The 112,905-nt window shown below is 70.3% G+C and carries 101 protein-coding genes and 4 tRNA genes (2 of these 105 running past the window's edge); 67 read left to right on the top strand and 38 right to left on the bottom strand.

Translation table 11 applies throughout. The features are described from left to right. Window positions 1–422, bottom strand: the beginning of a protein-coding gene (locus AMA02S_RS15635; protein ID WP_067458366.1) for an ATP-binding cassette domain-containing protein. It extends 586 nt beyond the left edge of the window; the window shows 422 of its 1,008 coding nt (coding positions 1–422); its start codon is at window positions 420–422; its stop codon lies off the left edge, out of view. Between the two features lie 248 nt (window positions 423–670). Here AMA02S_RS15635 and AMA02S_RS15630 point away from each other — a divergent pair, with 248 nt between their 5' ends. From AMA02S_RS15630 to AMA02S_RS15620, 3 genes are all read left to right on the top strand, one after another. After that, window positions 671–1,231, top strand: coding sequence for a PH domain-containing protein (locus AMA02S_RS15630; protein WP_067458363.1), 561 nt, complete (start codon window positions 671–673; stop codon window positions 1,229–1,231). Window positions 1,232–1,241: 10 nt separating this feature from the next. After that, window positions 1,242–2,870 carry a PH domain-containing protein gene (locus AMA02S_RS15625; RefSeq protein ID WP_245667565.1) on the top strand — a complete coding sequence of 543 codons (1,629 nt, stop codon included), beginning with the start codon at window positions 1,242–1,244 and terminating at the stop codon, window positions 2,868–2,870. Between the two features lie 169 nt (window positions 2,871–3,039). Then, window positions 3,040–3,888 (top strand): S1 family peptidase, encoded by an 849-nt coding sequence (locus tag AMA02S_RS15620; protein ID WP_067458360.1) that lies wholly within the window; start codon window positions 3,040–3,042, stop codon window positions 3,886–3,888. A gap of 163 nt (window positions 3,889–4,051) precedes the next feature. Here the strand turns inward: AMA02S_RS15620 and sepH are convergent, their stop codons facing one another. Next, on the bottom strand, window positions 4,052–6,133 hold the full coding sequence (sepH, locus tag AMA02S_RS44155) for a septation protein SepH (protein WP_067458357.1): 2,082 nt from the start codon (window positions 6,131–6,133) through the stop codon (window positions 4,052–4,054). A gap of 443 nt (window positions 6,134–6,576) precedes the next feature. Here sepH and AMA02S_RS15610 point away from each other — a divergent pair, with 443 nt between their 5' ends. Then, the gene (locus AMA02S_RS15610) at window positions 6,577–7,467 is read left to right on the top strand and encodes a hypothetical protein (protein WP_067458354.1); all 891 of its coding nucleotides are present in this window, start codon (window positions 6,577–6,579) and stop codon (window positions 7,465–7,467) included. 28 nt (window positions 7,468–7,495) lie between these two features. Here AMA02S_RS15610 and AMA02S_RS15605 read toward each other — a convergent pair whose 3' ends face one another. Then, entirely contained in the window at window positions 7,496–8,806 is a 1,311-nt protein-coding gene (locus AMA02S_RS15605; RefSeq protein WP_067458351.1) for a D-arabinono-1,4-lactone oxidase, read from the bottom strand. A gap of 9 nt (window positions 8,807–8,815) precedes the next feature. Then, window positions 8,816–10,030 (bottom strand): MFS transporter, encoded by a 1,215-nt coding sequence (locus AMA02S_RS15600; RefSeq protein ID WP_067458348.1) that lies wholly within the window; start codon window positions 10,028–10,030, stop codon window positions 8,816–8,818. A gap of 137 nt (window positions 10,031–10,167) precedes the next feature. Here AMA02S_RS15600 and AMA02S_RS15595 point away from each other — a divergent pair, with 137 nt between their 5' ends. Genes AMA02S_RS15595 through AMA02S_RS15585 form a run of 3 tightly spaced genes read left to right on the top strand, consistent with a single transcriptional unit; the run spans window position 10,168 to window position 13,173 of the window. After that, entirely contained in the window at window positions 10,168–11,391 is a 1,224-nt protein-coding gene (locus AMA02S_RS15595; protein WP_157430601.1) for a lytic transglycosylase domain-containing protein, read from the top strand. Between the two features lie 49 nt (window positions 11,392–11,440). Further along, window positions 11,441–12,367: a ferrochelatase gene (locus AMA02S_RS15590; protein WP_067458345.1), complete on the top strand. Its 927-nt coding sequence runs from the start codon at window positions 11,441–11,443 to the stop codon at window positions 12,365–12,367. Further along, window positions 12,364–13,173, top strand: coding sequence for an inositol monophosphatase family protein (locus AMA02S_RS15585; protein WP_067458342.1), 810 nt, complete (start codon window positions 12,364–12,366; stop codon window positions 13,171–13,173). Before AMA02S_RS15590 ends, AMA02S_RS15585 begins: the two co-directional genes overlap by 4 nt. A 234-nt stretch (window positions 13,174–13,407) precedes the next feature. Here AMA02S_RS15585 and AMA02S_RS42895 read toward each other — a convergent pair whose 3' ends face one another. Beyond that, a complete protein-coding gene (locus AMA02S_RS42895) occupies window positions 13,408–13,578 on the bottom strand; it encodes a hypothetical protein (protein WP_169806831.1) in 171 nt (56 codons plus the stop codon). Between the two features lie 203 nt (window positions 13,579–13,781). Between AMA02S_RS42895 and AMA02S_RS15580 the strand changes: the two genes are divergently transcribed. Beyond that, a complete protein-coding gene (locus tag AMA02S_RS15580) occupies window positions 13,782–14,435 on the top strand; it encodes a response regulator transcription factor (protein ID WP_067458339.1) in 654 nt (217 codons plus the stop codon). Beyond that, a complete protein-coding gene (locus AMA02S_RS15575; RefSeq protein WP_245667563.1) occupies window positions 14,432–15,850 on the top strand; it encodes an ATP-binding protein in 1,419 nt (472 codons plus the stop codon). The genes AMA02S_RS15580 and AMA02S_RS15575 overlap by 4 nt, the downstream gene beginning before the upstream one ends. Window positions 15,851–15,879: 29 nt before the next feature. Here AMA02S_RS15575 and AMA02S_RS15570 read toward each other — a convergent pair whose 3' ends face one another. Then, window positions 15,880–18,633: an ABC transporter substrate-binding protein gene (locus AMA02S_RS15570; RefSeq protein WP_067458336.1), complete on the bottom strand. Its 2,754-nt coding sequence runs from the start codon at window positions 18,631–18,633 to the stop codon at window positions 15,880–15,882. 50 nt (window positions 18,634–18,683) lie between these two features. Continuing rightward, on the bottom strand, window positions 18,684–20,369 hold the full coding sequence (locus AMA02S_RS15565; protein WP_067458333.1) for a serine/threonine-protein kinase: 1,686 nt from the start codon (window positions 20,367–20,369) through the stop codon (window positions 18,684–18,686). Between the two features lie 506 nt (window positions 20,370–20,875). Between AMA02S_RS15565 and AMA02S_RS15560 the strand changes: the two genes are divergently transcribed. Beyond that, entirely contained in the window at window positions 20,876–21,172 is a 297-nt protein-coding gene (locus AMA02S_RS15560) for a DUF4193 domain-containing protein (RefSeq protein WP_067458329.1), read from the top strand. 14 nt (window positions 21,173–21,186) lie between these two features. After that, entirely contained in the window at window positions 21,187–22,023 is an 837-nt protein-coding gene (locus AMA02S_RS15555; protein WP_245667561.1) for a hypothetical protein, read from the top strand. 73 nt (window positions 22,024–22,096) lie between these two features. On the opposite strand, the gene AMA02S_RS15550 is transcribed toward AMA02S_RS15555, so the two are convergent. Further along, window positions 22,097–22,384, bottom strand: a complete 288-nt coding sequence (locus AMA02S_RS15550; protein ID WP_067458326.1) for a DUF4235 domain-containing protein — start codon at window positions 22,382–22,384, stop codon at window positions 22,097–22,099. 150 nt (window positions 22,385–22,534) lie between these two features. Here AMA02S_RS15550 and valS point away from each other — a divergent pair, with 150 nt between their 5' ends. Then, entirely contained in the window at window positions 22,535–25,078 is a 2,544-nt protein-coding gene (gene valS / locus AMA02S_RS15545; RefSeq protein ID WP_067458323.1) for a valine--tRNA ligase, read from the top strand. 46 nt (window positions 25,079–25,124) lie between these two features. Here valS and AMA02S_RS15540 read toward each other — a convergent pair whose 3' ends face one another. From AMA02S_RS15540 to AMA02S_RS15510, 8 genes are all read right to left on the bottom strand, one after another. Continuing rightward, on the bottom strand, window positions 25,125–25,823 hold the full coding sequence (locus tag AMA02S_RS15540; protein WP_067458320.1) for a YidC/Oxa1 family membrane protein insertase: 699 nt from the start codon (window positions 25,821–25,823) through the stop codon (window positions 25,125–25,127). A gap of 47 nt (window positions 25,824–25,870) precedes the next feature. Beyond that, window positions 25,871–26,170, bottom strand: coding sequence for a DUF6412 domain-containing protein (locus AMA02S_RS15535; protein ID WP_067458318.1), 300 nt, complete (start codon window positions 26,168–26,170; stop codon window positions 25,871–25,873). Window positions 26,171–26,238: 68 nt separating this feature from the next. After that, the gene (locus AMA02S_RS15530; RefSeq protein ID WP_067458315.1) at window positions 26,239–26,793 is read right to left on the bottom strand and encodes a hypothetical protein; all 555 of its coding nucleotides are present in this window, start codon (window positions 26,791–26,793) and stop codon (window positions 26,239–26,241) included. Between the two features lie 18 nt (window positions 26,794–26,811). Then, on the bottom strand, window positions 26,812–26,970 hold the full coding sequence (locus AMA02S_RS41755; protein WP_169806822.1) for a hypothetical protein: 159 nt from the start codon (window positions 26,968–26,970) through the stop codon (window positions 26,812–26,814). Continuing rightward, entirely contained in the window at window positions 26,958–27,506 is a 549-nt protein-coding gene (locus AMA02S_RS15525; RefSeq protein ID WP_067458312.1) for a hypothetical protein, read from the bottom strand. The genes AMA02S_RS41755 and AMA02S_RS15525 overlap by 13 nt, the downstream gene beginning before the upstream one ends. After that, the gene (locus AMA02S_RS15520) at window positions 27,503–27,976 is read right to left on the bottom strand and encodes a hypothetical protein (RefSeq protein WP_067458309.1); all 474 of its coding nucleotides are present in this window, start codon (window positions 27,974–27,976) and stop codon (window positions 27,503–27,505) included. Before AMA02S_RS15520 ends, AMA02S_RS15525 begins: the two co-directional genes overlap by 4 nt. Continuing rightward, window positions 27,973–28,503: a MauE/DoxX family redox-associated membrane protein gene (locus tag AMA02S_RS15515; RefSeq protein WP_067458306.1), complete on the bottom strand. Its 531-nt coding sequence runs from the start codon at window positions 28,501–28,503 to the stop codon at window positions 27,973–27,975. The genes AMA02S_RS15520 and AMA02S_RS15515 overlap by 4 nt, the downstream gene beginning before the upstream one ends. Then, entirely contained in the window at window positions 28,500–29,204 is a 705-nt protein-coding gene (locus AMA02S_RS15510; protein WP_067459075.1) for a hypothetical protein, read from the bottom strand. Before AMA02S_RS15510 ends, AMA02S_RS15515 begins: the two co-directional genes overlap by 4 nt. Before the next feature lie 266 nt (window positions 29,205–29,470). On the opposite strand from AMA02S_RS15510, the gene dut reads away from it, so the two are divergent. The 3 genes from dut to AMA02S_RS45340 all read left to right on the top strand — a co-directional run bounded on the left by dut (window position 29,471) and on the right by AMA02S_RS45340 (window position 31,121). Continuing rightward, window positions 29,471–29,944, top strand: coding sequence for a dUTP diphosphatase (gene dut, locus AMA02S_RS15505; RefSeq protein ID WP_067458304.1), 474 nt, complete (start codon window positions 29,471–29,473; stop codon window positions 29,942–29,944). A gap of 3 nt (window positions 29,945–29,947) precedes the next feature. Next, on the top strand, window positions 29,948–30,781 hold the full coding sequence (locus AMA02S_RS15500) for a DUF3710 domain-containing protein (RefSeq protein ID WP_067458301.1): 834 nt from the start codon (window positions 29,948–29,950) through the stop codon (window positions 30,779–30,781). Window positions 30,782–31,040: 259 nt separating this feature from the next. Further along, the gene (locus AMA02S_RS45340; protein ID WP_476692282.1) at window positions 31,041–31,121 is read left to right on the top strand and encodes a 50S ribosomal protein bL37; all 81 of its coding nucleotides are present in this window, start codon (window positions 31,041–31,043) and stop codon (window positions 31,119–31,121) included. A gap of 3 nt (window positions 31,122–31,124) precedes the next feature. Here AMA02S_RS45340 and AMA02S_RS15495 read toward each other — a convergent pair whose 3' ends face one another. Beyond that, entirely contained in the window at window positions 31,125–31,826 is a 702-nt protein-coding gene (locus AMA02S_RS15495) for a PIG-L deacetylase family protein (protein WP_067458298.1), read from the bottom strand. A 43-nt stretch (window positions 31,827–31,869) separates the two neighbouring features. Between AMA02S_RS15495 and AMA02S_RS15490 the strand changes: the two genes are divergently transcribed. From AMA02S_RS15490 to AMA02S_RS15480, 3 genes are all read left to right on the top strand, one after another. Continuing rightward, window positions 31,870–35,967, top strand: a complete 4,098-nt coding sequence (locus AMA02S_RS15490; RefSeq protein WP_157430599.1) for a HEAT repeat domain-containing protein — start codon at window positions 31,870–31,872, stop codon at window positions 35,965–35,967. A gap of 580 nt (window positions 35,968–36,547) precedes the next feature. Further along, a complete protein-coding gene (locus AMA02S_RS15485; protein ID WP_084265181.1) occupies window positions 36,548–37,843 on the top strand; it encodes a NucA/NucB deoxyribonuclease domain-containing protein in 1,296 nt (431 codons plus the stop codon). 71 nt (window positions 37,844–37,914) lie between these two features. After that, on the top strand, window positions 37,915–38,385 hold the full coding sequence (locus AMA02S_RS15480) for an uL16 family ribosomal protein (protein WP_157430598.1): 471 nt from the start codon (window positions 37,915–37,917) through the stop codon (window positions 38,383–38,385). Here AMA02S_RS15480 and AMA02S_RS40300 read toward each other — a convergent pair. Further along, window positions 38,355–38,732 (bottom strand): SDR family NAD(P)-dependent oxidoreductase, encoded by a 378-nt coding sequence (locus tag AMA02S_RS40300; RefSeq protein ID WP_084265180.1) that lies wholly within the window; start codon window positions 38,730–38,732, stop codon window positions 38,355–38,357. The two genes, AMA02S_RS15480 and AMA02S_RS40300, sit on opposite strands and share 31 nt — an antisense overlap. Before the next feature lie 84 nt (window positions 38,733–38,816). On the opposite strand from AMA02S_RS40300, the gene AMA02S_RS15470 reads away from it, so the two are divergent. The 4 genes from AMA02S_RS15470 to AMA02S_RS15455 all read left to right on the top strand — a co-directional run bounded on the left by AMA02S_RS15470 (window position 38,817) and on the right by AMA02S_RS15455 (window position 42,862). Continuing rightward, window positions 38,817–39,245, top strand: a complete 429-nt coding sequence (locus AMA02S_RS15470) for a MarR family winged helix-turn-helix transcriptional regulator (RefSeq protein ID WP_067458283.1) — start codon at window positions 38,817–38,819, stop codon at window positions 39,243–39,245. Between the two features lie 481 nt (window positions 39,246–39,726). Continuing rightward, a complete protein-coding gene (locus AMA02S_RS15465) occupies window positions 39,727–40,371 on the top strand; it encodes a dihydrofolate reductase family protein (RefSeq protein ID WP_067458280.1) in 645 nt (214 codons plus the stop codon). A 329-nt stretch (window positions 40,372–40,700) separates the two neighbouring features. Beyond that, window positions 40,701–41,510, top strand: a complete 810-nt coding sequence (locus tag AMA02S_RS15460; RefSeq protein ID WP_067458278.1) for an ABC transporter ATP-binding protein — start codon at window positions 40,701–40,703, stop codon at window positions 41,508–41,510. After that, a complete protein-coding gene (locus tag AMA02S_RS15455) occupies window positions 41,507–42,862 on the top strand; it encodes an FtsX-like permease family protein (RefSeq protein WP_067458275.1) in 1,356 nt (451 codons plus the stop codon). Before AMA02S_RS15460 ends, AMA02S_RS15455 begins: the two co-directional genes overlap by 4 nt. A 185-nt stretch (window positions 42,863–43,047) precedes the next feature. On the opposite strand, the gene AMA02S_RS15450 is transcribed toward AMA02S_RS15455, so the two are convergent. Continuing rightward, a complete protein-coding gene (locus AMA02S_RS15450) occupies window positions 43,048–43,398 on the bottom strand; it encodes a hypothetical protein (protein WP_067458272.1) in 351 nt (116 codons plus the stop codon). A gap of 308 nt (window positions 43,399–43,706) precedes the next feature. On the opposite strand from AMA02S_RS15450, the gene AMA02S_RS15445 reads away from it, so the two are divergent. From AMA02S_RS15445 to AMA02S_RS15435, 3 genes are all read left to right on the top strand, one after another. Then, complete coding sequence (locus AMA02S_RS15445; protein ID WP_157430597.1) at window positions 43,707–44,522, top strand: hypothetical protein; 816 nt, start codon at window positions 43,707–43,709, stop codon at window positions 44,520–44,522. A gap of 96 nt (window positions 44,523–44,618) precedes the next feature. Beyond that, window positions 44,619–46,367, top strand: coding sequence for a murein biosynthesis integral membrane protein MurJ (gene murJ / locus AMA02S_RS15440; RefSeq protein WP_067458269.1), 1,749 nt, complete (start codon window positions 44,619–44,621; stop codon window positions 46,365–46,367). Between the two features lie 38 nt (window positions 46,368–46,405). Further along, complete coding sequence (locus tag AMA02S_RS15435; protein WP_067458266.1) at window positions 46,406–47,278, top strand: PhzF family phenazine biosynthesis isomerase; 873 nt, start codon at window positions 46,406–46,408, stop codon at window positions 47,276–47,278. A 15-nt stretch (window positions 47,279–47,293) separates the two neighbouring features. Here the strand turns inward: AMA02S_RS15435 and AMA02S_RS15430 are convergent, their stop codons facing one another. Both AMA02S_RS15430 and AMA02S_RS15425 read right to left on the bottom strand, forming a co-directional pair. Further along, window positions 47,294–48,565 (bottom strand): L,D-transpeptidase, encoded by a 1,272-nt coding sequence (locus AMA02S_RS15430; RefSeq protein WP_067458263.1) that lies wholly within the window; start codon window positions 48,563–48,565, stop codon window positions 47,294–47,296. A 115-nt stretch (window positions 48,566–48,680) separates the two neighbouring features. Further along, complete coding sequence (locus AMA02S_RS15425; protein WP_218004977.1) at window positions 48,681–50,186, bottom strand: MFS transporter; 1,506 nt, start codon at window positions 50,184–50,186, stop codon at window positions 48,681–48,683. A 132-nt stretch (window positions 50,187–50,318) separates the two neighbouring features. Between AMA02S_RS15425 and AMA02S_RS15420 the strand changes: the two genes are divergently transcribed. After that, window positions 50,319–50,741, top strand: a complete 423-nt coding sequence (locus AMA02S_RS15420) for an OB-fold nucleic acid binding domain-containing protein (RefSeq protein ID WP_084265178.1) — start codon at window positions 50,319–50,321, stop codon at window positions 50,739–50,741. A 25-nt stretch (window positions 50,742–50,766) separates the two neighbouring features. Next, window positions 50,767–51,540, top strand: coding sequence for a DUF3159 domain-containing protein (locus tag AMA02S_RS15415; RefSeq protein ID WP_067458260.1), 774 nt, complete (start codon window positions 50,767–50,769; stop codon window positions 51,538–51,540). Between the two features lie 167 nt (window positions 51,541–51,707). Here AMA02S_RS15415 and AMA02S_RS15410 read toward each other — a convergent pair whose 3' ends face one another. Both AMA02S_RS15410 and AMA02S_RS15405 read right to left on the bottom strand, forming a co-directional pair. Beyond that, window positions 51,708–52,367, bottom strand: coding sequence for a potassium channel family protein (locus AMA02S_RS15410; protein WP_067458257.1), 660 nt, complete (start codon window positions 52,365–52,367; stop codon window positions 51,708–51,710). Then, complete coding sequence (locus AMA02S_RS15405; protein WP_067459063.1) at window positions 52,367–53,032, bottom strand: potassium channel family protein; 666 nt, start codon at window positions 53,030–53,032, stop codon at window positions 52,367–52,369. The genes AMA02S_RS15410 and AMA02S_RS15405 overlap by 1 nt, the downstream gene beginning before the upstream one ends. 293 nt (window positions 53,033–53,325) lie before the next feature. Between AMA02S_RS15405 and AMA02S_RS15400 the strand changes: the two genes are divergently transcribed. Next, window positions 53,326–55,365: an APC family permease gene (locus tag AMA02S_RS15400; RefSeq protein ID WP_067458254.1), complete on the top strand. Its 2,040-nt coding sequence runs from the start codon at window positions 53,326–53,328 to the stop codon at window positions 55,363–55,365. Further along, the gene (locus AMA02S_RS15395) at window positions 55,358–56,713 is read left to right on the top strand and encodes a class I SAM-dependent RNA methyltransferase (RefSeq protein ID WP_067458251.1); all 1,356 of its coding nucleotides are present in this window, start codon (window positions 55,358–55,360) and stop codon (window positions 56,711–56,713) included. The genes AMA02S_RS15400 and AMA02S_RS15395 overlap by 8 nt, the downstream gene beginning before the upstream one ends. Before the next feature lie 42 nt (window positions 56,714–56,755). Here AMA02S_RS15395 and AMA02S_RS15390 read toward each other — a convergent pair whose 3' ends face one another. Beyond that, window positions 56,756–57,634, bottom strand: coding sequence for an RNA polymerase sigma-70 factor (locus AMA02S_RS15390; RefSeq protein ID WP_245667559.1), 879 nt, complete (start codon window positions 57,632–57,634; stop codon window positions 56,756–56,758). 163 nt (window positions 57,635–57,797) lie between these two features. Between AMA02S_RS15390 and AMA02S_RS15385 the strand changes: the two genes are divergently transcribed. After that, window positions 57,798–58,283, top strand: coding sequence for a carboxymuconolactone decarboxylase family protein (locus tag AMA02S_RS15385; protein WP_067458245.1), 486 nt, complete (start codon window positions 57,798–57,800; stop codon window positions 58,281–58,283). 363 nt (window positions 58,284–58,646) lie between these two features. On the opposite strand, the gene AMA02S_RS15380 is transcribed toward AMA02S_RS15385, so the two are convergent. Then, window positions 58,647–60,593 (bottom strand): right-handed parallel beta-helix repeat-containing protein, encoded by a 1,947-nt coding sequence (locus tag AMA02S_RS15380; protein WP_218004976.1) that lies wholly within the window; start codon window positions 60,591–60,593, stop codon window positions 58,647–58,649. Window positions 60,594–60,834: 241 nt separating this feature from the next. Here AMA02S_RS15380 and AMA02S_RS15375 point away from each other — a divergent pair, with 241 nt between their 5' ends. The 5 genes from AMA02S_RS15375 (at window position 60,835) to AMA02S_RS15350 (ending at window position 65,122) form a co-directional block, all read left to right on the top strand. Further along, window positions 60,835–62,055 carry a helix-turn-helix domain-containing protein gene (locus AMA02S_RS15375; RefSeq protein WP_067458242.1) on the top strand — a complete coding sequence of 407 codons (1,221 nt, stop codon included), beginning with the start codon at window positions 60,835–60,837 and terminating at the stop codon, window positions 62,053–62,055. A gap of 78 nt (window positions 62,056–62,133) precedes the next feature. Next, on the top strand, window positions 62,134–62,367 hold the full coding sequence (locus AMA02S_RS15370) for a hypothetical protein (protein ID WP_157430596.1): 234 nt from the start codon (window positions 62,134–62,136) through the stop codon (window positions 62,365–62,367). Window positions 62,368–62,881: 514 nt separating this feature from the next. Next, entirely contained in the window at window positions 62,882–63,403 is a 522-nt protein-coding gene (locus AMA02S_RS15360; protein ID WP_067458233.1) for a GNAT family N-acetyltransferase, read from the top strand. After that, the gene (locus tag AMA02S_RS15355; RefSeq protein WP_067458231.1) at window positions 63,400–64,596 is read left to right on the top strand and encodes a GNAT family N-acetyltransferase; all 1,197 of its coding nucleotides are present in this window, start codon (window positions 63,400–63,402) and stop codon (window positions 64,594–64,596) included. Before AMA02S_RS15360 ends, AMA02S_RS15355 begins: the two co-directional genes overlap by 4 nt. A 25-nt stretch (window positions 64,597–64,621) precedes the next feature. Beyond that, window positions 64,622–65,122 carry a DUF6221 family protein gene (locus AMA02S_RS15350; protein ID WP_157430595.1) on the top strand — a complete coding sequence of 167 codons (501 nt, stop codon included), beginning with the start codon at window positions 64,622–64,624 and terminating at the stop codon, window positions 65,120–65,122. Between the two features lie 15 nt (window positions 65,123–65,137). Here AMA02S_RS15350 and AMA02S_RS15345 read toward each other — a convergent pair whose 3' ends face one another. Together AMA02S_RS15345 and AMA02S_RS15340 are read right to left on the bottom strand one after the other, a co-directional pair. Then, window positions 65,138–68,197, bottom strand: a complete 3,060-nt coding sequence (locus AMA02S_RS15345) for an NACHT domain-containing protein (protein WP_067458226.1) — start codon at window positions 68,195–68,197, stop codon at window positions 65,138–65,140. Window positions 68,198–68,309: 112 nt separating this feature from the next. Further along, window positions 68,310–68,597, bottom strand: a complete 288-nt coding sequence (locus AMA02S_RS15340) for a hypothetical protein (RefSeq protein WP_157430593.1) — start codon at window positions 68,595–68,597, stop codon at window positions 68,310–68,312. Window positions 68,598–68,794: 197 nt separating this feature from the next. Between AMA02S_RS15340 and AMA02S_RS15335 the strand changes: the two genes are divergently transcribed. After that, window positions 68,795–69,193: a helix-turn-helix domain-containing protein gene (locus AMA02S_RS15335; RefSeq protein ID WP_067458220.1), complete on the top strand. Its 399-nt coding sequence runs from the start codon at window positions 68,795–68,797 to the stop codon at window positions 69,191–69,193. 127 nt (window positions 69,194–69,320) lie between these two features. Further along, entirely contained in the window at window positions 69,321–69,617 is a 297-nt protein-coding gene (locus AMA02S_RS15330) for a hypothetical protein (RefSeq protein ID WP_067458217.1), read from the top strand. Window positions 69,618–69,698: 81 nt separating this feature from the next. Here AMA02S_RS15330 and AMA02S_RS15325 read toward each other — a convergent pair whose 3' ends face one another. Continuing rightward, window positions 69,699–70,724: a DUF1906 domain-containing protein gene (locus AMA02S_RS15325; protein WP_067458214.1), complete on the bottom strand. Its 1,026-nt coding sequence runs from the start codon at window positions 70,722–70,724 to the stop codon at window positions 69,699–69,701. A 201-nt stretch (window positions 70,725–70,925) separates the two neighbouring features. Here AMA02S_RS15325 and AMA02S_RS15320 point away from each other — a divergent pair, with 201 nt between their 5' ends. Further along, window positions 70,926–72,299, top strand: a complete 1,374-nt coding sequence (locus AMA02S_RS15320) for a COG1361 family protein (RefSeq protein ID WP_067458211.1) — start codon at window positions 70,926–70,928, stop codon at window positions 72,297–72,299. 51 nt (window positions 72,300–72,350) lie between these two features. Next, window positions 72,351–73,277: an LLM class F420-dependent oxidoreductase gene (locus tag AMA02S_RS15315; protein ID WP_067458208.1), complete on the top strand. Its 927-nt coding sequence runs from the start codon at window positions 72,351–72,353 to the stop codon at window positions 73,275–73,277. Between the two features lie 182 nt (window positions 73,278–73,459). Here AMA02S_RS15315 and AMA02S_RS15310 read toward each other — a convergent pair whose 3' ends face one another. After that, window positions 73,460–75,211, bottom strand: coding sequence for a DHA2 family efflux MFS transporter permease subunit (locus AMA02S_RS15310; RefSeq protein WP_067458205.1), 1,752 nt, complete (start codon window positions 75,209–75,211; stop codon window positions 73,460–73,462). A gap of 170 nt (window positions 75,212–75,381) precedes the next feature. On the opposite strand from AMA02S_RS15310, the gene AMA02S_RS15305 reads away from it, so the two are divergent. Further along, window positions 75,382–76,101 (top strand): TetR/AcrR family transcriptional regulator, encoded by a 720-nt coding sequence (locus AMA02S_RS15305; RefSeq protein WP_245667556.1) that lies wholly within the window; start codon window positions 75,382–75,384, stop codon window positions 76,099–76,101. A 12-nt stretch (window positions 76,102–76,113) separates the two neighbouring features. On the opposite strand, the gene AMA02S_RS15300 is transcribed toward AMA02S_RS15305, so the two are convergent. Then, window positions 76,114–76,980 carry a TIGR02452 family protein gene (locus AMA02S_RS15300; protein WP_067458202.1) on the bottom strand — a complete coding sequence of 289 codons (867 nt, stop codon included), beginning with the start codon at window positions 76,978–76,980 and terminating at the stop codon, window positions 76,114–76,116. Window positions 76,981–77,448: 468 nt separating this feature from the next. On the opposite strand from AMA02S_RS15300, the gene AMA02S_RS15295 reads away from it, so the two are divergent. The 3 genes from AMA02S_RS15295 (at window position 77,449) to AMA02S_RS15285 (ending at window position 82,295) form a co-directional block, all read left to right on the top strand. Beyond that, window positions 77,449–78,141 carry a DUF3152 domain-containing protein gene (locus tag AMA02S_RS15295; RefSeq protein WP_218004975.1) on the top strand — a complete coding sequence of 231 codons (693 nt, stop codon included), beginning with the start codon at window positions 77,449–77,451 and terminating at the stop codon, window positions 78,139–78,141. Between the two features lie 81 nt (window positions 78,142–78,222). Further along, window positions 78,223–79,722 (top strand): 3' terminal RNA ribose 2'-O-methyltransferase Hen1, encoded by a 1,500-nt coding sequence (locus AMA02S_RS15290; protein WP_067458199.1) that lies wholly within the window; start codon window positions 78,223–78,225, stop codon window positions 79,720–79,722. Next, window positions 79,719–82,295, top strand: a complete 2,577-nt coding sequence (locus tag AMA02S_RS15285) for a polynucleotide kinase-phosphatase (protein WP_067458197.1) — start codon at window positions 79,719–79,721, stop codon at window positions 82,293–82,295. The genes AMA02S_RS15290 and AMA02S_RS15285 overlap by 4 nt, the downstream gene beginning before the upstream one ends. A 104-nt stretch (window positions 82,296–82,399) precedes the next feature. Here the strand turns inward: AMA02S_RS15285 and AMA02S_RS15280 are convergent, their stop codons facing one another. The 4 genes from AMA02S_RS15280 to AMA02S_RS15265 all read right to left on the bottom strand — a co-directional run bounded on the left by AMA02S_RS15280 (window position 82,400) and on the right by AMA02S_RS15265 (window position 86,086). Next, entirely contained in the window at window positions 82,400–82,663 is a 264-nt protein-coding gene (locus AMA02S_RS15280; protein WP_084265175.1) for a TFIIB-type zinc ribbon-containing protein, read from the bottom strand. Window positions 82,664–82,730: 67 nt separating this feature from the next. Further along, the gene (locus AMA02S_RS15275; RefSeq protein ID WP_245667554.1) at window positions 82,731–83,696 is read right to left on the bottom strand and encodes a phosphotransferase family protein; all 966 of its coding nucleotides are present in this window, start codon (window positions 83,694–83,696) and stop codon (window positions 82,731–82,733) included. Window positions 83,697–83,732: 36 nt separating this feature from the next. Further along, entirely contained in the window at window positions 83,733–85,448 is a 1,716-nt protein-coding gene (locus AMA02S_RS15270) for an AMP-binding protein (RefSeq protein ID WP_067458190.1), read from the bottom strand. A gap of 110 nt (window positions 85,449–85,558) precedes the next feature. After that, window positions 85,559–86,086 (bottom strand): DinB family protein, encoded by a 528-nt coding sequence (locus tag AMA02S_RS15265; RefSeq protein ID WP_067458187.1) that lies wholly within the window; start codon window positions 86,084–86,086, stop codon window positions 85,559–85,561. Between the two features lie 61 nt (window positions 86,087–86,147). Between AMA02S_RS15265 and AMA02S_RS15260 the strand changes: the two genes are divergently transcribed. Continuing rightward, window positions 86,148–86,999: a helix-turn-helix domain-containing protein gene (locus tag AMA02S_RS15260; protein WP_067459023.1), complete on the top strand. Its 852-nt coding sequence runs from the start codon at window positions 86,148–86,150 to the stop codon at window positions 86,997–86,999. A 10-nt stretch (window positions 87,000–87,009) separates the two neighbouring features. On the opposite strand, the gene AMA02S_RS15255 is transcribed toward AMA02S_RS15260, so the two are convergent. Continuing rightward, the gene (locus AMA02S_RS15255) at window positions 87,010–87,297 is read right to left on the bottom strand and encodes a hypothetical protein (protein WP_067458184.1); all 288 of its coding nucleotides are present in this window, start codon (window positions 87,295–87,297) and stop codon (window positions 87,010–87,012) included. A 157-nt stretch (window positions 87,298–87,454) separates the two neighbouring features. Then, entirely contained in the window at window positions 87,455–87,988 is a 534-nt protein-coding gene (locus tag AMA02S_RS15250) for a GyrI-like domain-containing protein (RefSeq protein ID WP_218004974.1), read from the bottom strand. A gap of 113 nt (window positions 87,989–88,101) precedes the next feature. On the opposite strand from AMA02S_RS15250, the gene AMA02S_RS15245 reads away from it, so the two are divergent. The 4 genes from AMA02S_RS15245 (at window position 88,102) to AMA02S_RS15235 (ending at window position 88,818) form a co-directional block, all read left to right on the top strand. Next, complete coding sequence (locus AMA02S_RS15245) at window positions 88,102–88,347, top strand: sigma factor-like helix-turn-helix DNA-binding protein (protein ID WP_245667552.1); 246 nt, start codon at window positions 88,102–88,104, stop codon at window positions 88,345–88,347. A 222-nt stretch (window positions 88,348–88,569) separates the two neighbouring features. Further along, window positions 88,570–88,654: transfer RNA gene (locus tag AMA02S_RS15240), tRNA-Ser, on the top strand. A 4-nt stretch (window positions 88,655–88,658) separates the two neighbouring features. Then, window positions 88,659–88,731, top strand: a tRNA-Met gene (locus AMA02S_RS41750). A gap of 15 nt (window positions 88,732–88,746) precedes the next feature. After that, a tRNA-His gene (locus AMA02S_RS15235) sits at window positions 88,747–88,818 on the top strand. 16 nt (window positions 88,819–88,834) lie between these two features. Here the strand turns inward: AMA02S_RS15235 and AMA02S_RS15230 are convergent. Next, entirely contained in the window at window positions 88,835–89,740 is a 906-nt protein-coding gene (locus tag AMA02S_RS15230) for a flavin reductase family protein (protein ID WP_067458178.1), read from the bottom strand. Window positions 89,741–90,170: 430 nt separating this feature from the next. Here AMA02S_RS15230 and AMA02S_RS15225 point away from each other — a divergent pair, with 430 nt between their 5' ends. The 15 genes from AMA02S_RS15225 to AMA02S_RS15160 all read left to right on the top strand — a co-directional run bounded on the left by AMA02S_RS15225 (window position 90,171) and on the right by AMA02S_RS15160 (window position 105,026). Beyond that, window positions 90,171–91,385, top strand: coding sequence for a Rieske 2Fe-2S domain-containing protein (locus tag AMA02S_RS15225; protein ID WP_067458175.1), 1,215 nt, complete (start codon window positions 90,171–90,173; stop codon window positions 91,383–91,385). Window positions 91,386–91,388: 3 nt separating this feature from the next. Further along, on the top strand, window positions 91,389–92,576 hold the full coding sequence (locus tag AMA02S_RS15220) for an ABC transporter substrate-binding protein (RefSeq protein ID WP_067458172.1): 1,188 nt from the start codon (window positions 91,389–91,391) through the stop codon (window positions 92,574–92,576). Then, window positions 92,573–94,339 carry a branched-chain amino acid ABC transporter ATP-binding protein/permease gene (locus AMA02S_RS15215; protein WP_067458169.1) on the top strand — a complete coding sequence of 589 codons (1,767 nt, stop codon included), beginning with the start codon at window positions 92,573–92,575 and terminating at the stop codon, window positions 94,337–94,339. The genes AMA02S_RS15220 and AMA02S_RS15215 overlap by 4 nt, the downstream gene beginning before the upstream one ends. Next, entirely contained in the window at window positions 94,336–95,085 is a 750-nt protein-coding gene (locus AMA02S_RS15210; RefSeq protein ID WP_084265173.1) for an ABC transporter ATP-binding protein, read from the top strand. The genes AMA02S_RS15215 and AMA02S_RS15210 overlap by 4 nt, the downstream gene beginning before the upstream one ends. Then, window positions 95,078–95,983, top strand: a complete 906-nt coding sequence (locus tag AMA02S_RS15205) for a branched-chain amino acid ABC transporter permease (RefSeq protein WP_067458166.1) — start codon at window positions 95,078–95,080, stop codon at window positions 95,981–95,983. The genes AMA02S_RS15210 and AMA02S_RS15205 overlap by 8 nt, the downstream gene beginning before the upstream one ends. A 138-nt stretch (window positions 95,984–96,121) precedes the next feature. Then, the gene (locus AMA02S_RS15200) at window positions 96,122–96,748 is read left to right on the top strand and encodes a GntR family transcriptional regulator (RefSeq protein WP_067458163.1); all 627 of its coding nucleotides are present in this window, start codon (window positions 96,122–96,124) and stop codon (window positions 96,746–96,748) included. A 12-nt stretch (window positions 96,749–96,760) separates the two neighbouring features. Further along, window positions 96,761–97,729, top strand: coding sequence for a PDR/VanB family oxidoreductase (locus AMA02S_RS15195; RefSeq protein WP_067458159.1), 969 nt, complete (start codon window positions 96,761–96,763; stop codon window positions 97,727–97,729). 51 nt (window positions 97,730–97,780) lie between these two features. Further along, window positions 97,781–98,704 carry an alpha/beta fold hydrolase gene (locus tag AMA02S_RS15190; protein WP_218004973.1) on the top strand — a complete coding sequence of 308 codons (924 nt, stop codon included), beginning with the start codon at window positions 97,781–97,783 and terminating at the stop codon, window positions 98,702–98,704. Then, complete coding sequence (locus AMA02S_RS15185) at window positions 98,701–99,546, top strand: VOC family protein (RefSeq protein ID WP_067458156.1); 846 nt, start codon at window positions 98,701–98,703, stop codon at window positions 99,544–99,546. The genes AMA02S_RS15190 and AMA02S_RS15185 overlap by 4 nt, the downstream gene beginning before the upstream one ends. Window positions 99,547–99,653: 107 nt before the next feature. Beyond that, window positions 99,654–99,884, top strand: a complete 231-nt coding sequence (locus tag AMA02S_RS41745; RefSeq protein WP_157430590.1) for a hypothetical protein — start codon at window positions 99,654–99,656, stop codon at window positions 99,882–99,884. After that, window positions 99,871–100,356 (top strand): acyl-CoA thioesterase, encoded by a 486-nt coding sequence (locus tag AMA02S_RS15180; RefSeq protein WP_067458153.1) that lies wholly within the window; start codon window positions 99,871–99,873, stop codon window positions 100,354–100,356. Before AMA02S_RS41745 ends, AMA02S_RS15180 begins: the two co-directional genes overlap by 14 nt. Then, the gene (locus AMA02S_RS15175) at window positions 100,353–101,420 is read left to right on the top strand and encodes an LLM class flavin-dependent oxidoreductase (protein ID WP_067458149.1); all 1,068 of its coding nucleotides are present in this window, start codon (window positions 100,353–100,355) and stop codon (window positions 101,418–101,420) included. The genes AMA02S_RS15180 and AMA02S_RS15175 overlap by 4 nt, the downstream gene beginning before the upstream one ends. Beyond that, window positions 101,402–102,298, top strand: a complete 897-nt coding sequence (locus AMA02S_RS15170; RefSeq protein ID WP_067458146.1) for an IclR family transcriptional regulator — start codon at window positions 101,402–101,404, stop codon at window positions 102,296–102,298. The genes AMA02S_RS15175 and AMA02S_RS15170 overlap by 19 nt, the downstream gene beginning before the upstream one ends. Further along, complete coding sequence (locus tag AMA02S_RS15165; RefSeq protein ID WP_067458142.1) at window positions 102,298–103,665, top strand: amidase; 1,368 nt, start codon at window positions 102,298–102,300, stop codon at window positions 103,663–103,665. The genes AMA02S_RS15170 and AMA02S_RS15165 overlap by 1 nt, the downstream gene beginning before the upstream one ends. Window positions 103,666–103,742: 77 nt before the next feature. After that, a complete protein-coding gene (locus AMA02S_RS15160; protein WP_067458139.1) occupies window positions 103,743–105,026 on the top strand; it encodes a phenylacetate--CoA ligase family protein in 1,284 nt (427 codons plus the stop codon). Between the two features lie 54 nt (window positions 105,027–105,080). On the opposite strand, the gene AMA02S_RS15155 is transcribed toward AMA02S_RS15160, so the two are convergent. Beyond that, the gene (locus AMA02S_RS15155; RefSeq protein WP_067458137.1) at window positions 105,081–105,884 is read right to left on the bottom strand and encodes an alpha/beta fold hydrolase; all 804 of its coding nucleotides are present in this window, start codon (window positions 105,882–105,884) and stop codon (window positions 105,081–105,083) included. 199 nt (window positions 105,885–106,083) lie between these two features. Between AMA02S_RS15155 and AMA02S_RS41740 the strand changes: the two genes are divergently transcribed. From AMA02S_RS41740 to AMA02S_RS15140, 4 genes are all read left to right on the top strand, one after another. Next, a tRNA-His gene (locus AMA02S_RS41740) sits at window positions 106,084–106,155 on the top strand. 101 nt (window positions 106,156–106,256) lie between these two features. Further along, window positions 106,257–108,098: a glycoside hydrolase family 3 protein gene (locus AMA02S_RS15150; protein ID WP_067458134.1), complete on the top strand. Its 1,842-nt coding sequence runs from the start codon at window positions 106,257–106,259 to the stop codon at window positions 108,096–108,098. A gap of 90 nt (window positions 108,099–108,188) precedes the next feature. Then, entirely contained in the window at window positions 108,189–109,382 is a 1,194-nt protein-coding gene (locus AMA02S_RS15145) for an ROK family transcriptional regulator (RefSeq protein ID WP_218004972.1), read from the top strand. A gap of 253 nt (window positions 109,383–109,635) precedes the next feature. Then, window positions 109,636–112,905, top strand: partial view of a glycoside hydrolase family 2 TIM barrel-domain containing protein gene (locus AMA02S_RS15140; RefSeq protein WP_067458128.1) — the 5' portion only. It continues 486 nt past the right edge of the window; only the first 3,270 of its 3,756 coding nucleotides appear in the window; it begins with the start codon at window positions 109,636–109,638; its stop codon lies beyond the right edge, outside the window.

The following is a 112,905-nucleotide window of genomic DNA, read 5'->3' as shown; positions in this document are numbered from 1 at the left end:
CGCATCCCGCCCGAGTACGTCTTGGCGGCGCGTTCGGCGGCCTCGGTGAGCTGGAACCGTTCCAGCATCTCGGCGGCGCGGGCCCGCGACTCGCGCCGCGGAATGCCGAGCAGCCGGCCGATCAGGACGAGGTTCTCGGTGCCGGTGAGCATCTCGTCCACCCCGGCGTACTGACCGGTCAGGCCGATGAGCTGCCGTACCTTGTGGGCGTCCTTCACCACGTCGAAGCCGCCGACCCGGGCGCTGCCCGCGGTCGGTTCGATCAGTGTGGCGAGGATGCGGGTCGCGGTCGTCTTGCCGGCGCCGTTCGGCCCCAGCACGCCGAGGACCGTTCCGGGTTCGGCGGTGAGCGAGACGCCGGCCAGCGCCTGGGTCTCACCGAATCGCTTCTCCAGACCGTCGGCCTGGATGGCGTACGTCATGTGATCTCCTAGGGACTTATATGCCGGACATCTCACGGTCCTGTGGACTGGACCTGCCAAGTTATGCGTTGTCCGGTGCGATGCGCATCCAGTTTTCTCACCGCCGCTGTCAGATCCCTGGCAGCGCAGTGCGGCGTCCAACAACATCGCACGTGCCACTGACAAAACGCTGACACCACCGTGATCCCTTCCCCGCCGGCCCGGGTCGAACGGTCTGGCGCCCCTCCGAGGGGTTCTAAACTCACGATGTGACGTCGGTGCGGCGCAGTCACGACCACGACGGCGGGGGGCCGCACCCGCCGCGCTTGCGGCCGCCCGCACACCGTGTCTCGCCGCGTGCCATCGCGCACTGGGCCATCGAGTACCTGCTGCTGTGGGGGCTGGGGTTCGGCCTCGCTCTGGGCGTCGCCGCCTGGATCGGCGACTCCGGCTGGAGCGCCCTGCCCGGCTGGGTGTCCGGCCGGATCGGCTGGCTTCCCTACATCGTCGGCGGCGCGGGCCTGCTGATGGTGACGGTGGCGCCCATCTGGCGGTACCGCGTCCACCGCTGGGAGGTCAGCGCGGACGTCGTCTACACCCGGACGGGATGGTTCAGCCGCGAATGGCTGCTGGTGCCCGTCAGCCGCATCCAGACCGTCGACACCGAGCAGGGCTGGATCGAGCGGATGCTGGGCCTGGCCACGATCGAGGTCAACACCGCCTCCCACACCGGCTCGTCCGAGGTCTCCGGCCTCCCCGTGGACGTCGCGACCCGCCTGGCCGACGACCTGGCGCACCGCGCGCACGACCTCCGCGACGACGCAACATGAACGACGCGACATGAACGACGAGCTCCCGACGGCACGTGACGATTACCTGACGGCACGTGACGAACATCCGACGGTGCGGGATGAGCCCATGCCGCTGCCGGACGAACCGCCGGTGCAGGACGAACCGCCAGGATCCGACGAACCTCCTGGACCTGTTGAGTCCGCGTCGGCGCGCAACGGCGCGCACACGCAGCGCCTCCACCCGCTGACCTTCGTCGTCGGCGCGGTCCGGGAGCTGATCGCCCTGCTGGCGGCGGGCGCGACCGGCCTGGCGGTGGGCGGCGTGTCCACGGCGTTCTACTTCACGCTCGTGGGGCTGGCGTTCGGGCTGTTCTTCCACATCGCCGGGTGGGCGACGTTCACCTACGTGCTGCGGGACGACCGCATCGAACTCCGGCGCTCCCTGATCGGACGATCGGTCAAGAGCATCCCGCGCGACCGGATCCGGGGCGTGGACATCACCGCGTCCCTGCCCCACCGCCTCCTCCGCCTCGCCGTCGTCCACATCGACGCGGGCTCCGACGGCGGCGAGGGGGAGCTGAACGCCGTCTCCCGGCAGGAGGCCGAACGGCTTCGCCGCATCCTGCTGACCCGCGCGTCCCCGGCCGCAGCCGAGGACGCCCCGCCGCGCCGCGTCCTCGCCCGCATGCTCCGCCGCTGGTACATCTACGCGCCGCTCAGCGGCGCCTACCTGCTCACCCCCTTCGCCCTGGCCGGCAGCCTCCTCGGGACCCTCTACAACCTCGGCGACGATCTCGGCCTCATCACCCAGGAGCGCGTGGAGAACCTCGGCCACGACGTCGTCGGCCTCCCCACCGTGCTGGTCGTCGCGCCGGCGATCCTCGTCCTCATCGCCATGCCGGTCATGTCGGTGATCGTCTTCACCCTCTTCAACTGGGACTTCACCGTCCACGAGCGGGACGGCTCGATCGTCGCCGAGCGCGGCCTGATCACCCGCCGCAGCGTCTCCCTCGAACGGCGCCGCCTGCGTGGCGTCGAGCTGGCCGACAACCCCTTCGAGCGCGTGGCGGGCGTGACCCGCCTCGGCGCCCTCATCACCGGTCTCGGCGACGCCGCGCACCGCGGCCGCCTCCTGCCCGCAGCCCCCCGCACGGTCGCCGGATCCCTGGCCGCCCGCGTCCTCGGCAGGGTTCCGGCCCCCTTGATCGCCCACCCGCCGGCCGCCCGGGGCCGCCGCGTCGCCCGGGCCGTGGCACCCCTTGTCGGCATCGGCGTCCTCGCGGTCCTTGCCGGGCAGCCTTGGGCCGCCTACACCAGCGCCGCCTTCGCCGTCCTCGCGGTTCCCCTCGGCCTGGACCGATACCGCCAGCTCGGCCACGCCACCGACGGTGAGCGCCTCACCGTCCGCTCGGGTTCTCTCCGCCGCCGCCAAGTGGTGGTCGAACACGGCGCCATCGTCGGCTGGCGCATCCGCCGGACCCTCTTCCAGCGCCGCCTCCGCCTGGCGACCCTCTTCGTCGCCGTGGGCGCCGGGGAGGGCGGCTACTCGGCGGTCGACATGTCCGAGGACGACGCCATAGCCCTGGCCACCGCGATAACCCCCGACTGGCTGACGCCCTTTCTGGAGCCCCCTCCGGCTCCCGCGCTCCAGGACGACCTGGAAGCCCGCCTGCCCTAGCCGCCGCCGGTGGCCGAGCGGTACAGGCTCCTGTACTGGGAGACGGCCGCTGGCTGGGTCGTCCACCACGTCAGGGCGACTTTAGCGTCGGGACGCACGATCATCAGGTCCGGTGGGCCCCTCCCGTAGTGCCTCCGGACGCACCGACCACACCGGAAGGACATGCACTGTGCGCAACTTCCGCCTGACGCTGGCCGTGTCGGCCGCGGCGCTGCTCTGGCTCGGTCTGACCGCGCCGTCCGCGCTGGCCGCCCCGGCCGATCCCGACCCGCCGCGGCCGGACGGCCCGGCCTCCACCATGATCATCGGCGGTGAGGACGCGACGGAGCCGTACCCCTTCATGGCCTCCCTGCAGACACCGCGGAACGACCACTTCTGCGGCGGCAGCCTGATCAACGCCGAGTGGGTGGTCACCGCATGGCATTGCGTGGAGGGCAAGGAGCCTGACGGGGTCCGGCTCCGCATCGGGAGCCACCGCCATGCTGAGGGCGGGAACTTCCGCGGCGCCCGGCGGATCGTCCGGCATCCCGAGGGCGACTGGAACCACTTCGACATCGCGCTGATCCAGCTCGACCAGCCGGTCCCGGAGGCGCCCATCGCCCTGGACACGCGGCAGCCCGCCGGCACCCCGGCCCGGCTGATGGGGTGGGGATGCACCGCCCCCGGCCCGAACACGGGCTGCGACACGCCCGATGTGCTGAAGCAGCTCGACTCGGCGATCCGCCAGCCCGGTACCTGTAGGCACGTGACCGGTGGCCCGGTGGAGCCCGACTCCGAGGTGTGCACCGGCAACCCGGACACCGGCGCCGGACCGTGCTTCGCCGACTCGGGCGGGCCGCTGATGCGCCGGACCCCGGAGGGCTGGCGGCTCATCGGCGCGTTCAGCCGGGTCGAGTCACTGCCCCCGGATCCCGACAAGCCTCAGCCGCAGCTCCCCGACTGCCGTACCGGACTGGGCATCTACACCGACGTGACCGTGCACAAGGAGTGGATCGACAGTGTGATCTCCGCGGTCTGAGGAACCGGCACCACGCTCCGGTGCGGCGACAGCCGCTCCGGAGCGTTCTGCTGTGCCGAGCGCCGGACCGAAGCCCGGCGTTCAGCCGGCCGGCTCGGATTCGCGTCGCCCACGCGGACCGGACGCGGTGCCTGCCTGGCACGGCGAACCGGGCCGGACCGGGTTATTCGGGACGGCGCGCACCGAACATGATCTCGTCCCAGGACGGCACGGAGGCGCGCTTGCCCTTGGCCTTGCGCCGTCCACGCGCCGCCGGACGCTGCGCGGCCGCCGGAGTCTCGGCCGCGGCCGCCGGCTTGTCCTGTGCCGCGGGCGTGGCGGGCCGCCCGGTGGGCTTTTTCTTCGCCGGTGGTCGGTGCCCCGACCGCTGGGCCGCGGACCCCTTCCGGGCCGCCGGCGCCTTCTCCTCGGCGGGCGCCTCGTCTTCGTCCGCCTCGTCCGCCTCGTCCGCGGACGCCGCGGGCTCCTCGTCCCTGCCGTCGCCGTCCTCCGGGGCCGCGACGCGTTCGGCCGCGCCCGTACGCGCACGGGCCGGCGCCTCCTCCTCGTCGGCCTCCTGGACCGCGGTGCTCTCGGCCGCCGCCTCTGCCTCGTCGCGCTCGTCGGCGTCCTGATGCGCCGCGGCCTCCCGGGGTGCCTCCGTCCGCTCGCGGGGCGCGCTCGCGCGGATGTCCCGCGGGGCCTCTCGTGGTGCAGCGGCCGCACTGTCGTCGGTGCCTTCGGTCGGCTGGGCGGGCTGGTCCGTTTCGATGTCCTCGCCGGGTGCGGTGGCCCCGGATGCATCGGCGTCGCGCGGCTGGGCGTCGTCGCGGGGGCCGGCCGCCCGTCCGCCGGTCGCTTCGCCGGGGTGTGCCTCGTGCTCGTCGCCGGACGCGGCGGCCTCGCGTGCTTCGGTTTCCTCACCGGGCTCTTCGCCGGGCCGGGGCGCCTGGCGCAGCCGCACCTGGTCGCGTGGGGCGGCGCCCTCGCGTCCGCCGGCGGCGTCGCCCGGCTCGGCGGCCCGAGGTGTGTCGAACTCCTCGCGTGCTTCGGCGGCCTCGCGGTCTCGGACGGCGTCGCGGGGTGCCGTGGTCCGGCTCGCGGGGGCGACCTCCGCCATCGCTTGCGCGAACTCGTCGGCGGCCGTGGACTCGCGCTGCCGCGCGGCCTCGCGGGACCGGGACGTCTGCGCCGGATCGCGGGGCGCGGCGGCGGCATGCCCGTCGGTGGCTTCGCGTTCGTCGGTGCCTTCGGCCGGCTGGACGGCCTGGTCCGTTTCGAAGTCCTCACGGAATGCGCTGGCCTCATGCGCTTCGGTGTCGCGGGGCCGGGTGTGGTCGCGGTGCGGGGTGGGGCTCGTCCGGGTGCCCCTCGGTGCCGTGCGTGCCTGCGCGGCCTCGTGGGCGGCCATGGCCTCGCTCGGCGGGGCGGCCTGGCGCAGTGCGGGCGGCTCGCGGCCGGCGTCGCGCAGCTGGGCCGCCTCGCGCAGCGGCGTCGGGTCGGTGGCCGGGAAGGTCGGGTGCGGGTCGAGGACGCGGCCGCGGTCGAGAGCGTAGTCGCGCGGCTCGGCGGCGCGGAGCGGGCCCGGCTGCTCGGACTCGGCGGGGATGCCGCGGTCGTTGGAGACGACCTTCATGGCGGGACGGCGCGGGACGAGCGGGGTGACGGTGTCGGACAGGGACTCCTCGTCCCATTCGACGGCGGTGAGGCGGGCGGCGACCTCATCGAGGGGGGAGACGTGGCGGCGGCGGGGGTCGAAGACCCATTCGGCGGCGTGCGGGCGGCCGTTGTCGAAGAAGGACAGGCGGACGCGCCAGGTGTTGTCCTCGCACTTCCAGGAGTCCCACTCGACCTCGTCGAGGTCGACGCCGCCGCGGCTGAGGCGCTCCTCGACGGTCTCTCCGAGGGCCGGGCCGGGCGTGGACTCACCGGGCCGGCGGACGGTGACGCGCTGCGCCTGCTGGGCCATGTACTCGCGTTCCTGTAGGACCGGCCCTTCGAACCAGCGGACGCGTTCGACGGGGATGCCCGCCGACTCGGCGATCTCCTCCGCGGTCTCGCCGGACCGGATACGGGCCTGGATCTCCTTGGGACGCAAGGGACTCTCCACTTCGATCTCGAACTGGCCGAGGCGGGAGAAGTGCCCTCGGACCGCGGCGCGGAGCCGGTCGTCGACGGGCAGGGTGAACCGGGTGCCTCGGCCCGCGGTCGCCAGGACGAGGTACGTTCCGTCCTCGCTGACCGCGACGAGGCGCAGCTCCTGCATGCGTGTCCTTCCTGCCCTGTCCAGACGGCACGGAGGGCGCCGGACCACGCCACCGATGATGAGCCCGCCTCCATCGTGCTCTCATCGGCCGGTCGTCCGTTGCCCGCCGAGGGCGCATGCGTGCCCTTCCCCCCGGGTTCCCGAGTCTCTCTTTCGGACACACCTGCTGCCAGCACCGTACCCGGCATGTCCGAACATCGCCGCTCTCGAAGCCCCCTTCACGAGGCTGAAGAGGGCACCTGACCAAGCTTGCCGGGGACGGGGTCCGCCCGTGGTCGCCCTGCCTGATTCTTGTGCATCCTTTTCCACACTGTGCCTGACCGGGCCCCTGGACTCCACCCGTTTGGCGTAGCGAGCATCACGTCCGTGCACGGAACACCGGTAAGTGGCCGTTAGTTTCGGTTCGGGGGATTTGTTACCGATGGACGGGGGGAAACGGGGCAATGCAGCGCAAGCTGCCCGATCTGAGCACGACGCAGCTGATCGCGAGCGGACTGGCGACGCTGGCCGCGGCGGTGGGGGCGTCATACCTCGGCGTGTACGGGACGATCCTGGGCGCGGCGTTCATGAGCGTGGCCTCGACGGCCGGCTCCGCCGTGTGCAAGCACTACCTCGACCAGGGCAGGGAACAGATCAAGGATCTGAACCATCTGCAGGCGGTGGTGCAGCAGCGGGACGCGGCGCGCGGCGCCGCGGCGGAGGCGGTGAGCGCCGACCCGACCCGCACGGTGGTGTGGTCCGACCCGAACGCGACGCGGATGGACCTCGACCCGAACGTGACGCGCGTGGACCCGGCCCTGGATCCGTCCCGGACCGTCGCGGACGTTCTGGCCGGGATGGCGGGGGAGGAGGCGGTGCGGGAGGTCGTCCGGCGGTCGGCGTTGCAGAGCACGGTGGAGTGGGCCAGGCATCACTGGTGGAAGCTGGTGGTGACGTCGGCGGTGGTGTTCGCGGTCGTGCTCGGCGGCATCACGCTGTACGAGGCGGCGGCCGGCGGCCCGATCGGCAATAGGGGCAACGGGCTGACCGTCACGAAGGTGCTCGGTGGCGGTGGCGGTGGTGGCACGCGGGAGACGCCGTCGGACGCGCCGTCGACCGGTGAGCCCTCCGAGGAGACGCCCAGCGGGACCCCGTCGAGCGAGACGCCGTCGGGCCGTCCGAGCGGCGACCCCACGGACGAGACGACCGCGCCGCCGACCGCGCGGCCGACGGAGCGCCCCACGACCACACGGCCGTCCACGCCGACGGCTCCGAGCACGCCGGCGCCGACACAGAGCCAGGGTGGTGATGAGCAGGGCGGCGCGGATCCTCAGCGCACCGGCTCCGGCGGTTGAGCGCGGCCACCGGTGTCCGAAGATCTGATCAGTTCCCGAACACCTGCGTCGTGTAGGGGTTGGCGAAGCGGCGGTCCGGGTCCATTTCGTCGCGCAGTTTCTGGAAGTCGCCGAACCTCGGATACACCTTCTCCAGGTAGTCGGCGTCGCGGGTGTGCAGCTTTCCCCAGTGCGGGCGTCCGCCGAGTGCCGTCAGCAGGTCTTCGACGCCGCGGAAGTACGCCTCGTGCGCGTCACGGTTGTAGACGTGAACGGCGATGAACGCGGTCGGGCGCCCGTACGCCATGGACAGCCACGCGTCCTCCGGGGGGAGGAGCCGGACCTCGATGGGGAAGCTGACCCGCCAGTCCTTGCGGGCGAACAAAGAGCGGAGTTCGCGCAACGCGGGGACGAGTTCCTCCCGCGGGATGGCGTACTCCTGTTCCTTGAAACGCACTGTCCGGGGACTGGTGAAGACCTTGTAGGACGTGTCGCTGTACGTGCGCGCACCGAGCGCTTTGGCGGAGATGCCATTGACGAAGGGTGTCGAGACGGGGGCAAGGTGCGTGACCCTGTTGATGGCTCCGAACACCGTGTTGGACAGGAACCGATCGTCCAGCCAGTGCTTGGCCTTGGACAAGGGTCGCGCGGGCCCCTCGACGCGGTTGTTGCGCTTGGTCAGGCAGCCTTCGGTGTGGGGGAACCAGTAGAACTCGAAGTGCTCGTTGGCGAAGTCGAACTCGTCCATGCGCGCGAGCACCTCGTCCCACTTCATCGGTTCCTCCTGCGCGCACAGGAGGAACGACGGGACGGTCTTCCACGTGATGGCCGTGACGATGCCGAGCGCGCCGAGCCCGGCACGGGCCGCGTCGAACAGGTCAGGACGCTCGTCCGGCGAGCAGGCGACGGTGGTGCCGTCGGCGAGGACCAATTCCAGGGCGGCGACCTGGGAGGCGAGCCCTGCGGCGTCGCGGCCGGTGCCGTGCGTGGCGGTCTGTAGGGCGCCGGCGACGGTCTGCTCCTGGATGTCCCCCATGTTGGCCAGCGCGAGACCGTGCTCGTCCAGGACCCGGTTGAACGCGTGGAGCGGGAGGCCGGCCTCGACGGTCACGAGTCCGGTGGCGGTGTCGACGGAGCGGATTGCGGTGAGCTCGGTCGGGCGCAGCAGGACGCCCTCGGCGACGGCCGCGCCGGTGAAGGAGTGCCCCGTGCCCGTCATCCGGACCGTGAGGCCGTCGTCGGCGGCCGAGCGCACCGCGTCGGTGACCTCGCCGGCGGTACGCGGCGTGACGGACCGATGCGGCGTGGCTTGCTGATTTCCCGCCCAGTTTCGCCACTTCTGGCGGGTCTTGGGTGACATGCGGCGACTCTACTCGGCAGACGATTGCGAGGAAAGTTCACGTTTGCGCAGGGACCGGGCCCCCGCCAACCCGATGACCGCCGCGATCACCGCGCATCCCAGCGGGACGAAGAACGCGGTGTGCGAGCCCTCCGCGTCCACGACCCGGCCCGCCAGCGAGGAGCCCAGGGCAACCCCGATCCCGACCGCCGTGGAGACCAGTGCGAGCCCCTCGGTGAGCTGTGCCGCCGGGACGAGCCGCTCCACCAGCCCGAAGCCCGGGATGATCGTCGGGGAGATCGCCAACCCGGAGAAGAACACCACGAACATCATCAGGTAGAGGTTCCCGATGAGGACGGGAGGGACGAGTCCCACCACCAGCAGGCCCAGCCCGATCAGGAACCGCTTGGAGAGCGGGCTGCGCCAGTGCCGCGCGCCGTACCAGAGCGCCGCCGCGCCGCTGCCCAGCGCGTAGCAGCCGATCAGCACTCCGGCGAGTGCCTTGTGGCCCTCCTCTTCGGCGAAGGCCACGCCGCTGACGTCGATCGAGCCGAACACCATGCCGAGCATCAGGAACACCGGCGACATCACCAGCACGCCAGGGTTGCGAAGGACGCTGCCACCGTGCGACCCCGGCTCCCGCGGGCGGGGGGCGGGCTCGGTGTCGCGCAGATACGCCAGTGCCAGGCAGCCCACCAGCGTGCAGGCCGCCGCGGCGGCGATGCCCGCCGCCGGATGGACACCGGTGGACAGCGCCGTGACGAGCATCGGCCCGGTGATGAAGATCGTCTCGTCCACGACCGACTCGAACGAGTACGCGACGCCGATGCGCGCGGGGGTGTCGCGCAGGACATAGGACCACCGTGCCCGCACCCAGGCGCCCAGCGACACCTGCGTGAGCCCGGCCGAGGCGGCCGCCACGAACATCGTCCAGATCGGCAGCCGCGCCTGCGCGAAGATGATCAGAAGGGTGTAGCTCGCCGTGTTCGCCAGTACCACCGGGACCAGCACGCGGTGCTGGCCGTACCGGTCGGCGAAGCGCGCGGTGAGCGGGGCCCCGGCCGCGAAGCCGAGGGCCAGGGTCGCGCTCACAGCTCCGGCGATACCGTACGATCCGGTGACCGCGGACACCAGAAGGACGATGCCGATGCCCTCCATCGACATCGACATGCGGCCGACGAGGCCCGCGGCGACAAAGAGCCGGGCGCCCGGGATCGCCAGCAGCTCTCGGTACGGACTGGCCAATCGTTCTCCCCCCGCACCGGGGGGAGGAGCAGGCCCCCGAGCATGTTCTTCGACTTCAGCGCGGTGATCACGTTACCTGGGGGAAAGAAGTGAAAAGACAGGTAACTGGCCCGTAGCGAGACTCGTTGGGAAATGTTGTGGCTCCACCATCAGCACCGCCGCCCCACGGGACCCCTGCCCCGCGCTCACGTTCGCGGACGACGCCCAAGCAGGAGAAGCGGCGGCAGAGGACGCCGAACCGCGGGCTGCCGCTCGCCATCGCCGCCATCGCGGTGCTCGCGGCCGGGACCGCCGCAGGCGGGGCCTACACGGCGCTGACGGCCGAGGAGGACGACCTGCCCGCCTCCACCGCACCGGAGGTGGGAGTGCAGCCGGGCACCGCCCCTGGCGGTCCGGTGAACGTGGTGGAGGACGGCCAGGTCGCACCGCTGCGCCGCGTGGTCCCACCGGACGTGCTGGCGGTCGCGAAGGGCCCGATCTCCGCGGCCCGGCTCGCCCGGATCTCCAAGCTGTCCAAGGTCAGGGACGTGGTGACGGCCGCCGGCGGCGCCGTCCAGCTCCAAGGACGGCAGGTGAACGCGCTCGCGGTCGACCCGTCCTCGTTCCGCTCCTGGACGCCGCCGGGTACCGCGCAGAAGACCGACCTGTGGGCGGCGCTGGCGGGCGGGCAGTTCGTGGTGTCCCCGGCCGCCGCCGGTCAGCTCCGGCTCAGCAGGGGTCTCCACTACACGGTGGTGGCCCGGACGACGCCGAACCTGACCATGGGCGGCTCCGGTCAGCTCGGCCTGCCCGGCATCGACATGCTGGTCGGGAAGGCGTCCGGCGCGCAGATGGGCCTCGTCCCGGACATCGCGGTCCTGGTCAACGCGCCCGGCGTCAGCCCCACCAAGGTCGTCGCGGCGGTGACCAGGATCCTCGGGCCGGGCTCGAACGTGGTAAATCTGCACGAGGGCAGGTACCGGCCGACCGGGGACGGCGGCCGCCCCGGCAGCTACCTGGACCTGTACCGGCAGGCGGCCACGAGCTGCCAGGGCCTGTCCTGGACGGTCCTCGCCGCGATCGGGCAGGTCGAGAGCGACCACGGCCGCAACGCCGGCCCCTCCAGCGCGGGCGCGCTTGGCCCCATGCAGTTCATGCCCACGACGTGGCGCTCGTACGGCGTCGACGGGGACGGCGACGGCAAGGCCGACATCATGAACCCCTTCGACGCCGTCCCGGGCGCCGCCAAGTACCTGTGCGCGAACGGCGCGGGCAAGGGCGGGCAACAGCTCTACCGGGCGGTCTGGCAGTACAACCACGCCGACTGGTACGTCCAGAAGGTGCTCCACCTGGCCAAGGCCTACGCCGCGCGCTACCGGTGATCGGGCCCTGCCAGTGATCGAAGTGCCGGACGGCTGGTTGGATGGAGGCATGACGTCGTATGACGCGTTGCTTCTGCTGTCCTTCGGGGGGCCGGAGGGGCCCGATGACGTGATCCCCTTCCTGGAGAACGTCACCCGCGGCCGAAACATCCCTCGCGAGCGCCTGGAGAAGGTGGGGGAGCACTACCACCTGTTCGGCGGGGTGAGCCCGATCAACCAGCTCTGCCGCGAGCTCAAGGCCGCGATCGAAGCCGACTTCGCCGCCCATGACATAGATCTGCCGGTCTACTGGGGGAACCGCAACTGGACGCCCTATCTCGCCGACACCGTCCGGCAGATGGAGGCCGACGGGATCCGGCGGGCGGCCGCCTTCGTCACCTCCGCCTACAGCGGCTACTCCACCAACGACCAGTACCTAGAGGACATTGCGCGCGCGCGGGACGAGGTCCCGGGCGCTCCTGAGATCGACAAGCTCCCCGTCTATAGCGGTAGGCCCGGCTTCGTGGACCCCTTCGCGGACGCCACCAGAGACGCTCTCAGCCGCCTGCCGGCAGGAGCGCGCCTGGTCTTCACCGCGCACAGTGTGCCGCTCTCACAGCCCAACCGAGAGCTGTACGTGGCGGAGCTGGAAGAGGCCGCACGGACCGTGGCGCACGCGGCGGCACCGGGGGCGCCGTGGGACCTGGTCTACCAGAGCCGGAGCGGCCCGCCGGGCCAGCCGTGGCTGGAGCCGCAGATCGACGACCACCTGCAGAAGCTGCACGGTGACGGCGTCCGCGCGGTCGCCGCCGTGCCGATCGGGTTCGTGTCGGACCACATGGAGGTCAAGTACGACCTCGACGTCGAGGCGGCTGGACGGGCGGAGGAACTCGGGATCGCGTTCGCCCGTGCGGCCACGCCCGGCGCAGACCCGCGCTTCGCGGCCCTGCCACGCGAGTTGCTGGCCGACGCAGTGGGACACGGGGGGACGGGATGAGCCTGGCGGAGGAACTGCTCGAACTGGCCGCCGCGACCGCGCGGGAGGCGGCCCGGATGCTGATCGACAAGCGCCCGGTGGACGGCCCCGACGTCGTCCAGACCAAGTCCAGCCCCACCGACGTCGTCACCCAGATGGACCGCGCCGCCGAGGCACTGATCATCGAACGGATCACGGCCGCCCGCCCGGACGACGCCTTCCTCGGTGAAGAGGGCGGCACCCGGCCCGGCGGCAGCGGCGTCCGCTGGGTGATCGACCCGATCGACGGCACCGTCAACTACCTGTACGACCTGCCGGACTGGGCGGTCAGCATCGCCGCCGAGGTGGACGGCACCGCGGTCGCCGGGGCGGTCGAGATCCCCCGGCGCGGCGAGTCGTACACGGCCATGCTCGGCGGCGGTGCCCTGCTGCACGACGCGTCCGGCGCGCGTGAACTCCGCGTGAACTCTCAGGTGCCGCTGGACCGGGCCCTGCTGTCCACAGGATTCGGCTACTCGGCGGCCAGACGGGCCGGCCAGGCGCGGGTGCTCACCGGCGTGCTGCCCGCCGTCCGTGACATCCGCCGCGGCGGTTCCTGCTGCGTGGACCTCTGCTCGCTGGCGGCCGGACGGATCGACGCCTACTACGAGCGCGGCGTCCAGGCGTGGGACGTGGCGGCGGGCGCCCTGATCGTCCGCGAGGCCGGCGGCCGCGTGGAGGGCCTGAACGGCACTCCGGCAGGCCCCGAGCTCACCATCGCCGGCGGCCCAGGAACCTTCGAAGCCCTCCACGACCTGCTGGCCCCTCTAGACCCCTTGCAGGACTGACCGCGACTGCATAGCCCCTGGACGCCGGCCACGACGACACCCTCCCGAGCAAGGCGGCGACCACACCCCCGACCCGCCGCGATCGCGTGCGAGGCCAGGTTCGAGCGAAGCAAGAACATGATCGCGAAGCGAGCCCTCTAGGGCGAGTCGGGAGCGATGCAGCGATCGCCGCGTTGCCGTTGAAGGAGGGCGTTCAGCGCCCGACGCCAAGGGCAATGCAACAAGTAAGCACGGTTACTCGCGGGGTTCAACGCCGATGTCGTGATTCGCTGCGATCCGGCGTAGCTCGTTGATCTCCTCCTGGCGGATGTCCGCCAGGTAAGTGTCTCCATCTGCGTGGGCGCTGCGCAGCGACGCGTATGCGTCGTCTAGCCGCTGCTGAATCATGCGTGACAACTCGCCCATGGGCCTCCTCCCGGATCGTGCCCATGCCTACCCAGCCCTAGGCTGAAGGTAAACCTGTTCGCCGATGCAATTTTCGCGGAACCTTGCGGTGAGCATAGACAGGCCGGCGGGCGGCAAGTTGAACGGGTGCTTACGGGCGTCTTACGGGATCCGTGGCATACCTGGATCGCGGGGCGGCGGCGCCCCGACCGGAGGGGGACGCGGTGCGTGTTCTAGTCGTCGAGGACGAGCGGGTGCTCGCCGACGCGATAGCCACCGGCCTGCGCAGGGACGCGCTGGCCGTGGACGTGGCCTACGACGGCGCGGGGGCGCTGGAGCGGGCGGGCGTCAACGAGTACGACGTGATCGTCCTCGATCGGGACCTGCCGAGGGTCCACGGTGACGATGTGTGCAAGCAGCTCGTAGCGCAGCGCTACCCGGCGCGGATCATCATGCTGACGGCGGCGGGGGAACTGGACGACCGGGTCGAGGGCCTGTCCATCGGCGCCGACGACTACCTGGCCAAGCCGTTCGCGTTCGCCGAGCTGATCGCCCGGGTGCGCGCCCTCGGCCGGCGCGCCGCCGCGCCGCTGCCGCCGGTGTTGGAGCGCGCCGGGATCACGCTCGACCCGGCCCGCCGCGAGGTGCTGCGGGACGGCCGTCCGGTCGAGCTGACCCGCAAGGAGTTCGCGGTCCTGGAGGTGCTGCTCAGCGCGGACGGCGCGGTCGTCAGCTCCGAGCAGCTCCTGGAGAAGGCGTGGGACGAGCACATCGACCCCTTCACCAACGTCGTGCGGGTCACCATGATGACGCTGCGCAAGAAGCTCGGCGACCCGCCGGTGATCGAGACCGTGCCCGGAGTGGGGTACCGGCTGTGACCTCCGAATCCGCGCCGCACAACGACCCGGACGGGCCGGGCGGGCCGGGCGCCACCGATCGCCCGGACGGCCGTCCCACCGCCGCGTCGCCGAGCGCCCAGCCCACAAACCCTCAGCCCACAAACCCTCAGTCCACCCATCAGCCCGCCGGCCAGTCCACCCAGCCCGTCACCGCCCCGAACGCCCAGCCGAACGGCAAGACGGGCGGCGGCCCGTGGCGCCGTCCGGGCCCGCAGCAGTTCCCGCCGCCAAGCCAGGGCGCCAAGGGCCTGTGGCGGACCGAGGGCGGGTCGTTCGCGACGGACCTGAAGTCGCTGCCCGGCCGGATGAGCGTCCGGCTGCGCCTCACCCTGCTCTACGGGCTGCTGTTCTTCATGGCCGGGGCGCTGCTGCTGTTCGTCATGTCGATCCTGATGGCCAACATTCTCGGTGGCGTCAAGGTCATCGGATTCGGGATCAACGACCCCGAGACGGCCGCCGAGGTGCAGCACCAGTTCGTCGAGCAGACGATGCGCCAGCTCGTCGGCCGGTCGCTGGTCGCGCTCGGCGGGGTCGGGATCATCACGCTGGTGCTCGGCTACTTCGTCGCCGACCGGGCGCTCAGCCCGCTGCAGCGGGTCACCGCGACGGCGCGCCGCCTGTCGGAGAGCACCCTGCACGAGCGGATCGCGCTGGAGGGCCCCGACGACGAGATCAAGGAGCTGGCCGACACCTTCGACGCGATGCTGGAACGGCTCGGGCAGGCGTTCGACTCCCAGCGCCGGTTCGTCGCCAACGCCTCGCACGAGCTGAGAACGCCGCTGGCGATCAACCGGACGCTGCTGGAGGTGGCGCTCGGCGACCCCGAGGTGTCGGACGACCTGCGCGCCGTCGGCCGCACCCTGCTGGCCACCAACGCCCGGCACGAGCGGCTGATCGAGGGGCTGCTGCTGCTGGCCCGCAGCGAGCGCGAGCTGACCGCCCGCACCCCGGTGGACCTGGCCGAGGTGGCGGCGACCGTGCTGGAGCACTCCGCCCGCCGCGACCATGACAACGACGTCTCCGTCCACCCCGAGTTGACGTCCGGGACGGCGCTCGGCGACCCGGTGCTGCTGGAGCACCTGGTGTCCAACCTCGTCGAGAACGCGATCAAGCACAACGAGGACGGCGGCGAGCTGTGGCTGCGCACCGGGCTGCTCGAAGGCTGGGCCACCGTCCAGGTCGAGAACACCGGCCCCGCCGTGCCCGCGTACGAGGTGGAGAGGCTGTTCGAGCCGTTCCGGCGGCTGAACGCCGACCGTGTCGAGTCCGCCAAGGGCGCGGGGCTCGGGCTGTCGATCGTCCGCTCGGTGGTGCTGGCCCACCGCGGCGCGGTGTACGCGGCGCCGCGTCCGGGCGGCGGGCTGATCGTCACCGTCCGCCTCCCACCCGGCTGACGGCCGCCCGCCCGGCCATGAGAACGGTGCTACTTGAGGGCGGCGGTCGCCAGGGTGGGGTCCCCGTCGTAGTCGAAGTCCAGCCCGACGTACTTGGCGCTTCTCAGGGCGCGCCTCCCGAGGTTCAGCAGCGGGATCAGCGCCATGTCGTCCAGCGCGATCTTCTCGGCCTGCTTGTACAGCTCGGTGCGCTCCTGCGACGAGATCGTCCGGACCGCCTTGTACATCACCCCGTCAAAGCGCGTGCTCTTGTACTTGGCCAGGTTGTAGTAGGTGTTCGACTCCGTCGCGATGCTGGTGCTGCCCAGCAGGTTCCAGAGCATCGTGTAGGGCGTGGGGTAGTCGGGGGCCCACGCGAAGAGGGCCAGCCCGGACGCGTCGTCCGCGATGAGGGACTTGCGGTACTCCTGGAACTCCGCGAGCGGCGTCTTCTTCCGTTCGATCTTCCAGCCCAGCGCCGACTCCAGCTGTTGCGCTATCACGTCGGCCAGCTGCTGGTAGACGGGCAGGTCCTGGGTGTGGAGCACGACGGTCGTCCCCGACCCGAGCCCGGCCTGCGTGGCGAGCGTCTTGGCCCTGGTGATGTCCGGCGCGTCGCAGGACGGGCAGGTGCCCGGTCCGCCGAACCCGGGGAGCGCCGCCGGGACCAGCCCGCGTGCGGGCTGGTTCGCGAGCCCCGCCGCCTGGCTGATCTTCTTGCGGTCGAGGGCGTAGGAGACCGCGAGCCTGCCCTCCTTGGACGCCATCGGCCCGCGCCCGGTGAGCGGGACGAGCATCCGCTCGGACGCCAGGAGGCGGGTGGTCACGTTCGGGTCGCCGGACGTCGCGCGGTCGTCGGAGGGGAGCCCGGCCCAGCCGACCTCGCCGGAGGTGAAGGCCGCCCGCGCCTGGGCGTCGACGACGCCCAGCCGGATCTCGACCCGGTCCAGCCTGGTCTTGCCGAAGGCCCACCGATCGTTGCGGACGAGCGTGACGGACTTGTCCTTGACGTACGACTGCACCTTGAAGGGGCCGTTGCCGACGGGGTTCATGTTGTAGGTGTCGTTGTCGGCCTTTCCTGCGGCCTCGGGTACGGGCGCGAACACCGGGTCGGCCAGCCGGGCACCGAAATCGCAATTGGGGGAGGTGAGCGTGACGGTGAGCACGCCGCCGCCGGAGGTGGTGACGCCCGACAGCTGCGTGGCCTTGCCGCCCGCGACATCGCTGTAGCCCTTGATGTCGGCCATCAGCGTCGGCGCGTCGCCGCTCGTGACCGCGGCGGCGCGGGCCCAGCCGCGGGCGAACGCCTGCGCGTCGACCGGTGTGCCGTCGCTGAAGGTCGTTCCCGGCTTGACGGAGATCGTCCAGGTCGTGCAGGTCGCGTCGGGCTGGAGCGAGGAGGCGAGGCGGCCGCGGACGACTCCGTCCGTGCCGGTCTCGGTCAGTCCGGTGAACAGTTGCTTGACCACGAAGCGGCCGGTGCCCGACAGGCTGTGCGAGGGGTCGAGCTGCCCGCTCGTGTTGAGGTCGCTCTGGGCGGCGATCGCCAGTGTGCCGCCGACGCGCCCGGCGGGCGTGGGCGACGGCTTCCCGTCGTCGCTGAGCCGGACGGCGATCACGGCGCCCGCGAGCACCAGCGCGACCAGGGCGGCGCCACCGGCGCCGGCGAGCACGCCGATCCCGCGCCGGCGCCCGCCGGTGCCCGTCCCGTGTGGTTTGCTCAGGTCGACGACGGGCGCGGTGGAGCCGCCCACCGGCCAGGTGGCCGCGCTGGGCGGCGGGGACGGAGGAGGGCCGTGCATCGGCAGACCGGGCGAGTACAGAGGGGCCCGCTGCGGCGGCGGAGCCATCTGCGGCGGCGCCATGTGCTCAGGCGGCGGCGAGGCGTGCAGCCCCGCCGACTCGGCGGCGGCTTCGGCGCCCTGGTTGAGCATCGTGGTGTCGTGCTCGGCGCCCACCCCGGCGAGCTGAGGGGCGCCGGCCTGGGGAAGGCTTCCGGCGAGCCGCAGCAGGTGCGCCAGGACGTGCTGCGACTGCGGGCGGAGCAACGGGTCCTTGGCGAGGCACGCGGCGACGAGTTCCCGCAGCGGCTCGGTGAGCGCCCCGAGGTCGGGCGGCATGTTGAGGATGCGGTGCATGACCGCGGGGATCGAGTCCTGACCGAACGCCGGACGCGCGGTCGAGGCGTACACCATCGTGGCCGCCCACGCCCACACGTCGGCCGCCGGGCCGACCGGCGCGCCGGAGATCTGCTCGGGCGCCATGTAGGCGGGGGTGCCGATGGCGGTGCTCGACATCGTGCCCGTGGCGTCCAGCGCGCGGGCGATCCCGAAGTCGATCACCCGGGGGCCGTCCGGTGCGAGCAGCACGTTGCCGGGCTTGAAGTCGCGGTGCACGACCCCCGCCTGGTGGATCGCGGCGAGCGCCGTCATCGTGCCGATCGCGATGCGGTCGAGGTCGGCGCCGACCCGCGGGCCCTCGGCCGCCAGCACGTCCGACAGCGCCGGGCCGTCGATGTACTCGCTGACGATGTAGGGCCGGTCGCCCTCGACGTCGGAGTCCAGGACGCGGGCGGTGCAGAACGGCGAGACCCGCTTGGCCACCGCCACCTCGGCCGCGAACCGGGACCGGGCCTTGGCGTCACCGCTGAACCGCGCGTGCAGCAGCTTCACCGCGACCCGGTGCCCCGGTTCGTCTTCGGCGAGGTACACCGCCCCCTGACCGCCCTCCCCGAGCAGTCCGATCAGCTGGTAGGGCCCGAGATGGGCCGGATCACCCGTGCGGAGAGGGGCGACCTCTGCCATCTGCGTCCTTCCGGGAGGGGCGGCGATACAGGGTTATTACCGGCGGGCCACTATTTGCTCACGTACCCATAGGCGTCCGCGGTCGTGGTGGACCGGTTCGGCCGCCACTCCCACCGCATCGAGGTGCTGGACGACGGGATAAACGTGAGGTAGCCCGAGGCGCACTGCGTGGTGGACATCCCCGACATCGGGGTCTCCTGATACTCGATCCTGGAGCTGCTCTCGTCGCCCGACAGCAGCGACAGGCGCGTGATGCAGGTGGGCGTGCTGGTGTAGGTGTAGCGCGCGGTGCCGAACGAGCGGAGCAGCGCGAACCGCACCTGGAAGGTCGACCGGCCCGCCCCCGCGCTGGGCTGGAAGCCCGTGCCGGAGTACGAGCCGAGCAGGCCGCCGGTGGTGGCCGGGGTGGGTGTGCTGCCCGTGCTCGGCGTGTAGGTGGTCGTCGGCAGGATCGGGTCGTCCGGGTCGTCGCTGTTGGCGGCGGCGATGGCGATCACGACGATCACGACGATCACGATCAGGGCCAGCACACCGCAGCCGATCGCGATGATCGGCCCGGCGGAGCTGGACTGGCGTGCCGGCGGCCCGTACGTGGGCCCCATCGGCGGGACCGGTCCCGCCTGCTGCATCGGCATCTGCGGTGGCATGGACCCGTGCGCCGGTGGCGTCGACACGTTGTGCACCCCGGCGCCCTGGTACATCGGCATCGGCGGCGGCGTGATGGGCTGCGGCGGGGGCGTGGTCGGCCCCTGCATCGCCCCCTGGTTCATCGGCATCGGCGGCGGGGTGATCGGCTGCGGTGGGGGCGTGTGCCGCGCCGGCGGCACCGGCGGCGGCGCCGGCAGCTGCGCCGCGATGCGGGTGCCCTGGTTGAGCAGGTCCTCCGAGTCGGCCCCGGGGTTCGCGGGCGCGGCACCGACGTGACCGAGCAGGTTCAGCAGGAGCTGGGCGGCCGGCGGGCGTAGCCCCGCGTCCTTGGAGAGGCAGCGGCCGATCAGATCGCGCAGCGGGCCCGCGGGCAGCGCCGACAGGTCCGGGTCCTCGTTCAGGATCCGGTTGATGATCACCGGCAGCGTGTCCGCCTCGAACGGCGACTGCCCGGTCGCGGCGAACACCATGGTCGCGGCCCAGGCGAAGATGTCCACGGCCGGGGTGAGCGGCGCGCCGGTGAGCTGCTCGGGCGCCAGGTAGCCGGGCGTGCCGACGACCATGCCGGTGGCGGTGACCGCGCTCTCCTGCGAGTTCACCGTCCGGGCGATGCCGAAGTCGACGACGCGCGGGCCGTCGGAGGCCAGCATGACGTTGTTCGGCTTGAAGTCGCGGTGCACGATCCCGGCCTCGTGGATGGCCGCGAGCGCGGTCACCGTGCCGATCGCGAGGCGCTCCAGCTCCGCCGCGCCGCGCGGCCCGTTGTGCGCGACCACGTCGTGCAGCGAGGGCCCGTCGATGAACTCGCTGACGACATAGGGCTGGTCGCCCTGCACATCGGCCTCGAGCACACGGGCCGTGCAGAAGGGCTCGACCTTCTGCGCCGCGGCCACCTCGCGGGTGAACCGGGCGCGTGCCGCCGGATCGTTCGCCATCTGGGCGTGCAGCAGCTTGACGGCGACGTAACCCCCGTTCGGCGCCTTCCCCAGGAAGACCGCTCCCTGCCCCCCGGCGCCCAGCCGCCCGACGACCTCGTACTGTCCCAGTGCCCTAGGATCGCCTGGCTCCAGCGGAGCGGCATCCGGCATCTGACCCTCCAGTGACCCGCAGTGATGTCCCGCGATAGTGTGCGCCGGGCCCTCGCAGACAGGCCACAGCCGGCAATCGCCGGACGGCCCCGCGGGGGGCCCGCCCCCTAACCTCAGGCGGGCACGATATCGCGTTAGTTCAGACGTTTCACCGAAGCGTCTGGTTCAGTCGCCGACCAGCCGGTTCAAAGAGTCCCGGACCAGGCTGCCGGGTCGGCGCGCGCAACGCCCCCGGGACCGATATGATCCCCGCCGCCGCGGGATACCCGACGGACGTCCCGGCACGGTATCTATGCCGTGACATCTGCCGGGTATGTGATGGAAGACACACTACGAGGAAGAGATCCGGGTGATGGGTGTCACTCGTGGGAACGGTCGCGCCTTGTGTGTCGTACGTCACCAACCGTGACAGAATTTCCGGCCCGGATCGGGCACAAGAACGGTCCCCCGAGCGTTAGATCCGCGCGACGGGGCGCATAAAGCACTGAGGGGGATGGAGATAGAAGATGGCGACCGACTACGACAGCCCACGCAAGACAGACGACGACATCAACGAGGACAGCCTTCAGGAGTTGCAGGCGCGGCGAGCCGACAAGGCCGCGAGCATCATCGACGAGGACCTGGACGCCGGTGAGGTCGCCGAGCTTCCCGGCGCCGATCTGTCGAACGAGGAGCTCACCTTCCGGGTGGTTCCTCGGCAGGCCGATGAGTTCACCTGCACCCGTTGCTTCCTGGTGCACCACCGCAGCCAGTTGGCCACCGAGAAGAACGGCCGGCCGATCTGCCGCGAGTGCGCCGCCTGACCGGGAGCGGCCAGGTGACGGGAGACCTTGAAAGGCGCCACGACGGGGTGGAGCCGCCGCACGGCGACGGCTCCACCGAGCTCGGCGAGCTCATCGGCAGACTCGCCGGCGACGAGAAGATGGACCGCGAGACCCGCGGTCGCCTCCTCGGGCGACTGGCCAGGCTGCTCGGCCAGAGTGCCCGCAAGGTGGGCGCCGCGGGTTACGCGCGCGGCCGCTGGCTGAGCGACATGCTGGTCGAGATCGCACCGCACATACCGATCCGCGACCTGGAGACGCTGCAGGCGCACCACCGCGGGCTGATGGGCGAGGAACTCGCCGACCGGCTCGTGAAGGTCGCCGGCAACGCCACGACCACCGTGGGCGCGGCGGGCGGAGCGCTGGCGGCGGTCGAGTTCGCCGCCCCGCCGCTGCTGCTGACCGCCCCCGCCCAGCTCGCCGCCGAGGCCCTCGTGGTCGCGGCGATCGAGGTGAAGATGATCGCTGAGCTGCACGAGGTGTACGGAGTCCAGGTGCAGGGCTCGGGCACGGCGCGCGGCGCGGCGTTCCTCACGTCCTGGGCCAGGCAGCGCGGCATCAACCCCCTGGAGAGCGGTTCGATCACAAGCGCGCTGGGGACGGCTGCCAAGTCGGCCCTGCGTAAACGGATGCTGCGCACCTTCGGCCGCAGCATGAGCACGATGGGCCCGTTTCTCACCGGGGCCGCCGCCGGCGCGGCGCTCAACCGGGGGGCGACCAAGGCCCTCGCCGCGAAGGTCAGAAACGACCTGCGCGGCTCTGCCGGCGGCCCGCCGCCGCTTCCGGGTGACGATGGCCACGGGGGGCCACGGCACCTGAGGTCCACCGGCTAGGACGCCCGCACGCGCGGGCGCCCCCCTCGCCCGCGCGTCGGCGTCACCGGCCTTCGCGTCTCAGACCGTCGGGTCAGACGTCCACTTTCAGGTGGGACGGCAGCTCGCCGGTGCCCTTCGCCCACTGCCGGGCGGCCGCCCGGGTCGCCAGGAGCCGCGCGAGCTCCATGCCCACGCCCATCACCACGGCCCACCCGATCGCCTCGGCGAGCGCCACGTCCGGGGACTCGGGATTGGTCGGCGGCTCCTTGCCCGTGCTCTTCTTCCAGGCCAGCGTGATCGCCTTCTTCGCGACGAAGCCCCCCGCGAAGGCGGCGGCGCCGGCCACCACTCGATAGCCGATGTCGCCCTTGTCCGCCATGTTCGTCCTCCAGTCGTCCAGTCGGCTCCGACGCTACCGGAACGGATGGTCACGGACCGTCCGGACGGCGGAGTGATCGCCGCGTCCCCGGCCCGGCCGGCGGGCGGTTAATTGGCATGCGAGCCGTGGCGTTGTCAATACCATTGGCCCATGACAGAGCGGCCACGTACCCCGAACGTCCCTGCCAAGCCATCCCTCGACGGCCTGGAGGACAAGTGGGTACGCGTCTGGGAGGACGGCGGCGTCTACCGCTTCGACCGCACCCGCCCGCGCGGCGAGGTCTACTCGATCGACACCCCGCCGCCCACGGTGAGCGGCTCCCTCCACGTCGGCCACGTCTTCTCCTTCACCCACACCGACACCATCGCCCGGTTCCAGCGCATGCGCGGTCGGGCGGTCTTCTACCCGATGGGCTGGGACGATAACGGCCTGCCCACCGAGCGGCGGGTCCAGAACCACTTCGGTGTCCGGTGCGACCCGGGCCTCGCGTACGACCCGGACTTCGAGCCGCCCGCCAATCCCGACCCCAGGCGGCAGGTGCCGGTCTCACGCCGCAACTTCATCGAGCTGTGCGTGCGGCTCACCGAGGTCGATGAGAAGGCGTTCGAGGAGATGTGGCGCCGCGTCGGCCTGTCCGTCGACTGGAGCCTGCTCTACACCACCATCGGGGACGTCTCCCGGACGGCGTCGCAGCGGGCGTTCCTGCGCAACCTGGGGCGCGGTGAGGCGTATGTGGCCGAGGCGCCCACCCTGTGGGACGTGACCTTCCGCACGGCCGTCGCGCAGGCCGAGCTTGAGGACCGTGAGCAGCCGGGCGCCTTCCACCGGATCCGGTTCCACGCGAACGACCGTCCGGTCTATGTGGAGACCACCCGCCCGGAGTTGCTGCCCGCATGCGTCGCGCTGGTCGCCCACCCCGACGACGAGCGGTACCGGGAGCTGGTCGGGACGACCGTCCGGACGCCGCTGTTCGGCGTGGACGTCCCGGTGGTCGCGCACCGGCTCGCCGACCCGGACAAGGGCTCGGGCATAGCGATGATCTGCACGTTCGGCGACGTCACGGACGTCACGTGGTGGCGCGAGCTGGACCTGCCCACCCGCGCGGTCGTCGGCTGGGACGGGCGGCTCGCCGCCGAGCCCCCGGCGGGCGTCCCGGCGGACCCGTACGGCGAGCTGGCCGGCAAGACGGTCCACTCGGCGAGGGAGCGCGTCGTCGAGTTGCTGCGCGAGTCCGGCGACCTGGACGGTGAGCCGCGCCGGATCAGCCGTCCGGTGAAGTTCTACGAGAAGGGCAGCAAGCCCCTGGAGATCGTCACGACACGCCAGTGGTACATCCGCAACGGCGGGCGCGACGGAGCGGTTCGCGCCGAGCTGCTCGCACGCGGGCGCGAGCTGGCATGGCACCCGGGCTACATGCGGGGCCGTTACGAGAACTGGGTCGAGGGGCTGAACGGCGACTGGCTGATCTCCCGGCAGCGGTTCTTCGGCGTGCCGATCCCGGTCTGGTACCGGCTGGACGGGTCCGGCTCCCCGCTCTACGAGGAGCCCATCACCCCGCCGGAGGACGCGCTGCCCGTCGACCCGTCCTCGGACGTCCCTCCGGGCTTCACCGAGGACCAGCGCGGCGAGCCGGGCGGCTTCATCGGCGACCCGGACGTGATGGACACCTGGGCGACATCGTCGCTGACCCCCCAGATCGCGGGGGGCTGGGAACGCGACCCCGACCTGTTCGGGCGGGTCTTCCCCTACGACCTGCGCCCGCAGGCCCACGACATCATCCGCACCTGGCTGTTCTCCACCGTCGTCCGCGCGCATCTGGAGCACGGCACGCTGCCGTGGGCCGCCGCGGCGCTGTCGGGATGGATCCTTGACCCGGACCGCAAGAAGATGTCCAAGTCCAAGGGCAACGTGGTCACGCCGATCGACCTGCTGCGCGAGTACGGCTCCGACGCCGTCCGGTACTGGTCCGCCAGCGGCCGGCCAGGCGCCGACACCGCGTTCGACACCGGTCAGATCAAGGTCGGGCGGCGCCTCGCCATCAAGATCCTCAATGCGTCCAGGTTCGTGCTCGGTCTCGGCGAGGTCGTCGGCGGGGGAGCGGTGGCGGCGGTCACCGAGCCCCTCGACCGGGCGATGCTGGCCGCGCTGTCCGGTGTCGTCCGGGACGCGACGGAGGCGTTCGAGGGCTACGACTACACGCGCGCCCTGGAGCGCACCGAGCGCTTCTTCTGGGAGTTTTGCGACGACTACCTGGAGCTCGTGAAGGCCCGTGCGTACGGGGACGGCCCCGAGGCGCTGTCGGCGCGGGCGGCCCTCCAGACGGCGCTGTCGGTGCTGCTGCGCCTGTTCGCGCCCGTCCTGCCGTTCGTGACCGAGGAGGTCTGGTCGTGGTGGCGGACGGGGTCGGTGCACGCCGCGTCGTGGCCGGTCGCCGCCGAGCTGCCCCCGGACGGCGACCCCGTCGTCCTCGCCGCGACCGGCGAGGCGCTCCGGCAGGTCCGCAAGGCCAAGTCCGAGGCGAAGGCGTCGATGCGCGCGGACGTGGCGCGCGCCGTCGTCCGCGGCGCCAGGGTGACCCACATCGCCCGGCCCGACCTGGCCGCCGCGGGCCGCATCGCCGACCTGGCGCTGGAGGACGCGCCCGCGGACCTGACCGTCGAGGTCGTCCTGGCCCCGGTCGCTCCCCAGGGCTGAGAGCACCGCGGGCCAGTGCGCACGCCCGTGGAACGCTCTCAGGCCCTCACAGCGCGGGCGCCACGATCCGGCGATGCAGCATCGCCCGCTCCACGGCCGTCCACAGGTTCGACGTCAGCAGGTAGACCCCGGCCGCCAGCGGGACGAACGCCGCGAACACCACCGTCCCGAACGGCATGATCCGCGCCACCGCGCCCATCGGCCCCTCCGCGGTCACCCGTCGCGACGTCCACAGCGCCACCAAGGCGAGCAGCGCGAACAACCCGAGGAACACCAGAGACGGCCCCGCGAGCAGCCCGCCGCCCAGGAGCCCCACCCAGTTCTGCCCCAGCGGCGCGCCCAGAAGCGTGTGCGCGAGCAGCAGGTTCTGGTGGCCGCCCACCGACGCTGACACGAACAACCGGTACATGACCATGAAGAACGGCACCTGCACGAACATTGGCAGGCATCCGGTGAGCGGCGTGCTCCCCTCCGCGTCGTACAGCGCCGCGGTCTCCCGCTGGAGCCGCTGCGGGTTGTTCGCGTGCTTCTTCTGGAGCGCCTGAACCTGGGGCAGCAGCCGGGTCCTTGTCCGCTCGCCCTTGGCCGCGGAGACGGCGAGCGGGACCATCAGCAACCGCACCGCGGCGGTGAACACGACGATCGCGGTGGCGGTCGCCAGGCCGCCCGCGGCGGGGCGCAGGACATCGGCCAGGCCGGTGACGAGATCGTAGGCGAGCGAAACGGGGGTATCGAGCAGGAACATCGGAGCCCTTCCGGAGGGTGTGGCGGATCGACGGCTTCTGGCCGCGCTCAGGCGGCCGCCATCTCCGCTCCGGGTGCTCTCGGACGGGGCCGCCCCGCCGCGTCCGGATCACGTTGGGGGAGGAAGGCGGTACGGGACGTCCGCTCCCGCAGGGCTGTCCGCACCCGTGCGAGCGCCGCCCGATGTCCGCGCCGTGACGCGGCGCCCCGCACCGTCGCCAGCACCAGCAGCCCCGCCACGGTGACCGTCGCCAGCGCCAGCAGCGTGCTCTGGCCGGGCACCGACCCGGCCCAGTCGGCCACGGCCAGGATCCGCAGCAGAGCGGAGATCACCAGCGACCAGTACACGGGCGAGCCTTCCTCGACGGCGGGTCCGCCATGTCCGACGCCCGCGACCGGCGAGAGGTTCCCGAGCGTCAGAGGACGAGAAGAGCCAGGGCGGCGAGGGAGGCGAGCGCCGTCAGGGTCTTGACGGCTGGCATGCGGACGGCTATCGCGGCGTCGCGGTGATCGTCTCGGGCCAGGTAGGACAGCAGGGCGCTGAGGGCCCTGCCGGCGCCGAAGGCGGTGCCGGCGATGAGGGCCGCGCCCATGGCCGCGTGGCCGAGCAGGAGGGCCAGGGCCAGGACGTAGGGCGCGCTGGACGGGACGTACGTGCGGACCCCGGTCCCCAGCTCGAAGCCGAACTGGAGCGAGCCTCGGCGCAGGTGAGTCTGGAGGACCTCCTGGGGGATCTGCCGGGCGTTCTGCGGGAGGGGCAAGGAGAGCAGGCCCGACTCGCGGGCGGCGCCCAGAGCGGCCACCACCAGGATCGCGGCCGCGCGGACGTGCGGCGGCAGCGGCGCGGAGAGGCCGGACAGCGACCACAGCACCGTCGCGCTCAACGTGCCCCCGAGCAGGAGCCCGAGGGTGAAGACGGCGAGGATCTCGCCCTGCCGTATCGGGGCTCGCCAACCTGGCGAGAACAGCACGGATTCGCTGTTACGCGTTCAGACGCTGCCCGACAGCGAGAATCCGGCGAGGGCACCGACCGAGGCCCAGCACAGGACCGTGGCGTCCAGCGCCGCCGCCGCGACCGCGAGCAGTGCCAGCGCGGCGGCGGGGAGAAAGGGATCGGTCAGGCCACGGCGGACGGTCAGTTCTTGCACGCCGTCGCCTTGCGGCAGATGGTCTTGTACCAGTTGCCCTTCTTGGTCTTGTTCCAGCCGTCGTGGCAGCGCCACGTGACGCCCTTGCTGCAACTGCCGCACTTCTTGGCGTAGGCCCACAGCCAGCCGTCGTAGCCGCCGCTGTAGCACTGGTTGGGACGCAGCTTGTACCAGCCGGGATCAGACGACCCGGACTTGTGGAAGCCCTTGTACGTGCCGCTCGTCCGGCAGCACCAGGCGCAGACGTAGCTCGGCCCGCAGCCGGGGGAGCAGTTGTGGTCCCGCGCATAGGACGGGCAACGGGGATAGATGTCGTAGTAGCCGACCAGGCTGAATCCGGACGAGATGGCCTGGCGCGCGGGCGGGAAGACGCCGAGCGCGTTCAGCCCGGCGGTGGCGCCGGCGGCGGCGAGGCCGGTCAGCAGGCTGCGCCGCGCGGGCCTGAGGTCCCGGTCGCGCTCGGCGCGGCGGCGGACGCGCTCGGCGCCGGCGGGGCGGGGGCCGCGCAGCGGCGGGATGTCCTCAAGCTCGATCATCGCGCCGCCTCCAGGGCCAGCTCGCGGAGCGCCTCGGGAGAGCCCACGGGTTCGGACGCCCGGACCCGTCCGTCCTCGCCGACGAGCACGGCGAAGGGTGTGGCGGGGACGCCGTAGTCGGCGAACAGGCCGTCCCGCTCCCCGTCGAGGACCGTGCCGGGGAACGGCGTTCCGGGCGCCGCGCCGGAGAAGATCGCGTGCAGTGGTCCGCCCAGCTCTCCCGCGGTGGCGAGGACGTCGGTGCAGACCCCGCATTCGCTGTCGACGAAGAGCAGCAGTCCCGGTCCGAGGCGGTCGAAGGCGGGCGCGCGCGTGCCCGCCGCCGGACCGAGCGCGGTCGTGCCGTGCGCCCCGCGTGCGGGCGCGGCCTGGCTGAGCGCGTGCACCTGCCGGACGAGACCGGCGACCACCAGGGCGAGCAGCAGGATCGCCGCCCAGGAGAGCAGCAGCGCGCTGGTCTGGAAGCTCATCCAGCGGTACTCCTTTCGATCATGGCGTGCGGGAGCGTCCAGAGGATCACCGTGAACCCCAGTCCCGCCGTAACGATGACGGACATCTCTGATCCGGATGTTCCGCCCGGAAGACCGTGCACGGCGCCGGCGAGGGCCAGCGCCGCCAGCGCCGCCGCCCGTCCGGCGACCCATCCGGTCATGGGGGAGGCGGCGTCGCCCGCGCACCCGCAGGGAGCGCCTTTCCGCCACCGCACGATGGACGTTCCGTACAGCGCGTAGGCGGCCAGGAGCAGGGCGGACGCGGCGGACGCGGCGCGGAACGCCCCGTCCAGCCACAGGAGCAGGGCGATCGCGGCGGAGGCACCCGCCATGCCTTCCGCCGCGACCACGATCACTGCCGCGGGCACCGCCAGCGACGCCGGCAGGACGCCCTGGGCCCGCAGCGCGGCCGGGAGCGTCCTCGGCCGTCTGAGCTGCCCGAACGCCGACCCCAGCAGGACGAGCGGCACCGCGACGGCGGCGATCCCGGCCAGCAGGGCGGTCACCGGACCGCCTCGACCGCCAGCCGCGCCAGCCGTCCGGGGACCTCGCGCACGCGGTCCTCCTCGGGCAGGACGGTCACCAGCAGCGACCGCAGCGCCAGCAGGAAGTAGGGGCCCTGGCCCTCGATGGTGTCCTGGAACAGTTCGCCGCCCGCCACCGAGGCGCCGCGCCACGACGGGAGCCGCTTGCGCGTCTGCCCCGTCAGCGGGGTGATCTCCAGGAGCCCGAGGCCGGGGACCTCCTTGACCATCTCGGCGGGTTCGGGCCGCCGCGCGCGCCCGCGCGTGTCGGCGGTGATCCCGTCGTCGTGCTCGGTCAGCCGCAGCGTCCCGAAGAAGGCCACGACGTCGGCCGGACGCGCGTGGTAGAGGTGCGTGAAGACCGCGTGCCGGCGTCCCTCCCAGACCGCCGCGAGCATCGGGTCGCTGACCCCGGTGTCGATGTCGCGCGTCCGCGCCCGCCCCACCCGCAGGCGCCCGCCCTGGAGCCGGAACTCCTGCTCGAAGCGGGTGACGCCGACCTGGCCGGCCCAGGCCAGCGCGTCCGCGCGGGTGCCGCTGGAGATCTCGTGGAGCCGGCCGCCGTCGGCGACGCGCGCCACCGACGTGCAGGGCCGCCCGAGATCGTGCGGGCCGGCGATCCGGACCCGTACCCCGTCCAGGGAGCGGTGGGTGACCTCACGATCAAGTGAGTGCCCACTCATGCCGTTCACCTGCCCCTTCGTGCGGGACGTACGTTGAGTGACAGGTGTGACGCTACGCGCGATAGGGCGCTTTGGGGGCAAACCTTCCGGAAGTGGTCACTCTCCGGGAGCGGGTAGTCTCGCGCCGGGACACGCCGCGCCGCTTCCCCGCCCGCCCGGCGGCGTTTCCCGTCCGGCCGCCCCCGCCGCCCCCGGTAGGGTCGGGTGGCCTCTCAGCAGGCCCGGCGGCACGACCGCCGTGATGCTCCCCGAGCGTGAGGTGGACCGTGAGCAAGGTCGATGTGCTGATCAAGCGGCTGGACCCGGACCTGCCCCTGCCGCACTACGCCCATGCGGGCGATGCGGGGGCCGATCTCGTCGCCGCCGTGGACGTCGAGCTGCCACCGGGGGAACGTGCCGTCGTCCCCACGGGAATGGCCATCGCGCTACCGGACGGCTACGCAGCTTTCATTCACCCTCGGTCCGGTTTGGGCGCTAGGTTGGGGGTGACCATAGTGAACGCACCCGGTACGGTCGATGCCGGCTACCGCGGTGAGATCAAGGTGACCCTGCTGAACACCGACCTCCGCGCCACCGTCACTCTCCGGCGCGGGGACCGCATCGCGCAGATGGTCGTGCAGCGGGTGGAGCAGGCGGTGTTCCACGAGGTCGCCGAGCTTCCCGGATCGGCGCGCGGGACCGGTGGATTCGGCTCCACGGGCGGATTCGCGGATAATGAGCACAGTCGAGAAGGAGCGTGAGTCGTGGCTTTTGGACGTCGCCGGCAGGCCGATGAGCCCGAGAAGGGGCCCGAGCCGACCGAAGAGCCGGTGGATGCCGTTGACGAGGCCGGCGAGGAGGCCGCCGCCGAGGCCACCGAGGCCAAGCCGGACGAGGGCGGTCCCTGGGACTCCGCGGACTCCTTCCCCGAGCTGCAGCGGCTCGATTTCGGATCCCTCCAGGTGCCCGTCGCGCCCGGCCTCGGTTTCCAGGTGAACTTCGAGGCCACCCAGGTGGACGACGAGGGCAACCCCCTCGACGGCCGGCCCGTCGCGGTCCTCGTGCAGTACGAGGAGAGCGCCATGCAGCTCCAGGTGTTCGCCGCGCCCAAGCGCAGCGGCATCTGGGAGGACGTGCGGCGCGAGACCGCCAAGGACATCCAGGAGGAGGCCAACGGCCAGACCCAGGAGGGCGAGGGCCCGTTCGGCCCCGAGCTGCTGGCGATGGTCCCCGCGGCCCTGACCGAGGAGGTCCTCGCGGAGATGCCGCAGGAGGTCCGCGAGCAGATCCCCGCCGAGTTCGTCGAACAGGGCTGGGCCCCGCAGATCATCCGCTTCCTCGGTGTCGACGGCCCCCGCTGGTTCCTCCAGGCCGTGGTCCAGGGCGCCGCGATCGAGGACGAGGAGCAGTGGCAGGTCCTGGAGGACGTGCTCCGCGGTGTCGTCGTCGTCCGCGGCGACGCCCCGATGCCCCCGCGCGACCTCCTGGAGCTCCAGATCCCGCAGGAGTTCAGCGAGGCCGGCGAGGACAACGGAGAAGAGGGCGTCCAGACCTTCGACCCCTTCGAGCGCGGCCCCGAGATCACAGAGGTCCGATAGAAGTTTTTGCGGCGATCGTCGCATCGCTTTCGACTCGCCCCAGAGGGCTCGCTTCGCGATCAGGTTCTCGCTTCGCTCACACCTGGCTTCGCATGCGATCGCAACGCTTGGGTCGTTGGTGGCTGGTGTTGGAGACGGTGTAGGTGTGCGCGCTTGTTCGGGGCACGTCCCTTTTCGGACGTGCCCCGGTTGTGTTCTCGATTGCCGCCGGCCGTCCGTTCCTTGCTTGGAAGGGGCGAACGGGTGGTGAATCGGGGGCATGTCGAAGAAGACGCGCAAACGTCGGGCCCGTAAGCGCTCCAAGCACAACAAGGGGAAGCGGCCCAACGCCCGCCACTGACCCTCAGGTCGCGATCAGCTCGAACGGCATCGCGTGCCGGACGCCCACCGCTCGTCCGGCCGGCTCCACCATGCCGGTGAGGAACGCGGCGGCGTCGAAGTCCGCGCCGAGGTTGGAGAAGTACACCTGGTGCGCCAGTAGCGAGTCGATGCCGTCCTGCAGGTGGCCGGTCACGTCCACGTAGTGGGTGGCCTGCGGCGATCCGCCGAACAGCGCGAACCGGACGCCCTGCCATGGCTCCAGGTCGAGGTCGCGGAACACCCAGCGGTTGGCCGCGTCCCGGACGGCGTCCGCGACCGCGAGGCCGAGGACGCGGTGGTCGGCCATGTTGAACCCGCCGCCGGGGAAGGTCTCCCGGAAGTTCACCGAGACCACGACCTCGGGACGGTGCCGGCGGATCGCCGCGGCCAGGACGCGCCGCAGCGGCAGGCCGTACTCCAGCATGCCGTCCTGGAGGTCGAGGAACTCCACCGTCTCGACCCCGACGCGGCGGGCCGCCTCGATCTGCTCCTCGGTGCGGACGCGGCGGACCTCGTCCGGGTCCATACCGTCGATGCCGGCCTCGCCGCGCGTGGCGAGCACCTCCACGACGGTCTTGCCCTGCCCCGTCCACTTCGCGACCGCGGTGGAGCCCCCGTACTCCAGATCGTCGGGGTGCGCCACGATCGCCAGCGCCCGTTCCCAGTCCTCAGGTACCACGTCCATGGTTCCATCCTTGCCTATCCCGCACCTCCCTAAGATCGGCGCCATGACATCGGTGGACGAAAGCGTCATTTCCGACCTGTGCCGTCTCGCCGATCGCCTCGACGCGGGGCTCGGCGGGGACCTGGCCGGATACGCGGCGGCGCTGCCCACCTCACTGCCCCCCTCGTTGGACGAGTCGCCGGACACCGCGCTCGTGCTGGCCCGCGTCTACCTGCATCTGCACGCGCACGTCCGCGAATGGCCCGCGTGGCGGACGGCCGGCCTGCCGGTCCGCGTCCAGATCGCGTGGCTGCGCGCCGAGATCGCCCACCGTCCGGAGAGCGTCCGGGACGAGCCCGCCGGCGACCTGCTCTACCAGGCCGTCCGGGGGCTGAGCGCGCACGAGGGGACGCTCACCGCCGAACTGGCGCGGCGGGCCGATCCCGTCCTGCGTGCCGAGGCGTTCCGGATCACCCGGGAGTCGCTGGAGCAGTCCCTGATCTCTCCGGGGCGGGCGCGGGCGCTCGTCGAGGAACTGGCCGACGATGTACCGGATGCCCTGCGCGAACTCGCCTTGCCGTGGGCCGCCCTCGATCCGCTGCCGGAGGGTCGGATCGACCGCTACCTGACCACCGGCCCGGCCGATGCCGCGATCGAGGTCGCCGCCCGTCACGGGCATCACCGCCTGCTCCGCGACGTCGCCGCGGACACGGCCCGTCCACCGGCCCTCCGGCGGCGGGCGCTCGACCTGCTCGGCGACCTCGCCACCCGCAGGGACGTGGGCGAGATCATCGCCATCGCCGTCCAGGATCCCCTGCTGCTCGCCGGGCCCGCCGTCGCGTGCCTGGGCGGGATGCACCGGCGCGGCCACTTTCCCTCCGGACGCGACGTTCCCGGGATCATCGGACTCGCCCTCGCCGACCACCGCGTCGCCGCCGAAGAGGTCGCGACCGTCCTGTACTCGTGCAGGCACGAGGCTCTGCGCGAACTGTCGGCGAAGCCCGGCCCCCGCCATCTGGAACTGCTGATCGCGCTCGACGCCCAGGGCATGCCGGACATGGACGTGGGTGGCGCCCTCGTCCCCTCTGCGGATGATCCGGCGGGGTATCTGCGGGCGATCCGCGAGCTCGGGTACCTGCCCGCTGAGGAGACCGTCCTGGCCCTGCTGCCCCGGGTGCCCCGGGAGGCGCTGGCCGCCCTGGAGGCCGTGGGCGGGCCGCGGACGGCCGAGATCCTCCGCGAAGGGCTCGGGCTGGACGGCGGCGGCATCGTCCGGCACCTTCGCCCGCACCGGCACCGTGCCCTGGAGATCCTCTGGCACCTCACCGGCGACCCCGCGCAACGGCGGTCGATCATGGAACGGCTCGATCCCCGCGACCTGCCCCGCCGCGTCGCCGACGATCTGGGCGGTCCCGACGCGGGTGAGCTGGCCATTCTGCGCGCCGGGCTGGATCCCGCGGACCCGGCCGGCGCCTTGTCCCGGCTGGCTCGCAACGGCGACGCGTCCACGCTCCCGGCCATCGCGGACCTGCTGCTCCGTCTCGCCTCGGCGGACGACGAGCCGCCCGCCGAAGCCCTTGAGGCCGTCCGCGACCTCGGGGCCCGCCTGTTCCGGCGCGGTGCCATCCGCCCGCGCTGCCTCCTCGACGCCGCCTCCGCGTCCGAGGCCGGGCACGCCCTCCTCGCGTCCCTCCTGCTCGACCTCCTCGACCGCCGCGACCTCGCGCCGCCCGAGCAGGCGGCCCTGCTCGACCTCCTCCGCCGCACCCCGCACGCCGGCGTGAAGGCCCGCGTCCACCGGCTGCTGCGGCACCGCGATCCGCACGTCCGCAGCGGTGCCATCGCCGTCATCGCGCGGAACGCGGGCGACGCTCGCGCCATGGCGGCGAGCATGATCCCGCTGACCAGGGCGGATGACGTCCAGACCGTCCGGCAGGCGCTTCTCGCCCTGGCCGAGGCGGGTGTGAGCGGGGCGGGCCCGGCGATGGCGGCCTGCCTGGACCACCCGAACATGAACGTCAAGAAGACCGCCGCGTCGGCGCTGGCCTCCGTGGATGCGCCGTCCGCCGTCCCGAAGCTGCTGTACTGGCTCGGCCACCACGACAATCCGGGCTTCCGCGACGCGCTGGTCGGCGCGCTGCGCGCGACCCTGGGCCGCACCTTCACCGCGACCGTCATCGCCGCGGCCGACCGCGCCGACGACCGCGCCCGCTCGCTCCTGCTCCAGCCCCTGGACGGCCTGCTCACCTCCCGCTGCGTGACGGCGCTGGCCAGCCAGGGCTCACCCGCTGGCAAGGCGCTGCTCACCCACCTCACCGCCCGGCCTCCCGCGGATGCGGACACCCTCGCCCGGGACGGCTGGAATGCCGGACTCGCCCGTCGCATCGTGGACGCGCACTCGCGCAACCCCGACGCCCGGCCCGACCCGCGGCTGCGGCCCCACCTGGCAGACTGGCTCCGCCTCGCGGCATCGGACGATCCCGGCCCCGTCTTGCGCTTCGTCCTGCGGTTGTGCCCTCCACCCTGGACGGACGAAGAGCTGGCACTCTTCGCACCCGCGGCTCCCCTCCTGGTGGACGTCCTGAACGTCCTAGAAGGGCATCACTCCCGCGGTCTGGATCTGCTGGAAGGCACGATCGCCCGCTCGGCCCCCGCAGAACGGCTCGTCCTCGCCGACCACGTACGTGGGCGATCGCTCGGACGGTCTGGTCTCGTCCTTCTCAGTCGTTGCGGAGCCGTCCTCACAAGGGACGATCTTGACCACGCGCTGGCGACGTCCGATGACCAGGAGGCCGTCCTCCGCGAGGCGCTCGCCCAACCGGTGATCGACGACCCGTCCGCCCCTGCCTGGCGCGAGGACCTGCGCAGAGCGACGCAGGACCCGGAATCGCTGGCGCGCCTGCGCACCCGGGAAGGGGGTTCCTCACGCGACCGCCTGGACGCGCTGATCGCCGCCTTCCCCACGGCCCCCGCAGACGTCCGCGAACCGCTCCTGAACTGGATGCTCGACCTGCAACCCCTGGACGTCCCGCCCTGGATCCTCGCGGAGGACGCCCGCCGCCCCGCACCAGACGTCCGGACCCCGCGCCCCGACGATCTGGACCAGCCCCGTTCCGCCGCCCAGCAGGCCCGGTTGCTGGCGATGCTGGACGATCCGTCCCCGGCCCGTCGCGAGACCGCGGCCCGGCTCCTGCGCGGCTGGCCCGAGCCCACCGCTCGTGACGCGTTGCTGCGCGCCTACCTGACCGGTGGGATCGACCTCCCCGTCCCGCTCGGCACGGACGTCCCCGAGGGCAACGAGCGCCTCGCGCACCTGGCCGACCGTCTGCATGGCGCCGACCTGGACCGTCTCGTTCCGTACCTCATCCCTATCTGGGAACACGGCACGACTCCGTCCGTCCGTGCCGCCGCCGGAAGCGCCGTCCGCCGCACGGCCCCCGACATCGTGGCCGAATCCCTCTCCGCTCGCCTCGCCGACGGCGCCTGGGGAATGCTCGACCTCATCGTCAACCGGCCGCTGCTGCGCACCCCGGCCCTGACCCGCACCGTCCAGCTTCTCCGGGACGAGGGCCGCGACGCCCTGGCCGACCAGATCATCCTGGTGGACGGCCCCCTCCGCGCCCCCGATTCGGCCGCCGAGCACGAGGCCGCCCTCGCGGCGCTGCGGGAGTACCGGCCCGAGCCCGTCCAGGAATGGTCGAGGGACGAGCTGTTCAAGCGGGCTCGCGAAGGCGGGCCGAAGGAATTCCGCAGGGCCCTGACACGGCTCGCCGAATTTCCCGTCGACGACGAGTTCAGGGAATTGCTGGCGGAGTTGATCGGCCATCCGGAAACGAGCGTCCGGCTGCACGCGCACCGCATCTCCCGCCGCGTCCTGAGCCGACCCGAGTACCTGGAACAGACGATCCGGCTCCTGGACGACCCGGAACCCAACGTCGTCCGGTCGGCCGTCAAGACCTTGAGCCACGCATCCCACGAACCCGCTATCCCTGGCCTGGTCGCACTTCTCTCACATGCGCACCGCCTCGTCCGCCAAGCCGCCGAAGAGGGCCTGCTCCTGCTCGGCGAATCCGCCGTCCCCGCCCTCAAACACGCCGCCGCCCGAGCCCGCCCCGACCGCCGCCCCCGCTACACGACCCTCCTCTCCCGCCTCACCGACTGAGCCACGCCCGACGCACCCCCGGCCCTCCGAGACCATTCCCTCGCCCGCGCCGCGGCTTCGCGACAAGGTCCCGCACGGCCGGCAGCGTCCCGTCGCCGGGTCGGTGATCCACTGCCGCGAGCTTTGTCCTGTTCGGACGGATGTCGCGACCAGTCATGGTGTGTGTAAAGAATTATGACTGGCCGACGTCGGCCAATTCTTCTCATTCGTTCGATGAGGCCGGAGCCGATGCGTTCGCGCAGGCCACCCACGTGGTGGTGTTCTCTTTTGTTCGGCCTTGCATTGACCACGGTTGGATCGTGCCCGTGCAAGATCGGCTCTGACCTTGTGTTTCGTTCCATCTGTCGTGCCGGATGATATCCGCATTTCGGCAGACTTGATCAAATCCGGTGCCCTGGGTTAGCTTTGAATTGATCATCACTGCTCCCCGATGTGACGGCTATCGCCTGCCGCAGGGCCCACGCCGAGGTAGCCGGTTCCCACGCAACGCAGTGACGCACCTGTATGCCGTGCGAGCAGGGCGCGGCAATTCGTACGGACAAGGGTTCCTTCGGGAGCGATCCAAGAAGGGCATGGCACCATGCGTAAAATTCTCGCCGCGATGGCGATCGGCCTGGGACTCGCCATCAGCGGGCTCAGCGGTATCGCCGCTGCCGGCGTGCCGGAAGCGAACGATGGCAGTTGGGTCCTCACGAGCCCGGCCAACGTGAAGACAGCGACCTCGAAACTTCGGCACCGCACTTATCAAGACGTACTCGAAAGCGCCGCCAGGCAGTTATATGTCGCAGACTCAAGCAACTATCGTAACGGAGTTCCTGACCAGCGCAAGGCGGATCCCGGGCAGCTCGCGGAGTGCGCCGGAACGATCATCGGAAATCCTGTCCGCGGCTACCTCAAGGACCGCTTCCACTTCTGTAGCAACTGGTCGGCCCGGCTTGACCACAGGAACAGTGAAGGTGTGGTCGACGGTGGTTTCACCTTCGACGTGATCTTCATTGGCACCAGCTACCAGGGCGCCCGCAAGGTCGATTTCGAAGTCCTCGTCGAAAGGATCCTTCTGTGGGGGAATATCTCCTCGAATCCCAATCCCCTCGTGACGTTCAAGATCGACTGCTATAAGATCACGTCCGATCGCGGCTGTGACGCTCAGAGCAATACCGGCGTCAGTAAGCGTATATCCCAGTGGGTCGTCTCGCCGCACAGCAAGATGTGGTTGCAATCGGGTTTCAACGACGGCATCGGGCCGGACAAGGTCAACTTCGTGGGATGGCAGGTGTTCCTCAGCAGTCCCGACCTGCCCGGAGCCGGAACCCCGCAACTCCAGGTCGATCAATCGGCCCGCTTCGACTCGGCACCGTACATCACGAACTATCCGCAGGGATCTGTCTTCCCCGAGGTGACGCCTCACCTTCTCTACAAGACCAGCGATCCGGAGGTCAATGAGACCGCAGAACATATCAAGGCCGCCTGCGACGATCCGCAGAGCACCATTCCGACCGTCCCGAACAAGGTGATTCCAGGCTGTCGGGACGGAAAGTCGATCTATCGACTCTACTACGACCAGAATCGCCGTAATCAAAATCGCGCAATGGCGGTGCGCACCTGCGAGGCGAAGTGGCCGAACTATCCAGACGAGGGAAAGGACTGCGACGAATTCCCCTTCTCGGCCACCTACGAGGGTGCGGCGATCGGTGAATTCGAACCGACCGCCACCCCTGGAATGTATTCGGTTCGCGCACTCGACTCCGCCGATAACCAGAAGGCCGGAAGTCGCCTCGGTACCTGGTACACCGCGGACAGGATACTGGACGGGCGTCTCCCGGTCGGCGGCTCGGTGCAGTACTATGAACCATTCAAGGTGTGGATCCAATCCTAGCCTCCGTTATGCGGAATGAATTGCCGCTCCTCTGCGCCCGAAGGCGCAGGGGAGCGTTGCCCTTGGAGGGGATGGCCGTGAATCTCTGTCTTGAAGAGCACGAAGAAGAGATTTTGATCGAGTATCGTCAATTCACCCTGGTGAAGATCGTGGACGTCGATCCACAGATTCAGGCCGAGGGGGGCCGCTCTTCCTGGATCGAGTGCAAGGACGAACGGCTGTATTTCAAGAGCGCGGCCCCGGATCACTACGCCGCGGTAAGGCTCCAGCACTGGAACGGAGAGCCGCCGGTCAACCGTGACTTCAGGTGGGAGGAGTTCGACGAGTTCCGCATCATGAGCGCGAACGACACGTTGTCCATCTGGACCGTCACCATGGGACCTGGCGGCTTGCAGATCGCCCTTGAGCCAGGCTGGTACCACATGCGCGCACTGAGCACGGGAAGGAAGGCCATCAGCCGGAAAATGCGCGACCACGACCTGACACAGGGTTTCCCCCGGTCGGTCGAACGCTACCTCTTGCAAATCTGGGCTGCCGAGTAGACCCGATCGCGGAAGGCCGGCGTCGGCGTCAGGACAGGCCGCCATCGACGGTGATGCTCTGGCCGGTGATCCACCTGGCCGCATCGGAGGTGAGGAAGGTGGCTTGTGCCGGCCGCGTCGAACAGCATACGGAGCTCGGCGGGGTCGGCGGCGTCCGCGCGCATCATCATGGCGCGACCACCGTCGGCCTCGATGTCGCCGACCACCCGCTTCGCCGCGTCGGCGTCGGTGCGGTAGTTGACGACGAGGGCCGCCCCACCCGCGGCCAGCCGCAACGCGGTCGCTCGGCCGATTCCGCGTGAACTCCCGGTGACAACCGCTACCCGACCGGTCGCGTTCGACGACATCCGCGCTCCCTTAGTAGGTGATATAGACTGTTGATGTCACATACTAAATAGTGGACGTCATGGACTGTCAACTACACTCGGACCATGAGACGCGCGGCCTCCGATCCGGAGCTGGCAGAGGCGTTGCTCGAACTATGCTGTGTGATCGAAGGGATCAGGGGCACGACCAGCCGGGAGTTCGGGCTCACCCCTCAGCAGGCCCAGTTGCTCACCACGGTGGCCCCCCAGGAGCTGACCCACGGCGAGCTGGCGAGCCGGTTGCACTGTGACAAGACCAACATCACCGGCCTGGTAGATCGGCTGGTGCGGCGCGGACTGGTACGGCGCCAGCCCGATCCCGTGGACCGTCGAGCGGTCAAGGTGTCCCTCACCGACCAGGGCACGGAGCTGGTCACGCGCTTTCGCGAGTCGGTCAGCACGGCACTCACGGGGCATCTAGCGTCCTGGCCGGCCGCCCGCCACCAGCAACTCGTGACCCTCGCACGTACCGCAACCGAAGCCCTCAGCATGTAGCCACCCCAGTGACGGACCACCAATCCGCCACCTCGCGGCGCCTTCAGGGGCCGCGGTCTACCTACCTGCTGCCGGACCCGCCAGGCGAGCGGGCGAGCTTGAACGGGGGGTTTCGGACAAAGGGGCATGGATGAGATGTCTTCGCGTCAGCAGACATCACTCCGCCGTGCTTGGGTACCCAGTATCACAGCCGTAGATCATGCTTGTGACCTGCGGTGACGCTGGACGCAGAGCACTGTGCGGCGCCCTTGAAGACCGGTCGGCATGCGCAGTTCGGGAAATCGGACGCGCGGGTCCGTATCAGGGCGCACGGCATACCTGCTCGGCGTTACAAGGACGCTGACCGCAGGGCGGGATGGTGACCGATGCACCGGCGCGGCGGTCGGCGATTGCGAAGCCGGGTGCCGTCGCAGCGATGAGTCTGCCGGCGCACCCAGAGGTCTATCTCCCGACCGAGACAACCAACCCATCGGGAGTAGCCATGGGTCTCATCCATATCGAGCTGTTCACAACCCTCGATCTCGTCGGGCAAGCGCCCGGCGGCCCCGACGAGGACCCGGTGGGGTTCCCGTTCGGTGGCTGGCAGGCGCCCCTGCTGGACGAGGTCGCCGGGGCGCAGGTCGGTGCCGCGTACGAGGGTACGGACGCCCTCCTGCTCGGCCGGCGGACGTATGACATCTTCGCCGCTTACTGGCCGCGCCAGGAGGGCGGGCCGGACAACGAGATCGCCACACTCTTCAACAGCATCCCCAAGTACGTGGCCTCCCGCGGCAAGCCCGACCTGTCGTGGGCCGGGTCCACGCAACTCGGCCCGGATTTGGGTGGCGCGGTGCACGAGATCCGTGACCGGCACGAGAACGTGAAGGTCGTCGGGAGCCTGAACCTGGTGCAGACCCTCCTGCGCGAGAAGCTCTTCGACCGTCTCGACCTCTGGGTGCACCCGATCGTTCTCGGCGTCGGGAAGAAGATGTTCGACGGCGGCGCAGTGCCCACGAACCTCACACTCCTCGAACCGCCGGCAGCCAGCACGAAGGGCACCGTGTACCTGCGCTATGGTCTCGCCGATGGCACGCCCGAGACGGGGGACATGTCCGCGCCCGATCACGGTGCCGGGCGTGTCGACTGAAGCCGCCCCGTGCTAAGGAGACGCTAGCTTCGGTGGTGTATCGGCATCACACCCGAACACGCCGCCTGCTTGGTGGGGTTCGAGCGCCGCGCGGTTTGGAGACCCGCCGCGTCGGCTTCAGTGCCTCCGGGGCCGACGCTAATCGAGGGCCTGCCCGCCGTCACGAGGAGAGTGGTACGCCGGGGAGGGCCCCTTCAGCAGCTGAGGCAAATGGTGGGGTTTTGCCTACCCCTTTCGGTGTGCTGGGCCCATCCTCACGGGCTCGGGCCGTCCGTAATTTCTTCCTCAGCGGCGCTCACCTGGAGCCGCCGGGCGGAGAGGGGAAGACGATGTTCGGACGCAAGGCGGTGGACCAGGCCGGGGCGGTCACGGCCCCGGGCGAGGCGCTCCGGCTGGAGGGAGTGCGCAAGGTCTACGGCGCCGAGGGAAATCAGGTCGTGGCGCTGGACGGGGTGTCGCTGTCGCTGCCGTCCGGGTCGTTCACCGCGGTGATGGGCCCCTCCGGTTCCGGTAAGAGCACGCTGCTGCAGTGTGCCGCGGGGCTCGACCGTCCGACCGAGGGGCGGGTGTTCGTGGACGGCGCGCTGCTGGCCGGGGACGGTGAGGCGGCGCTGACGCGGTTCCGGCGGCAGCGCATCGGGTTCGTGTTCCAGCAGTTCAACCTGCTGCCGACGCTGAACGTCCTGCAGAACGTGACGTTGCCGCTGAAGCTCGCCGGACGCAGGGTCGACCGGCAGCGCGCGGAGACGATCCTCCAGCGGGTCGGGCTCGGGGACCGGCTCGGGCACCTTCCGGCGGAGCTGTCCGGCGGGCAGCAGCAGCGGGTCGCGATCGCGCGGGCGCTGGTCACCGAGCCGCGGGTGGTGTTCGGAGACGAGCCGACCGGCGCGCTCGACACCCGCAGCGCCCGGGACGTCCTGTCGCTGCTCCAAGAGGCCGTCCGGATGTTCGGGCAGACGGTGGTCATGGTGACGCATGACCCGGTCGCCGCGGCCTACGCCGACTCCGTGCTGTTCCTGGCGGACGGGCGGATCGTCGGCCACCAGCCCGCACCGACCGCCGAGGCGGTCGCCGAACGTATGACGCACCTCGCCGAAGAGGTCGAGCGGCAGCGCGCCATGACGGAGGCGGGACGATGATCGGGCTGGCGTTTCGTTCCCTGCGGGGGCGCGGGGGCGCGTTCGTGGCGAGTTTCCTGTCGATGTTCCTCGGCGCGACGATCCTGATGGGGTTCGCGTCCATGCTGGACACGGCCGGCGGCGACAACGTCAACGGCACCGCGAAGAGCACGCTGGTCACGATGGCGAGCGTCGTGGGCGGCTGGGGCCTGCTGCTGGTGGTGTTCGCGGTCACCTCGACGCTGACGCTGTCGGTCCGGCAGCGGGCCTCGGAGATGGCGCTGCTCAAGAGCGTCGGCGCGACCCCGGCACAGCTCGGCCGGATGATCGTCGGTGAGGCGGCCGGGCTGGCCGTGGCGGCGGCGGTGCTGGCGATCCCGCCGGCCGTCCTGGTGGGGCGGGGGCTGCTGGGCCTGCTGCACGACACCGACCAGGTTCCGGGGAACGTCTCCTACGCGTTCGGCCCCATCGCCGTCTCGATGGGCCTCGGCATCACCTTCGTGTCAGCCACGGCCGCCGCGCTGATCACCGCGCGCCGCGCCACCCGCGTCCGGGTGACCGAGTCGCTGATGGCCGCGTCCGTCGACACCGGGAGGATGAGCAAGAAGCGCGTGGTCTTCGCCGGGTTGTTCCTGCTGGTCGCGCTCGACCTCGCGGTCGTCACGTGCACGGTGATGCGCGACAAGGGCAGCGACGCGATGGCGACGGCCGGGCAGGCCGACATCCTCGCGGCGATCGGACTGGCGCTGCTGTCCCCGGTGATCATACGGCGGGTCACGTCGCTACTGGCCGGGCCGCTGCGGCTGCTCGGCGCGACCGGCGACCTCGCGGTCACCAACATGCGCCGCCGGACGGGCGCCATGGCCGCCGCGGTCACCCCGATCATCCTGTTCACCGGCACGGCGGTCGGCACGCTGTTCCTCCAGGCCACCGAGAACGCCGCGACGGACGCCGCGGGGCTGTCCAAGACCGCCGAGCAGAAGAGCATCGAGACGCTCAACCTGGTCGTCATCGGCATGGTCGTGCTGTTCACCGCGATCATGTTGGTGAACACCCTGGTCGCCGCGACCGCGCACCGCCGCCGCGAGTTCGGCCAGACCCGCCTCGCGGGGGCGACGCCCGGCCAGGTGCTCGGCACCGTCGCGCTGGAGTCGGTGGTGCTGACGGTCACCGGCGTCGTCTGCGGCACGGTCGCCTCGGTCTTCACGATCGTCCCGTTCGGCATCGCCCGGATGGACTCGCCCACCCCGGACGGGAGTGTCTGGACCTACCTCTCGGTCGTCGCCCTGGCCGCCGTCCTCACCGGCGCCACGGCCTACGGCTCGACCCGGCGCGCCCTCCGCGCCCCCGCGGTCGAGGCCGTCACCGCCTGACCCTGAATGGCGAGCCGCCCTGACGAGAACCCTCGTCAGGGCGGCTCGCCGTGCGCCGTCCGAGGCTCAGACGGCAGGCTGCTCGCTGCCGCCGCACTGCTCGCGAGAACCCGCGGCCTGGTGAAGTGGCGTGGCCGAGCCCTTGCCGGCAGACGGCCTGGCGCCACATGTCGGACAGTTCGCCATTACAGGGACTCCCGCTGCTTGAAGTCGGACTCTCGCGTGGACTGTTGCCCTGCACTGAGAGTCTGACGGAACAGCCCGGAGATGATGGCGCCCGAGTGGCAGAGGACCCTCACCCCGTAGGGCTGCCGCTCGCTGCCCAGCTTCGGATCTTGCGTGTAGCCGGTAACGGAGATCAGTTCGGGATTCGCCCCGTTGTTCAGCAGCGCGGTCAGGTGCCGCTCCACATCCGTCGTGGGGATCTTGCCGGTCGCGGGGAGATCCGGGACGTCGACCTGGGCGGGTGCCTCGCCGGTGACGATCTTCTCGTCCTGACCGCTTCCGTCACCGCTGGGGGCGCCGTCCGTACCCATTGGACGTGCAGCTGGGCGCCGTTGGTCATCGTGATGCGCGATCCGTGGGAAACCTGGTCAACCCCGGGCTCGATGCCTTGGACGACGTGCCTTTCGCCTCGGTGAGGGTCTGCTCTGCCCACGGTTGGAAGCGGTCCAGCCTCATCTTTGTCTCTGCCCCTCACTCGCCATGTACCGAGGACCCGACTCTAGGGGCTCGCCAGCCCTTCCAGATGGAACGCCGTGCTGTTCGCCCGCATCGGGCGCCCCTTTCGTATTCGCGGTCACCGTCCTCTAGAGTGGGTGAGTACTCACTCATTGGAGCGGACATGAGCGGTTGGGTAGGCGGCGTGCGGGGCGGGGGCGCCCTGGTGGCGGCGGCGGGGGGCATCTGGGCGGACGCGCGGCGTGTTGAGCGGGTCGCGTATGTGGTCGGGGCGCTGCTGATGGCGTCCGGGGTGTTCCATCTGGGCGTCTTCGCGGTCGACGGAGGGCCGTGGGAGGGGCCGGTGTCGTGGCGCAAGGCCGTCACGTTCGGGCTGTCGTTCGGGCTGACGCTCGTCACCATCGCGTGGGTCGGTTCGTTCGTGCCGCTCAAGGAGCGGACGCGGGCCGTGATCCTCGGGGTGTTCACGGCCGACTGCGTGGCGGAGGTCGCGCTGATCACCGTGCAGGCGTGGCGGCGCGTCCCGTCCCACTTCAACATGGAGACGGTGCTCGACACGGCCATCTCGCGGATGCTCGCGGTGGGCGGCGGGATCCTGATCGTCACGCTGGTGACGCTGGCGGTCGCGTCGTTCCGGGAGAACCCGGCGGTCGCGCCGAGCATGCGGCTGGCGATGCGGGTCGGGTTCGTCGCGCTGATGCTGGCGCTGCTGTCCGGCGCCGCGATGATCGCGCGGGGCGTGGCGGAGGTGCAGTCGGGGGACCAGCGGCTCGCCTATCACGTGGCCGGCGCGCTGAAACCGGCGCACGCCGTGACCATGCACGCGATCCTCGTCCTGCCGGCGCTGGCGTGGCTGCTGGCGTTCACCGGGCTGGCGGAGGCGCGGCGGGTCAGGGTCGTCGCGACGGTCTCGTGGGCGTACGGGGTGGCGGCGGCGGTCGTGATCCTCTGGTCGGCGGCCGAGTTCGCCACGACCTGAGAACTCGGCCGTCCGGACGGGCGGGACCGGCCGTTCGGACGAGGGACGCGCGGCGGCGACAGGGCATACTTCGGCACCAGGACCACGGGGGTGCCGATGGGTGAGCGCGAGCAGCGCCGGATGATGCCAGAGGTCATCGAGGCCGCGGAGCGGGACGAGCCGCCCGGCGAGCCCGAGCACGGGCTGGTGCCCGTCCGCGACCCGGAGGACGTGGGGGACCCGCCGAGCGTCGTGCACTCCAGCGCCGTCATGGCGGTGGGGACCGTGTTCTCCCGCTTCACCGGGTTCCTGCGGACGGTCGTGATCGGCGCCGCGCTCGGGACGGCGTTGCTCGGCGACGCCTACCAGGCCGCCGAGATGATCCCCTACACGGTCTACGAGCTGCTGCTCGGCGGGCTGCTGACCAGCGTGTTCGTCCCGTTCCTGGTGAAGCGCCGGATCCGGGACGCCGACGGGGGCGCGGCGACCGAGCGGCGGCTGGTGGGCGTCGCGCTGCTCGCGCTCGCGGTGCTGACGGTCGTGGCGGTGCTCGCCGCCGACCGGCTGATCTCCCTCTACGCGGGCGGCTACGAGGGACGGCAGCGTGAGGTGACGGTGCTGCTCACCCGGTTGCTGCTGGTGCAGATCTTCTTCATCGGCGTCAGTGGCCTGTCGAGCACGATGCTGAACGTCCGGCAGCGGTTCGGCCCGCCGATGTGGGCGCCGATCGCCAACAACCTCATCACGATGGGCGCCGGGCTGCTGTTCCTGTGGGTCGCCGGGCGGGGCCGGACGCCGGAGACCGTCACCGACGCGCAGCTCACTCTGCTGGGCCTCGGCTCGGCGTTCGGGACGATGGTGCAGAGCGTCCTGCTGGCGTGGACGCTGCGGTCCGCCGGGTTCCGCTGGCGATTCCGGCTCGATCTGCGCGGCTCGGGGTTCGGAGAGGCGCTGCGGACCGCGATCTGGATGTTGGTGTACGTCGTCGTCGCGCAGGCCGGGGTGCTGGTCACCGCGAACGTCGCGACCCGCGCGGGGGGCCGCGCCGCCGCGGAGGCGGGCCATGCCGTGGCGGGCAGCGGTCTGGCCGCCTACCAGTTCGCGCTGGTGGTGTTCCAGCTCCCGTACGCGATCATCGCGGTGTCGGTGATCACGGCGTTGCTGCCCCGGATGAGCGCGCATGTCGCCGGCGGGCGCCGGGACCTGGTGCGCGACGACTTCTCCCGCGGGCTGCGGCTGGCGTGCGCGCTGCTCGTCCCGCTGTCGCTCGGGATGCTGGTGTTCGCGGTCCCCGGCTCGGTCGCGCTGTTCGCCTACGGCAGCATGACACCGGACGGGGCGCGCCGCATCGGCGCCGTCCTGACGGTGCTCGCGGTGATGGTCGTCCCGTTCACCCTGCACCAGTTGCTGATGCGCGTCTTCTACGCGCTCGGCGATACCCGGACGCCCGGCCTGATCGCCGTCCCGGCCGGGGTCGCGCAGGCCGCGACGGCGTTCGCGCTGCTCCGGTTCGTTCCGGCGCAGCAGGTCGTGCTCGTGCTGCCGGTCGCCTACGGGCTGTTCTACGTGATCGGCGCGGTCTGCTCGTCGCTCGTCCTGCGCCGGCGGCTCGGCGGGATGGACGGTCGCCGGATCGTCCGTACGCTCGTCCGGCTGCATCTGGCGGCCCTCCCCGCGCTGGCGTTCGCGGCGATGGTCGTCTGGGGATTCGGGCACATGCACGGCGACCGGCTTCCGAGTGTGCTGGCCGTTCTGGTGGGCGGCCTCGGTGGGGGCGCGCTGTACCTCGGCACCGCCCGCCTGATGAACGTCGCGGAACTCGGCTACTTCACGTCCCTGGCGCGGGCCCGTCTCCGCCGCGTCTGACGGGAGTAAGCGCGGCCGTTCCGGCGTTGCCTCCGGACATGACGGATTCTCGCGGCACGGTCCTGCGCTATTCGGCGTTCACCACCGATCCGGACGGGGGCAACCCCGCGGGGATCGTGCTCGACGCGTCCGCGCTGGATGAGGCGGGGATGCTCGCCGTCGCCGCCGACGTCGGCTATTCCGAGACCGCGTTCCTCACCGACCCGCCCGAGGGGCTCGGGGAGCCGGGGCGGGCGTTCACCGTCCGCTACTTCAGCCCCAAGGCCGAGGTCCCGTTCTGCGGGCACGCGACGGTCGCGGCGGCCGTCGCCCTCGCGGAGCGGATCGGGCCGGGTGCGCTGACGTTCGCCACCCGCGCGGGCACCGTTCCCGTGGACGTCGACCAGGCCGCGGACGGGACGTTCCGCGCCACCCTCACCAGCGTCGAACCCCACGTCGAGGACATCGGCGAGGACGAGGTGGCCGAGGCGCTCGTCGCGCTGCGGTGGCGCGCGGACGACCTCGATCCGGCGCTGCCGCCGCGCGTGGCCTTCGCCGGGGCGCGCCATCTCGTCCTCGCCGCCGCGACCCGCAGGCGTCTCGCCGACCTCGACTACGACTTCGACCGGCTGGCCGCGTTCATGACCGTCCGCGACCTCACGACCGTCCAGCTGGTGTGGCGCGAATCGTCCGGCGTGTTCCACGTCCGCGACCCCTTCCCGGTGGGCGGGGTGGTGGAGGATCCGGCGACCGGTGCGGCGGCGGCCGCCTTCGGCGCCTACCTGCGCGAGCGAGGTGAGGTCGTCGCCGACGCGACGCTCACCCTGCGGCAGGGCGACGACATGGGCCGTCCGGGTGTGCTGACGGTGGGGCTGCGCGCGGACGACCCGAGGGTCAGGGTCTCGGGGGCCGCCGTCGCGATCAGGGATTGATCTCCGCCGGGGCGCTCAGGAACGGGTGGTCGTCACCGCGCGGTCGAGCGCACTGCCCGCGACCCACTGCGACCAGGGGAGTTGCCAGAAACCCCAGCCGTTGTTCCACTCCAGGGCGCGGTTGGTGCCGGTGACGTTGACGACGTCGCCGCGCAGGGAGCCCGCGTAGAACCAGCCGGCGAACTGTGGCGGGGCGTTGACGCAGCCGTGGCTGACGTTCTCGTGCCCCTGCGACTTCACCGACCATGGCGCGGAGTGGACGTACTCGCCGCTGCTGGAGATCTGCACGGCGTGCCGGACCTTCATCTTGTAGTAGCGCGGGTCCTTCTTGTCCGTCACGCCCATCCACGCCGACGACATCACGACCGGGTCGCCCTTGCCCATCGTCAGGTGCACGCCGCTCGTGGTGGTGTACGCGCGGCGCCCGCCCTTGCCCGCGCTGATCCCGACCGTCCGCACCAGTCGGCCGCCCTCCCGGACGGTCATGCGGTGCCGCAGCGTGTCGACCGTGCTGACGCGGGAGCGGCCGACGCGGAACGCGGTGACGTTCCCGGACGCCCCGTAGATGCCGGGCGCCGCCCGCACGCCGGCGGTGTGGGCGAGGAGCCTGACACGCTCGCCGGCACGCCAGTACCGGCGCGGGCGGAACACGATCTGCTGGGGGCCCGTCCAACGCCAGGCGCCTGTGACGCGCCGGGTCGTCCGTAGTTCCAGCGACCGTTCGACGGCGGCGCGGCGGGTGATCGGCCGGTCGAACGTGACGATCACCGGCATGCCGACGCCGACGACCTCGCCGGTCCGCGGGGTGACGTCGCTGATCCGGAACGTGGCGGACGGGCGGAGGGTGCTGAACCGGGAGGTGACCGAGGTGCGCCCGCCCCGTCCGTCCGACCCGGTGGAGGCCGCGGTGTAGGCGGTGCCGGGCTGGAGGGGCCAGCGTGTCCGCCATGACCGGTGGTCGGCGGACAGGCGGCCCGCCACCGGTCTGGACGCGCCGTCGGCACGGACGTCGACGCGGCCGAGGGTGCCGCGCACGGCGGTGACCACGACGCCCTGGTCAGGGCGCACGTCGCGGGAGCCCTCGGCGGGCTCGATCGTGATCGGCGGTGCCTGCCGCCGGGGCTCGACGTTCCCGGACGCGCCGGGGCCCTCGGTCGTCTCGCCGCTCGCTCCGGACGCGCAGCCCGCCGCCGCCATCAGGACGGCCGCGCCCAGCACGACCGGCGTTCTCCTCGTGGTGGGCGGTGGGCGCCGCCCGGCCTCGTGTTCCCCGAACTCGCGCAACATCTCGTGCCACCAGTCTGCTCGCCTGCACGTCTTCTCACCTGTACGCCAAAACCCTCCGTAGTGAAGTACCTACGGAGGGCGAGTTTGGCAAGCCAGACGCTCGATGAGGTCTGGATCAGGAGGTGCGGGACCGGCGGGGGAGGAGGAAGGCGACCAGGAACGCGACCGCGGTGAGGCCGAGCGTCAGCAGGGCGACGAGGGACGCGGCGTCCAGGGCGTGCTGCCGGTGCAGACCCGCGCCCGCCTGCGGTGCGCCCATGACCTCGAAGAACACCGTGCCGAGGACCGCGATGCCGAGGGAGGCGCCGAGCTGCTGGATCGACTCCAGCATTGCCGAGGCCGAGCCGACCTCGTGGTCGGCGATGCCCGCCACGATGATGTCGAACAGCGGGACGAAGATCATGCCCATGCCGGCGCCGAACAGCAGCAGCGGCGCGGCCAGGTGCCAGCCGCCCTGGACGGGGTCGGCGCCCGTGCCCGCGGCCTCGAACACCCAGTACAGGGCGGCCAGGCCGGCGGCCATCAGCGACAGCCCGATGTGCAGGACGCGCCGTCCGAGGCTGTTCATCGTCATGCTGCCGAACGCCGAGCCCACGAACGCGCCGACCGCCCAGGACGCCATGGCCAGGCTGGCGTGCAGCGGGGTGTAGCCGAGGCCGAGCTGCAGGAACATCCCGGTGGCGAGGGAGAACCCGGCGATCAGTCCGAAGAAGACGACGACGAACAGCACCCCGGAGCTGTAGGAGCGGTCGGCGAACACGCTCAGCCGGACCAGCGGCGTCCGTCCGGCGCGGCGGCGGCGCAGTTGGTGGACGGCGAACAGCGCGAGGACGGGCAGCGACCCGGCGAGCAGCGCCAGCGACCAGGTGGGCCAGCCCAGCTCGCGGCCCTGGACGAGCGGGTAGACGAGCATGCTCATACCGGTCCCGCCGAGCAGCATTCCGGTCACGTCCAGCCCTCCGGAGCGGTGGGTGCTCGCCGGGGCGGGCAGCACCCGGGCGCCCACGACCAGCGCGTATGCGCCGACCGGCACGTTCAGCAGGAAGATCGCGCGCCAGCCGGTGCCGAGCGGGTCGGCGTCGATGAGCAGCCCGGCGACCACCGGGCCGAGGATCGTGGCGAGCCCGATCACGGGGCCGAACAGGGCGAACGCCTTGCCCATGTCCTTCGCGCCGAACAGGTCGCGGATCAGCCCGAAGCCCTGCGGGATCATCACCGCGGCGGCCAGGCCCTGCGCCACCCGGAAACCGATCAGGCTCTCCGGAGACCAGGCGAACGCGCACGCGACCGAGGTGAGGAGGAACCCGGCCGCCCCGGCGAGCAGGACGGGCTTGCGGCCGAACATGTCGCCGAGCCGCCCGCCGGTGAGCAGCGCGACGGCGAGGGCGAGGGTGTAGCCGGCGGCCATCCACTGGAGCGCGGCGAGTGACCCGCCGAGGTCCGCCCGGATCGCGGGGGCGGCGACGTTGACCACGGTGGAGTCGAGCAGGTTCAGCAGGGTCGCGGCCAAAATCGCCGACAGGCCGAGCCAGCGGCGCGGGTGCGGCGCGGCCCCCGTGCGGCCCTGGTTCGGGCGGGCGGTCCCGGGTGGTGCGATCGGCGTCTCGATCGTGGTGGTCACGGCTCTTCCTTCCGTTCGGAGCGGAATGCTCTGTTCCAAATATAGCAGAACGGAATGATTCATTCCACTCTTGCCTCGGGGCTTCGGGTGGGCTGTGGTGATTCGTCCCCCGAGATGCCATACGCTTCGAACATGGACGAGCTACCGGCCGGGGCGCCGCGCGAGACCGACCCCGCCGTGCCGGACCGAGGCAAGGGCGGCCTGCGGCGATTCCTGCGGCGCATGGCGTCCACCAAGGCCGAGCTCGAAGCCGAGGAGCTCCAGAAGACCACCGACGACGAGGGCGCGACGCCGATCACCGACTGCGCCGCGCGCAAGCGGCACTGCGTGGCGGGTACCCTGCGTACGGTGACGCTCCGTCCGCGGGGCGGCGCCCCCGCTCTGGAGGCCGAGCTCTACGATGGCACCGATGTGATCAACCTCGTGTGGCTGGGCCGCCGCAAGATCGCTGGTATCGATCCGGGCCGCCGGCTCCGCGCCGAGGGACTGGTCAGCCTGCAGGACGGGCGCAAGGTCATGTTCAATCCGCGATACGAGCTGCGCGGCGGTTCGTGAGGCCGCGCTGGGCCGGGAGAGCGACGTGAGTGAAGCAGAAGCGACCGGCCGGCGCGCCACCGACACCGCCGACACTCCCGATACCGGGGGCGCCGGTGCCCCGCCGTCCACCGCCCCGGCGGACCCCGCCACCCCGCCCGCCGCGGGCGGGAACGCGCACGACACCGTCGAATCGGCGGTCCGCGCCCAGCTCGGCAAGGCGCTCGGCGGCGTCCGGGGCATGGTCGAGGCGGCCGTGCCGACCATCGCCTTCACCGGCACCTATGTCGCCGCCAAGGACATCAAGCTCGCCGTCGGCGCGGGCGTGGGCGCGGCCGTGGTGCTGCTCCTGGTGAGGGTCGCCCAGCGGTCCAGCCCCCAGTTCGTCCTCAACAGCCTCGTCGGCATCGCGATAGCGGCGTTCTTCGCACTGCGGTCCGGCAAGGCCGAGGACGCGTTCCTGCCCGGCATCATGCTTAACGCCGGCTACACCGCCGCGATGATCTTCTCGATCGTGGTGCGGTGGCCCGTCGTCGGCTTCATCATCGGCTCGGTCACCGGCGACCCCACCGCCTGGCGGTCCGACCCGGGCATCCTCAAGCTGTGCTCGCGGCTGACGTGGCTGCTGGTCCTGCCCTGCGCGCTCCGCGTCGCCGTCCAGTACCCGATCTACCTCGCCGACGGCGACCAGAGCGGGCTGCTCGGCCCCGCGAAGATCGTGATGGGCTGGCCGCTCCAGGTGGCGGCCCTCGCGGCGATGGTCTGGCTCCTCGCCCGCGGCCGCACCCCCCTCGACCGCGACGACCGTCCCGCCGCCTGACCCGCCTGACGGCTGGGAAGCCGTGATCGCGTGCGAAGCCAGGTTCAAGCGAAGCGAGAACCTGATCGCGCAGCGAGTCGCCAGGCGAGTCGAAGCGATGCAGCGATCACCGCGGTGGCCGTGGAAGGAGGGCGTTCAGCGCCCGACGCCGAGGGCACCGCAGTACTTCAGCGCGCTCCGAGCAACTCGGCCAGCTCGTCCTCGACATCCTGGCTGGCGACGAACATCAGCTCGTCGCCCGGTTCCAGGGTGTCGTCCGGCATCGGGACGAGCACCCGGCCCTCCCGCAGGATCGCCACCAGCGCCGTGTCGCGCGGCCACGCCACCGAGCCGACCCGCTCGCCGCCGAGCGGCGCATCCTCGGGCAGCGTCAGCTCCACCAGGTTCGCCTCGCCCTGCCGGAACGTCATCAGCCGGACGAGGTCACCGACGCTCACGGCCTCCTCCACCAGCGCCGACAGCAGCCGCGGCGTGGACACGGCCACGTCCACGCCCCACGACTCGTTGAACAGCCACTCGTTCTTCGGGTGGTTGATCCGCGCGACGACCCTCGGCACCCCGTACTCGGTCTTGGCCAGCAGCGACACCACCAGGTTGACCTTGTCGTCACCGGACGAGGCGACCACGACCTGGCAACGCTCCAGCGCCGCGTCGTCCAGCGCGGAGATCTCGCACGCGTCCGCCAGCAGCCATTCCGCCCGCGGCACCGTCTCCACCTTGATGGCCTTCGGGCTCTTGTCGATCAGCAGCACCTCGTGCCCGTTCTCCAGCAGCTCCTGCGCGATGGAGCGGCCCACCGCGCCAGCCCCCGCGATAGCGACCCGCATCAGGCGTCCTCCCCGCTCCGCGACGCGACGGCGGCGTTGACGCGCTCCACGTCGTCCGCGCGCGCCATGATGTGCACGATGTCGCCGTCCTGGATCACCGTGTCCCGCTCGGGGACGAGGGCCTCGCCCATCCGGGACAGGAACGCCACCCGCGTCCGTGCGTGCTCCTCCAGCGCGGAGACCTTCTCACCCACCCACAGGTGCCCGGTGTCCAGCTCGGCGAGCACCACGGCGCCGGTCGGATCGCGCCACAGCGGCTCGGCCCCCTCCGGCAGCAGCCGGCGCAGGATCTGGTCGGCGGTCCACCGAACGGTCGCGACCGTCGGGATGCCGAGGCGCTGGTACACCTCGGCGCGCCGGGGGTCGTAGATCCGGGCCACCACGTTGTCCACGCCGAACGTCTCGCGCGCCACCCGCGCGGAGATGATGTTGGAGTTGTCGCCGCTGCTGACGGCCACGAACGCCGACGCCTGCTCGATGCCCGCCTCGGCGATCACATCGCGGTCGAACCCGAACCCGGTGATCCGGCGCCCCCGGAACCCGCTGCGGAGCCGGCGGAACGCCTCCGGGCTCTGGTCGATGATGGCCACCGAATGGCCCTTGTCCTCCAGGATGTGGGCGAGCGTCGACCCGACCCGCCCGCACCCCATGATCACGATATGCACGGCCGTTCCCTCGATCCCGTCCAGGAGGACGTTCCCCCTGGCGCCCCCGCGCCGTCCACGGCATTCGTCGTCCAGGCCGACCACTGCCCGCCGACGCCGTGCGCACCCGAGGATCGCTTCCCGATGAATGATCCTGCCGGGCTGCAAACCTACACATCCGCCCTACACATCCGCCATGGGGATCGCTTCCCGGCCCGGCTCCCGCACCTGCGGTGGAGCATTCCCCACCGGTGTGCTCGCCAGGCCCCGGGCGACCCGGAGACCGTCATCTCGACGGGCTAGAGTCTCGTCCCGTGTCAAAGGTTCCCGACCTTGCGAAGCGGCTGCTCCTTGGCCGCGCCCTCAGCAGCTCCCAGCAGCACGAGCAGCTCCTGCCCAAGCGTATCGCGCTACCCGTGTTCGCCAGCGACGCCCTGTCGTCGGTGGCCTACGCTCCGCAGGAGATCCTGCTCGCGCTCGGCGCGGGCGGGCTGGTGATGTACCACTACACGCCCTGGGTGGCCGCGGCCGTGGTGGTGATCTTGCTGACCGTGGTCGCCTCCTACCGGCAGAACGTCCGGGCCTATCAGAGCGGCGGCGGCGACTTCGAGGTCGCCACCACCAACCTCGGCGACAACTGGGGCGTGCTCGTCGCGAGCGCGCTGCTGGTCGACTACGTCATGACGGTCGCGGTGTCGGTGTCGTCCGGTGTGGAGAACCTCGGGGCACTGCTGAAGTTCATGCAGCCGCACGAGGTCGCCGTGGCCATCGCGATGGTCGTGCTGCTCACCCTCGCGAACCTGCGCGGGCTGAAAGAGGCGGGATTCGCCTTCGCCGTCCCCACCTACCTCTTCATGTTCGCGATCGGCAGCATGCTGCTGTGGGGCGGGCTGCGGCTGGTGGCCGGCGCCGACCTCCAGGCCGAGACCGCGCACTACGAGATCCGCGGCGACGAGGCGGACGTCGCCGGCTTCGCCCTGGTGTTCCTGCTCCTGCGGGCGTTCTCGTCCGGCTGTGCCGCGCTGACCGGCGTCGAGGCGATCAGCAACGGCGTGCCCGCCTTCAAGAAGCCCAAGGGCGACAACGCGGCCAAGACCCTGCTGATGCTCGGTGTCGTGGCGATGACGATGTTCGGCGGCGTCACCGCCTTCGCGTTCATCACCGACGCCAAGTTCGCCGAGCCCGACCAGGGCAGCCAGCTGATCGACCCGTCCACCGGCAAGGCCGTGCAGGACGCCGACCCGGTGATCGCCCAGGTCGCGCACACCGTGTTCTCCAACTTCACGCCGGGCTTCGCGCTCGTCACCGCGATGACCGCGCTGATCCTGTTCCTCGCCGCCAACACCGCGTTCAACGGTTTTCCCGTGCTTGGCTCGGTGCTCGCCCAGAACCGCTACCTGCCGCGCCAGCTGCACACCCGCGGCGACCGGCTCGCGTTCAGCAACGGCATCATCATCCTCGCGACCATGGCCGGGCTGCTGATCTACGCCTACGACGCGTCGGTCAGCCGCCTGATCCCGCTCTACACCGTCGGGGTGTTCGTGTCCTTCACCGTCAGCCAGGTCGGCATGGTCCGGCACTGGAACCGGCTGCTGGCCACCGAGGGCGACGCGGCGCAGCGCCGCCGGATGAAGACCTCCCGGGGCATCAACGCGTTCGGGGCCACCCTCACCGGCGTCGTCCTGATCGTCGTGCTGATCACCAAGTTCGCGCTCGGCGCCTACATCGTCTGCATCGCCATGCCGGTGCTGTTCCTGCTGATGCGCGGGATCAGACGGCACTACGACCGTGTCGCCGAGGAGCTCGTCCCCTCCGGCGAGGATGTGGCGCTGCCCGCCCGCAACCACGGCATCGTCCTCGTCTCCAAGATCCACAAGCCGACGCTGCGGGCGCTGGCCTACGCCCGCGCGACCCGTCCGTCCTCGCTGGAGGCGGTGACCGTCGCGGTCGACGCGCAGGAGTCGCAACGCCTCCAGGACGAATGGGACGCACTCGACATCCCCGTCCCGCTGAAGATCCTCGACTCCCCGTACCGGGAGATCACCCGACCCGTCCTCGCCTACGTCAAGGGCGTCCGCCGCAAGAGCCCCCGCGACGTCGTCACCGTGTTCATCCCCGAGTACATCGTCGGCCACTGGTGGGAGCAGCTCCTGCACAACCAGAGCGCCCTGCGTCTCAAGGGCAGGCTGCTGTTCCAGCCCGGCGTCATGGTCACCAGCGTCGCCTGGCAGCTACAGTCCTCCGACCGGCTCAAGGGCAGGCAGGAGCCGCCCGGTCCCGGCGCCTCCCGCAGGCCACCACGCGCGGCGGCCGATGCACGCCCGGGTGGCGGTAGTGTTTCGGACCGTGACTGATTCGGAACCGGCCCCCGATCTCCTCGAACTCGAGGTCGGCAACGTCGCCAACGGCGGCTTCTGCGTCGCCCGCCACGAGGGCCGTGTCGTCTTCGTCCGGCACGCCCTGCCCGGCGAACGGGTCCGCGCCCGCGTCACCGACACCACCAAGAACTTCCTCCGCGCCGACGCCGTGGAGATCATCGAGGCGTCCCCCGACCGCGTCCCGCCGCCCTGCCCGTTCGCCGGGCCAGGCCGCTGCGGCGGCTGCGACTGGCAGCACGCCTCCCTGCCCGCCCAGCGCGCCCTCAAGGCCACCGTCGTCGAGGAGCAGCTCCAACGCCTCGCCGGGATCACCCGCACGGTCGTCGTGGAGGAGGTGCCCTACCCGGTCGACAGCGAGGTGGCGCCGCCGCCCGGCCTCGGCTGGCGCACCCGCGTCCAGTTCTCCGTCGCGAACGGCGCCGTCGGCCTGCGCCGCCACCGCTCCCACGACATCGAACCCATCGACGAGTGCCTGATCGCCCACCCGGGCGTCGAGCTGATGGGCATCGAACGCAAACGCTGGCCCGGCGCGTCCGGCGTGGAGGGCATCGTCTCCGCCACCACCGGCGACCGCCTCGTCGTCCTGCGCGGCCGCGACCGTCGCAAGGTCCGGGTGCCGCGCCTGGACGTCCCGGTCCGCCTCGTCCGGGGCAAGCCCGAACCCGGGGCGAACCTCCCCTACGTCCGCGAGTCGGTGTCCGGCCGCCTCTACCAGGTCAGCGGCAGCGGCTTCTGGCAGGTCCACCCCGGCGCCGCCCAGCTCCTCGCCGACGCCCTCCTGGACGCGCTGGAGCCCAAGCCCGGCGACATCGCCGTCGACCTGTACTGCGGCGTCGGCCTGTTCGCCGGCGTCCTCGCCGACCGCATCGGCCCGAACGGCCTCGTCGTCGGCGTCGAATCCGACGGCCAGGCCGTCCGCGACGCCCGCTTCAACCTGCGCGACCTCCCGAACGTCTCCATCGAGCGCGGCCCCGTCGAGGAGGTCGTCGCCGACCTGGAGTTCGGCCGCGCCGCCTCCTCGTCCCGCGCCCAGAACAAGCGCGGCACCGGCCACGGCGTCGGGCACAGGGGCGGCTCCCGCGTCCGCCGCGCCGACCTCGTCGTCCTCGACCCGCCCCGCACCGGCGCCGGCCGCGACGTCGTCGACCACATCACCCGCCTCGCCGGCCGCAAGATCGCCTACGTCTCCTGCGACCCCGCCACCCTGGCCCGCGACCTGTCCTACTTCAGCGACAAGGGCTGGACCCTGGACACCCTCCGCGCCTTCGACGCCTTCCCCATGACCCACCACGTGGAGCTCTTGGCGACCCTGGTCAAGGGCTAGGCGGCTGATCCAGGCCCGGCGACGATCCTTGCCGATGCGGGCTCAGCGGTGCAGGGTGGTCTCCCGCTCGACATGCGCCAGCTTCTCGGGATTGCGCACGATGTAGAGCCCGGTGATCAGGCCGTCGTCGATCCGCAGCGCCACGACATCGTCGATCTTCCCGTCGAGCCGGACGATCAGGGCCGGACAGCCGTTGACCTGCACCGGCTCGACCGACACCGCGCCCCCGGTCAGGGGCATGCCGATCGCGAGCAGGCGGGACACCCGGTCGGCCCCCACGACGGGCTTCGGCAACGCCTGCACGACTCCGCCGCCGTCACCCAGGAGGACGACATCCGGTGCGAGGACGTCCAGCAGCCCTTGCAGATCGCCCGTCTCGACCGCCCGCTTGAACGCCGTCAGCGCGCCGCGGGTCTCGGCCGGGGAGACGCCCCCGCGTGGCCGGCGCGCAGCGACGTGCACCCGGGCCCGATGGGCGATCTGGCGGACCGCGGCCGGGGTCTTGCCGACGGCTTCCGCGATCTCGTCGTACTCCACGTCGAACACCTCGCGCAGCACGAACACCGCCCGCTCGGTCGGCGTGAGCGTTTCCAGCACCAGCAGCATCGCCATCGAGACGCTCTCGGCCAGCTCGACGTCCTCGGCCACGTCGGGCGAGGTGAGCAGCGGCTCGGGCAACCAGGGGCCGAAGTAGGACTCCTTGCGCCGGCCGAGAGTGCGCAGCCGGGTCAGCGCCTGGCGCGTGGTGATCCGGACCAGGTAGGCGCGCTGATCCCGCACGGTGTCGAGATCGACGCCCGTCCAACGCAGCCAGGTCTCCTGCAGGACGTCCTCCGCGTCGGCTGCCGAGCCGAGCATCTCGTAGGCGACGGTGAACAGCAGGTTGCGGTGGGCGACGAACGTCTCGGTGGCGGAGTCCATACGCACAAGACGCCGATCCCCGCCGCTTTGTGACATCCGCGCCCGGTGGCGCACGTCACGGTGGTGGGGATGTCACAGGGATCGGGCCGACGGCATCTCCATGGCATCAGGACGTCGCGCGAACGACGAGCGCGGCACCCGAGTCCACGAGGGAGAACAGACCATGGCACCCCGTTTCGACCTGCTCGCCAACGAGATCGGCACCAAAATCGCCAAGCGTCTCTACACCATCAACCAGGTGATCGAGCAGTCACCGCTGCCGAAGGCCACCCAGGATCTGGTGATGCTGCGCGCCAGCCAGATCAACGGCTGCGGTCCCTGCGTCGACATCCACACCAAGGAGGCCGCCGCGGCCGGTGAGACCGCGCTCCGGCTCAACCTGGTCGCCGTCTGGCACGAGGCCACCGTGTTCACCGAGGCCGAGCGGGCGGCGCTGGCGCTCACCGAGGAGGGCACCCGCATCGCCGACGCCCACCGCGGCGTGTCCGACGAGACCTGGGCCCGGGTGCGCGAACACTTCGACGACGATCAGATCGCCGCGCTGGTGTCCCTCGTCGCCCTGATCAACGCGGCCAACCGGCTCAACGTGATCGTACGCAACCAGGGAGGAGCCTACGAGCCCGGTATGTTCAGCAGTTTCACGAGCTGATCGGCGCCCGATCTCCGGGCCGACCGTGAGCGGTCCGAGCCGCACACGGTGATCCGGGTGGCGCGGCAGCCCCTCGCGAAGGGCGCCGCGTCAGCCGGTGGCATCTCGGGCTCCATCACGAGCCCCGTCACCAGGTGGTCCGTCGACCTTTCCAGGCTGCGTTCGGCGAACATCGAAGCGATTCCAGACATGGTTCCTCCCGGTTCAGCCGTTGGCGACGCCCCTCCGCCCAGAAGGCTTCATGACACCGTCGGCGGTCCCTGGAGGTGGATCTTCGCTCGGTGGCTTACTACTGGTCGTGGATGCAAACCATCGAGCCCCGCGGATCCACGTCCCGCGGGACGTGGATCCACGAGACAGGCCCTATCGGAGCTGGAGCGTCCGACGGTAGGCCGGGAGCGGCCCTGCGTTGGCCAGGATCGCGGCACAGGCGGGATTGTCCGCGCAGGCGCGGCCGGGGTTCTCCGGGTTCAGCAGGGTGTTGCCGGTGAAGTGGAGTCCACTGGGTTCTCCGCATTCCTGCTCGGCGGTCGGCCAGGCCCCGGGAAAGCTCTTTCGCTCGACCCAGGTGGGAACGGCGTCGTCCCAGAAATTCCCGCGATAGTGGACGTTCTGGACGGGACGGTCACCCCACACCTCACTGCATCCGCCGATAGAGGCTGCGTAGTCGTAGACGGCATTGCGGTTCACGGTCACCCAGTTGGTGCTGTCGTCTGTGTAGATCCCGACGTTCCACACGGGATTCTTGCTGTCGTTGACCGCGTTGCCGCTGATGACGGCCCCGTCCTCGAACGAGGTTCCCTGCTCGCCCCGCAGGTAGATCCCGCCACCGTCCGGCAGTACCAGGTTGGTCTTGAACACCCGGTTGTTCAGAATGCGGTTCTTGTGAATGATGCCGCGCAGGTCGTCACTCGGACCCGTGAGGATGCCGCTGTAGGGGACGTTGTCGACCTGGTTGTGCGCGATGGTGGTCTCCGAGGTCGCGGTATCCCAGATGCCGGAGGACGCGTGGTAGTCCTGTCCGGTGTAGTTGATCCAGTTGTTGGTGATCCGGTTACCGCGATTGACCCCCTTCACGTCGGGAGGGACGACGCCCATGAGGATGCCGCCGTCCGAGACATCGGTGAAGACGTTGCCGTCCACGACGTTGTGCGAGCTGTTGTCGGAGATCTCCAGGGCCTGCGCGCCCAGATGCACGAAGCGGTTGCCCTCGAAAGTGAGCCGTTCGGCTCTGTGGAAGGCGACATTTCCCGGTACCGTCAGCAGCCCTTCCGGCCGCATGTACATGCTCCACGCGGAGGCGAATCCGGCGGCCTCACTGGGCGCGAGCCAGGTGGCGTACGCGAAGGTCAGGCCCTTGAAGCTGACGTCGTGCAGCGGACGGCCCTCCCGTCCGCTCCCGCTGACCAGCGACTCCAGGACAGGGGCGACCGCCTGGACACTGCGCATGTCCTCTCCCGGGCGCGGCAGGTACAGCAACTCGTGATGCCCAGGGCGTGACCGGTCGAGGTACCAGCTGCCCGGCTTGCGCAGGAAGCTGGGGGAGTTCTCGACATCCGACACCTCTTGCAGCGCCTCGGCGCCGTAGAGCTCCCGGGCCAGCCGCCAGCACGGCTCGTCCATGGTGATCACGCTGTGCTTGGCGTCCCCGGAGATCCCGGACACGCCGCAGCGCCCCTCGGCGTAGGCGAAGCCGTAGATGAACTCCAGGTCACGCGGCGTGCGCCACGACTGCGGGGCGGTGCTGTCGGTCTCGTATCCGGTCTTGGTGACGGTGACCTTGCCGGGGAGGGGCACCCCGATCGAGGGACGCGTGGCACGCCTGCCGTTGACGTAGAGCTGACGGGTGTCGAGCCCGCCCACCTCGGCGCGCCAGGCGCCCTTGAGCTGCTTGTCCGGCTGCCAGCCCGTCACCTGCCGCCCGCCGCTGATGGTCACCGGTTCCGGCCGCGCTGTCCCGTACCCGTGGGCCTGATAGATCACCCGATGCCCGTTGCGGCCGGAGTCGCCCGCCTCCTCCGACAGCCGCAGGGGAGCGTCCAGGGTGTACGTCCCGCCGCGCAGGTTCACCACCAGGTTCGACTTCATTCCCGCAGTCTGGGCACGCACCGCCTGCTGCGCCCGTTTCAGGGTGGCGAAGGGGCGCTCGGCTGAGCCAGGCCAGGTGTCCTTGCCCCAAGGCGCGACGTACAACTGCTCCGCGTCCGGCTGGGCGCGTGCTTGTGCGGCCGCCGGCGCCGCCGTCACGAGCACGCCGACCGCGAGCGCCGCGGCCGTGCCCCGTCTCGCGGGCGTCCACAGAATCGCCAAGCTTCCTCCTCAGTCGATGATCCTGATCCCACCCTCCAATCGGCCCAACAGGACCCGCGTCGGCCGAAGGTCGATCACACGATCGTCCTTAGACGGAGTCGAAACACGACCATCGTCAGGCCCTTCACCCGCCCACCAGCCAGGTGGCACGAACAAGCACAGACGAGCACGCATTCGAACTGACGGGAAGGGCCGCGCACCGTAGCCTGAGTGTGCCGGACTCGAGAAGGGGTGTGGCCCTATGCCGGAGAGCATCAGCGCACCCGACGCGGCTGCTCCGTTTGCAACGCGTCTCTCGTACTACCGGCGCCGGGCTGGCAAGAGCAGAGCCGTGGTCGGCGGACTGGTGGGCCGATCACCCGAGTGGGTCAAAGGGCTTGAGACAGGACGGCTGGGAATGCCGCGCCTCCCCATGCTGATCCGACTTGCCGAAGTCCTGGACGTTGACGACCTCGCCGAGCTGACCGGTGAGGCGAGGCTGTCCAGGGTCACCTACTCCAAGCGCGCCCCCGGAGATCTGGACTCGATTCGCAATGCCATGGCGTCCCCGGTCGACCGGGCCGGGGCTCCGGCGTCGCCGACGCATTTCGCCCATCGCGTCGCGACGGCGTGGCGTGTCTGGCACTCCAGCGAGACTGAGCGCGACGCGGTGGCGCCGATGCTGCCAGAACTGATCTCCGACGGCAGGGCGATGATGCGCGCGCTGGACGGGACAGAGCGCCGTGACGTCGCCCGGGATCTCGCGAGGACCTATCACCTGGCCCAGCTGTATGCCTCCCACACGCCCGCCGCCGAACTGGTGTACATGACCGGTGATCGCGCGATGCTCGCCGCTGAGTACGCTGACGATCCGATCGCCGTGGCCGGTGCCGCCTGGTACATGAACCACGTGTGGCGTGACGCGGGAGAAGCCGCCGAGGCCAGGGTGGACGTGGCGACGGACGCCGCCTCGATGCTGCGCCCGGCCGACTCGACGGAGGAGCGGGCCCTCTACAGCCTCATGCATCTTGCGGTCGCCCTCTCGCACGCGAAACTCGGCAAGGACGGCGAGGCGTGGTTCCACTACGACAGGGCGACACGCGCGGCTGCCTCCCTGGACGGCTACGTCCACCCGTGGCTGATGATCGGTAGAGGGATGGTCGAGCACTATGCGGTGACGATCCATCTCGACCTACAGAAGCCGGGCCTCGCGGTGAAAGCCGCCAACGCCATACGCCCCAGCGGGGTGCCTAGCCGGACGCGACAATCCAGGTATTTGGTAGAGGTGGCGCGCGCCCATCATCGGCAGGGTGACGCGGTGGCCGCCGTCCACCTGATGAGCAAGGCCCGGAGCGTCTCCGTCGACACGTTCTCGTTTTCCCTGTTCGCAAGGTCGATGGTGGCGGAGATGCTGCCAGGGGCGCCGGCCTCGGTCGAGGGTGAGGTGCGCGATCTCGCGCGCACGCTCCACTTGATCACGTAGCGGGTACATTCTGTACCTCTCCGTATACAGGCACAGGCTGGGCCGTCGCGATGGCTCCCGTAGGGCTGAATGTTGCACATGAGCACACAGACCCGTGATGCCGAAGCGGCCAAGGCGGAACTCTGCGCTGAGTTTCCCGGCTGGTCGATGATCTTGACTCGTGACACCGGGCGGTGGTGGGCGATTCGTCGGCCGCCGCCGGAGGGGTGGCGGGGGGTGCGTGCGGTCACCGAGGTGGATGCGGATACGTCCGATCTTCTGCGGGAGCTGCTTCGGGAGGTTGTGGAGGCGGAGCGGGGTGCGGGGTTGTGAGCGGGCATCAGCGGGGTGTGGGGTTCATGTTGTTGTCGCATGAGTTGTGGCAGTGGATTTTGGCGGCGTTGGATTCGGATGTGGAGCGGGTGCGTGAGCAGGCGTATCTGTTCTTGCTTGCGGAGGCGCCGCGGGTGTGGGAGCCACAGGCTGATCCCGTTGGTCAACGAACGGGGGATTGAGTGTCGTGTGGCTGGACGCCCGGCGCCGGTGAGGGCGCTCGTGAGCGAGGCCGCGCGATGGGCACGGACGTTCCGGTGGTGCGGGCGTTTCGTGTCCTACCGGATCGAGGAGTCACCTCGTCCCCTGCGCGGCGCGACCTGCCTGTGGGGGTGGAGTGGGGGAGCGGCAGGTCGGGGGAGCGGCCGGGTCGGCTGGTGTCCTCCAGGTCCTGGACGATGGTTTTCGGGCCGGTTGCCCGCACATACGGCCGGCCTCATCCTGGCGGTAGGAATGACCGGAGTCCGTGACCCCCCGTGCACGGGTGGGGACGGCTCTGTGATAACCGTTGGGAATGAAAGACCTGGAAACCGAGCGGCTCGTCCTGCATCCGCTGAGCGTCACCGAAGCGGAAGGGCTGCTCGAGGGTGAGCCGTCCGGTGCCGGGTGGGCGCCGGGATATCCCACCGACAGCGATCTCGCGGGGGCGAGGCGGTACCTGGCGACGTGCGTGCACGCGGGTGATCCCCGGCCCTTCGGCGCGTACGAGATCCGGCGGCGGGAGGACGGCCTGGCCATCGGTGGGCTCGGCTTTCACGGTGGGGCCGACGAGAACGGCACCGTGACGATCGGGTACGGGCTGATCCCCTCGGCGCAGGGCAACGGGTACGCGACCGAAGCGCTGCGGGGGCTGCTGGAATTCGCCTGGGATCAGGGCGTCAACGCGGTGGAGGGCGACACCGACCACGGCAACGTCGCCTCCCAGCGCGTCATGACTGCGGCCGGCATGAAGTTCGTCGGCGCGGACGACCGGCTGAAGTACTACCGGATCACCTGGGAAAATCGGTTGCGCCGCAGGCATACCGTAAAAGCATGACCGATTTGGAGATCAGGGAGATCCCCGAGGGTGACGTGGACCGCATGCTGGACATTGCGGACCTGGTCTTTCACCACCGCACCGAAGAGGAGAACCGCGAACGGTACCTGTGGGTGGCCCGGCGCGCGGAGCGCATCGGCGCCTACACGGGGGAGGCCCTCGTCGGCCAGCTCGCGGCCCTCCCGATGCGTCTTTCGGCCCCGGGCGTCCTGCTGGACTGTTCGGCGATCACCTTCGCCGGGGTTCTGCCCACGCACCGGCGCCGTGGCGTCCTGACGGCCATGATGGAGCGTGCGCTGGCGGACGCCGGCACGGCGAACCGTCCGGTGACCGCGCTCTGGGCGTCCCAAAGCGCCATCTACGGACGGTACGGCTACGGACTCGCCAACCGGATGATCGGGATGGAGATCGACACGTCCCGCCCGCTCACCCTGCGGACCGAGGCCGACCCGCGGCCCCTGCGGCTGATCGACCGTCACGCCGCCGCCGAGATCCTGGGACCGATTCACGCCCGCGCGATCGAGCGGCGCCCCGGCGGCCTCGTCCGCGACACCGAATGGTGGGAGCACGGCATCCTCCCGCTCGTGGACGAGGAGGCGGAGTCGTTCACCGAGCCCCGGATCGTCGTCATGGACGGGGAGCCCGGCGGCTACGCGATCTACCGGACGCACTACACCGACCGGGGCGTCGTCCGCCTCGAAGACCTCGTCGCCGACACCCCGCAGGTGGAGGCCGCGCTGTGGCGGTATCTCGCGTCGATCGACCTCACCAACCGGATCAAGGCGGATCAGCGTCCCGAGGACGACCTCGTCCCGCACATGGTCGCCGACCCCGACCAGGTCGTGGTGAACAGCCTCTCCGGCGCGCTCTGGCTCCGCCTGGTCGACGCGCCGGCCGCCCTCCGTGCCCGGAACTGGGCGTCCGACGAGTCCCTGGTGATCGACCTGCGGGACGCGCACCTCCCCGCGAACCAGGGCCGCTGGCGGCTCACCGCGGGCGCGTGCGATCCGACGGCCGACGCCCCCGACCTCACCCTCGACGCCGCCGCGCTGGCCGCCGCCTACCTCGGCGGCGGCAGCCTGCGCACCCTGGCTCGGCTCGGTCTGATCACAGAGCACACGCTGGACGCCGCCGGCCGGCTGGACCGGGCCTTCTCCGTTCCGCTGGCGCCGTACACGAACGACAACTTCTAGCCCGTTCGTCCGGGAGTATGGGCGGATGAGTGATCTTGTGGACTTTCTGCGCGCCCGCCTCTTCGAGGACGAGGACACGGCGCGCTGGGCGGCCGACTACCGCAGCCGTCCCCGGGGTGGCCCCGACACCTCTGCGGTGGAGCGGTGGCAGTGGGTGGAGGCGGAGACCGGCGAGCGGCTCCGCCTCGGGCGGCGGCCCATGGACCACATTCAGCGGCCGGTGGAGATGCGAAGCGTCAACACCTATCCCTGGCAGAGCAGACCGGGAGTCGGGCCGCACCATGTGCTGGACGTCCGCTGGGTGAAGGAAGGCGTGGCGCTGCATGTGGCACGCCATTCCCCCGCCAGGGTGGTGGCCGAGGTCCAGGTCAAGCGGCACCTGCTCGAACATCATTCCGGGATGAACGGGACGGGGGTGTGCCAGACGTGCGGCGAGGCCGTGCGGGATGGCGGCTGCTCGACACTGCGTCTGCTGGCCATGCCGTACGCCGACCATCCGGCGTACCGGACGGCGTGGCGTGCCTGAGGACGGTCCGGGCGGTCAGGTGTCGCCAGAATCGAGGAAGCCGAGGTCCAGGTCATGGAACGCCTGCCGTGCCCAGGGATGCGCCGCGGGCCTGGCCTTGATGGATTCGCGGAGTTCGTCGAGGACGTCCGCCCGCCATTCCCGGGGCAGCCGGAAGGCATCCGCCGCCAGTGGCCGAAGTATCGCCTCGACGGCATCGAGAAGATACTCGAAATCAAGGCATTCCTCATAGGCCGCGGCAAGTTCGACGCTGGTCGCATCACCTTTCCCGGACACGCTCCATAGTCGGACCAGAGCATGCGTGAACGAGATGACCCGGTCCGGACCGGTTCTCGTGAGTTCGGTGGTGAAATTATCCGCCTCCGGGATATCCGATGATCGCAGCGGCTCCAATGCGTGGCTCATGATGTCCTCGATTTCATCGCAGCTGAAGGTCGTGGAGAGTTTGATCTCCGCCATATCTGCGACCGACCACGCGGTCTGGTCCGATGGTAGATGGAAAGTCCAGGGCAAGGAGATCGGTTTCGGATCCCAGGGCGAGCGCGGGACGGTGAGCCGAATGTCTCGACTGTTTCCCTCTGTCGTGATGCGTTCGAGGCGGATGGTGTTGATCATTCCTGACCAGCCGGACCGCTGGAGTTGAGACTGCATCAGCCGTGCGCACCGCCACCACGGGCCGACCGGATAGGGTTCGCCGGGGAAGAGTTCGCCGCCGGTCACCGAGCCTCTGACGATCGTCGTGAGCACGAGGATGTTCGCCAGGTAGACCGCGTGATGCGCGGGGACGGTCTGCTGAACGGGTGCGTAGGCGCTCTGGTCACGGCGAGGCTCAAGAGCGGTGTGGAAGCTGCTCAGAAGAAAATCGCCCATGACCGCACGCTCCCCGGCGGGGAGAGCGGACAGGAATTGCTGAAGAAAATCGACGATCGGCTCACGGTCGGTCAGGGGCGCGTAGGAGATCAGCGCGCGAAGGAACGTGTCGTCCACCATCTGGTGGCGGGAGCGGGCGGCGGCGACACGGGCGAGTGCCGTCAATTCTTGTGCCGTCAGCCTGGCCACGAGGAATTCGCCGAATGTGGCGTGCAGGAACTCGTAGGTGCTCAGCCGTGTTTCGTGCGTCAGTGCCTGTGACTGGTGGATGAAGAAGAAACGTCCAATGACTGTCTGCCCCGGCGTGAGGGGAGTACGGAAACCGATGCCGACCTGGCCGGGACGCTCCGGAAAGAGGGCCGCGAGGTCACCGGTCAGTTCCTGTTCCGTCGTCCACTGGCGGCCCCGGTTGAACATGGCGAACGCGGCGATGGAGAGGCGGAGCAGTTCCGCCTCGACGGACTCGGTGAACGCGTGCGGGTCCAGCCCCGGTTGGGTCTTCCCGATCTCGCGTTCGGCGAAGCGGGTGAGGAGCCGTTCGTAGAGTCCGGCCAGGTCGAGTGATTCACCGTCGTTCCCGAGCGCGTTCGCGTCCGCATCGTAGAGCGCGAGCATCAGCAGCAGAAGCGGCTGCCGTGCGAGGTCGCCATGCGACAGGGCGGCGGCCACCGAAAGAGGATGGATGCCGCGGTCGGTGAAGTGCTGGGAATTGGTGGTGTTCCAGATGTCGAGCCAGTGGCCGATCTGCTCGTCCGAGAACGGTTCGAGCCGGATCGCGGTGACGCCGCCGATCGGGATGCGAGCGCGGTCGGCGACGGCGGTGCGGCTCGTGACGATGACCGCCACGGGCCGCCCCTGGTCGGACTCGCGCTCCTGGAACCGCACGACCTGCTGGAGATAGTCCGACTGGCTGACGCCCGTCGCCTGGAGCAGTTCGTCGAAGCCGTCGAGGATCACGACGGGAAACGCGTCACCGGAGCTGCGGGCCAGCTCCGTCCAGACCATGGCCTCGCCCGTGGCGTCGCGCACGGCGTGCTCGATCTGGCCCTGGAGGTCGGCGTCGGCGGGGGTCTCGCGCAGGACGACCCGGACGACCATGAAGTCGGCGGCGGGCAGCCGCGCCGCGAGGACCTGGGTGAGCACGGACTTGCCCGAACCCGGCTGGCCGAGCAGCAGAAGGGGCTCCCACGCCGCTTCCGGAGCCGTGAGATGGCCGATCAACAGCTCCTGAAGATCGTCCCGGACGGGTGCCGCCTGCCACCAGTCCTCGCGGCTGAGCGCGTCGGACGGGCCGGCGAGCCTTATGCGGCAGTGCGGATTGACATAGGCGTCTTCGAGCGTGGGGATGGCCAACCCGCCGGGGATGTCGCCGGACTCCGAGACCGGCCGTCCCAGCCGGGCCTGGTAGCGGCGTGCCAGCGCGGCGCGGCGATCGTCCGGCACCCGGCCTGCGGCGATCTGGTCCAGGATCTGCCGGAGCCCGGCGAGGCTCGTCCGGAGGTGATGGATCTCCTGCCGGGCGGCCTGGTGGTCCGCGCGGTCCGTCCAGAACGCGACCTCGGGGAAGTCCGTGGCGAGCCGTCGGAAATGCTCCTCGAAACGGCGGGTGGCGGCCGAGGGGACCTCATACCTCAGGAGGTCGAACAGCCGGGTCCGGTCGGCCGCGTCGAGCCGGTCCCAGACGACCAGGCCCATGATGAAGCGCAGCAGATCCTCGCTCAGGCTCGCGTGGAAGACCAGGAGATCGCTCAGCACCTGCTGGTACGGCGTCGCCGGGGTGACCAGCGGGATCTCCGCGTTGGTCAGGCCGTCGACGAGCAGCGGGAAGACCGACGGGTCGCCACCGGCGAGGGCCATCTGGTCGGCCTTGCCGAGGCGCAGTTCCGCCGTGTCGAACGGCAGGCCGACTTCCGAGACCACCTCGAAGAAGGCCGTCACGGCGAGAACACGCTGGGCCGCGGCGAGGCGTTCGGTCCGGTCGGCGCGGCCGAGACCGTTCTTCTTTTCGACGAGCCTGCCGACCAGGGCGTGGCCGTGCCGGAACAGCTCGCCCTTGGCGTCGAAGAGGCTGAGGGCGAGGGCACTGCCGCCGCTGGAAGCGGCCAGCAGGATGCCCCCGGTGAGCCGATCGAGCGCGGTGACGATCGCGCTGTCGGTGCCGCCGAGCAGCTTGACGGCGTCGGCGTAGCTGAGTCCACGTGCCACGGGCGCTCCAGGGGGACGAGGAACGGTCTCATGTCCCATCGTTCCAAGGTGGACGCCGTGCGTTCACCTGATCCCCTGGTGCGCCTTGACCGGTTTCGGTAGATCGGAGCCGTCAGCGGCTCAGCATGGTCGTGAGGAGGGCCACGGCGACGGACGCGATGGCGGCGATGAGTGACAGCAGCGCCAGCGTATGGCGAAAGCGGTTGTCGAGGTGGGCCCGGGTGACCTGCTCGCGTTCGGCGGCGCTCAGCCGGTCTTCGAGCTCGTTGAGCTGGCGAGCTTGATCGCGCGCCTGTAGTTCGTTCAGTTCGTTGCGCTGGAAGAGCAGCGCGAGCTGGCCTTCCAGATTGGCCAGCTGTACATCGGTGTCACGGCGGAGTTCTGACAGCGCCAACTCCATGGTGATCGGACCCTCCTCAGTCACAGCGTGAACGCCCCTTTCCTTTCGGGGACCGTGCTGGACGACCGCCCAGAGCTTTGACCCCTTCTATCAGGTACTTACCGGTAATATTTCTAGATCAAACCAGTAAGTCATGGAAAGTTTACTAGAAAAAATGTCCGTTTTCAGGTCGCTGGATGTTTCTTACTGTTTCCGTCATGCTGGGCAGCATGGCTGGAGAGCTGGACCGGGAGCGGGTCGCCAAGTACGTGGTCGCCCGGCGTGGATCTCTCGGTCTGACCCAGGAGCAGCTGGCGGAACGCGCCGGGGTCACGGTCAAGACGATCTACAACCTGGAGGCGGGGGACCGCTGGCCGCAGGCGCGGACCCGTAGCTCGATAGAGAACGCCCTCCAATGGCGACCGGGTGATCTTTTGCGTGTCGGAGAGGGGATGGAGCCGCTCGGCCTCGAGCTCAAGGGCGGGCCGGACGAGGCGCTGCGCGAACTGTCGGAGCTCAACGCCTACTTCGCCGACCTGAGGGCCAATCCGGGAGAAAAGCGGCGTATGGCGCTAGCGTTCCTGCGTGCGCTCTACGGGGAGCCGGGTGGCCGGTGAGTTTTTCTGCGATCTGAAGACTTTCCGGTACTGACCGGTTGTTGCGGGAGCTGACAGCCGGGCAGACTTGTTGTGCCGGGATGAGGTCAAACACGCCCCGGCTCCTGTGCGAAGGAGAGTCGGCGATATGCGCGGAAGCGCCACCTGCGTCCGGGGGGCGGTGTGTGCTCTCGCGGCCTGCGCCGTGTCGGCCGGAGCGGGGTTCGCCGTGATGGCGGTCCACGACGGCCGGGCGGAGTTGCTCGTCCTCGTCAACGGCGGTCTGATCATCGTGGTCGTCGCCCTCTCGGTGGTGGGTTTCCGGCTGTTCCGCGACCTCCGCGAGCAGCAGCGGCGGATCTTGCGTCATATCGAGGTCCAGACCAACGTCCTGCACAACGCCGCCCGCGCCGCCGCCGCGGAGCATGGCGACGACCTGTACTGACGCACGCGATACCCAGCACCACAAGCAGCCACCGAAGCGAACACCCGGCCGTGAGGTGGGGCGTTCCGTGAGGATCTCGGATCACCGCCAGAAGAAGACCTTGGCGCTGCCGCCGGTGAGGGTGGCGGCGGCTGGGCCGTGCTGGACGAGCTGGAAGCGGACGCGATGGTCCTTGCGGACGGTGTCGGCGGCCAGCCCGTACAGGACGTTCATCTCATCGCCGACCGCGACGAAGTCCTGGATCGGGCCGGGCTCGTACTTGTCGGTGTCCGCGATCTCCACCTCCACGACCCGCGCCTGGATGAGCGTGCCCGCGGGGACACCGCCGACCTTCACCGCCGCGCTCAGCGAGTAGCGGGCCGAACCGGTCAGCACGCTGGGGCCGCCCGTGTCGCTGTGCTGGTGCTCGGTGTCGGAGTAGTCGATATGCCAGCTGACACTCGTCCACGTGCCGGGGGGAAGCTGCTGGGCGGTTTCGGTGCCGACGGACACGTAGTCGGGCATGTCGTCTCCCTCGGGCGAGACGCCGACACGCCACTGCCCGTAGTCGCTCTTCAGGGCGCGGTCGTAGTCGGTGCTCACACCATTGATGTCATGGTCGTTGGAATACTGCTGGAGCTGGGCACGGGAGTCCCAGTCGCCGCCGGACCAGGCGTACGTCTGCCAGCCGTAGGTGATCTTGCCGGCGTCGAACGCGCGCTTGATCGGTCCGTGGCCGGCGTACAGGCCGACCCGTTCCCGTCCGATGACGGACGCGGCGCCGTCCAGGTAGGCGTTGATGGCGCGCTGCTGCTCGGACGTGGCGTCGAAGTCGACCGCGAAGTAGATGGGACGGTCGTCCGGCATGCCCAGCGACTCGGCCTGGCCGGCGGCGGCGCGGGCGTCGTCCTCTCCGGCTTCCCGTCCGTCCAGGGCGCGGGACGCGGTGGACTCCCAGACGACCACGAGCCACAGGCCGGCCGCGGAGAGTTCGTTCGCTTCGTCCCGGGTCAGGTTCTTGCCGGTGGTGTCGTGCGAGAGGTAACGGCACACGAACTTCGCGCCGGCGCGTTTCAGCGCGGCCACGCCCGGACGCCCCCACGCGTAGTCGACGCCGAAGACTGCCATCTCAACTCCATGCTCTGAATTCAGGTCATCGCCGATTCAAGCGGCTGTTGCCTTACGGTTGCATGAAATCTCGAATATTGACGTGCCCACGGGCGCTGTTATCACTGTCGGTGACGACACGCCGACGTTACGCTAGCGCGAGAGCCGGCCGGTCGCTACAACGGACCTGATCAATGAATCCGCAGGTCACGGGGGTCCACAATGTTCCGGAACGCGAGGGAGCGCATCAGCGCACGAGGTCTCGTGCTGCTGGCGGCGGCTCCGCTGCTGGGCGTCGTCCCGATGCAGGACGCGAATGGCGGGACCCCAGCAGAGGGGCCGGCCCCCGTCGCGCACAAGCGTCCGCACAAGGGCGGCGAGGTGACGCCCGGGAAGCCCAAGCCTCCAGGTGGACCGGCGCCACAGGTCAAGCCGAAGACGCAGACCAAGCCGAAGTCCCAGACCAAGCCCAAAGCACAGGCCAAGCCCAAAGCACAAGCCAAGCCCAAAGCGCACGTCAAGCCGGGCGCACACGCCAAGCCCGCGAATCCCAAGGCGCACCCGAAGGGCAAGGGCGACACCGTTCTGCTCAGCATGAGCGGGCCGGGTACGCAGGTCATCCCCGGCGGAACCTACAACTGGCCGTTCGCCGTGACCACCAAGGGGAAGGCAAGGGGAGAGGCCAAGGCCCACCGCGCGGTGTTCCGCGTGACGCTTCCGCGGACGCTGAAGTTCGTGTCGGGACAGCCGAACTGTTCGGCGGTCGAGCGCAAGGTGGTCTGCCGGCTGGGCGTCGTCAAGCCGGGCCAGACCGTTCCAGGGGTGCTCACCGCGAAGGTCTCCAAGGGCGTCGACGCCGGACGGACGATCCGTAGTCGTGGGAAGGCGAAGTGGGGCAAGGCGCGCACCAAGCGGATGTTCCCGCCGGTACGCGTCGCCAAGACCGCCGACCTCGCGATGTCCAAGAAGGCCCCGGTCACCGCACGGGCGGGTGCGGCCATCCCGTACGAGACGAAAGTCCGGAACCTCGGGCCGTCCACGGCCGAGAACGTCGTCGTCCAGTCGGAGGGCGCGGCCAACCTCGTCGGGCGCGACAGGGCGTGCGTCTCGAACGGCACCGGCTACACGTGCGCGATCGGTTCCCTGCGGCCAGGCCAGGAGCGGACGCTCCGCACCACGGTCATGCCGGACGCGAACGCCAGGGCCGGCACCGTCGTGGAGTCCCCATCCCAGGCCACGACGTCGACGATCGACGTCAACGCCGCCAACAACAGGGCCGTGGCCCGCACGACGATCACCGGTGCGGACTCCACCGCCGCCACCAAGCCGGAGCAGGAGCAACTGCCCCGCGCCGCGGAGACGATGGTGCCGGCCAAGAGGAAGCACATCGCCGCCCGTCCTGTCGCCTATGTCGACGGCGCTCCCCTCGGCGCCCCGGCGGACGAGGCGGCGCGTCCGTCGAAGGCAATGGCGGGGTTCTCGCTGACCGGGACCCGTACCGGGGTCGTCCTGGAGATCGCCGTGGTCATGGTCGGGACGGGCTTCGTCCTGACCCGGCTCGGCCGCCGGCGCCGCAACCAGCGCGCCGGGGACTGACGGCGACGGCCCGGTTCACGTCCCGCGCCAGGTTCGTACGAGGATGGGCCCATGCGACTTCGGATCTTCACAGAACCCCAGATGGGCGCGACCTACGAGACGCAACTGGCGGTCGCCAAGGCCACTGAGGACCTGGGTTTCGATGCCTTCATCCGTTCCGACCACTACCTCACGATGGCGGGCGGCGCCGGCGATCCGGGGCCGACCGACTCCTGGGTCACCCTGGGCGCGCTGGCGCGTGAGACGAGCCGGATCCGGCTTGGGACGCTGGTGACGGCCGCGACGTTCCGGCTCGCCGGGCCGCTGGCCATCTCGGTGGCGCAGGTCGACCAGATGAGCGGCGGGCGCGTCGACTTCGGGCTCGGGACGGGCTGGTTCGAGCAGGAGCACACCGCGTACGGGATCCCGTTCGGGAGCTTGGGCGAGCGGTTCGACCGGCTTGAGGAGCAACTGCGGATCGTCACGGGTCTGTGGCGTACGCCGGAGGGCGAGACGTTCTCGTTCGCGGGCGAGCACTACACCCTGGCCGACTCGCCCGCGTTGCCCAAGCCCGCCCGGGCGGGCGGCCCACCCGTGATCATCGGTGGGGTCGGAGCGAAGCGGACACCGAAGCTCGCGGCCCTGTACGCCGACGAGTACAACGTGCCGTTCCGGTCGTTGGACGAGACCGCCGGCGCGTACGACAGGGTCCGCGCCGCCTGCCTGGAGCGGGGGCGGACGAAGCCGCTCGTCCGCTCGGTCGCCCAGACGGTGTGCTGCGGCCGGGACGAGGCCGAGGTGCGGCGGCGCGCCGACGCCATCGGACAGGACGTCGCGGACCTGCGCGCCGGCGGCCTCGCCGGGACGCCCGCCGAGATCGTCGAGAAGATCGGCAGGTTCGGCGAGCTGGGCGCCGAGTGCGTCTACCTCCAGGTTCTCGACATGCACGACCTGGAGCACATCGAGCTTCTGGCGTCGGAGGTCCTCGCCAAACTCTGACCCGCCCGAGCTCTGTTCCGGCACGAGCTCCGGCTGTACGGCAATGGGCCCGCGGTGGGGACGCGCGTTCCGTCATCCCGGAACGCTCGCCCTCGCCGCGGGCCGTTTCCCTTCCCGAGGTTGCCGGGCCAGGGACCTCCGGAGGCGCTCCGGTGATCGCTGAGCCGGGAGCCGTCGGGGGCCTATGCGGTGGCGGGCATCTTCTTGACCGTGCCCTCTTCCTCAGGGGCACCGCCCGCTTCGGGACGGGCGTGCCTCGGCAGCAGGAACGTCGCCATGAAGGTGAGGCCGAGAAGACCGATCTCGACCCACAGGGTGAACTTCATGGCGTCGCTGAAACCGGTCTTGGCGGACCGCTCACCGGCCTTTCCGACCGCCTGCCCGATCACCGCCGCGGACGGGGGCACCGCGGTGGTGGCCGCCTTGACCTCACCCTCCAGCCGCGCGCAGGAGCCGGGCACGGCGGCGGCGTCCTCGGCGGTGGCGCGGTCATGTCCGCAGGCGCGCAGGCCGGCGACGATGCGGTCCTGCCGGTCGGCCGGGACGGACGCGGCGGCGAGGTCGCGGCGCAGCTCGCCCGCGCCGTCGTCGGCGGCGCTCGTCACATGCCCGCCGAGCAGCCCGAAGAAGATCGTTCCGAGGACGGCGGCGCCGAGTGCGCTGCCGAGCTGCTGGACCGCGGTGAGCGTGCCGCCCGCCGAACCGGTCTCCTCGGGCTCGACGCCCGCCAGCACGATGTCGAAGAACGGCGCCATCAGCAGGCCCATGCCGGCACCGGTCACGATCAGGGCGGGGATGAGCTGCCACGGCGTGACGTCGATGCCCGCGCCCTGGAGGGTGGCGTAGAACGCGGCGATGCCCGCGGCCATGATGGCGGTGCCCGCGTGGATGACCTTGCGGCCGAAACGTTGCTGCACGCCCTGCGCGGCGACGAACCCGAGGATGATGCCGACCGACCACGGGATCTGCGCCAGCCCGGCCTTGAGCGCGGAGTACCCGAGGCCCATCTGGAAGAACAGGGCCAGCACCAGGGCGATGCCCGCCATGCCCGAGAAGAACACCAGGCCGACGACCAGGCCGCCGGTGAAGCCGCGCTTGCGGAACAGGCTCGGGACGATCAGCGGGTCGCCGCCCGCGCGCTGCTTGCGCATCTCGTACCAGGTGAACAGGGCCCAGACGGCGAGCGACGCGACCATCATGCCGAACGTCCAGAGAGGCCAGCCGAGCTCGCGGCCCTGCACGAGCGGGTAGATCAGCAGCCCGGCGCCGAGGGAGGCCAGCACGGCGCCGACGAGGTCGAGCCGGGAGGCGTGCTCGGAGCGTCCCGAGGGCAGGAACCTCAGCCCGGCGAGCACGGCGGCGACGCCGAGCGGCAGGTTGATCAGGAAGATCATCCGCCAGCCGGTGCCGAAGAGGTCGGCGTCGATCAGCCAGCCGGCCAGCACCGGGCCGCCGACCGACGACAGGCCCATGACCGGTCCGAACAGGCCGAACGCGGCACCCATCTCCTTCGGCGTGAACATCTGCTTGATCATCCCGATGCTCTGCGGAAGCATCAGCGCGCCGAACAGGCCCTGGAGGAGGCGGGCGCCGACCAGCATGCCGGGAGAGACGGCGACGCCGCACAGCAGCGAGCCGAGCGTGAAGCCCGCCGCACCGACCAGGAACATCTGCTTGCGACCGTAGAGGTCGCCGAGGCGCCCGCCGGTGATGAGCCCGACCGCCATGGCCAGGGTGTAGCCGGCGGCCAGCCACTGGAGGGTGCTCGTCGAGCCGCCCAGTTCGCCGCGGATCGTGGGCGCCGCGACGTTGGTGATCAGCCCGTCGAGCATGTCCATGACCTCGCCGGCGAGAATCACGAACAAGGCGGCCCAGCGCCAGCGGTAGCCCGCCCCGACCTCCGCTCTCGGCTTGGACTCCGCCATCTCGGTCATCGATGCCTCCGGGGGAACACTGTTCGTAATCGACGAACATCGTTCTACGTGGAGAACGCCGTTCGTGTCAAGTACGATGTTCGCGATCGCCTGCTCTTCTCTCGCCACCAGAGACGATATATCGCGTTTCGTGATAGTCAAGATGTAACGCGACTTCTTGGAGGATCATCGTGGGCACCGACATGCCGACGCCCCCCGGGCGTAAGCCGCGCAAGACCGCGCCCGCGCGACAGCCGCTCACTCAGGACCTGATCGTCGCGACGGCGCTCCGCGTCTTGGACGCCGAGGGGCTGGAGGCCGTGAGCATGCGCCGGGTCGCCCAGGAGCTCGGCACCGGTCCCGCCTCCCTGTACGCCCACGTCTCGGGCAAGGAGGAGCTCCGCGAGCTGATGCTGGACCAGGTCGCCGCCGAGGTCCGGCTGCCCGCGGTCGACCCGTCCCGCTGGCAGGAGCAGCTGAAGGAGCTGGCGCGCGAGATCCGCCGCGTCTACACCTCGCACCGCGACATCGCCAAGGTGTCCATGGGGCTGATTCCCACCGGACCCAGCCTGCTGGCCATCGCCGAGGCGCAGCTCGCTCTCATGCTGGAGGGCGGCGTCCCTCCGAAGATCGCAGGCCTCGCCGTCGACACCCTCGGTATGTACATCGACGCCGACGCGATCGAGGACACGATCTACATGACGAAGACACCCGATGGGGAAGACCCGTGGGAGGCCTTCCAAGTCCACTTCCAGCAGATCCGCGACTATTTCAAGGCACTGCCGGTGGACCGCTACCCCCACATCACCAGCATGGTCGACGAGCTGACCAGCGGGACGGGGGACGACCGCTTCGAGTTCGGCCTCGACATCCTGATCCGCGGCATCGCGTCCTACGTTCCCGGCGCCTGAGTGCGCGTGCCGTCAGGCGAAGGTGCGCTGGAAGGCCGTCAGGCGGGGCGCACCCTCGGCGGTGTCCCAGACCGCGAAGACGACGTGCTCGAAGTGGTTCGCGAACTCGCCGTCCGGGCCCAGCGGCGCGGCGAACGCCTCGGCGACCTCGTGCGGGTCGTTGCGGAAGACGCCGCAGCCCCAGGCGCCGAGGACCAACCGCCGGTGACCGTTCGCGCGCGCCACTGCCAGAACCTTACGCACGCGCAGGGCCAGCACCTCTGGAATCCGCTCGGCCTTGGCCGGTTCCCGGATCGCGCCGCGATTGGGTGCGGCGGAGGTCAGGAACGCGGTCTCGTACGGCTCCTCCAGCAGCCGCCCGCTGTCGTCCCGGAACACCGGTACATCCGGTGAGTAGATCATGTGGTCGCTGTAGAGCAGATCACGCTGGGCACGGTGGAAGTCGTAGAACTCACCGACCTTGCACAGCGACGAGAACAGGCCGGAGGAGCGGGCCAGGCCCTCTTCCTGGGCATGTGCGCCGTTGAGGAATCCGCCACCCGGGTTCTTTGCCGACGCGAAGTTGAGTGCGAGTGGTACCTCGCCGGGCGTGCACAGGCGGTGCGCTGCGGCGAGGGTGGTTTCGTCGGTGACCTCGATAAGCGTTTCCCTGGGCGTCTCTGTAGGCGCCTCTGCGCCTGTCACGGCGTCGGGCGTTGCTGGGGGCAAGCGTGTGAGGAGTGCGTCCAACTCGTCCGGACGGTACAGGACGGTGCCGTCCACGGCGCGCGCGAGGCGGTCGGCAACGGAGACGGTGCGTCCGGAGGGGGACGGGTAGGCGCCGCGCCCGAGGATGTCCACGGTCTCCCGCGCGATCATCCGGCGAGGTTGTGTGCTCATGTCCCTCCGGATTGTGCAGGTGACGGCGCCGGGCCCGCAATCGGTTTTCGCGGTCGGGCCGCCACCCTGCGTGCTCGCTCTGCGTGCCGTCCAAGTTATGGGGATTTGCCTGAAACCTGGGCAAAGTCGGGAAATGATCACTTTGGCCAGTCTTTCTGGCATGCTGTGCTCGCGATGCAGCCTCCAAGATCACGTACAGGTCGCCGCCGGGCCACGTCCCATCGCAAGGGCTCCCGGCCATCGCCCCCATCGCCGCTCGCGCCCCCGCCTTCACCGGGTTCGCCCTCACCGGCTCCGCCGCCTTCGCCGCCACCTCCCTCCGGGCGGCGGCCGGGGACGATCGCAGGGATCAGCGACGATCTGGACCGCGAGTTCGAAGGAGCACGGCGGACGCGGCTGCGCGGCATCGTCCTGGGGATCGCATCACTCACCCTGGTCATAGCCCTGGGCATCGGCTGCGCACTGGCATTGCAGTTCGCGTCCGGTTCCAAGCGCGCCCCGTCCGCGCCCAAGGGCGACTCGGACGCCAACCACAACAGGACCGAGTCCGAGCCGTCCGACCCGCCCCTCGTCACGCCGAAGAACCCGCCTTACATTCCCGCCCAGGGGACCGGGAAGTTCATCCGGCCGGCGTCGGTCGGACGCGTGTACGGGCACGGCAAGCTGATGCGCTACATGGTCGAAGTAGAGGGCGGCCTCCGGCAGAATCCCACGACCTTCGCCCGCAGCGTCGACAGGATATTCGCGGACCCGCGCGGTTGGACGGCGGGCGGGAGATGGTCGTTCCGGCGCGTCGACTCCGGCCCGTTCGACTTCGTGGTCCGGCTCGCCTCGCCGGGCACGGTCGACAAGATCTGCGCCGCGTACGGGATGGAGACCGAGGGCAAGGTCAACTGCAGCGCGGGCAAGCAGGTGGTGGTGAACCTGAAGCGCTGGCTCCTGCTCACGACGTACTACCGCGGCCAGCCCGATCACTACCACGCGCTGACGATCAACCACGAGGTCGGCCACCGCCTCGGCTTCGGGCACATGACGTGCCCCGGGCGCGGTCGTCCCGCGCCGGTCATGCAGCAGCAGATCTTCGGGCTGAAGGGCTGTGTCATCAATGGCTGGCCCTACGATCGCCGTCGCCGGTTCCTGACCGGTCCGTCCGTCCCCTGACCGCCTCGTCCACGCCGCGGCCGGCCCCTTGCGCACCGAAAATGAATAGGGGTGAATGGCCCGGTCCGCCAGACTTGTCGCGTGCTTCTGACGATCACGACGACCCTGAACCAGGCGACGGACCTGGGCTTCCTCCTGCACAAGCATCCCGACCGGGTGCATCTGTTCGAGCAGTCCTTCGGCACGGCGCACGTCTTCTACCCCGACGCGGACGAGCATCGCTGCACGGCGGCCCTGCTCCTGGACGTCGACCCGGTCAAGCTCGTGCGGACCCGTGGCAGGGGCACGCCCGACTTCTCCCTGGGCCAGTACGTGAACGACCGCCCGTACGCGGCGTCCTCCCTGCTGGCGTCCGCCATGGCGAACGTCTTCCGGACGGCCATGCGCGGCCGGTGCAACGCCCGCCCCGAATTGGCGGAGACACCGCTCCCGCTCCAGATCGCACTGCCCGCACTGCCGTGCAGGGGCGGACCAGGCCAGGCCGAGCGCTTCTTCGGCCCGCTCGGCTGGCACGTCGACGCCGTCCCCGTCCCGCTGGACGCGGAGTTCGCCGAGTGGGGCGACTCCCGGTACGTGACGCTCACGCTCACCGGGGAACTGCGGCTATCCGATGCTCTCAACCAGCTGTACGTGCTGCTGCCCGTCTTGGACGACGCCAAGCACTACTGGCTCGCCCCAGACGAGGTGGACAAGCTCATCAGGGCGGGGGAGGGCTGGCTGGCCGCGCACCCTGACAGGGGCGCCATCACCCGCCGCTACCTGGCGAACCGGCGCAGCCTCGTCCGCACCGCGCTTGGACGCCTGGCGGACTCCGACGGCGCACCCGAGGACGCCCTCGATCCGACCGAGATCGAGGAAGAGCCCTCCGCATCCGAGCCGGATGAACAGGGAGAGCCGGATGAACAGGGAGAGCCGGGGCAGCGGGGAGAGCCGGGGGCGCCCCAAGACTCCGGCAAGGCCGAAGCCAAGACGACGGTCGTGTCGCTGGCCGAGCGGCGTATCCAGTCGGTCATGCATGCGCTTCACGACGAGGACGCCCGTCGCGTCATCGACCTTGGCTGCGGCTCAGGGAAGCTGCTCGCACGGCTCGTCCGGGACGACTTCTTCAGCGAGATCTCGGGAACGGACGTCTCGTACCGCGCACTGGGTCACGCGTGGCGTCGCCTTCGGTGGGACCAGCGTCCGCGCCGCGAGAACGACCGCGTCCAGGATGTCTTCCAGGGCGCGCTGACCTACGCGGACGAACGGTTCCGCGGATACGAGGCAGCCGTCCTGATGGAGGTGGTCGAGCACATCGACCCGCCCAGGCTCGGCGCCATGGAACGCGTCGTGTTCGGCCACGCGGCGCCACGGGTGGTGGTGGTGACGACGCCGAACGCCGAGCACAACGTCCGCTACGAGGGCCTCGCCCCCGGGGCGATGCGCCACCCCGACCACCGTTTCGAATGGACCCGCGCCGAGTTCCATGACTGGGCCGGCCGTGTCGCCGCCGAGCACGGCTACCGCGTCCGCTACGTGCCCGTCGGGGACGACGACCCCGAGGTCGGCGCCCCGACGCAGATGGGGGTGTTCACCCGATGACCGACCTGGAAGGCCGCGACGGCCGTGAGATCAAGGTCCCGGAGATGGGGCTCGTCGTGCTGGTCGGCGTGTCCGGCGCGGGCAAGTCGTACTTCGCGCGCAAGCACTTCGCGCCCACCCAGGTGATCTCGTCCGACTTCTGCCGCGGGATCGTGTCGGACGACGAGAACGACCAGTCCGCCACCGGGGACGCGTTCGACCTGCTGCACTACATCGTGGGCAAGCGGCTGCGGCGCGGACTGCTCACCGTCGTCGACGCGACCAACGTGCAGAGCAAGGCGCGCCAGTCACTGCTGGGGCTCGCCAAGGAGCACGACGTCCTCTCAGTGGCGATCGTCCTGGACGTCCCCGAGCACGTCGCGGTCGAGCGGAACGCGGGCCGCCCGGACCGGGATCTGCCCGCCCACGTCATCCCGCGCCAGCGCCGCGAGCTGCGGCGTGGCCTGCGGACGCTCAACCGGGAGTTCCGCCGGTCCTACGTCCTTGCGGGCGACGAGATCGACGCGGTCACGGTCGTCCGCGAGAAGGCGTGGAACGACAGGCGCGAGCTGACCGGGCCGTTCGACATCATCGGCGACGTCCACGGCTGCCGCGCGGAGCTGGAGGAACTCCTCACCCGCCTCGGCTACGAGATCGAGCGGGACGGCTCCGGACGCGCCGTGAACGCGAACCACCCCGGCGGACGGACGGTCGTGTTCGTCGGCGACCTGGTCGACCGCGGACCGGACTCGCCCGGTGTGCTCCGGCTCGCGATGGGCATGGTCGGCGCCGGCAACGCGCTGTGCGTCTCGGGCAACCACGAGGCGAAGCTCGTCCGCGCGCTGCGGGGGCGCAAGGTGCGCCTCGCGCACGGCATCGCCGAGTCGCTGGAGCAACTCGCCGCCGAGCCGGAGGACTTCCGCGATGACGCACTGCGCTTCATGGACGGGCTCATCGGCCACTACGTCCTGGATGAGGGCCGTCTTGTCGTGGCCCACGCCGGGCTGAAGGAGGACTACCACGGCCGTGCGTCCGGCCGTGTCCGGTCCTTCGCGCTCTATGGCGACACCACGGGAGAGACCGACGAGTACGGGCTGCCCGTCCGCTACCCCTGGGCACGCGACTACAGGGGCAAGGCCATGGTCGTGTACGGGCACACGCCCGTCCCCGAACCGGAATGGATCAACAACACCATTTGCCTGGACACCGGCGCCGTCTTCGGCGGCAAGCTCACCGCCCTGCGCTATCCCGAACGTGAGCTGACCTCCGTCGCAGCCCAGCAGGTCTGGTACGAGCCAGTGCGTCCCCTGGACGCCCCGGACACGTCCGTCGCGGGTGGGCGCAGGGAGAGCGACGTCCTCAAAATCGAGGACGTCCTCGGCAACCAGGGGGTCGAGACCCGCCTCATGGGACGCGTCACCGTGCGGGAGGAGAACGCCCTGGCGGCACTGGAGGTGATGAGCCGGTTCGCCATGGATCCGCGTTGGCTCGTCTACCTGCCGCCCACCATGGCCCCGGCCGAGACCTCGTCCCTGCCGGGATACCTCGAACATCCGGCCGAGGCACTCGCCGCCTACAGCAACCGGGGTGTCGTCCAGGCGGTGTGCGAGGAGAAGCACATGGGCTCGCGCGCCGTGGTGGTCGTCTGCCGGGACGACTCGGTCGCCAGCGCGCGCTTCGGCGTCGACGACGGGACGTCCGGCGCGGTCTTCACCCGTACGGGGCGCGCCTTCTTCCGCGACCCGTTCCGGACCAGTGCGGTGCTCGACCGTGTCCGCGCCGCGATCGGCGCCGCCGGGCTCTGGGACGAGCTGGACACCGGCTGGCTCGTCCTCGACTGCGAACTGCTGCCGTGGTCGGCGAAGGCCATGGACCTCATCCGCACGCAGTACGCGGCGACCGGCGCAGCAGCCCGCACGGCCTTGCCGATGGCGTCCGACGTCCTCGCGCGCGCGGACGCCCGCGGGCTCGACGTCAGCGGCCTGCGCGGGCACGTGGATCGGCGCGCGTCCAACGCGGCGCGCTTCCGCGACGCCTACGCGCGCTACTGCTGGCCGACGGACGGGCTGACCGGTCTGCGGCTCGCGCCGTTCCAGATCCTCGCCGGCCACAACCGCACCTGGGCCACCGTCCGCGACCATGACTGGCACATGGACATGGCCGCTCGTCTCGCCGCGGCCGACACCACCGGCCTCATCCAGCGGACGGATTCGGTGACCGTCGACCTGGGGTCACCCGAGTCGGAGGCGGCCGTGACCGAATGGTGGGAGAAGCACACCGGGGCGGGCGGCGAGGGCATGGTCGTCAAGCCGCTCGGCCCGCCTCCCGAGGACACGAAGGTCCAGCCGGGCGTCAAGTGCCGCGGCCGGGAGTATCTACGGATCATCTACGGCCCGGACTACACCGAGCCGGAGAACCTCGACCGCCTGCGCGGCCGGTCGCTCGGCCGCAAGCGTTCCCTGGCGATGCGCGAGCACGCCCTCGGGCTGGAGGCCCTCGACCGGCTCGCCACGGGCGAGCCGCTGTGGCGCGTCCACCAGGCCGTCTTCGCGGTGCTGGCGCTGGAGTCCGAGCCCGTGGACCCACGCCTCTGACGCGCCGTCAACCGCTCCCCGGGGCCGCCGCTTTCACACGGCCCCGGGGAGCGGTCATGCGGCCCGCCGCGCCGGGGCGGGCCGCCACGTGACATCGTGACCGGTCAGGTCGAGAACAGCATGTTGAAGACGCTGCCGTGGCGAGGGCGGTGGTGCCCGCCGTGGTGATGGTGGTGCACCGCCCCCGGCTGCGCCCCCCACCCGGGTGCGGCGGCCGGAGGAGCGGCCCGGTACTGGGCCTCCATCTGGCTCAGGGCCTCAAGCTCGCCGTAGTCGAGGAAGATCCCCCGGCAGCTGTCACATTGCTCGATGTGGACGCCGCTGCGGGTGTAGGTCCGCATTACGCCACGACACTTAGGGCAGTGCATCGCTTTGTCGTCCTTCCGATCTGGATCCCCAGGTAGAGGCTAAATGTAGGGCAGGTTAGCCGCCACGTCATGCGGGGTCCCCTGCTGTGGAGATTCTCGCGCACGCGTCTACCATCGCCTGCTCCGAACCGTCGAGTGATCGATTCTCGTTCCCCGCGGATATGACGCACGTGGCGGCGATCTGGATCGCCAGACTTCGCGCGGGCAGGTCCAGAGCCGCCCACGGGTCCCCGGTGGCGGGCACCGCCGGCCCCCGCGCCGCCCTGTAGGCGTCCAGGAACCGCCCCCATTCCTCGGGAGGCAGGACCCCGGCGGAGTAGAGCGCCGCCGGTCTGGCGAGGTCCCACGCGGGGACGCCCCGGCCGAGATCCTCGATGTCGATCAGACGCCACTGCCGGTCCGTGCCGCGCACCATCTGACCGAGATGCCAGTCCCCGTGGATCAGGCACTCAGCCCGCCCGGACGGCTCACCGGCCGCCCCCTGGACCCAAGCCGGGAGCGTGGCGAACGCACGGCGCACCACGTCCTCGGCGGGGCCGTTCCCCAGGCGTGACACCAGGCGACCCACTCGCGTAGGACGGCCCCAGGACGGTGCGTCCGGCGGCACAGGCACAGAGTGGAGAGCCGCCAGAAGCCGCGCCCCGTCCTCCCAGGGGAGTTCCTCTTCCGGGTTCACGGGTTCGCCGTAGGGCGAGATCGTGACGGTCCGTCCGTCCACGTCGATCGGCGGGGCCAGCGGACCCACCACGATGTGCTGCAACGTCTCGGCCAAACGGGTCCGTTCGAGAAAGGGAACGCCGTACTCGCGGTCAGGCTGATGTGCCTTCACGGCCACGTCCCCGACCCGTACCACCAGCACGCCGTGCCGGTCATACAACGTCTCCGGCTCCGTGGCCTGCGACGGGGACGTGATCATGTGCGGGGCCGCATCCGGCGACCGACGCGCGGCGTGCCGGCCGGTGATGCGGGCCGGGTCGCGGCCGATCTCGACGAGCCGGGCGAAAAGGCCTGACTGGGCGGTCTCGGTATGCACCCGCCCAGTCAACCACCTGGACGGGGTTATGGACGGTCACCCACGCCTTGCGGCCGGTCCCCCGTCCTCGTCCCGGAGCCGCTGGCGGACGACCTTCCCCATCGTGTTCCTCGGCAGATCCGTCTGCGGGCGGAACTCACTGGGGACCTTGTAGTGCGACAGGTAGCGCTCGCAATGGCGGCGCAACTCGTCCGCCGAAAAGGGGTAGGCGGGATGCTCCACCACATGGGCCACGACGCGCTCACCACGCCGTTCGTCGGGGACGCCGACCACCGCGCATTCGTGGACGGCCGGATGCCGGCGCAGCACCTTCTCGACCTCCGAAGGGGACACGCTGAACCCGCTCACCTTGATCATGTCCCGGTGGCGGTCCACGATCGTGACGAAGCCCTGCTCGTCCATCACCGCGATATCGCCCGTGCGGAGCCAGCCCTTGGACAAGGTCTGCGCCGTGGCCAGTGGTGCGTTCCAGTACCCGACGAACACCTGAGGGCCGCGCACGACCAGTTCACCCGTCTCGCCCGGCGCCAGCACGCGCGTGGGCTCCCCGATGTCCACGATGACCGCGTCCGTCATCGGGAGGGGCACTCCGACGGTCAGGTTGCGGGCACCGCCGCCCAGCGGGTTGCCGGTCACCCCCGGCGACGCCTCGGTGAGCCCGTAGCACTGGATCAGCTCGCGCGCGCCCGCCCGCTCCATCCGGTCGATGGTCGCCTGCCCGAGCGCCATGGCGCCGGAGATGAAGATCCGCAGCGAGCGCAGGTCCGACCGGCGGAAGCGCGGGCTGTCGATCACCTGGTCGTACAGCGTCGGCACGCCCGGGAAGATCGTGGGCCGGTGCCGCCGGATCGCCTTCAGCACGCGGTCGCGGTCAAAACGCGGCAGCAGCACCACCGCCCCGGCCGACATCGCCGGCGCGATCATGCAGCTCATCATGCCGAACGAATGGAACAACGGCAGGACCCCCAGCGTGACGTCCTGCCCCGGCCGGCCGCCGGGATCCCACGCCTTCTGCTGGCACGCGTTCGCGACGAGATTCCGGTGCGTCAGCATCGCGCCCTTGGGACGCCCCTTCGTCCCGCCCGTGTACTGGATCGCCGCCAGATCCCGCGCCGGCTCCACCGGAAGCTGCCGCACGTGCCGCCGCGCCGGCCGCTGCATGTCCCGGAACCGGACCACGCCCGGACCGTCCGGCACGTCCGCCGCGATGGCCGCACGCCTGCGCCGCATTCGCGCCAGCGGCAACCGCAGAGCCGCCTTCCGGACCACCGGGAGGAAGTCGATCAGGGACGTGACGATCACGTGTTCGAGCTCCACCTTGCCCCGGACCGCGCGCACGGTCGGGTAGGAGCGATCCAGCACGACCGCGGTCCGGGCACCGCAGTCCGCCAGCTGACGGAGCATCTCCTCCTCGGTGTACCGCGGATTGTGCTGCACGGCGATGGCGCCCCTGCGCAGCACACCGTAGAACGCGATGACCTGCTGCGGGCAGTTGGGCAGGATCAGCGCCACCCGGTCACCCGGCTGCACCCCCAGCCGGTGCAACCCGTCCGCGAACCGGTCCACGGCCTGGCGCAGTTCCCGGTAGCCGATCCGGCGCCCGAGGAACAGCAGCGCAGGCCGGCGCGGATACCGCTCGGCGGCGTCGTCGAGCAGCCGCGTGACGGGGACATCGGGGATGCTGATGTCGGTAGGAACCCCCGGCTGATACCACTGTCGCCATGGAAGTGATCTTTGTGACGAGGGCCACATAACCGTGGATTCAACCACTACTCGGGCCGCGGCGAAAGATCTTCAAACACGCCTGGCATGTTCGCCGATCAAACGGCCTGCCATGACCGCCCCCGCGGCCCGCGGCGACCTCAGTGGCCGGTGGCCCCATCGATCCGCTCGCGCAGCAGGTCAGCGTGCCCGTTGTGCCGCGCGTACTCCACGAGCATCGCCGAATAGACCCAGCGCAGGCTCATCTCGGACCTGCGCTGAGGGTCCATGTACACCTCGTCGAGCGGGCGCCCGGACGTCGTCCGACGGCAGGACTCGATCTCCCGCGCGTAGATGGCGAGATCCTCCTCCGCGTCCGCGCCGTCCACGTCGAACTCCGCGGTGAGGTTGTCGTTGCTGCAGTAGAGGTAGCCGACCTGCTCACCGGCGAACCTCGTCCTGAACCAGTCCCGCTCCACCTCGGCCATATGCCGGACGAGGCCGAGCAGGGACAGCTTCGACGGCTCGACGCAGCGGAGCCTGAGCTGCTCCGCGGTCAGCCCCCCGCACTTCCACAGCAGCGTCTCGCGCTCAAGGTCGAGCCAGCCGTCCATGAGCGTGCGCTCATCGCCGGTGAACGCCGCCAGCGGCTTTAACTCGCGGGTGATCTCAGGTGCAGTCCAGATCATTCACCCATCATGCCCAACCGTGATGGGGGAAAGACATCCGTGCGGCCGGTACATTCCGATGGTGAGCGCCAACGAACTGGGTGCCTTCCTGCGGGCATGCCGGGAGGCCGTCACCCCCACCGAGGTCGGGCTGCCCGCGGGAGGCCGCCGCCGCACACCCGGGCTGCGCCGCGCCGAGCTGGCCACGCTGGCCGGCCTCAGCGTCGAGTACCTCGCGCGCCTGGAACAGGGACGGGACCGCCATCCGTCGGCGTCGGTACTGGGAGCGCTCGCGGACGCGCTGCGGATGTCCCCCGACGAACGGCTCCACCTGCGGATCCTGTCCAAGGCAGGCGACGACATGGGCTGCTGCGTCCCACCGGCGGAATCGGTGCGCCCGACCGTCCGCGCGGTCCTCGAACGCCTGGAACCGGCACCCGCGATCCTCCTCAACCGGCTCTGCGACATCCTGGCCTGGACCGACGGTTACGAGCGGCTCACCGGCCCGGCCGGGCTGCTCGACGTCCGGCCGCCGAACCTCGTGCGGTATATGTTCGCCGACCCCCGCGCCAGAACGGTCTACCCGGACTGGGAGCGCGTCGCCGACGAGCGCGTGGCCGGCCTGCGCGTGGGCTCCGCCGCCGACGACCCGCATCTCGCCAACCTCGTCGACGAACTGGTCGTCACGGCCGGCGCGCCGTTCGGCGACCGGCTGAAAGCCCCGCCCCGCCTCCCGAAACGCGCGGGTGTCGAGCGGTTCGTCCACCCGGACGTGGGAGAGATGCGGCTGGCCTACGAGACGCTCGAACTCCCCGTGTCGGACGACCAACGCCTCGTCGTCTACCTGCCCGCGGACGACGCCGCGTCCAAGGCCCTCGACAGGCTGGGGCCAGGCGGCCTGCGCATGGTGTCCGGGCTCGGCGCGTCCCCGTGACCGGCCGTGGTCAGTCGGCGACGGGCTGACGCGCGCCCTCGATCCGGCCTCGGACGAGCCGGGGATGGAAGTAGCTGATGCCGACGCGACCCGTGCCGGTGACGCAGAAGATCTGGTAGCCGTTGCGGCCGTCCTCGTCCGGGACGGCGAACTCCTCGGGGACGAACATCCCCTCGGTCGTCATCGCGCCGAACCAGCGGCCGAGCGCGTACTCGTCCGGGAAGCTCTCCAGGCCGGCGCCGCGGCGGCCCAGCGTGTACCGGACCTCATAGGAGCAGCCGTCCGGGGGGAACCTCATATGCGTCCCGCCCCGCGGCAGACATTGCAGCGCACGCCGGTGGCGGTACTGGTCCCGGTGCCGTCGCAGCCGGGACAGGTGCGCGTGGCCGGCTTGTTGTGCTTGCCCACGGTCCCCCCTCCCGGCGGCTCATCCTAGGGCCTCGCCGGGGCCCAGGTCAGGCGTCCGCGAGTTTCATCGTCACGTCGGTGACCCAGTTGTTCGGGTCCGGTACCTCCAGCGGATGCGTCTTGAAGACCTCCAACCGGCACGCCCAGCGCTCCCCGCGCTCACTGTCGGCCATGTCCCACGTGAGGCCCCGGGACTTCCCCCAGCCGAGGACCGCGGCGGTGACACCGACCAGTTCGTCGGGGTGGCCGGTGTGTGTGTACGTGACGTAGCGCCCAGCGGGAAGCGTGCCGGCGAAGATCTCGCCCTCACCCTCGACCGGCGCCGCCAGCGGTACGCCGCCCTCGACCTCCAGGGTGCCCGCCATGTCGATGACGTTGTACTTGATGAACGGAGCCCCGGCCGGCGCGATCCCCCGTGCGCCGAGCCATTGCAGGATCATCGGGATCCGGTCGGCGATGCGCGCGAACGTGGTCAGCGTGACGTCCCTCGTCACCGCCACGTAGGGGACGGCGGGACGCTCCTCGATCACCGGCTCCGCCGGCAGGTTCGTGGTCATGGACGAGTAGACCCCCCAGACCACGAAAACTCATCGCGACGCCCCACCTGGACCGGTCGCAGATCAGAGCCTCAACGCTTCCTTAACACGGGCATAAGACAGCGGCCGAACCGGCTCTGGGGTGCGAAGTTCGTCGTGTGGCACTGCGAATGGGCAAGAACACCGGTTCGCTCGTCCCTGGCTCGCCGGGGGAGCGGATGCGCCAGGCGGTGGTCGCTCGGGCCTTCCGGACGTTGCCGCCCGCACACCGCGAGATCCTCACCGAGACGGTCTTCCGGGACCGATCGGTCAACGAGGCCGCCGCCGCGCTGGGAGTGCCGGTCGACGTGGTCAAGATCCGCGTCTATGAGGCCCTCCGCGCTCTCCATGCGGCCCTCGGTTGACGGTCGAAAAACATGTTGCCGGACCGGCGGCGCCCCAGGCAGAGTGAGTGCCAGGGAGAACGCCCGATGACACCGGAGGGAGCGGCGTGATGTGCCATCACCGAATGCATGGCAGTAGCCGAAGCCATCCCGGTCCCGGGAGTCGTCTGCGGACGTGACCTGCGCGTTCTGACGCCCACCGCCCGCGGACCGCACGTCCGAGGGCGGTTTTCCGTCTTTCCCGGAGGGTTGGCCGAGCGGAAAGGCATCGGCTTGCTAAGCCGTGGTCAGGGGTCACCCTGCGCGAGTTCGAATCTCGCACCCTCCGCCGAGCTGAGTAGGGACGCTGGTGCGTCCGGCGGTCTCATAAGCCGCATCAGGCAGGTTCGATTCCTGCACTCAGCACGTCTCCCAGACATGGCGCCCGTGGTGTGGTGGTCTGCATGCCAGGTTGTGATCCTGGAGGTTCCGGTTCGATCCCGGGCGGGCGCCCTGGTGGTTTGTGATCTCAGATGGCCACCGCGGCCGTGTCACGGGGTTCGGCTTTCCCGAACCGTCCGCCGCCGAAGAAGAGCAGGACGGGCCTTTCGGTGAGAAGCCGTGCCTCGTAGACCTCACCGATGATCAGCGTATGGTCGCCCGTGCGCAAGGTGTTGCGGGTGCGCGCCGAGAAAGTCGCGCTCGCATCGTGGAGGCGCCATCCCCCCTGTGCGGTCCCGATGAGGTCGACACCGCTGAACTTCTCCGGACCGCTCCGTGCCAGCTGGATGGCAAGATCCGACTGGCCAGAATGCAGCACGCTCACGGTGAAGTCGGTGCACTGCACGAAGGCGGGGTGACTCGACGCGGCGTGGCCCACCGACAGGCCGACCAGCGGAGGCTCAAGAGAGAGCGAGACGAGCCCCGTGGCGGTGAAGCCGACAGGTCCCTGGGCAACGGGGTCCTTGGCGATGGCGACGATGACGCCCGTGACGAAGCTGCCCATGACCTGGCGCAGGTCGGCGCTCGCCGGCCGACCCTTGGACGTCCCCACGTGGTCGAGCATCTGAACGGCGCGTTCGGCGCAGGCGCGCTCGATGTCGGCGCTGGTTGCGCGTGCGGCCACGGCGAAGTCCGCGCCGTCGCGCTGACGGATGAGCAGTGAGGTCCCGCGTGCCACGGTCGCGTTCTCCGGTACGGCGGTGCCACCCCGACTCTCCGCCCGCCGGCTGCGGAGCGTCGCCGAGTCCTGCCGGGTGCGCGCGCTCGTCTCCGCCAGCGCGCGCGCCTGTGTTTCGAAAGTCCAGTCGGCATCACCCCCGCGGCTGGACGCCAGGCACCGGCCCGACCCGTCGGCGATGGCGATCGCGATCGGCTCGCCGTGCAGGGTCGCCAGGCTCAGCGCCGACTCGAGTGCGGCTTGTGCGGTGTTCATCTTTGACGCGCCTTTCGTGACGGGGTGCTCCGAAGGGGGCGGATACCACGTCGACGATGCGTGACGGTCTGCGTCACGACCAAGCCCAGTTGCAGTCCGCGCAACCCGCTCTCCGGCGTCGGGCAGTGTTGCGATACCTGCAACCGCGGTTCGCGCGGGTGTGCCTGCTGGGTCACATTGGCGGTTAGCAGAAGCCGAACAGCAGTGGAACGGCCGGGATGGCTGCACTCAGGCCGAGCCACCGCCCCTTCGACGAGAGACGCCGTCCTCCTGCCTGGGGCAGCGGACGTTCGTCTCGTCCGGTTCGTTGGAACTCCTCGCATCAAGCCCTTGACCTGGGAAGAGGAGGAATCTAACGTCGGGCTGACGCTAGTATAGAGACTATAGTCTAGCGTCTCGTTGTCGGATCGGCGATGATGAGGAGGCGATCATGGGTACGACGGAGCGGGCGGCGGAGCTCGACGCCGACGTGGACGAGAGCGGGGGTGCGAGGCCGCTGCGCGGTGGCCGGTGGCACGTCGGCTATTCCCAGGCCCGTCACGGGCTGCGGAACTACTGGTACCCGGCTCTCTTCTCACACGAGATCGAGGAGGGGGCGTTCCGGTCCCGGCGCATGCTCGGGGAGAACATCCTGTTCAACCGGGTGGACGGCGCCGTGTTGGCCGTCGCGGACATGTGCGTGCACCACATGGTGCGCCTGTCGGCGAAGCCCGGCGGCGCCGAGAGCCATGTTCCGGGCACGGTGACGTGCTGGTACCACGGCTTCACCTACGACATGCACACCGGTGATCTCACTGGCGTCCTGACCCAGCCGGACTGCCCGTTGATCGGACGAGCGAAGATCACCAGCTATCCGGTGGTCGAGCGCCAGGGCGTCGTGTTCGCCTGGATCGGTGACGACGAGCCCGGCCCGCTGGAGGCCGACGTCCCGCCCGGGTTCCTCGGTGCGAACCACAAGGTCGTCGGCATGCGCCGGACGATCGCGAGCAATTGGCGGCTGGGCGCCGAGAACGGCTTCGACCCCACGCACATCTACTTCCACCGCGACGCGCCCATCGTCACGGGTACCTCACGCCTCATGCCTCTGGGCCTCACCATGGTGCCGGGCAAGGAGCCGGAGTTCGTCTCCGCAAAGGGGCGGCGGGGTCTGGTCGACATGCTGCGCGAGAACTACGAGCCGTTCTACGAGGCCGAGGTCAACGGCAGTGTCGTCAAGGCGACCGGTACCCAGCGGTCGACGACCGAGGAGGGGTCGATCTGGCTCCCCGGAGTTCTGAAGATCACGAAGTTCCTTCCCGACCCTGAGATGACCCACTTCGAGTGGTATGTCCCGATCGATGAGGGCCGGCACGACTACGTGCAGATGCTCGTGCGGCCGTGCTCGAACGAGGAAGAGGAGCAGGACTTCGCCGCCCAGTACCACGGCATGTGGCAGCAGATGTTCCACCGCGACGGCTTCAACGACCAGGACATCTGGGCCCGCGGCGCGTTGCAGGAGGTCTTCGCCAACGAGGGCGAGTGGTCTTCTGAGCAGCTGATGAAGCCTGACATGGCGCTCGTCCACTGGCGCCGGATGGTGAACGAGCATGCCCGCGGCTTCCAGCGGCCACCGCGATTCTCCGCGCCCAAGGACTGGGTGGACTGAACCATGCGCAACCCCACCACCTCCGGCGGTTCGAAGCAGGGCCCGGTCTACTGGAAGCAGGTATCCGCCGCCATGGTCGCGGCCTCGCTCGCGCTCACCGCGTGCTCGGGCAGCGAGGAGCCGTCGGCCACCACGATCGTGATCGGGCTCAACCTCGAACTCACCGGCATCGGCTCCTTCCTCGGCAAGGGCATGCAGGCCGGTGTCCAGGCCGCGGTCACGAAGATCAACGCCACCGGCGGCATCGACGGCAGGCGGATCACCCTCGTCACACGCGACAACCAGAGCGATCCGACGCGCGCCGCCACGCTGGTCTCCGAGCTCAAGCGCAAGGACGCCGACCTGATCATCGGTCCCGGCTTCGCCCAGGACTGCGCCGCCGCGGCCCAGATCCTTGTCCGCGAGGACATCGCCGGCCTCTGCATCAGTGCCGGTGACCTGCCGAAGAACGATGCGAACATGTTCGGGGTCGGCCTCGACTACGCCACCATGGAGAAGGCGATCGCCGAGCAGTTCGCCGCCGACGGGGCCAAACGGGTCGGCCTCGTCGCTGCGAACGACACCAGCGGTGACCAGACGGTCGGCCCCTTCGTGAGCGCCGCCAAGGCACGCGGTATCACGGTCGATGTCGAGCGGTTCAACAGCCCGGCCAACAACCTCACCCCGCAACTGCTCGCGCTGAGCCGCAACAAGCCCGACGCCATCCGCATTCAGGCGACCGGTCCAGACGCACTCGTCGGTGTGGCCAACGTCAAGGCGCTGGGCATCAGGACGCCGGCCTGGCTGCCGAACTCGGCGGCCTCGCTGCGCTTCGCAGGCCAGGTGAAGGGCGACGCGGGCGGCGGCAACATCCTGACCTGGATTCCGGCGATGCTGGCCCCCGACGGGGCCAAGGACCACCCCGCCCAAGCCGCACAGATCACGGCGCTGAACGCGGCGCTCTCGGGGGCCGACACTATCTCCGCCGCCGGTTGGGACGCATTGCAGATCGCCGCCGCCGCGATCAAGAAGGCGGGTGGCACAGAGACCGACGAGCTCAAGGCCGCCCTGGAGAACGGCCAGAAGTACTTCGGCGCCTATTCGGTGCAGCAGATCACCAAGGACGACCACCGGGGCGCCAGCGAAGAGGGCACGCTTCTACCGGCTCGCTTCACGCCCCAGGGCGGATTCGTCTTGAAGGACTCACCGTGAGTTCGGCCGCCACCGGCTGGATCCGCGGCAGGGTCGTTCAGCCTCAGATCTGGATCGCCCTGGTCCTGATCGGAATCTGCGCGGCGGTGCTCGGCGGCGAGTCGGAGCCGGTGCTGCTGGCGGTCGGCATCTGGGGGATCGCGGCCGTCGGGCTCGGGTTGGTGCTCGGATTCGCCGGCCAGATCTCCCTATGCCAGGCCACCTTCGTCGGCGTGGGCGCGTACGCGTACGGGATCCTGACGACACGGCTCGGAATCCCCACTGTGGTCGCGCTCGCCGGTGGAGCGCTCGCCGCGGGCGCGCTGGCCGCGTTCGTCTCGCCCATCTTGCGCATCCGAGGCTATTACCTGGCGATCGCGACCATCGTCTTCAGCCTGTTGCTGTCGGCGTTGGCCGTATCGGGCATCGGCGTACCGGGTGGCTCAAGCGGTCTCTCGGGAATCCCCTATATCGAAGTCGGCGGACTCCGCCTGGAAACGCCCCGCGAATACGCCGCACTCGCGCTCGGTCTGCTGACAGTCTTCGCCATCGGTTCACATCTGCGCTACGGACGGGGCAGGCGATGGCGAGCGATCCAATCGATCCGGCACGACGAGGCACTCGCCGACGGTATGGGCCTCAATGTGGTCGGCATCAAACGCGAGCTGTTCACGGTCTCGGGCTCCGCCGCCGGGCTGGCCGGCGGCATCCTCGGCGCCGCCTTCGGTTTCATCGCGCCCTCGCAGTTCACCTTCAGTGAATCGTTCGCCCTCGCGTTGGCGGTCTTCATCGGCGGATCGCTGAGTCTGTGGGGGGCCGTCCTGGGGGTCGTGCTCCTGGAGGTCTCCGGTCCCCTGCTCGGTGACGCCGGAGCTCTGCACGGTCTCCTGATCGGCGTCGCCGCGCTGCTGACCGTCCGGCTGGCGCCTCAGGGGTGGATCCGGCGCCGCGAGGGGGATGCCCACGGCCAAGCACTCCCGCTCGCGGCAAGTCGCGCGACGGCCGCCGAGCCGGTAAAGGCGACAGGGCGCGACGGCGGCGCTGATCTGACGATGACGGGCCTCGGCCGGTCGTTCGGGTCGCTGCACGCGGTACGCGACGTCGATCTGCAGATCGCCCCGGGCACCGTGGTCGGCCTGATCGGCCCCAACGGTGCCGGCAAGACGACCCTTCTCAACCTCATCGCCGGTGAGGTGCGCGCGAGCAGGGGCACCATCCGCCTGGACGGCCGCGACGTCACCGGTCTTTCGGCCTACCGTCGTGCGCGCCTGGGAGCGGCGCGCACCTACCAGCAGTCACGGATCATCACTGGGCTCTCGGTCATCGAGAACATCCAACTCGGTCTCGATGCCTCGGCCGCGGCCGGTGTCACCGTTCCGCGCGGCGAGCGTCACGCGCTGGCGGTCGCGGCCGCGCAGGATGCCGGCGCCGCCCACCTGCTGGCCAAGCCGACCGGTTCGCTCACCTTCGGCGAGCGTCGCCTGGTCGAACTCGCCCGGCTGCTGGTGAGCGCCCGGCGCCTCGCCCTGCTGGACGAGCCCTTCTCCGGCCTGAGCCACTCCGAGGGTGAGGCATTGGGCCAGGTCATCAGAACGCTCAAGGCGCGTGGCACGACCGTCATCCTCGTCGAGCACGCGATCCCGTTCGTGCTGTCGCTCGCGGACGAACTCGTCGTGCTGGACCAGGGGCGGCTGATGGCCGCGGGCGCGCCCGACGAGGTGGTCCGGCTGGAAACCGTGCGCGAGTGCTACCTCGGGTCGGTACTGGAGGGGGAGGTGTCATGACGGCCGATGCCCTGTTGCGAGTCGAAGGCGTTTCAGCCGGATATGGCGACATGACCGTGCTGCACGGGGTGACGTTCGCCGCCCAGGCCGGCACCGTCACCGCCGTTGCCGGTGCGAACGGAGCGGGAAAGACCACGCTGCTCAAGACCATCCTCGGGCTGCTGCCGGCCGGTGCCGGAGCCGTCTGGTTCAGCGGAGCACCGGTCACCCGATGTTCGGTCTCGGACCGGATCGCCCAGGGAATGGGGCTGGTGCCCGAGGGCCGGGGACTGTTCAGCACGATGAGCGTCGGCGACAACCTTCGGCTGGGGGGCCGGGCCGCCGGCGTGGGTGGCGCGGCGCTGGGCGCGGCGATCGGCGAGGCGCTTGAGCTGTTCCCCGCCCTGTCGGCGAAGCTGAAGGTACCGGCCGGACGACTGTCGGGCGGGCAGCAGCAGATGCTGTCGCTGGCCCGCACGCTCGTGGCGAGTCCCCGCCTGCTGCTGCTCGACGAACCATCCATGGGACTCGCGCCGAAGGTGTGGTCGGAGCTTCTCGTCCTGATCCGCGCCCTCGCCGGCGAAGGACGCGCGGTGATCCTCGCCGAGCAGAAGATCCGGCCTGTCCTGGAGATCAGCGATCACTGCGTGGTCCTGCAGCGTGGACGGGTCGTCTTCACCGGAGCCGCGCGGGACGAGGCGGCGGAACGTTCAATCAGCGGCGCCTACCTGGAGACCGAGATGGTGACGGGAGGCGACCATGGCTGAGTTCCTTCAGCTGACCCTGGCCAACATCACCCTGGCGGCCGTCTATCTGCTGATCGGCCAGGGATGGAATCTCAGCATCGCCGTGTCGGGCCTGCTCAATCTGGCCATCGGCGGCACCTACATGATCGGGGGGATGCTGAGCTTCCGGTTCGCCGCCGAATGGGGCATGCCGGCGGCCGTCGCCGCCCTCGTCGCCGTCGCGGCGGTGGCGGCGATCGCGCTCGTCGTGGAACGCCTGCTGTTGCGGCCCGCCGATGACCGCGTCGTCGTGCAGATCATCGCCACCATCGGCGTCTCGATGGTGCTGATCGAGGCCGCGCGGCACTGGTTCGGCGTCGACCCGCTGAAACCGCCCGCGCTGCTGCCCGGCGATCCGATCCCGATCGGATCAGTGTTGGTGCCCCCGCAGGCCGTGTGCGTCATCGTGGTCGCCGTCGTCGCGACCGTGGGACTGCAGGTGTTCTTCCGGCGCAGCGACCCGGGTCGCGCGATGCGCGCGTGCGCTGACAATCCCGACGGTGCCCGGGGGCTCGGCATCGACGTGCCCCGGCAACGCACGATCGCCTACACCGCGGCCGGTGCGCTGGCCGCCCTGGCCGGGGTGCTGATCGCCCCCCTGATCCCGATCACCTACGCCGGAGGCGACTTCATGGCGCTGAAGGCGTTCATGGCGATCGCCATCGTCGGTCTGGGCAACTTCGCGTGGGCGCCTGCCGGAGCCCTGGTGGTCGCCTCCGTCGAGGGCTACATCGCGGGTTATGTCTCCTCCGACTACCGCGACGTCGTGGTGCTCTCCCTGCTGCTGATGATGCTGCTGGCTAAGGTGGTCCGGCCCACAGAACGCCTGCGCCTCCTCAATCGGTTCGCGCCCCGGTTCTCGGCGGTGAGTTCGCGATAGCACCGCGCGAGGAGGCCGCGATGATGCGCCCAGGTTCTCACGTCGAATCGGAAGGCAGATTCCATGGCTAGCAGTACGCCCTTTGCCGATAGTGCCGGCGGTTGGGCCGGACGGCCGACCAGCGCGCAGGAAGTCGCGATGGAGTACCTGCTCTATGGCCTTCGCACCGGCCGCTATCGCGCCGGTGAGCAGATCATCCCGGAGGCGGTCGCGGAAGAAGTGGGCGTGAGCCATGTTCCCGTCCGCGAAGCCGTCCGGAAGCTTGAGGGCCGCGGCACACTGACCCATCGGCCGCGCAGGGGCTATTTCGTGGCCGAGCTCGACGTCGACGACCTCGACACCATCGTCGTGCTCGGCAGCCTCCTGGAGAACGAGGCGCTGCGGCGCGTCCTCCCGGTGATCACCGCGGACCAGATCGAACGGATGCGCAAGGCGATCGAGAACAGTCGCGCGCTCCAGGGACGGGACCCCGTGGGGGTGGTGTCGGCCAACCGGGTCTACCACGAGGTCATGTTCGAACGCGGAGTCCCCAAACTGCTGCTACGCCACCTCAGCATGCTCTGGAGCACGATGGAGCCCTACCGGCCGCTGCTCTATTCGGCAGAGCAGAACCAGAACTCCTCATGCCTTGAGCACGAGGCCATTCTCGCGGCGATCGAACGCCGCGACATCGATGCGGCCGTCGCGGCCTACGACGAGCACCGCGTGAACGTCTTCCGCGCGATGCGCGACCTGATCCCGCAGAAGGATCCCGAGACAGGCTGAGGCTGATCCACCATGCACCTTACGGTCAAGCAGATCCGCTGGGAGTCCGACGGCGTCGTCTCACTGACGCTTGTCGACCCGAGCGGGTCGGAGTTGCCGGCCTGGGAACCGGGCGCCCACGTCGAGGCCCATCTCCCCACGGGCCTTGTGCGCCACTACTCCCTGTGCGGAAGTGTGGACGACCCGACCTGCTACCGGGTGGCCGTCCTCCGCGACCGGCGGAGCCGGGGCGGCTCCCGCTTCGTCCACGAGGACCTGCGCGTCGGCGCACGGCTCGACATTCGCGGTCCGCGCAACCGCTTCCCCTTCACACCGGCGGCACGGGTCGAGTTCGTGGCCGGCGGGATCGGTATCACGCCGATCCTGCCGATGGTCCGCGAGGCTGTTCGCCGGGATCTGGACTGGCGCCTGTGGTACGGCGGGCGCACCCGCTCGGCCATGGCCTTCGTGGACGAGCTCTGCGCTCTCGACACCGGCCGGGTCCGGCTGTTTCCGGCCGACCGTGACGCGTTCATCGACCTGGACGCCGCGCTCGGGCGGCCGGCGGACGACACGGCCGTGTACTGCTGCGGTCCCGAGTCGCTGCTGCGGTCCGTGCAGGACAGATGTGCCGGGTGGCCCGAAGGCGCCCTGCACTACGAGCGCTTCGTCGCGCCGAGGACCGCCGAAGACCCCGCGGCCCGCGGCGTCCAGACCGCGGCCGGGGACGGCACGGATGTCTTCGTGGTGGTGGCCGATTCCTCCGGCGCGGAGGTGAAGGTGCCGGCGGGCAGGTCGATCCTCGAAGCGCTGGAGGACGCGAACGTCGCGGCGCCGTTCTCCTGCCGTGAGGGCATCTGCGGGACCTGCGAGGTCAGGGTCCTCGAAGGGATCCCCGACCACCGCGACCTGGTGCTCAGCGACGACGAACGCCGCACGGGGAATTCCATGATGATCTGCGTCTCCCGAGCGAGAAGCCCGCGCCTGGTCATCGAGCTTTGAACGTGAGACCGCAACGACCGTGAACGTGCAGGGAAGGGACACTCGATGACGGTGAACGTCACGGAAATGCCTCCGGACTCGCTGTGGATGACGCTACTCGGGACACGGGTCGAGTTCCTGGGGAATCAGTACCGGACCCGTGTGATCGAAAACGGTGAGGGCCATCCGCTGGTCCTGGTTCACGGCAATGGAGGCCATGCGGAGTCCTATGCCCGCAATGTGAAACGTCTCGGTGACGCCGGTCACCGGGCGATGGCGATCGACCTGCTGTGGCACGGGCTTTCGAGCAAGCCCGCCTTCGATCCCGACATGGTGCCGGCCTACGCCCGCCAGATTCTCGACCTCCTCGACGCGGAAGGCATCGAGCGGGCTCACATGGAGGGCGAGTCCCTCGGCGGGTGGATCTGCCTGTGGCTCGCGCTCCACCACCCCGACCGAGTCGGCAAGATCATCCTCAATACCACGGCGGGAATCCGCTGGAAGCCCGGAAGCGTCGGGGAGGACGTGGCCGGCGGCCGTGAGGCGCTGCGCGCACGCAGCCTGGACGCCCTCCAGAACCCGTCGAAGGAGAAAGTGCGGCGCCGCCTTGAATGGCTGGTCTCCGATCCGGCGTCCGTCACCGACGAACTGGTCGAGCTGCGCTACTTCATGATGACCGACCCCGCTGGGCGGGAAGCGCAACTGCGGATCGCCGACAACTCCTTCGGATTCGGCTCCGGCACGCGGGCCGAGATCGACGAGGCCCGTCTGGCGGACGTCGCCGCCGAGACCCTGGTGCTCTGGACCGAGCACAACCCCGGTCACGGTCCGGACACCGGGCACAGGATCGCCGAACTCATCCCGCGCGCGCAGTTCCGACTCATCGGCGACGCCGCCCACTGGCCCCAGTGGGAGCAGCCGGTGGAGCACGATCGCATCGTCATCGCCTTCCTCAGGGGAACCCTGGGCAACGCCGCGAAGGAGCAGGACACATGAGGGTCAAGGCCCTTGCCTATCTGGCCGTCCACGCCCGTGACCTCGACGCATGGGAGGAGTTCGCGACCGCCGTTCTCGGCCTGGCGCCGGACCGGAGTGGCGCACGTCTGAAGTTGCGGCTCGACGAGCGGTCCTACCGGCTCGATATCCGCGCCGCCGGGAACGATGCCCTGGCGTGGATCGGCTGGGAGGTCGCCACGCCCGAGGACCTGGCGGAATGCCGAGCCGCGTTGGAGGAGGCCGGTGTCGCGGTCGAGCGCGGCACGGCGGCGGAGATCGCTGATCGCGAGGTCATCGACCTGCTGCGCTTCGTGGACCCCGACGGCCTCCAGCACGAACTGTGCCTCGGTGCCTCGGTCGCCCCGGCGCCGGTGGCCTTCAGCCGCCCCGGTGTCGGCTTCGTCACCGGAGACCTCGGCCTCGGCCATGTGGCCCTCGGGGTCACCGACCTGACCGCGGCCGTCGATTTCTTCTGCGGCGCCCTCGGTTTCCATATCACCGACGTTATGCCCGGGGCGTTCTCGTTCCTGCGATGCAATACACGCCACCATTCCGCGGCCCTTATGCAGTGGGAGCGTCCGGAACTACACCATATTCTCCTTCAGGCACTCGACCTGGAGCAGGTCGGGCGCAGCCTGGATGAGGCCGCCAAACGAGACCTGGTGACCAAGACGCTCGGCCGGCACGCGATCGACGATCTCGTCTCCTTCTACGTCAGAACCCCTTCCGGCTGGGATATGGAGATCGGCTTCGGCGGCATACGCATCGACCGAGAATGGGCCATGCGACGGGTCGGCCGGCCGTTCAGCAGTTGGGGGCACCGGCCCGTCGCCGCCGGATAGTCCCGACGGCGCCCGGTTGCAGATATCGCAAGCAGGATTGCCAGTGCCTGGCGAATTCGGCAGAGTCAAATGAAAGGCCCCGACAATTCTTCGAAAGTGACCGGCGTATGTGGCATGCAACCTTCCGTACCGGCAAGGCGCGAATCCAGGACGAAGCCGTCTGGGGAACCGCCATGTACCGCAACGACGAAACAGGCGAGATCGTCTTTCGTCGACACAGTCCGACGGTCGGTATCTCCCCCGGACACAACCCGCCGTTGCCCGACCCGGGCAGCGAAGTGATCAGGAAAGAAGACTTCGCACCCATGGACTGGACTTCGAACAATGACGCTCTCTGAAGTCGACTCCGCCGCCGTCTCCGCGCTGCTCTACATGGACGAGTACGCGAGCCGCGTCTCGATGCACCACACCGACGCCGCAGGCGTCGTCTACATCGGTCATCCCATTCAATGGGCGCAGGTCGGCCTGGAGAACCTCTTCCGCGCCGCGGGGCATCCGGTCGAGGAACTCGGCCAGGCCAACGTGCACTACCCGATGGTCCGCCAGGTGATCGATCACCACCGCAGGCTCAGCCTGGGTGACCTCCTCGTCGTCCGCACGTTCGTCACGGCGGTCGGCAACCGCTCGTTCACCACGACCACCCAGATCGCGAAGCCCGGGGGCGAGGTGCACGTCACGGTCGGGCTGACCGGCGTCGCGGTGAGCCGCGACGGCTCCAAGCCGATCGCCGAGCAATGGCTGCGCGACCTGCGGTCCGAGGCCGCGCGGCACGGGCTGACCGCTGACCGGACGAAGGAGGACCCGTCGTGAAGCTTGGTGTCTCCACCCAAGGCTTCGTGGGCAAGCACGGTGACCCGGCCCACCGGATCCAAGAGATCGTGAAGGAGGCGGCCGTCGCCGACGACGCCGGCCTGCACTCCTTCAGCATCTCCGAGCAGCACTTCAAGTTCCCGACGAACGTCACCGGTCCGATCGATGTGATCATGACGGCGATCGCAATGGAGACCTCGCGGATCATCATCCGTCCGGGCGTGGTGATCACGCCGCTGCACCACCCGCTCAACGTGGCGGAGCGCTGGGCGGCGATCGACGTCCTGGCCAACGGCCGCATGGAGTTCGGCATCGGGCGCGGGAACACCCCGCTCACCGCCGAGGCGTTCGGCATCCCGGTGCCGGAGACCGAGCCCCGGACCCTGGAGGACCTTGAGATCATCCTCGGGGCCTGGACGCGGCCGATCCTGACCCACCGCGGCAGGTTCCACGAGATCGCCCCCGTCAGCGTCGTGCCCAAGCCCGTCAACCAGCCGCACCCGGCGATCTACTGGGCGGCGACCAGCCCGGGATCCCATGCGACCGGTGGCAGGCTTGGCCTGGCGCTCCTGACCGGCGGCAACGGCATCTACTGGGATCAGGCCGAGCGGCGCGTCGCCCGGTACCGCGAGGCATTCGAGGCGGCGGCCGGAGCGAGGTCGCTGCCCGGCCTCAAGCCGCTCGACCGGGTGGCGATCGTGGTCAACGGGCACTGCGCGGAGTCGATGGCCGAGGCCAGACGCCGGGCCGGCGACTACGTGGTCGGCTACGTCAACCGCACGGTCGAGATGTACGAGAAGATGGTGCGCAAGACGGGGTCGTCGGTGTCCTTCGAGCGGGCCAAGGCGTTCAAGAACGACCTCGACATGATCATTAACGAGAGCCCGAGTATGTTCGGCAGTCCCGAGGACTGCATCGCCTCGGCACGGCGGATGTACGAGCTCGGTATCGATGAGGTCGACGTCCTCTTCGACGGCGCGACCCACGAGCAGCACCTTGAATGCCTCCAGTTGCTCGGGAAGGAAGTCGTCCCGGTCATCGCCGAATGGCCCGAACGGCGATGACCGGCCACGACCCGGCCCACCAGGGGGCGCGACTCGGCCTCTCGCGCCTCCTCACCGCCGCCGTTCCGACCGACCAGAACACGCTGCGCCGCGGTATCGCCGCCCTGTGGCATCTGTCGCTGAAGGAGTCGCTCAGCGTGACCGAATTGGCCGACCTTCTGCCCTGCGACAAGAGCCAGGCGTCGCGAGTGCTGAAGGTACTCGGCGAATACGGGATGGTGACCCGGAACGCGGAGACGCAACGGTATTCACTGGGCTGGCTCGTGTATGCCTTCTCTGTACGCGTCAGCGGTCGGCAGATGGTCTCCATCGCCGGCCCGATCGTCCGCACGCTAGCCGTGCGCACGGAACAGACGTGCTGGATAGCGGCCCAGTCCGGGCACGAGGTGCTCACGCTCTATACGTCGCGCCCTAAAAGCGGACAGATCATCGTCAACGAATGGGCCGGGGGAGTGCCCCCGGGAGGGGTCGTCCCGATCTACTGCACGGCCTCCGGACGCGCTCTGATAGCAGGCCTCGCCGACGAGACCGTCGAGGCACTCCTGAAGGACGCGACCTATGACAGTTGCGGGCCCAACGCGCCGCGCTCGTTCGAGGAGATCCGCGCCCGCTTGGAGGACGTCCGCCGACAGGGCTACTGCGTTACCGTCGATGAACTCCAGCGCGGCACCACCTCCGTCGCAGCGCCCGTGCACGACGGTGTGGGGTCACCGGTCATGGCCATTGGTCTTTCCGGCAAGACCACGTCCCTGCGGGGCCGCCACGACGTGATCGCCCGCGAGGTGGTGCTGGCGAGCAAACACATCACTTCGCTGCTGTTCGCCGAGCGCGCCGCTGGTGCACGTGGAGCGGCACCTCGACGTGGGAGTACGGCCTGATGAGTGGTGCCCAGCCAACGATCGAACCCACACTGCTACAGCTACGGGAGCGTTTCCGCACGGGTGAGGACACTCCCCAGGCGGCGGTCGAACGGGCCCTGCAACGCATCGACGCACAGGACGAGACGATCTGTGCCTTTCTGGCGGTCGATCGCGACCGGGCGCGGGCCGACGCCGAGGCGGCCACGAGGGCGTGGCGCACCGCCGGTCCCCATCCGACCCTGCTCGGGCTGCCGATCTCGGTGAAGGACACCATCGAGGTGACCGGGATGCCCACCACCTACGGGTCGGCGGTGTTCAGGCACAACCGGCGACCCGACAGCGTGATCGCCCAGCGCCTGAGGCAGCATGGGGCGATCATCATCGGCAAGACCAACACCTCCGAGTTCGCCCTCGCCACGGAGGTGCGCAACCGGCTCACCGGCCCGGGCCGGAACCCGCTCGACCCCGACCGGACCTGCGGTGGGTCCAGTGGCGGAGCCGCCGCCTCGGTGGCCGCCGGCATGAGTGCCGCCGCCCTCGGCACCGATTCCGCCGGCTCGATCCGGATCCCTGCCGCCTACCAGGGCTTGGTCGGTTTCAAGCCGTCCCATCAGCGCATCCCATGGGTGCAGGACTGGAAGGCCGCACCGACCCGCTCGCACACCGGGCCGATCACCCGCGACGTCCGCGACGCCTGGGAGCTGACGAGAGCCCTCAGCGGCCCCGACTGGCGTGATCCCGCCAGCGGATTCGGCGCGCTGGTCGACGAGGAGTTCGACAGCGCCCTCGCGAGCGGTACGCGCGGCCTGCGGGTCTGCCACATCGGTGAAGCGAGGCCGCCGGCGGCGGCGGAGGAGTCCGCCCTGGCGCATGAGCTGACGGCCTTCGTGCAGCATGTCTTCGGAGACCTCGACCGGCTCCAGTGGGACGACCTCGTGCCCCCGCCGGTCGCCGCACGGGTCTGGCCGTACGCCGGTGAGCATGTCGCGGCCGCGATGAGGCTCTCGGCGGACTTCTTCGATGCCGCGGGGGAACTCACCGACTACGTTCGCCCAATCTACGAGACCGGGCGAACCCAGACAGCCACGGAGTATCTGTGCGCGACCGGTGAGGAGCGCATGCGCGGCCTCGCGCTGAAACAGGCACTCACCACCTACGACTACGCGTTCTCGGTGGTGGCGCCCGAGGCTCCCCGCCTCACCGACACCTACACACCGCTGAAGTTTCCGCGGCTGGCGCTTCTCAACCTCGCCGGGCTCCCCGCGGTCTCCGTCCCCTTCGGCACCTACGCCTCAGGCATGCCGCGAGCCATGCAGATCATCGGGCGGTTCGGTGACGACGCAGGAGTCCTCGCCATGGCGGAAAAGCTCACCCGGTCGCTCTGACCGGACACTCGACGTCACACGCGGTGCCGCGCGGCAACCCACCAGGACATTAGCGACCGAGCACAAGGAGACGGCCCATGGCACAGCCGAAGCAGCCGCAGGACTTGCACGCCGCCCTGACGACGGCCCTGCACCAAGTACCGTTCTACACACGCCTGTGGACCGAAGCCGTCGGATTCATCCCCACCGCGGTGCCCGCCCTTCAGGAGTGGCCAACCTGGGCCGTTGAGGAACTACGAGCCGCCATCGCGGCGCAGCCCCCCTTCGGTGACCTCTACGTCGAGGAGGCCCTGGCGGACCTGGCGTACATCCACTCCAGCACCGGCACGACCGGAAAACCGCGCATCTTCCCCGTACCTCGCACGGACCTCCCGCACATGGAGAACGTTTACCGCGAGCACATGGAACTGATGGGCGTCCGCCCCGACGACATCTGCGCCATCACGCTGACCTTCGGCCTCCCCCGCGGCGCGTGGTCGTGCGTCCAGGCCGTCCAGTCGGTGGGCGCGACCATCCTGCCGCTCAGCAGCGGCAAGGTCACCCCGGCCGAGAAGCTCCTTGACGTGATCCATACCGTCGGCGCGACCGTCCTCCACGGAGCGGGGTCGTACATGGTCTACCTGACCCGCAAGGCACGCGAGCTCGGCTTTGACACGCGTACCTCCAGCGTCCGTCTCTTCCTGACCAGCGGCGAGGCCATGAGCGCCGAAAGCCGCCGCTACCTCCAGGAGGCATGGGACGCGCGGGTCGTCATGCACTTCGCCTCGACCGACCTGAGCTGGGTCTCGGCCGAATGCGAGGCCAGCAGCGCCCGCGACGGCGCGCTCGGCATGCACGTCACCCCCGGCGTCATCGCCGAGATCCTCGACGAACATCAGCGGCCGGTCACCGACGGCGAGTACGGCGAGCTGGTGGTCACCTCCTGGCTGCGGCCCTCCACCCCGCGGATCCGGTTCCGCACCGGGGACCGCGCCGCCCTCACCCGGGAACCCTGCCCCTGCGGCGGTACCTCGGTGCGCATCCTCCCAATCCAGGGCCGGGTCGACGAGGCCGTACGGTTCCACGGGCAGACGATCTGGGCTTCTTCGGTCGAGGACGTCCTGACGGCCAACCTGGGGGCTCCCGTCGACTTCTTCCTTGAGCACCGCGAGCATCCCGAGCGGGGTTCGGTACTCGCGGTCAAGCTCCCCACCGCGGTCGCATCTTCGGCCGGCGACGGGCTCGCCACCACACTGCAGCGGACGCTCAACGTGCGGTTCCTCGTGGAATTCATGGACGATGCGGACATCGTCGAGAAGACCGGTGTGGCCGGTACAGGGAAGGTCAAGCGCGTGTTCGACCTCGTGGGCGGAAGGGGGTGACGTGACCCGCGACACGGCGCCCGAGGATGCCGTCATCCCCGCACGCCCCGGGGGTTAGGCGTTGAGGCTCGCCAGCGCCTCCGTGAGGACGGCGGGCTGCTCGATGTTGACGAAATGCCTGACCCCCGGCAGCAGGTGGCACCGGCCATCGGCTACCGCCTCGACGATGATCTCTCCGGCCCGCCACGGGCACGAGGTGTCCAGCTCACCGATGAAGACATCCAACGGCCCCCTGATATCCGCCAAACGTGGGGTGAGCGGGTCCTCGTGCATGGAGGCCATTGCCCGAGCCCCGTTCGCATAGCCCTTCCCGTCGCCGATCGCCGCGAGCCGGGAAGCAAGCTGTTCCTCCCAGTCGGTCGGCCGGTTCAGCACGTTGGTGGAGAGGTTCTCCATCAGAGCGGCACGGGCGAAAGCCGCCCCCTCGGAAGCGATGCCGTCCGCGCGTGCCCGGAACCGCTCGGCGACCCGGCGGCTGACGACACTTGAGGTGCAGACCGGCACGACGTGCTCGACAAGACGCGGCTGCCGGGCCGCAGCCGCCAGAACGATCGCCCCGCCCATCGAGAAACCGACACACACACTCGGACCGACGGATTCGAGAAACCCAAGCAGGTCGTCGGCCAGTTGCCGCAGCGTGCCGTTCGCAAGTCCGATGCCGGTACGGCCATGTCCCCGGACATCGACCGCATACGTGGGCCGTGTCTCTCCGAGCGCGCTCATCTGAACCGTCCATGAGGTGGAGTCCTCACCCAGGCCATGAACGAAGACCCATGGCACCCCGCTCTGGCCGGCCCCGGCATGGAGGAATCCGACCGCGATGTCGTCAACCTGTACGACGTCTGCGTTGAGCCGCATCAGTTCCAGACCTCCTTTGTCTTGCCGCTCTGTCGACCGGAGTTCAGGACCAGGCGTTCCGCGGTCCATCGCCCCGAGAGATCAGTCTGGCCGAGCGGCCAGGCCGTCCGTCAAAGCGAATTGCACTATCGGCAAGCCCCCTTCCTGATCAGCACGCACCGCTCGGGAGCTCCCCCCGGCGAGCCCGGTTCTCAGGAAGGGCGCCACGCGTGGTGGTCTGCATGCCAGGTTGTGATCCTGGAGGTTCCGGTTCGATCCCGGGCGGGCGCCCTGGTGGTTTGTGGTGGTTGCGGGGCTGGTGACCACCAGAAATTGCCCAGGCGCTGAAATCGGCTGGCATTGCGATGAGCCGATCTTGGAAACGCTCGCCCCATGTACTGCTCCTCCACGCCGGTCGTGCGCCGGTGCCTGGCCCTTGGCATGTCGGTCGTGCTGGCCCTGACGCCCATCGGCGCGCTCCGGGCGGACATGGGACCCGTCCGCTATCTCGATCCCGGACGTCCTGTCGCGAGCCGGGTGGACGACCTGCTCGCGCGGATGAGCCTGGACGACAAGCTCGGCCAGATGACCCAGCCCGAGCGCCGCCACATCGAGCCCGACGAGGTCACCCGCTTCCGGATCGGTTCGGTGCTGTCGGGCGGCGGGTCCGCGCCCAGCCCCAACAACGTCCGGAACTGGGCGGACATGTACGACGGGTTCCAGCGGGCGGCGCTCGCCGCACCTTTGCGCGTGCCGATCCTGTACGGGGTGGACGCCGTTCACGGGCACAACAACGTCGTCGGCGCGACGATCTTCCCGCACAACATCGGGCTGGGCGCCGCCCGCGACCCGGAACTGGTCCGGCGGATCGGCGCGGCGACGGCCGAGGAGATGACCGGGACGGGCGTGGACTGGAACTTCGCGCCGTGCGTGTGCGTCGCCCGCGACGACCGTTGGGGACGGACGTATGAGTCGTTCGGTGAAGTCCCCGAGCTGCCGTCGTCGATGACGACCATCATCGACGGGCTTCAGGGGAGCGCGCTGGGTCGCGGCCCCACGTCGGTCTTGGCGACGGCGAAGCACTACGTGGGGGACGGCGGCACGGCGGGCGGCAGGGACCAGGGCGACGTGCGCCTGTCCGAGGAGGACCTGCGCGCCGTCCACCTGCCGCCGTTCCGGGAGGCGGTGCGCCGCGCAGTGGGCTCGGTGATGGTGTCCTACAGCTCATGGAACGGCCTGAAGATGCACCAGAACCGGTATCTGATCACCGATGTGCTGAAGGGCGAGCTGGGTTTCTCCGGTTTCGTCGTGTCGGACTACAACGGCATCGACCAGATCGACGGCGCACCCGGCTTCACCCGGAAGGAGGTCGCCGCCGCGATCAACGCCGGCATCGACATGGTGATGGTGCCGGCGGAGTGGCGCCGCTTCATCGAACGGCTGCGCGCGGCGGTCGAGGACGGCACTGTGCCCATGGCGCGGATCGACGACGCGAACCGGCGGATCCTGACCAAGAAGTTCGAGCTGGGCCTGTTCGAGCGCCCGATGGCCGACCGCCGCTACCTCGGCACCATCGGCGGCGCCGCGCACCGCGCGCTGGCCCGGCGCGCGGTCGCCGCTTCACAGGTGGTGCTGAAGAACGACGACGTCCTCCCACTCGACGAGGGCGACAGGATCTTCGTCGCCGGCCGCGGCGCCGACGACATCGGCCTCCAGTCCGGTGGCTGGACGGTCACCTGGCAGGGAGCACCGGGCGCGACCACGCCCGGTACCACGATCCTCCAGGGCATCCGGGAGGCGGCCGGCGGGTCCGCGACGGTCACCTACGCCAGGGACGGCACCGGCATCGACCGCTCCTATGACGTCGCGGTCGCCGTCGTCGGCGAGCAGCCGTACGCCGAGTACGAGGGCGACCGCACCGACGACCTGCGCCTGGACGACACGGACCGCGAGACCATCGGCAGGCTCCGCGCCGCCGGCGTGCCCGTGGTGGTCGTCCTGGTCTCCGGACGTCCCCTGAACGTCACGTCCGAGCTACCCGGCTGGGACGGCTTCATGGCGTCCTGGCTTCCCGGCACCGAGGGCGCCGGTGTCGCCGACGTCCTGTTCGGCGACACCGACCCGTCCGGCCGCCTGCCCGTCACCTGGCCCCGCTCGGCCGCCCAGGAACCCATCAACGCAGGCGACGGCCAACGCCCCCTCTTCCCCCTGGGCGCCGGCCTCGGCTACGACTGAATCCCGGCCCTCGACGGCATTACGTAATTTTGTTTCATAAGTAGATTGGCAATAATGTCGTCCGTCTGCCGATCGCTGTCAAGAGGTGCCGTGTCCGAACACTCCCTGCACGGGGGCGACCCCTCGGTCCTTCGCCGCCTCAACTCCGCCGCGGTGCTGCGCGCGCTGCGCGACGGCGGCGAGTCGACTCTGACCGGGCTGGCGAAACAGGTCGGGCTATCCCGGCCGACCACCGAGGGCGTGCTCGGCGAGCTGGCCGGACGCGGCCTGGTCGCCGAGGCCGCGGCGCGCCCGGGCACCGGCCTCGGCCGCCCCGCCCGCCACTACCGTTTCCGCGCCGAGGCCGGGTACGCGCTCGGTATCGAGATCGACGCGCACCGCGTCCGGCTGCTGGTCGCCGACCTTTCCGGCGAGGTCGTGGGCGGGCATCGCGCCGACCTCGACGTCGCCGGGGGCCCCGCCGAGCGGATCGCGGCCGTGCGCGCCGCGATCAAGACGTGCCTGTCCCGCGCGGGCGTCCGGCGTCAGGCGCTGTGGGCGGTCGCCGCGGGGACCCCCGGCGTCGTCTCGCCGGAGGGCACCATCGCGTTCTGCACCGTCGTGCCGGACTGGGAGGGCGTCAATCTCGCCCGCGAGCTCGGTCGCTCGTTCTCCTGCCCCGTCCTGGTGGACAACGACGCCAACCTCGCCGCGCTCGCCGAGCGGTGGCGCGGTGCCGCCCGCGAGGCCGACGACGTCATCTGCGTCCACGTGGGACTGCACACCGGCATCGGCGCGCTCATCGGCGGGCGCCTGCACCGGGGCCGCTACGGCGCCGCCGGCGAGATCGGCATGCTGCCCGAGCTGGGGCTGCGCGACACGACCGCGACCCTCATCACCGGGACGGACGTGGGTCCCGAGGCCGCCCTCGCCGCCCTCGCCGGGATCGCCGCCGCGGGCCCGGAACTCGACGACGCCGAGCGCGTCCTCGCGGTCGCCGGCTGGGGCGGCGCCGAAGCACAGGCCGTCGTGGAACGGCTCGCCGCCCGGATGGCCCGCGGCATCGCGGCGATGGCCCTCGCGCTCGACCCCGAGATGATCGTCGTCGGCGGGCCGCTGATCCGGGCGGGTGACCTGCTCATCGCCGAGCTGCGCCGGCAGGTCCGCCCGCTGTGCCTGAGCCCCGTCCGGATCGAGGCGTCCGAGCTGGGCGATGAATCGGTCAGTCTCGGCGCCCTCCGTCTCGCTCTCGACCACATCGACGAGGACCTGTTCCGCGTCGACCGCGCCATCCCGGCGAGCTGAACGGTCAGGGCGGACGAAACGGGCGAGGTGCGCCAAGCCGGCTCGCCCCGGACGGCATGAAGCGCCACATCTCGCCCGCGTGTTGACCCGTGGCCCGGTGTTCGGTTCACAATGGCCTCAGGAGTCGCACGAGCTCGGTCACGAGGCGAGCCCCGTGGGCCGGGTTCCCGACAACACAGCGCGTCCCCAGGGAGGCGCCGCGCCGATGCCCCCGTTCCCCCGCTCCCGCCGCAGGTCAGGTCATGATCGGACCGTGCATCGGTTCCTGCTCGTCCTGCTCGCCCTGTCCGCGGTGGTCACGGTGTCGCTACCGGTCCTCGCCGAGGGATCCGCCGCCCTCACGCCGCCGTCCGATGTCCATACCTACCTGGACGATCCCGAAATGACCGGCGAGGGCCAGGAACCGCCGCACTCGGTGCTCCGCCCCTACGCCGACGCCCGTGCCGCGCTCGATGGGGACGCCGGGAGGTGGACGCGGTCACTGGACGGTGCGTGGCGTTTCGCGCTCGCCGACCGTCCGTCCGAGGTGCCGGACGGCTTCTACCGCGCCGGGTACGACACGTCCGGCTGGCGTGAGGTGAACGTCCCGCACACCTGGCAGAGCGACCGGCTCGACCATCCGATGTTCCGCAACATCCCGACCGAGGTCGTTCCGGACGATCCGCCGAAGACGCCCCGCGACATCAATCCGACCGGTGCGTACGTGCGGAAGCTCCACATCCCGGCGGACTGGGACGGCCGCCGCACGTTCCTGCGGTTCGAGGGCGTCACCAGCGCCTACCTCGTGTGGGTGAACGGCCGGTACGCGGGCTATGACCAGGGCGGATACACGCCGGCCGAGTTCGACGTCGGTGATCTCGTCCACCCGGGCGCGAACACGGTCGCCGTCCAGGTGCACCGCTGGAGTTCCGGGTCCTACCTGGAGGACTTCGACCAGTGGCGGTTCAGCGGGATCTTTCGCGACGTGTGGGCGTACTCCACCCCGACGACCCATGTTCGCGACGTCGCCGTGCACACCGACCTGGACGCGGCCTACCGGAACGCGACGCTCGACGCCGACGTCACCCTGGGGAGCAAAAGGGGGCCGCAGGGCGAGCACACCGTCCGCGCCACGCTCGTCGATCCGGCGGGCCGCGCGGTGCAGCGCTTCTCCGGGACGGCGACGGTGCGCGGCGAGACCACGTCCCTGCGCCTCACCGCGCCGGTCGCCGATCCGGCGAAATGGACGGACGAGGCCCCCGACCTCTACACGCTGCTCCTGCAACTCGCCGACCCGCGAGGACGCGTCGTCCACACCACCCGTGAGACGTTCGGGTTCCGGGAGATCGAGGTCAAGCACCGGCAGGTCCTGGTCAACGGCCGGCGCGTCCTCATCAAGGGCGTCAACCGGCCCGAGACCGACGCCCGGACCGGACGGCACCAGACGCGCGCCCGCATGGAGTCCGACGTCGCGCTGATGAAGTGGCTCAACGTCAACGCCGTCCGCACGGCGCACTACCCGTCCGATCCCTACCTGTACGACCTGGCCGACCGGCGTGGGCTGTGGATCGACGACGAGGTCGACATCGAGACCCACAACTGGCAGGACTGCACCCGGTCCGGAAGGCCGGACTGTCTCGCGGACCGTCCCGAATGGCGGAAGGCGTTTCTCGAACGATTCCAGGCGATGGTGGCGAGGGACAAGAACCATCCGAGCGTGCTGCTGTGGGACACCGGCAATGAGGCCGGTCTCGGTGACGCGCACTACACGATGGCGGAGTGGGCGAAGGAGGCCGATCCGTCCCGTCCGCTGTATCACCAGTCGAACAGCCCGAACGGCGACGCCCCGTACGCGCACGTCTGGGGGCCGCGCTATCCGACTCCGGCTTTGCTGGAATCGCAGGCGGCGACGACGAAGAAGCCGATCATCCTCGGTGAGTACGCGCACGCGATGGGCAACAGCCTCGGGAATTTCCGCGAGTTCTGGGACGTGATCAGACGGCATTCGCAGACGCAGGGCGGGTTCATCTGGGATTGGGCCGAGGCGAACCAGCGGCAGCCCGTCATCACCACCCCGGACGGCTCCGGCAACAGAATCCTGAGCTGGACGCAGGGCCTGCCGAAGGTTGTCGGCGGCCACTGCGGCAAGGCCCTCTACTTCTCCGGCCTGGACGATTTCGTGGAGATCTACCGTGACCGACGGTTCGACCTGACCGGGACGTCCGTCACGCTCGATTCGTGGGTGAAGCCCGTTCGCCCGTGGACGGGGGACTTCACCATCGTCGGCAAAGGTGACCATTCCTACGCCCTGAAGATGTCGAACGAGAGCACCTTGGAGTTCTTCGTCCACAGCGGAACCTGGCGGACCGTCCGCGCCCCCGTGCCCGCGAACTGGTACGACACCTGGCATCGGGTGACGGGCACCTACGACCGGGCCGCGCTGCGCCTCTACGTGGACGGAAGCCAGGTCGCGTCCGTGCCCTTCTCCGGACCCATCGACCGGTCGTCGTCGGACGTCACCATCGCCCGCAACTCCGAGACCATGCAGGACAACTACAAGGGCCGCATGGCGCACGGCACCATCGACGACGTCCGCGTCTACGACCGGGCGCTGACGTCCGCCGAACTGGCCGCGGGCGCAGATCCCCAACGGCAGGCGATCCTGGCGCTCGACTTCGACCGTTACGACACCAAGGGCACGTTCCTGTCCAATGGGCAAAGCCTCTCCGGGGTGGACGGGCTGCTGGGCTCCGACCGCTACGTCCAACCGGAAACGGCCCAGCTGTCCTGGGTCCATTCCCCCATCCGTGTGACCCGGCCAGATGAAGCCGTAATTGTTGCAAGCGAGCGCACCTTCGCGGACACCTCAGACCTCGAACTTCGCTGGAGCTACACAGAGGGCCGCCGAACGCTTAGATCGGGCAAGGTGTCCTTGACGCTGAGGCCGGGAGAAGCGGTTGCACCATCCATTCCGGAACCACCCGCCAACCCGTTTAAGAGGGAACGCTGGCTGACGGTGGAGGCCGTGCTAAAGGACCGAACCTGGTATGCGCGGCAAGGGCACGTTGTGGGCTTCGGTCAGTTCCCGGCCGGTGGCACGTCTATCCCGAACCTGCGCAGACCAGCCAAGGGGAAACCCACGGTGACGCAGAACACGAAACAGATCGTCGTCGCAGGAAAGGACTTCCGTTACATCTTCGACAAGGCCAAGGGCACCCTCACCTCTATGCGCGCCCACGGCACCGAACTGTTGCGCACCGGCCCCGAACTCGACGTGTGGCGTCCCCCGATCAGCAACGAGACCTACACGTGGGGCCGCGCCGAGGGGGAGGACTGGCGCAAGGCGGGCCTGGACCGCCTCGTCACGACGCCCGGCGCGACAACCGTCACGCCGGGGAGAAAGACGATCGTGTCCATCGCGTCGAAGAGCGCGGCTCCGGACCGTCCCGACGCCTGGTTCGACCAGAAGGCGACCTATGTAATCGACGGTTCGGGGCAGATCGAACTGACGCATCAGGTCGTCCCGCAGGGCCGGGTCCGGACG

Origin of the sequence: Actinomadura macra NBRC 14102 (genome assembly GCF_001552215.1) — a bacterium.
In the GTDB taxonomy this organism is placed as follows: Bacteria; Actinomycetota; Actinomycetes; order Streptosporangiales; family Streptosporangiaceae; genus Spirillospora; species Spirillospora macra.
The sequence above is the reverse complement of the archived record's forward strand: the minus strand, read 5'-3'. Positions and strand labels throughout refer to the sequence as shown.

What these genes read in the sequence shown, in the direction of transcription:
- AMA02S_RS15625 (WP_245667565.1), top strand. Translation starts at nt 1,242, where the DNA reads ATGAACGACGAGCTCCCGACGGCACGTGACGATTACCTGACGGCACGT.
- sepH (WP_067458357.1), bottom strand. Translation starts at nt 6,133, where the DNA reads ATGCAGGAGCTGCGCCTCGTCGCGGTCAGCGAGGACGGAACGTACCTC.
- AMA02S_RS15610 (WP_067458354.1), top strand. Translation starts at nt 6,577, where the DNA reads ATGCAGCGCAAGCTGCCCGATCTGAGCACGACGCAGCTGATCGCGAGC.
- AMA02S_RS15605 (WP_067458351.1), bottom strand. Translation starts at nt 8,806, where the DNA reads ATGTCACCCAAGACCCGCCAGAAGTGGCGAAACTGGGCGGGAAATCAG.
- AMA02S_RS15590 (WP_067458345.1), top strand. Translation starts at nt 11,441, where the DNA reads ATGACGTCGTATGACGCGTTGCTTCTGCTGTCCTTCGGGGGGCCGGAG.
- AMA02S_RS15585 (WP_067458342.1), top strand. Translation starts at nt 12,364, where the DNA reads ATGAGCCTGGCGGAGGAACTGCTCGAACTGGCCGCCGCGACCGCGCGG.
- AMA02S_RS42895 (WP_169806831.1), bottom strand. Translation starts at nt 13,578, where the DNA reads ATGGGCGAGTTGTCACGCATGATTCAGCAGCGGCTAGACGACGCATAC.
- AMA02S_RS15570 (WP_067458336.1), bottom strand. Translation starts at nt 18,633, where the DNA reads ATGGCAGAGGTCGCCCCTCTCCGCACGGGTGATCCGGCCCATCTCGGG.
- AMA02S_RS15565 (WP_067458333.1), bottom strand. Translation starts at nt 20,369, where the DNA reads ATGCCGGATGCCGCTCCGCTGGAGCCAGGCGATCCTAGGGCACTGGGA.
- AMA02S_RS15560 (WP_067458329.1), top strand. Translation starts at nt 20,876, where the DNA reads ATGGCGACCGACTACGACAGCCCACGCAAGACAGACGACGACATCAAC.
- AMA02S_RS15550 (WP_067458326.1), bottom strand. Translation starts at nt 22,384, where the DNA reads ATGGCGGACAAGGGCGACATCGGCTATCGAGTGGTGGCCGGCGCCGCC.
- valS (WP_067458323.1), top strand. Translation starts at nt 22,535, where the DNA reads ATGACAGAGCGGCCACGTACCCCGAACGTCCCTGCCAAGCCATCCCTC.
- AMA02S_RS15540 (WP_067458320.1), bottom strand. Translation starts at nt 25,823, where the DNA reads ATGTTCCTGCTCGATACCCCCGTTTCGCTCGCCTACGATCTCGTCACC.
- AMA02S_RS15525 (WP_067458312.1), bottom strand. Translation starts at nt 27,506, where the DNA reads ATGATCGAGCTTGAGGACATCCCGCCGCTGCGCGGCCCCCGCCCCGCC.
- AMA02S_RS15520 (WP_067458309.1), bottom strand. Translation starts at nt 27,976, where the DNA reads ATGAGCTTCCAGACCAGCGCGCTGCTGCTCTCCTGGGCGGCGATCCTG.
- AMA02S_RS15510 (WP_067459075.1), bottom strand. Translation starts at nt 29,204, where the DNA reads ATGAGTGGGCACTCACTTGATCGTGAGGTCACCCACCGCTCCCTGGAC.
- AMA02S_RS45340 (WP_476692282.1), top strand. Translation starts at nt 31,041, where the DNA reads ATGTCGAAGAAGACGCGCAAACGTCGGGCCCGTAAGCGCTCCAAGCAC.
- AMA02S_RS15495 (WP_067458298.1), bottom strand. Translation starts at nt 31,826, where the DNA reads ATGGACGTGGTACCTGAGGACTGGGAACGGGCGCTGGCGATCGTGGCG.
- AMA02S_RS15490 (WP_157430599.1), top strand. Translation starts at nt 31,870, where the DNA reads ATGACATCGGTGGACGAAAGCGTCATTTCCGACCTGTGCCGTCTCGCC.
- AMA02S_RS15485 (WP_084265181.1), top strand. Translation starts at nt 36,548, where the DNA reads ATGCGTAAAATTCTCGCCGCGATGGCGATCGGCCTGGGACTCGCCATC.
- AMA02S_RS15480 (WP_157430598.1), top strand. Translation starts at nt 37,915, where the DNA reads ATGGCCGTGAATCTCTGTCTTGAAGAGCACGAAGAAGAGATTTTGATC.
- AMA02S_RS40300 (WP_084265180.1), bottom strand. Translation starts at nt 38,732, where the DNA reads ATGTCGTCGAACGCGACCGGTCGGGTAGCGGTTGTCACCGGGAGTTCA.
- AMA02S_RS15470 (WP_067458283.1), top strand. Translation starts at nt 38,817, where the DNA reads ATGAGACGCGCGGCCTCCGATCCGGAGCTGGCAGAGGCGTTGCTCGAA.
- AMA02S_RS15465 (WP_067458280.1), top strand. Translation starts at nt 39,727, where the DNA reads ATGGGTCTCATCCATATCGAGCTGTTCACAACCCTCGATCTCGTCGGG.
- AMA02S_RS15460 (WP_067458278.1), top strand. Translation starts at nt 40,701, where the DNA reads ATGTTCGGACGCAAGGCGGTGGACCAGGCCGGGGCGGTCACGGCCCCG.
- AMA02S_RS15455 (WP_067458275.1), top strand. Translation starts at nt 41,507, where the DNA reads ATGATCGGGCTGGCGTTTCGTTCCCTGCGGGGGCGCGGGGGCGCGTTC.
- AMA02S_RS15450 (WP_067458272.1), bottom strand. Translation starts at nt 43,398, where the DNA reads ATGGGTACGGACGGCGCCCCCAGCGGTGACGGAAGCGGTCAGGACGAG.
- AMA02S_RS15445 (WP_157430597.1), top strand. Translation starts at nt 43,707, where the DNA reads ATGAGCGGTTGGGTAGGCGGCGTGCGGGGCGGGGGCGCCCTGGTGGCG.
- murJ (WP_067458269.1), top strand. Translation starts at nt 44,619, where the DNA reads ATGGGTGAGCGCGAGCAGCGCCGGATGATGCCAGAGGTCATCGAGGCC.
- AMA02S_RS15435 (WP_067458266.1), top strand. Translation starts at nt 46,406, where the DNA reads ATGACGGATTCTCGCGGCACGGTCCTGCGCTATTCGGCGTTCACCACC.
- AMA02S_RS15430 (WP_067458263.1), bottom strand. Translation starts at nt 48,565, where the DNA reads ATGTTGCGCGAGTTCGGGGAACACGAGGCCGGGCGGCGCCCACCGCCC.
- AMA02S_RS15420 (WP_084265178.1), top strand. Translation starts at nt 50,319, where the DNA reads ATGGACGAGCTACCGGCCGGGGCGCCGCGCGAGACCGACCCCGCCGTG.
- AMA02S_RS15410 (WP_067458257.1), bottom strand. Translation starts at nt 52,367, where the DNA reads ATGCGGGTCGCTATCGCGGGGGCTGGCGCGGTGGGCCGCTCCATCGCG.
- AMA02S_RS15390 (WP_245667559.1), bottom strand. Translation starts at nt 57,634, where the DNA reads ATGGACTCCGCCACCGAGACGTTCGTCGCCCACCGCAACCTGCTGTTC.
- AMA02S_RS15385 (WP_067458245.1), top strand. Translation starts at nt 57,798, where the DNA reads ATGGCACCCCGTTTCGACCTGCTCGCCAACGAGATCGGCACCAAAATC.
- AMA02S_RS15375 (WP_067458242.1), top strand. Translation starts at nt 60,835, where the DNA reads ATGCCGGAGAGCATCAGCGCACCCGACGCGGCTGCTCCGTTTGCAACG.
- AMA02S_RS15370 (WP_157430596.1), top strand. Translation starts at nt 62,134, where the DNA reads ATGAGCACACAGACCCGTGATGCCGAAGCGGCCAAGGCGGAACTCTGC.
- AMA02S_RS15360 (WP_067458233.1), top strand. Translation starts at nt 62,882, where the DNA reads ATGAAAGACCTGGAAACCGAGCGGCTCGTCCTGCATCCGCTGAGCGTC.
- AMA02S_RS15355 (WP_067458231.1), top strand. Translation starts at nt 63,400, where the DNA reads ATGACCGATTTGGAGATCAGGGAGATCCCCGAGGGTGACGTGGACCGC.
- AMA02S_RS15350 (WP_157430595.1), top strand. Translation starts at nt 64,622, where the DNA reads ATGAGTGATCTTGTGGACTTTCTGCGCGCCCGCCTCTTCGAGGACGAG.
- AMA02S_RS15340 (WP_157430593.1), bottom strand. Translation starts at nt 68,597, where the DNA reads ATGGAGTTGGCGCTGTCAGAACTCCGCCGTGACACCGATGTACAGCTG.
- AMA02S_RS15335 (WP_067458220.1), top strand. Translation starts at nt 68,795, where the DNA reads ATGCTGGGCAGCATGGCTGGAGAGCTGGACCGGGAGCGGGTCGCCAAG.
- AMA02S_RS15330 (WP_067458217.1), top strand. Translation starts at nt 69,321, where the DNA reads ATGCGCGGAAGCGCCACCTGCGTCCGGGGGGCGGTGTGTGCTCTCGCG.
- AMA02S_RS15325 (WP_067458214.1), bottom strand. Translation starts at nt 70,724, where the DNA reads ATGGCAGTCTTCGGCGTCGACTACGCGTGGGGGCGTCCGGGCGTGGCC.
- AMA02S_RS15320 (WP_067458211.1), top strand. Translation starts at nt 70,926, where the DNA reads ATGTTCCGGAACGCGAGGGAGCGCATCAGCGCACGAGGTCTCGTGCTG.
- AMA02S_RS15315 (WP_067458208.1), top strand. Translation starts at nt 72,351, where the DNA reads ATGCGACTTCGGATCTTCACAGAACCCCAGATGGGCGCGACCTACGAG.
- AMA02S_RS15310 (WP_067458205.1), bottom strand. Translation starts at nt 75,211, where the DNA reads ATGACCGAGATGGCGGAGTCCAAGCCGAGAGCGGAGGTCGGGGCGGGC.
- AMA02S_RS15300 (WP_067458202.1), bottom strand. Translation starts at nt 76,980, where the DNA reads ATGAGCACACAACCTCGCCGGATGATCGCGCGGGAGACCGTGGACATC.
- AMA02S_RS15285 (WP_067458197.1), top strand. Translation starts at nt 79,719, where the DNA reads ATGACCGACCTGGAAGGCCGCGACGGCCGTGAGATCAAGGTCCCGGAG.
- AMA02S_RS15280 (WP_084265175.1), bottom strand. Translation starts at nt 82,663, where the DNA reads ATGCACTGCCCTAAGTGTCGTGGCGTAATGCGGACCTACACCCGCAGC.
- AMA02S_RS15270 (WP_067458190.1), bottom strand. Translation starts at nt 85,448, where the DNA reads ATGTGGCCCTCGTCACAAAGATCACTTCCATGGCGACAGTGGTATCAG.
- AMA02S_RS15265 (WP_067458187.1), bottom strand. Translation starts at nt 86,086, where the DNA reads ATGATCTGGACTGCACCTGAGATCACCCGCGAGTTAAAGCCGCTGGCG.
- AMA02S_RS15255 (WP_067458184.1), bottom strand. Translation starts at nt 87,297, where the DNA reads ATGAGGTTCCCCCCGGACGGCTGCTCCTATGAGGTCCGGTACACGCTG.
- AMA02S_RS15230 (WP_067458178.1), bottom strand. Translation starts at nt 89,740, where the DNA reads ATGAACACCGCACAAGCCGCACTCGAGTCGGCGCTGAGCCTGGCGACC.
- AMA02S_RS15225 (WP_067458175.1), top strand. Translation starts at nt 90,171, where the DNA reads ATGGGTACGACGGAGCGGGCGGCGGAGCTCGACGCCGACGTGGACGAG.
- AMA02S_RS15220 (WP_067458172.1), top strand. Translation starts at nt 91,389, where the DNA reads ATGCGCAACCCCACCACCTCCGGCGGTTCGAAGCAGGGCCCGGTCTAC.
- AMA02S_RS15210 (WP_084265173.1), top strand. Translation starts at nt 94,336, where the DNA reads ATGACGGCCGATGCCCTGTTGCGAGTCGAAGGCGTTTCAGCCGGATAT.
- AMA02S_RS15205 (WP_067458166.1), top strand. Translation starts at nt 95,078, where the DNA reads ATGGCTGAGTTCCTTCAGCTGACCCTGGCCAACATCACCCTGGCGGCC.
- AMA02S_RS15200 (WP_067458163.1), top strand. Translation starts at nt 96,122, where the DNA reads ATGGAGTACCTGCTCTATGGCCTTCGCACCGGCCGCTATCGCGCCGGT.
- AMA02S_RS15195 (WP_067458159.1), top strand. Translation starts at nt 96,761, where the DNA reads ATGCACCTTACGGTCAAGCAGATCCGCTGGGAGTCCGACGGCGTCGTC.
- AMA02S_RS15185 (WP_067458156.1), top strand. Translation starts at nt 98,701, where the DNA reads ATGAGGGTCAAGGCCCTTGCCTATCTGGCCGTCCACGCCCGTGACCTC.
- AMA02S_RS41745 (WP_157430590.1), top strand. Translation starts at nt 99,654, where the DNA reads ATGTGGCATGCAACCTTCCGTACCGGCAAGGCGCGAATCCAGGACGAA.
- AMA02S_RS15180 (WP_067458153.1), top strand. Translation starts at nt 99,871, where the DNA reads ATGACGCTCTCTGAAGTCGACTCCGCCGCCGTCTCCGCGCTGCTCTAC.
- AMA02S_RS15170 (WP_067458146.1), top strand. Translation starts at nt 101,402, where the DNA reads ATGGCCCGAACGGCGATGACCGGCCACGACCCGGCCCACCAGGGGGCG.
- AMA02S_RS15165 (WP_067458142.1), top strand. Translation starts at nt 102,298, where the DNA reads ATGAGTGGTGCCCAGCCAACGATCGAACCCACACTGCTACAGCTACGG.
- AMA02S_RS15160 (WP_067458139.1), top strand. Translation starts at nt 103,743, where the DNA reads ATGGCACAGCCGAAGCAGCCGCAGGACTTGCACGCCGCCCTGACGACG.
- AMA02S_RS15155 (WP_067458137.1), bottom strand. Translation starts at nt 105,884, where the DNA reads ATGCGGCTCAACGCAGACGTCGTACAGGTTGACGACATCGCGGTCGGA.
- AMA02S_RS15150 (WP_067458134.1), top strand. Translation starts at nt 106,257, where the DNA reads ATGTACTGCTCCTCCACGCCGGTCGTGCGCCGGTGCCTGGCCCTTGGC.